The sequence below is a fragment of the Arachnia propionica genome (assembly GCF_037055325.1).
GTDB lineage: Bacteria > Actinomycetota > Actinomycetes > Propionibacteriales > Propionibacteriaceae > Arachnia.
The window spans coordinates 689,201-803,841 of sequence record NZ_CP146373.1; the positions used below are offsets into that span (position 1 = coordinate 689,201).

The window sequence follows — 114,641 nt, forward strand, 5'->3', positions numbered from 1 at the left end:
GATTTCGGATACCAGCCGGTGAGGAGTTGCCGGAGAAGGCGCTCAATGGCGGCGCTGTCGCGGTCAGCAACCGCTTCCCGACCAATCCCTAGCCTGCGCCCTGCTGCGCTGCGCCGTGCCGCCAAGGTGGTGTCGGTGGTCGGTGGGTCGAGATTGAAGACTTCCAGCAGCAGCGTGGCGTCTTCGTCGTGGAGGGAGCAGATGGCAGAGATCAGGCGTTCCTTCAGAACTGACTGGGGCTCGTGGGCGCTGTTTGTGCCGCCGCCGAGGATGCTCATCAAGGCTGGGCGGGAGGCTAGGCGTTGTGGTGTGTAGCCGTTGCCCTTGCGTAGGTACAGCAGATCTGCTCGGACGTCTTCTGGTTGGAAGCGTGGCATGGCCGGTGTTGGTCACTTCCTTCCTAGCTTGAACGGACGCCTGTTTGCGTCTGAGGGATCTACTCCAACGTCACGCTGAGGCGTCATTCAAGGCCTCTTTATGCCCTGTGACTCCAATTCTGCCCCGGTTTGACTCCAACTCTGCTCGCGGGTCTCGTATCCGGAGCTGGCGGCTTCTAGCGTCGAAGACATCCCCCGAGGGTTGCTTCCAAAGTGAGTTTTCTACAGACGGAAAGCGGGCGACCCGGGGCGAATGGAAGGAGTTCTCATGTCCAATCTCATCCCTGCTTCTGGGTTTGGTGCTGGATCGGCTCGGGTGGCTGGGTCTGGGTTGGTGTCGTCGGTGGCCGGGTCGGGTGGACGACCGCGGGGGCTGGCTCGGGCGGTGCAACGTGAGGTGGAGTGGACGGCTGGTCGAGGTGATGTGGTCAGGGCGGTTGATTCGGCTCGAGCGGAGCTGACGAATCAGGCGATGGGCAATGTTGGCAATCTGGTGATGACTGGTCAGGCGTTGGTACAGGTTGCGCCGGAGAGTGCGCCGTATTTGGAGGCGTTGTTGGGTGCGTATGCCACTGGTGCGGCGCAGGCTATTGCGAGGTTCCGGTGACCGGCCTGGCGGTCCTCGGGCTGGTTGGTGTGGCGGTTCTTGGGCTGGTGGGGTTGGGAGTGGTTGTGTGGGGGTGGGTGGAGGTTTGGCGGGATGAGCGGCGGCTGGCCGAGGAGCGGGTGCGGGCGGAGCGGCGGCGTATTGAGCGGGAGGCTCAGGCGGTGGCTGGGCGGCTCAGGCGGCAGGCGTTCCGGGTTCAGGGGGAGATGCTCCGCCATGTCGTGCAGCATATGGACCAGCCACAGCGCCCACACCAGCGCCCGGGAGGGCGCCATGGCTGAGACTCCTTTCTCGCTGGCCGACAAGCTTCTTGGGTGGTGCTTCACCGTCCTGTTGGCTGCCCTTGCTTTGAAGATTGCGGTCGACGTCATCGCCGGTATCTGGCCCTGGCTCGTTGTTGGACTGGTGGTGACCGGATTCATTGCCGTGGTTGGGTGGGTGGTAGCACGGTGGTGGCGTTGGCGTTGAGCCGCCACCTGTCGATGCAAAATCCAGTACAAAATCAGGCTCGAGACGCCCGTGGCACGCCTGTTCCATCCGGTGTTGTGAAATACACCAAACCCATTGACCGTTCAATTTTTTGAACGCATACTCAGGGCAGTTCGCCGCCCGTGGCTGGTCCGCAACAAGGAAGACGGCATCGTGCCGTGCCGGACCGTCCCATCCGCGAGTGGAGCTGTCATATCACATCAATTCAAGCCCTTGAAAGGAGGCTGTGTTCGTCATGCCCAGAAACAACACATCACCCCGTAAACCTCAGGCCACCAAGCCACGCTCCTCGCGGAGGTCAGGTCGTCCTGATGCATCCCCGGGACGTTCCCGCCGCGCTCACCGGTTGCGGGTCCGTTCCACGCTGCGCCGTGAACCAGATGTTCGTCGTATCGCTCGGGCGGTCATCCAGCTGGCCCTGGTCGAGGCGGAGCGCGAAGCCGGTCTACCTCATGACGTGGCCGTCCCACCGAGTAACACCTCTGGTTCTCCTGACGTGGTGGAGGTGTCGTCATGACTCTGGTGCCTGTCAAGACGGCGTCGCCAGCGGTGCGGTCGGTCAGTGGCCTGACGTGGCGTCAGCTGGTGCTGCCGGTGCCGATGGATGAGGCGCGGATGCGTTCTGTAGTGGCGGCCCTGGCAGGGTTGCCGGGAAGTCCTCATCTGGCGTTCGAGGTCCTTGGCCGAGGTGGTCGGGTGTGGTGGCGTCTGGGTACTGAGCCTTGGGCGCTGCGCTCGGTCCAAGCACTGCTGTTGGCTCACCTTCCTGGTGTGCGGCTGGTCGACCCCGGTGTCCACGTGGTGCGTTCGGGTCAGAAGCTGGCGGTGCCCCGGGAGGCCTTCCTGGCCACCGATGCCCCCGCAACCGCGCCCGCTTCGACAGTGGCGACCGTACGGTTCACCAATACCGTCTTGTACCCGTTGCGTACCGACAGCACCGAGACCGTTACTCGGAGTCTGCTGGCCGTTCTGGCTGGCACTACCACGAAAGAGACGGTGCGGCTGCAGGTGGTGTGTGGCCGTCGGCTGCCACCACGTCGCTATCCCACCGCTGAAGGTACTGCGGCTCCGTCGCGGCAGGTCACAGCACGTCTGGAAGATCCCGGGTTTCAGGTAGCGGTACGCATCGGGGCGTCAGCGGTCAGTCCCTCCCGGGCTCACTGGCTGGTGTCCCAAACGGCTGCCAGTCTGCGGGGGTTGGAGCTGCCGCAGGTCAAGCTGCGGTTGTGGCGCTCCACCACTGGCGCACTGGCATCAGCTCGCTCACCGTGGCTGCTGCCGCTGCACCTGCGGGCCTCCGAACTGCCCGGCCTGTTGGCCTGGCCCGTCGCTGAGGGGCTTCCCGGTGTCGCTAGCCCCCACCCGGTGGCGCTGGCACCATCAGAGGCCATCCAGACCAACCCCGAGCTGGGTAACCGGATCATCGGTGAAGCAGTGAGTGACCCCGGCACCTTGGTGGGTCTCTCGGGTGAGGATTCACTGCGACATCTCCACCTCATCGGACCGACAGGTGTGGGGAAGTCCACCCTCATGACCCACCTGGCGTTGGCGGACATCCACGCCGGACATGCCGTGGTGGTCATCGACCCCAAGGGAGATCTGGTGGCTGACATCGCTGCCCGTATCCCCGATGCGGTGCTGGAGGAAACGGTCATCCTGTCCAGTAAAGACAGCCAACCGGTGGGGATCAATCCATTGGCGAGGAACCGTGACCCGGACCTGGCAGCCGATGTGCTGCTCGGGGTACTGCACTCCCTCTACAGCGACTCGTGGGGTCCGCGTACCCACGACATCCTCCACGCCAGTTTGCTCACGCTGGCGCGTCGGGGGGATGCCAGTTTGGTCATGGTGCCATTGCTGCTCACCAACCCCGGTTTCCGACGCTCCATCACCGGTCGTGAGGCCAAACGCGACCCGCTGGGGCTGGGGGCCTTCTGGGCCTGGTACGAAGCCTTGTCCGATGGCGAACGGCAACAGGCTATCTCGCCGCTACTGAACAAGCTGCGCCCCATCCTGCTGCGTCCGCAGTTGCGCGCTATCTTCGGGCAGCGCTGCCCCCGTTTCCACTTCTCCGACCTGTTCGCTCCCGGTCCCGGACGCGACGGCGGGAAGCGCCCACGGGTGGTGCTGGTTAATCTGGCCAAGGGCGCGCTCGGCTCCGAAGCCGCCCAGCTCATGGGCTCGGTAGTGGTGTCCCTAGTCTGGCAAGCCGCTCTCGGTCGGGCCGCCCTGCAAGCATTTGGTCGCCGCCCTGTCATGCTGCACATCGACGAAGTGCAGGACTACCTCCGTCTACCCGGTGATCTCGGCGATGCCCTGGCCCAAGCCCGCGGTCTCGGTATGGGCCTGACCTTGGCACACCAGCACCTCGGCCAGCTCCCCAAAGCCTTGCTGCGTGGCGTCATGGCCAATGCCCGCTCCCGAGTCGCTTTCACCCTCACCGGCGACGACGCCACCATCGTGGCCAAACGCTCCGGCGGTCTGCTCGTCCCAGCCGACTACCACCAACTACCTGCCTTCCACGCCTACGCCCACCTCCTGGCCGGCGGCGACCTCCAACCACCCACCCTGATCCGCACTACACCACCCACCCCAGCACAGCGCCACCCCAACGAAGCCGCACTGGTATCCCGTCGCCGCTACGGACAATCTCTCACCGACATCGAAGCCGACCTGGCCGCCCTCATCCCCGGCCCTCACACCAAGAACAACGGAACCCATCCGGCAGAAACCATCGGGAGAGTCCGTCGCCCACGCACCTCGGTCGATCCCGACCAGAAAGGGGCCACCTCATGAGCCACCAGCCCATCCCGGGGCTACCGGTCGCTGTTCCACTCGGCTCACCCGTCATGAACCCAAACCACGTAGCCACAAGCCTTTCCAGCCCATCACGGGGGACGAATACTCCTCGTTCCTCGTCACCCCCGGCCCGGAAACCAACCGGGCGGGTCGGTGCCCGTCAACGACGCCGCCTCGCAGCCGCCCTGTCTGATCGTGACCACCACGTGCTCTCCCAGATCTGGCGACACCGCTACCTCACCACCGCTCATCTCCAAGCGTTCTGTTTCACCAGACACGCCAGCCCAGAATCCGCCGGACGCACCACCAGACGAGTCCTGAACCGGCTGGAACGAAACGGACTCATCCGCGCCCTCACGCGCCGCATTGGAGGAGTCAGAGCAGGCTCTGAAGCCAAGGTATGGCAGCTGGCCCCAGCAGGAGCCCGCATCCTGCTCCCCGACAAAGGCAGCTCCTGGCGCACCCACGAACCATCCGAACGGTTCCTGAACCACACCCTCGCCACAGCGGACTGCCACCTCACCCTCCGCGAAGCCCACAAACGGAACATCACCGTTGCCGTCCAAACCGAACCCACCAGCTGGCGACACTTCACCGGAATCGGTGGCGAGACCCGCCTCATCCGCCCCGACCTGGCCGCCCACCTCACCGGCACCGACCAGGACGGCCCCTGGGACGACTACTGGTTCATCGAAGTAGACATGGGCACCGAATCCCTCCCCAGCCTGCTAGCCAAGTGCCACGCCTACACCGACTACTACACCAGCGGCCTCGAACAAACCACCCACGGCAGCTTCCCCCGCGTCCTATGGCTCATGCACGGCCCCCGAGCTGAACAACGCACCACCGAACTCACCCGACGCATCCACCGCACCACCCGCCTCGAACCACGCCTATTCGTCACCGCCACCCCAGAAAACATCGAGCAGGCGCTGTGGCCAGAGACTCCTGAAACCAACCACACCATCCACCCCGAAGCGAACAGAAAGGAACACCCATGACCACAACACTCACCGCCGCACCCCAGCCGCGCGGCACCATCATCGTCGGCGACGCCCTAAACCACCTACAAGAAGTCGAAACCGGCAGCATCGACTGCGCCATCACCAGCCCGCCCTACTTCCGACTGCGCAACTACCAGCACCACCAACAACTGGGCCTCGAAGACACCATCCACGGCTGGGTGAACAATCTGCTCACCATCACCGACGAAATAGCCCGCGTCCTGGTCCCCACCGGCACACTATGGCTCAACCTCGGCGACAGCTACAGCACCCACCAACACGAAGGCGCACCAAGGAAAAGCCTGCTGCTCGGCCCCGAACGCCTCGCCCTGGCGCTCACCCAACGCGGCTGGATACTACGCAACAAAATCATCTGGGCCAAAACCAACTCCATCCCCGCCTCCGTCACCGACCGCCTGTCCTGCACCCACGAGGTCATCTACCTGCTCACCCGCAGCCCCCGCTACTACTTCAACCTCGACGACATCCGCCAACCACCAAAAACCCGCTGCACCACACGAAACGGACGCCCCAACACACCACCACGCCAACCCCGCGCCCACACCCGACCACAACTACACCCACCGAAAAGAGGAATACCTGAACACTGGCGCGGCCCCAACACCGACGGCGACGAAGGCCTCGCCACCATGAAACGCCAAAAGACCATCTGCCACCCACTCGGCAAAAACCCCGGTGACGTCTGGCACCTGGCAACCTCCAACTACCGAGGCGCCCACTTCGCCACCTACCCAACACACCTCGTCGAACGCATGCTGCTCGCCGGCTGCCCCGAACGACGCTGCCGCACCTGCCGCGCACCCTTCACCCGCCCCATCCAACGCCTAGGAACCGAAGCCCTCCGCCTGGCCCTGACACCGACCTGTCACTGCACCCCCACACACAACACATCCGACACCCACCCAAACAGCGAACCCGGCATCGTGCTGGACCCCTTCCTCGGATCCGGTACCACCGCCATCGTCGCCGAGGAACACCAACGCGACTGGCTCGGCATCGAACTCAACCCCACCTTCGCCAACCTCGCCCGACAACGCATCCAAGACGCCCGCAACAAACGCAAAACGCACCCCACAAACACCACCCACAACCACGACAACAGAAAGGAACACCCATGACCCACCACCCACACCCCCACGACGCCAACCCCCGAGCACCCACCCAACCCGATGATCAGCAAGCCATAGCCGAAGGCATCCAACGCCACGGCCCCGCCTTCGCCGCCTGGGCCGACCTCGTCGACGAAACCACCCCACCCGGCACCCTCGACCACCAACTACTCACCCAATTCGAGGACCACTACCTCGGCAGCTACATGACAACTCAACAGTGGGCCCGGCAAGAAGCCGAAGCCCTCGGCCTCGAAGACACCCTCAACCAGGCCCTACCAACTGCCCTCAGGCAGTACATCACCGTCGACTACCAAACCCTCGCCCAAGACCTCGAACTAGAAGGAGACATCACAGTACTACCAAACCCCGAAGGCGGAGTGTGGGTATTCAGGAGCTTCTGACTCCCTCTCCCTCGTGGCCCTCCTCGGCATTGTGGGCAACCAGCCCTTTCGTCCGCATCCAGTTCCTGGCCTGTTGAGGGATGGTAGACTCATACATAGCTTAGTCATGGAGGACGGATGGACAGGGAGCTTGCGCGTATCAAACGCGAAATAGACCAGTTGATCTCTCAACATGATCGCGTCGAGTCAGAATTGACTTCTATTCATCAAAAAATGGACTCTCTCCAGCAGCAGCATGATTCTATTTGCTCATCCTGGAGAACGCCCAAGACCCAGTATGAGATTGACCTCCACGAGAGAATTGAGTCTGAAAAGAAGCTTCTTAGACCGAGAGATGAGGCGCTACATCGCGAAGACCAAGATATACACAAGCGCTTCGCATCTCTGTCCCGAGAATACGAAAACCGCAAGTCGCTTCTTCAACGCGCTGCTGGTCTTCCATATCAGCGACCGTCATCAACATACCCTGCGCCTACCCGCAAGGACGGCTACTACTCACGGATGCGAAAAAATCGTACGGTCGAGCGGTTTATCGGGCCTGATGGTGACATCACGGCTGAACGTCCACACATTCACGTCGTCCATAGTGAACGCGAGGGTAAGATTATCTTTGAGGTCACACAACGTGACGGCAGCCACACGCACCACGAGACACTACCTATCACGGCCCCTGGATCTGAGGTTAACGCAGTTATCAATCGGCTGAGAAAACACCTCCGCTAGAGGAGTCGCCTATAAGAATCGCAAATATCCTGCCAATCGTAATCTCCGCCTTCAGCATCTGTAATACTCCCGGCAGCTATCCAGATCGCTATCAACTCGCCGTCCTGCCGCTCGTTGACTCTGGGATGTCGAGAGATAGATAGTAAAGCGCGCGCACCAGCCTTCCGGGTTAGGCACCCCGCCTCCACCGCACAGATGATTCGACCGACAACATCAACAAGCCCGCCAGATTCATAAATTCCTACAACGGCAGACTTCTTCCATGCCCTACGCCAACAGGGATCTAAACCGGACAAAGATTCGTCAAATTGTAAGGCTGAAGTTGAATCGACCATTAAATCAATTATAACCTAAAAACCTGACCGGAATACCCTCCTCGGCCACCAGGAGCCGCTCCCGTGAACCCAGATCGGGTTCAGCGGTTCCTCCGCCCCGAGGAGGTGGCCTGCCCACTACGGCAGGACGAATCCGGAGAGGAAGTGTCATGAAGACGCTGGCCATCCGCCTCGATGACGACCTGCACGCCAGGCTGACCATCGTGGCCAAGCTCGCTGAAGTCTCGCTGACCGACGCCATCCGTCAGGCCATCGAGTCCCACGTCCAGACCATGTCGGCCAAGCCCGACATCCAGGCCAAGGCAGACGCCCTGCGCCAGGACATCGAACGGGAAGCCCGCGAACAACAAGGAGCCATCTCCCAACTGTTCGGCACCCCGCCCACCAAGCCCACCACCCGCAAGCAGCACACATAGCCGCACGCCGGAGAGTGGACCGGTCTGGACCGACACCCCCAACCCAACAGGCGAGATGAGGTCGAGCAGCACACGACTGCTCCCTCATCTCGCCTACAAACAACGAAGTCAGTTGGTGTTTCGCGAGGAGTGACCCCCGAGGTACGTGGTCCATGGCTGAGGTAAACACATCCTCCCCTGTACTGCCACTAAACAACCGCATACTGTTATTATCACACCCATGGGAGGGAGTGCTTTTCGTCGCCGCAAAATCCGCCTGATGAAGATTTGGCGTTTCCTGCTACCTCCGTCACCAGCCGCCGCCCGTGACATAGTTCAGGACCGCCGTGATTATGCGGCGCTAGCTAAAATCCTTTTGGGGTCAACATGGATTATTGCACTTGCGGCATCGGTATTGACCATCGCCAAACTCCTATGGTTCTTCAAGGGGGATCTAAATGCGGTGAGTCTGGTTCTTGAAGTGGGCTCGTTTCCCGCAATCGTTCGCTTGACGCTCATAACACTCACCGCAGCAATGTTACCGACCGCTTTTATGTTCCTTGCACACTCCCTTGGCACAAGACACCGAACTCAACTAACCACTTGGGCATTCCCCCTACTATGCATTTGGGCATATTTCACGGCATTCGTGACACCCTTTCTTATTTTCGCCTGCCTTGGTTTTTATTTGGAAGCGCGGGCATCGGACAGGAGGAAAGCCGATAAGAGCAAGACAATTCCGCCCTCCAGCAGGGACGAGTTTTGCCTCAAAAGCTGGGCCAGTCGAAACCGCCACCATGAAGACCACGTCATGCGCTCCCTCGCGCAGCAGGCGGTGAGAGCTAAGCAATCCGAGTTGCATGCGATCGAAAGCAGAATTAAGGAACGCTCAAAAAAGCTGGCGCCCACGTCATTACAGCTGAAGCTGAGAGAACTTGTTCGCACACTGAACATATGGCTGGTCGTTATTATCGTAATACCTGCACGATTCTCGGCAGACTATTCGGTTCAGATTAGCGAAGAGCCAGCAACCCATACGCAACTATTAATGGCAGACGGCCGAGTGCTGCTGGTCAACCCGAAGAAAGCCACTGTTCGCCTGGTGAAAGCCGAGGAGATTCGCAGCCTCGACGTATGCTCGACCAAACCAGACGATTCCGCCAGCTGGCTATATCGCCCAGCGTTTCCAACGCCCCACAAGGCGATCGACCTACGTTGCCCAGACGATTAGAACCCACACTCGCCATCCCGAGGCACGATTCACCGACCGGAACACCTACCTCGCCGCATTGCTACTCCTGCCGCTAAAATCACAATAAACAGCCGAGCCTCACCTACCCCTAGAATCATCTGCAAAACCGCATCCATATTGTTGTAAAATCAGCCAAACTCGTTCACATTTCTAAACGCGGAGCGTACAATAGAAATATGAACGAAACAGGCCGTATTTCCACACCCATTTCTCAGGGAAGCCTCCGTCATTCTGGGAGCGCGCGGGGGATTCCGGCTCGTGCCAGACCTCAGCCCAAGCTCGGGCGATTGTTGCGGGAAGCCCGCGAGGCTGCGGGTCTGAGTGTCCGTCAAGCAGCTGCTGAGTCTGGTATCTCGCTGGGTGCTATTTCGCTCCTTGAACAGGGCAAGACGCCCAGTACTCGTATTGATCGTTTGCTGGCTTTGACCGAGGTTTACGGTGTCGAGCCCTTGGAGATCATCGAGGCGGCTGGCTACAACCTCACCGCCACATTGCCGACTTTCACTCCGTATCTGCGTTCCAAGTACGGCCACCTGCCGCCCGAGGCCCACGAGGAGATCACAGCAGCGTTTCAACGTATCGCTGCTAAATACGGCATCGCTGAGGACAGCCGTGGCCCCGCTGCCGGCGAGGACGAAGTCCCCGTAGAGACAGGACGCACTACATAACCATATTTGCTTCAATCGAAAGGAGGCTCCATGACCACATCAAGCACACCAAGCATTCTGAGGAGCCTCCGCCAGCTCACACCCCACCGCGCCTGCAGTTTCACCGAAGCACTCAACCTGGCCGAGCGCCAAGCCGCCAAACTCAACCAACTCCTGGCTGCCAGCCATCCCAGCTTCCAACTGACCGGCATCACCGACAACCACATCACCGGCCTGCCCCGCATCCGTATCGTCCGCGAACAGCTGCCGGTTTCTGGCATGAGCCACTGGAACGGGCAGGAGTGGATCATCTGCCTTAACCGTGACGATCCCGAAGTGCGGCAACGCTTCACCTTGCTACACGAGTTCAAACACATCATCGATCACGGCCATACCCACTGGCTCTACACCACACAAAACCCTAAAGCCTTCACGCGTCGCTGGGGCTGCCCACTACAACTGACAGTCCACGAGCAGGCCGAGCGAGCCGCCGACTACTTCGCAGGCTGTGCCCTGGTACCACGCACCGCCTTGAAACAAGCATGGGCCGCTGGACTCCAAACCCCCACCGCATTGGCCGACCACTTCGCCGTCTCCGAAGCCGCCATTCGCGTGCGCATCGACCAGACCGGTATCGCCCGCACTCTCGACCCGGAACCCTCACCTGCCCGCTGTGCCCGCCCCATCCGCACCCCACGGTGGCAGCCACAGCGCTTCACCATCCAGCAACCACACTACGGAAGGAGATAGCCATGACCACAACGACAACGAAGCGTGCGGTGATCTACCTGCGCGTATCCACACGCGACCAGGCCAAACGAGGAGGAGAAACAGAAGGATTCTCCATCCCAGCTCAGCGAGAAGCCTGCCACCGCAAAGCCAAGAGCCTTGGCGCGGAAGTAATCGAAGAGTTCATCGACGCCGGCGAGAGCGCCAAATCCGCCCAGCGTCCCGAACTGCAGCGAATGCTCACCTACGTCAAGCACAACACCATCCAGCTGGTCATCGTCCACAAAGTCGACCGCCTCGCACGCAACCGCATGGACGACGTCCAGATCAACTTCGAGATCCAACAAGCCGGCGCCCAACTCGTCTCCTGCTCAGAAAACATCGACGAAACACCAAGCGGCATGCTGCTACACGGCATCATGAGCTCCATCGCCGAGTTCTACAGCCAAAACCTCGCCACCGAAGCCAAGAAAGGCATGACCCAGAAAGCCAAATCCGGCGGCACCCCCGGACGCGCCCCATTCGGCTACATCAACACCACACAGCGCACCACCGAAGGCCGCGAAGTCCGCACCGTCGTCACCGACCCGGATCGAGCCCACTGGGTGCCATGGATATACGAACGCTACGCCACCGGCGAATGGACCATCGGGATGCTCCGCGACGAACTCAAAACCCACGGCGTCACCACCCTCGCACGCCCCAAACAACCAGCAAAACCCCTCACCACCTCCATGGTGCACTCCATCCTCAGCAACCCCTACTACACAGGCCTAGTCATCTTCGGCGGCGCCACCTACCAAGGCAAACACCAACCCCTAATCTCCACCGAACTATGGTCAAAAGTCGAAGCCATCCGCCACGGCAGATCCCACGCCAAAGAGAAACCCGCCATCCGAACCCACTACCTCAAAGGCAGCCTATTCTGCGGACAATGCGGCTCACCCCTCAGCTACGAAATCTCCCGCAACCGCCTCGGCAACTACTACCAATACTTCTACTGCCTCGGACGCCAAGCACGAAAAAACGGCTGCACCTTCGTCGCAATCCAAGCCCACCACGCCGAACAACTCATCGAAGACCACTGGGCAACCATCACACTGCCAGACAAAACCCTCACCACAGTACGCGAACTAGTCATCTCCCACCTCGATACCATCCTCAAAGAACACAACCACCAAGCACACCAAGCAGAAACCACCCTCGCCGAGGCCACCGCCCACAGCGAACGCCTCATGCAGGCCTACTACGCCGGAGCCATCGACACAGAACTACTCCGCAAAGAACAAGAACGCATCAGAACCGACAAAACAACCGCCGAACGCCAACTCCGCCACCTACAAACCTCCCGAGACAAACTCCACACCGCCCTCGACCAATGCCTCTCGGTCCTCCACAACGGACAACAGCAATACCTCGCAGCCACCGACAACTCACGACGCGACCTCAACCAAGCCGTCTTCGACAAGATCTACCTCGACGACGACGAGATCACCAACAGCCAACACAAAGCCGTCTACCACTACCTCCTCGACAGCAACCTCCCAGCAGTCCTGGAGAACGAAGCCAAGAAGCAACAGGACACCACCACCCCTGACAACACGAAAAACCTCCGACCAATGGCCGGAGGTTCTAACATGACACTTTTGGTGGAGCTAAGGGGATTCGAACCCCTGACCTCTTCCATGCCATGGAAGCGCGCTACCAACTGCGCCATAGCCCCGAGAGCTGCTCCAGACTATCGGATGCTCTCCCCTGTTGGCAAAGCGGCCCTGGCCGCCTGTTTCAGGGCCGCTGCGATGGTCTCCATGGCCGCGTCGTCGTGGGCAACCGAGAGGAACCACGCCTCGAAGGCCGAAGGCGGCAATGCCACTCCCCCGTCCAGCATCGCGTGGAAGAACCGCCCGTAGGCCGCGGTGTCCTGGTCCTGGGCGTCTGCGTAGTCGATGACGGGCTTCTCCCGGAAGAACACGGAGAACAGGTTCCCGGCGTTCTGGATGACGTGGGGCACCCCGGCCCCGGTCAGCGCGTCACCGACCAGCCGCTGCAGCTCGGCGGAGCGGGCGTCGACCCTGTCGTAGACCTCCGGTTTCGCCAGGTCGAGGGTGGCTATCCCGGCCGCGGTGGCGAGGGGATTCCCGGAGAGCGTGCCCGCCTGGTAGACGGGGCCGAGCGGGGCCAGCAGATCCATGACCTCCCTGCGACCCCCGACCGCCGCGAGAGGCATACCACCGCCGACTACTTTCCCGAAGGTAATCAGGTCAGGCGCCCACGCCGGAGCCTCGACCCCCGCTTCGAGCCCCCACCAGCCGGAGGCTCCGACACGGAAACCGGTGAGCACTTCGTCGAGGATCATGAGCGCCCCGTGATCGGCGGTCAGTCGGCGGATCTCGGCGTTGAATCCTTCTGCCGGGGTGACGATCCCCATGTTCGCGGGTGCGGCCTCCGTGATGACCGCCGCGATCTGCCCGCCGATCCGTTCGAACAGCGAACGCAGCTCGTCGAAGTCGTTGTAGGCAAGCACGATGGTGTCGGCCGCGGCAGCCACCGTCACCCCGGCGCTTCCCGGTAGCCCCTGGGTAGCCACACCTGATCCGGCGGCGGCCAGCAGCGCATCCGAGTGGCCGTGATAGCAACCCGCGAACTTGACGATCTTGTCGCGACCCGTGGCTCCGCGGGCGATCCGCACCGCGGTCATGGTGGCCTCTGTACCGGTGGAGACCAGCCTCACGTGTTCCGCGACGGGAACCCGGGCGCGGATCCGTTCGGCGAGCTCCACCTCCGCGCCCGTCGGCGCCCCGAAACTGAGACCCATCGCAGCCGCATTCTGCACAGCCGCGATGACCTCGGGATGGGCGTGCCCGAGCAGCGCTGGTCCCCAGGAACACACGAGATCGACGTAGCTGGTGCCGTCGACATCGGTCACGCGGCACCCGGATGCCTGTTTGATGAAACGCGGCGTGCCACCCACCGACGCGAATGCCCGCACGGGCGAGTTGACCCCGCCCGGGATCGCCTCGCAGGCCCGTGTCATCCATTCCTGGTTCAATCCAGCCATTCGGCAACCTCCAACGCCCAGTAGGTGAGCACCACATCGGCACCCGAGCGAACGATACTCGTGATCGACTCCTCGATGGCGGCGCGCCGGTCGATCCAGCCGCGTTCCGCCGCTGCCTCGATCATGGCGTACTCCCCCGACACCTGATAGGCCGCCACCGGAACCTTCGAGATGGCGGCTACGTCGGCGAGCACGTCGAGGTAGTGGCTGGCGGGCTTGACCATCACCATGTCGGCGCCCTCCGCTAGGTCCAGCAGCGTCTCCCTGAGGCCCTCGCGGCGGTTCGCTGGATCCTGCTGGTAGGTGCGGCGATCCCCCTGAAGAGAGGAGCCGACAGCCTCCCGGAAAGGCCCATAGAACGCGGAGGCATACTTCGCCGAGTAGGCCAGGATCCCGACGTCCTCGAAACCTGCCGCGTCCAGTCCGGTGCGGATCACCTGGATCTGGCCATCCATCATCCCCGACGGCGCCACGACGTGCGCTCCAGCCCGGGCCTGCGCCACCGCCTGCTGCGCGTAGGCATCGCAGGTCTCGTCGTTGATCACACGACCGTCCTCAGCAAGGAAGCCGCAGTGCCCGTGGCTGGTGAACTCATCCAGGCACACATCCGACATGATCACCAGATCATCACCGACCGCTTCCCGGCAGGCGGCGATGGCCCGCTGTTCGATGCCGTCGGGCGCCCAGGCCTGCGTGCCCCGCGGGTCCTTGTCCGCATCATCGGGCACCCCGAACAGCATGATCCCGCCCAGTCCCGCCTCCGCCGCCGATCGTGCGATGTCACCGATCTGCTCGACGGTGTGCCGACGCACCCCCGGCATGGCGCCGATCTCGGCGGGGGTTTCGCCGACGAAGGCGGGCAGGACGAGCTGCGCCGGGCGCGGCCGGGTTTCACGGACCAGTCTTCTCATGGCGGCGGTGGTGCGTAGCCTGCGTGGGCGCTCGATCATGCGTTTCCCTTCCCAACCAGTTCGGCGGCGGCCCTTGCGACCACCTCCGCGTCGGGGGACGGCGAGACGCTGGCCGCCACCCCGAGTTCATTCAACACCTTCGCGGTGGGTTGTCCGATGGCCAGTACCCGGGTTCCCTCCGGCCAGCCCAGCCGTTGGTCGATCACCCGCGCCACCGAGCCCGCGGTCACGACCACTGCCACGAACTCCCCGGCCTTCCACTGGGCCGCCAGTTCGGCGGGTTCCTGGGTCGCCTCCATCGTGTAGACAGGGAAGACATCGACCTGCCAGCCCAGTTCCCGCAGACCCTCGGGAAGATCCGGTTTGGAAAGCGCCGATCCCGGGATCACCACCCGTCCCGTGCCGGCCGGGAACTCCTCGACGAGTCCCGCCGCGCTGGCCTTCCCGGGGATGAGGTCCACCACATACCCGGCCGCTTCCAGGGCCGCTGCGGTCGCCTTCCCGACGGCGGCGATCCGCCCGGGCAGCCGGGCACCCAGCCCCTGAAGGGCCTCGACGGTGCGGGCGGAGGTGACCACCGACCAGTCGGCCCGCCCGAGGTCGAGCCCGTCAATCAGCACCACCGGGACCTGCACCGGGAAGGTCGTGACCTCAAGTCCAACAGCGCTCAATGCCTTGGAGAGCTCTCCCACCTCGCGGGGAAGAAACACCGCACGCCCCCCGGCCCGAGGCCACAGGTCGGCGTCGTCGTGGAACTCGGCCAATCGAGATGCACGAGTAGCATCCAAACGGGTCACCTCGGCAGCGCCGGCGGCGAGCAGCCGGGTGGTTGCGGTTCTTCCCGCCCCCGGAATCAGCGGCACCTCAGTTCTGGCCTGGCGAGTGCCGTCGGCGGAGTACACCCCCGCGGCAAGCCTATCGCCGGTTCCGAGGGCCGCTATCGGGGCCGCACAACCGCCACCCAGGGCCGCCAGGACAGCCCGTTCCTCGGTGACCGCGACCCGCGTGTCCGCATCGTCCAGGGCTTTGAGGGCGGCGATCAGGGCGGCGTCATCGGCGCGGCACTCAATGCCGAGCGCCCCCTGCCCGGGTGCAGGCAGGATGGACAGTTCCTCGGTGATTCGTCCCGCAAGCCCCAGGCGGCGCAGCCCCGCTGCAGCCAGTACCACCGCATCCAGGTCGCCGGAGGTCACCCGGGACAGACGGGTGTCGATGTTGCCGCGGATATCGATGAAGACCAGGTCAGGACGCAGGGAGCGCAGCTGCGCCACCCGCCGCGGCGACCCGGTTCCCACCCGGGCCCCTCCGGGCAGTTCGGCCAGGCTCAGGCCGTCGCGAGAGAACAGCGCATCGCGGGGGGATTCCCGTTCCGGGATGGCCGCGACCACCAGTCCGGGAACAGGCTCAACCGGGAGGTCCTTCAGTGAGTGGACGGCCAGGTCCACATCTCCTCTGAGCAACGCGGAACGCAGCTCCGCGGCAAACACCCCGAGTCCGGAGAGCCGGGTCAGCGACTCGCGTTCGTGATCGCCGCGGGTGCGGATGGTGACAATCTCCACTTCATGCCCAAGAGCGCGGAGCCGGTCGGCCACCCAGGTGGATTGGGTCACCGCCAGGGTGGATGCGCGCGTTCCCAGTTTCATACTGCCGCTTCCAGTCCAGATGCGATTGCGGCTTCTATCCCATTGCCAGCCACCCAGGCTCCCGCCACCTTGACGTTGGCGGGGAGGGAATCCAGCAACCTTACACGTTCCGCAGCCGGGAGCGCCTTGGGCACAGCCGACCAGCGAACCAGGGCGTGATCACGGAGTACCAGGTTCTCGCAGCCAAGCAGCAGGCGGGCATCAGCCAAAGCCTGCTCTGTGGCGGGATTGGCGTCGGGTGCGTAGCTGAGACGGATCAGTTCCACATCCCCACCGCTCCAAGGCCATTTCGCCGAATAGTGAGTCAGCGCCCGGGCTGCAAGCCCTGGGATCGGCTGGCCGAGCATTACCCCGGAACCGACCGGCGCCCCTGCCAAAGGCTCTGACTCCAGCGCCAGGACCGTGTTAACCGAGGTTCCTGTCGCGGGTGCCGATGCGGTGATTCCCAGCCCACCGAGCAGGTCAACGGCAGAGTGGGCAGGACAGGCCAGGATCACGCGGTCAGCCTCTAGTCGATCTTCGCCGACGGTGACCGTCGCGTCGCGTCCGATCCCGGCGACGCGGGCACCGAGCCGGATCTCCCCGCCGTTACCCCGGATGTCAGAGGCCAGGGCCTCGACGAGACGGATCAGCCCTCCAACGGGTTGGGCGACGGCGGAGCGGCTACCGCGGGCCGCCGCGACCTTCGCGTACAGGGATCCAGGTCCCCTCAGGCTGGGCGCGAACTGCGCCAGCAGCATCCGATCGGGTTCCATCCGGTAGACGGTCCGGGTCACAGGGGCCACCAATCGGTCGGTGACAGCTCGACCGAGGCGTGCTGTCACCAGCTCCCCGACGGTGGTGGCGCCGGCCCCAATCTCGTCGCTGAGTCCAGGTTCAGCCAGTGCTGTTGCCAGGTCCGCACCGTCCAGGGCAGCAGTCAGGGCCGGATCATTCGGTCCGCTGGGAATACCCAGCACCCCGTCGGCACCGGGCCAGGACTGTGTGACGGACCAGCGGATGTGTGGTCCCCCCGTGGGAGCGGCGATCTCCAGGCCGAGAGTCGCGCACAGTTCGTCCGCGATTCCCAGGCGGCGGGCGTAGGCCTCGGCCCCGCCGTCGATCAGCTTCCCGGCTATCGTCAGCGGCGCCACCATCCCACCGATCCGTTCTGAGGCTTCCAGGACGATAACCTCAGTACCTGCGCGGGCCAACCGGTAGGCGGCTGCAAGCCCAGCCACACCGGCCCCGACGATCACGGCCCTCACAGCTCGTGCACCAGGGCGACGAGATCGGTCAACACCGCAGGATCGGTCTTGGGTGGCACGCCATGCCCAAGGTTGACCACATGAGCGGGTGCGGATCGGCCTCGCTCAACGACATCTTTGGTGTGAGTGGCGAGGTTCTCCCAGCCTGCTGCCAGTCGCGCGGGATCGATGTTGCCCTGGAGCACCTTTCCGGGCAGACGGCGCGCAGCCTCGTCCAAGGGGATGCGGTGATCGATGCCGATCGCCTCAGAGCCGCATCCTGCCATGGCCTCCAGCAGGTGTCCGGCTCCGGTGCCGAAGTGGATGCGAGGCACGGAAACGCTCTCCAGCGCCCGCCGCGAGTAAGGGGCGACCCGGGTGGTGTAGTCGTCCAGGCAGAGCGTCCCGACCCAGGAGTCGAACAGCTGAACCGCCCGCGCCCCGGCCTTCACCTGAATGCGCAGGAACTCACCCGACAGGTCGGCGCACCAGGTGAGAAGTCGGTCCCAGGCCGCAGGTTCAGCATGCATGAAGGCCCGCGCCCCCAGGTGGTCGCGGGACCCACGTCCCTCCACCAGATAGGCAGCCAGGGTGAAGGGAGCGCCAGCGAACCCGATCACCGGTGTGGCCTCGCCGAGTTCCGCGACGGCCAGCGTCACCGCCTTCTCCACAGTTGATGCGTCAGAGATCCGATGCTCCACCAGTCTGTTCACCTCTGCGACGCTGTTCACCGGTTGTTCGAAAACCGGCCCTACCCCGGAAACGATGGACACATCGACTCCTGCGAGCGCCAGAGGGATCATGATGTCGGAAAAGAACACGGCCGCATCCACACCGTGGCGGCGAACTGGCTGACAGGTTATTTCGGCGGCCAGTTCCGGTGTGAGGCACGCATCCAACATCGCGACGCCCTGTCTCGCATTGCGGTACTCTGGCAGCGATCGCCCGGCCTGACGCATGAACCACACCGGTAGACGCTCCGGCTGACGCCCCTCAAGGGCGACTAGAAGGGCAGGCTGATCGCTTCTTGTCATGGCCGAATTCTGCCCTATCGACGGAAATCTGGTTCACTGGAACCACTGTGAACCTTCGCATCCTGTCCGTAACGCATGACCTCCACGGTCTTACCGAGGTCCAACGCGTATCTCAACATGCGGACACCCTGTCCGCTTCCTTGCGGAACACCTCCGGCATTGAAGGCCTCGTGACCTTGGCGACCTGCAACCGGCTCGAATTCATCATCGATTCACCGAAAGTGCCGGAGGCACATCTGCGCCTGAGGCTGGCCCGCGAGCTCGATTCCCAGCCTGACTGGTCCGTCCATGAGGGCGAGGAGGCCCTCACCCATCTGTTCCGGGTCGCCTCCGGCCTGGAATCGATGGTGGTCGGGGAGCGGGAGATCACGGGGCAGCTGCGCCGCGCCCTGAAGACCGCCCAGGAATCTGGTGATGCTTCCGGCACCCTGACCAGCGTCATCAACGCCGCCCTGCACACCTCCCGGCGAGTGAGTGTCGAAACCAAACTGCAGGAATCAGGACGCTCGGTGGTCGGCGTCGGACTCGATATGACCGGGATCAAGGACTGGAAAAACCAGCGGGTGCTGCTCGTGGGAACAGGTTCCTACGCGGGCGCTGTCGTCTCGGCACTGCGACAGCGCGGGGCCGAAACCATCTTCGTCCATTCCTCGTCCGGAAGAGCAACGGGGTTCGCCGAGCGACACGCCATCACCCCCGCAAAGAACCTCGAATCGGCCCTAGGCAAGGCAACACTGGTGGTCACCTGCCGAGGTTCAGCCACCCCCGTGGTGACCACGACCCACCTCAAGGACGCCGCCCCCACCGTACTGCTCGACCTGTCATTGCAGCCGGATGTGGATCCGGCCGTAGCCGCCCTGCCGGGGATCACCCTCCTTGACCTGGCAGCGATCCAGGCCGCCATCTCCCCCACGTGGGCTGCCGATTCCGCCCGGGCCGAACGGATCGTTGCTGAAGGGGTACACGAGATCTCCGGGCGCCTGGCCTCCCGCGTCGCGGACCCAGCGGTTGCCTCGCTGCGAGCTGCGATGCTGCAGATCGTCGACGAGGAGGTGGCGCGGCTCCCGCAGGGCCGAGCACTGACCATTGAGGACTGCACCCTGGCGCTCCGACGCCTGACCACGAAGCTGCTCCACACCCCTTCGATACGCGCACGCGACGCAGCAGCCGAGGGTAGAATCGCCGACTACCTGGCTGCCATGGAGGAGCTCTACGGCATCGAAATCCAGCCTGACCTCGACGCCCGGAGCCATCATCGTTGCCCAGTGACAGGGCTCAGTTTTGCCGACCTGGCGATGACCGAGCCCACGGAGGTTGGATGAACGACGCCCTGAGTCCGTATTCGGCTGTGCTGCTGGCCTCCTACGGCGGCCCCCGCCGCCCCGAAGACGTGTTGCCCTTCATGCGCAACGCCACCGCCGGTCGCGGGGTGCCAGACGAGCGCCTGCTTGAGGTTTCCCAGCACTACCAGCTCTTCGGGGGACGCTCCCCCATTAACGAGCAGAACGAGGCGCTTCGCGACGCCCTCGCCGCGGAGTTGAGAAAACGAGGCTGCCCCCGTCCCGTCGTGATCGGGAACCGCAACTGGACCCCCTTCTTCGCCGAGACCGTCTCCGCCCTGCACCGTGACCGGCACGACAGGGTGGTGGCGTTGACCACCGCAGCTTATTCCTGCTATTCCGCATGCCGACAGTACAGGGAGGACCTGGCTGCTGTCATGGAGCGAGTGCCTGGTATCACCATAGAAAAGGCCGGCCCCTATGCAGAGCGAGACGGCTTCATTTCGGCCAATGTGGATGCCCTGGTCACGGCTGTGCGAGCACTACGAGCCCGGATCAGCAACGGGGTGATGAAGGTGTTGTTCGTCACACACTCCATTCCGATCGCCATGAACGCAGCCTCCGCGAACGGCACCCCCGCTGCCCGTTACGACGCCCAACACATCAGGGTTGCCTCCCGGGTGGCCGAGGACGCCGAGGCCCACCTGGGTGAGCGTCTCGACTGGGAGCTGGTCTACTGTTCCCGTTCTGGCAGCCCGCGCATTCCGTGGCTCGAACCCGACGTCAACGACCGCCTGGCCGAGTTGACAGGCGTCGACGGCGTGGTGGCCGCACCGATCGGTTTCATCAGCGACCACATGGAAGTGGCCTACGACCTAGACACCCAGGCCCGAGAATCGGCTGCCGAAGCCGGTTTCGACTACGAGCGCGCCGCCACCGCAAGCGTCCACCCAGACTTCATCGCTACTTTGGCCGATCTTCTCTTCGAGCAGGCCGCCATAGCGCGGGGCGAACTCGCCCCGCCCGACCATCCCTGCCTCACAGAGCCAGCACGTTGCTGCCTCCCACATCCGCAGAAGGAGCAAACCCATGTCCCATCCGCATCACATGCACGCTGATCCGCGCGACCATCTGATTCCGGCCGAGGAAGTCAATGCAACCCCGCACTACGTGATGTATTCGGTGTTCTGCGCCGTGGGCCCGCTGCACGACCCCGACGCCATAGCCGCGGAGAAGACAGTTCTCGACACCGGAGTGAGCATCCGCGGCTGGTACGACATCGGTGGTTTTCGCGCCGATGCTGACCTGATGCTGTGGACCTTGGCCGACAACCCGCACCAGCTGCAGGCGGCCTACCACGCGCTACGTCGCTCTGACCTGGGACGGGACTTGGATCCGGTATGGTCCTGCATCGGTGTGCACCGCCCCGCTGAGTTCAACCGCGGCCATACCCCGGCCTGTTTCTCCGGTGTTGCACCCCGCCCATGGGCGTGCGTCTACCCGTTCGTACGCAGCTACGACTGGTACCACATGGACGAGGAGCACCGCTCGAAGATGCTCGCCGCCCATGGCCGCATGGGTCGCGAGTACCCCGACGTGCCGGGTTCCACCACCTCGGCCTTCGCACTGAACGACTACGAATGGCTGCTCGCCTTCGAGGCCGACGAGCTGCACCGCCTCACCGACGCGATGCGTCACCAGCGTGGAGCCGAGGCCCGGCTGTACGTACGCGAAGAGATCCCGTTCTTCACCGGTCCCCGTGTCACCCTCGAGGAGTGGGTCTCCCGCCAGCCCCAGAGCTGAGAGGCGACATCCCCGAGACCAGCGGATCGACGAGCAACGTGGGGTGGGGCGTGTGCATGCCCCACCCCACTTTGCTTCGTTTCTTCCCTAGCCCTCGATGACCTCGCGGAGGAGCCTCAACACCTCGGCCGAGGAGTAGTCCTCGGTACTCCCGGCAATCTTGATCCCGGCCCGTTCCAGCACCTTGGTGGCAGAGTCGCCGATGGCGAACACCAGCACATCAGGATGCCACCCGAGAAGACGCCCAACAGCTATCGCGTTCGATCCCGATGTAACGATCACCGCATCGAATGCACCCTCCTCCCACATCTCACGGATATCGGCGGGCGCCTCCCGCAGCAGCTGCATGGTGTAGACGGGAATCAGCTGGGCCTTCCAGCCCTTCGAGTGAAGCCCGGAGATGAACCCCGGCGCGAGCAATGCAGATCCGGGCACCAGGACCGTTCCCGTCCCGTCACCCGTGGGCCAGATGTCCAGGAGCGCAGGAACACCAGCCGCCCCCTCGGGCACCAGATCGACGTGGTAGCCCATCTCACGCAGCGCATCTGCCGTTCCAACACCGACAGCAGCAATCTTCGCCTCTTCAGGGAGCCTCCAACCAAGGTCCCGGATGCTCTCGACGGCACGCACCGAGGTGAAAGCAACCCAGTCGGCACCGTCCAGAGTGGAACTGACCGCAAGCACCTCGCGGCGCTGCAGCATCACGGATGTGACGTCCAGGACGTGCCCACGCAACCCGCGGGCGATCCGTCCCTCCTCTCGGGGAATCAGGATCTTGGCCTTGGTGAGTTCGGTGATCCGACGACCGCTTTCCTCCCCAGCTTCAGCCTCGGTCTGCACCCGGTTGCGTCCGAGCTCCTCAGCCCCTTTGGAACGGAGGTAGGCCGCGGCTCGGCGGGCGGTGCGAATCGCGTGGTACTCGGATGTGGGCATGCCCATCTGCACCACCAACCCCTTGGAGCCGTCCTTCGGCAGGACCGCGACGATCAGCGACAGCACCCCTTCCCGCGTGGCCTTCGCGGCCACCGAGACAGCTTCACTGACATCGAGAGCGGCATAGGCAGCCCGTTCCGCCATGACACAGACGCGGGTGTCGGGGTGATCAAGTTCTTGGAGGATGCTGATGAGCTCCTTGTCCTCGCTGCGACATTCGAGACCGGTGGCCCCGAGCCCAGCATCCGGGAGAATGTCGTCCAGGTATTCGGTGACGAGATCGAGACGCCCCACGGCCTCAAAATCGGCGGCTCCAGCCACCAGACCATCGAGCTCTCCGGTACGCACCTTCTCCAGGAACTCGATGAGTTGTCCGGGGGTTCGTTTGACGAACGTGAGCCCAGGATTGATACTCAGCAACTGCGAGCGGCGCAGGCCGGATCGCGTGGCTATCACCGACCCCTCGGGAAGCTGTTCCAATGTCAGGCCGTCGCGGGCCACCAATGCGTCGCGCTGATCGCCACGTTTCAGGATGGCCGCGAAGGTCAGGCCCGGCATCTGCTGTTTCGGGATGCGGTGCATACGGTGCACCACCAGGTCGAAATCGCCACGCATCAGGCCGAGACGCAGCTGCCCCACCGTCTCGGAATCACCGGCAGCAGGGATGTGCACCACATCCACGTCGTGTCCCATTTCACGTAGGGTGGCGGCCACGGCTTGCGAGCGGGCGACATCCACCACGGAGTTTTTCGTGCCAAGACTGATCTTCAACTCGTCCATCCTCACTGAATAACGACTACGACTGGTCAATCGTCGAGCCCAGCCTATCGATCCGCACGCAAGATTTTGTCGTCAGGATGGAACCGCGCGATTCAACCAGTCCTCCAGCCTCGGTCCGGCCCCTTCAACGCCATTCTCTGGGAGTAGGGCTCCTCGCCGGAATGCGCGCCCGAAGCTGGTGGGCAGGAACACAGGAACCGGAAGGATTCCACCGGGTTTGGGGCTTCTCCTCACTAGCTCCCAAAGGGTCATCTCCTCGGGGCCCGAGATTTCGACAAGATCCCCGGCCCGCTTCCCCGACGCCGTCTCAGCAACCACCCGGGCCGCCGCCTCGAGAGCGATGGGTTTGATGCGCATCCCGGGCACGAGCCCCAGAGGACCCAGCCTGTTGCGTTGCAGAACCTGAGCACCGAACTCGAACCACTGGGTGGTGCGCACGATCGTCAGGGACGGGCTGAACCTCCTGGCCGTCTCCTCCTGGGCCTTTTTGCCCGCGAAGTATCCGTATCCCTGGATCTCCGGCCGGTCGGTGTTGACGATCGACAGGAGGATGTGGCGCGCACCCGCCTGAGCTGCGGCGTGCGCCACCGACCGTGCGGACCGTTCGAAGAATTCGATACAAGGTTTGCGCCCGGTGGCGACGATGTTCGTCGCCTCGATCACCACGTCGGCCTCGAGTTGCGGCAAGGAATCCGCCGTCACATCGAAACCGGTGGAGCGTGAGACCTGTCGCGCCTGGATCCCTTCGGCCTCGCAAGCGTGCTGGATCGCGACTCCCGAGGCTCCGCCCCCGACTATCACTGCGTGCATCACCACTCCCATCCCTCTACGAGCGTAGAGACTATATGATCGTAGAGGATACATGGGAGAGTGAATGGATCGACGACAACGGATCGCAAATGCGGGAATCGCCCTGATAGCACGCGGCGGCACCCACCGCCTGACCCACCGTGCGGTGGATGCCGAGGCCGGGCTCCCCAGCGGCTCGACCTCGTATTACGCACGTTCCCGTCGCGATCTGATCCGCCTGGTGATGGAGCAGCTCTCCGCGGAATCGCAGGCCGACCTGACCGACATCGAGGTACCTGAGAAACTGACGGTCCGGCAGGCCACCGATCTGGTGGGGAGACTGGCGAAACGTCTCATCCTGAACGGCGACGCGCAGGCGGCGCGGTTCGCCCTAATGTTCGAGGTCCGCGACGATGACGAACTACGCCGCGAGCTCACCGTCGATGCCCCGGTGCGCAGCAGCTTCGACGAGAAGGCCGTCAAGCTGCTGCGCGCCCTCGGCGCGACCGATCCGGAGGGGACCGCCCCGGAGTTCGTCGCTCTAGTCGATGCGGTCCTGATGTACCGGGCCGTGGAGGCCGCTCCCATCGATCCGGTCGGCGTGGTCGAGACCTATTTGACCGGTCTTCTGGTCAGGCAAAAACCGACGGCAACCCGATGACGTAGCTGTTGATCTCTCCCCCGCCGAAGTTGGTGGTGAAGATGATGCGGCTGAGGTCGCGGGAAGCGCTGGCCTGGGGTTCGAGGAAGTAGGGATCGCCGTCGACTTTGTCCCAGTCAGCCCGGATGTGCGCGACGTTGAGTGCCCGTCCGCCGGGGGTGAGTTCCAGCAGCCAGACCTTCCGGTACTCGGCTCGAAGGGTGGGGGCCGGCGTCTGGGAATTGTGGCCCGCACTGTCGCCGTAGGTGGAGATGACCGCCCATCCCGGGACGCCGAAAGACTGTCCGCTGATGTGCACCGCATAGGCCTCACCATCGAACGGGTAGAGGGTGTGCAGGTCATTGCGCTCGCCGGTCGCAACATCGATGGACACGATCTGACCCTTCCCGTAGTCGGCGACCACCAGGAGGTCCCTGCGATCCGGGCCAAGAGCGAGATCGGAGTGTTCCGAACCATCGAGAAGTTGGCGCGACTGCGTGAAGTCTGTGCTGTAGGCGACGGTTCCCCCCTCCCCGGCCAACCAGGACGGCACCACGTATGTGCCGCTCGGTGCCGTTGAGATGTGGTCCGGGAATGCTCCCGGCACAGGGAAGGCGGAGGCGTCCAGGGTGCCGATCACGGTTTTGTTCTCGAGGTCGAGGGCGAGGAGCCCGTGACAGGTGTTGCGCTGGGCAGTCGCGTCGTAGGAGGTGGCCATGAGACCCAGGACCTTGCCGTCGGCGCTGAAGGTGCCTTCCCCCTTGGTCCAGAAGGACGTGGCCCCGGGCCAGGGGGTCTGGCCCGTGAAGTCGAAGGCCTGCTCCTTGGTTCCGGTCTCCACATCGAGCAGCCACCAGACCATACCTCCGTTGCGTTCAGTGAAGTAGAGGCGGGCGGGTTCACTTGGATGCCAGAGGGGTTCGCAGTCACCGGCCAGGTCCGGGAGCTTGCGCAGATACCCGAAGGTGGTGGCGTCGTAGAGGTGCCAGAAACCCTTGCCGTCCTGCGCGAGGTAGCGGGTGTTGTCGGCATTGAAGGCCTGCCGCCTGGAGTACTCGTGCCGCATACGGTCGCCCTCCCCCTCGGCGACGGCGGTCGCGCGGTACAGGCGGGTTCCGTAGGCGGGATCGATCAGGACATCGGACAGCCCGGTGGAGCGTTCCGGCCGGGCGATGGCTTTGATCGGATCATCCGACAGTGGAGTGAGCCGGAAGCTTGGCTCGTACAGCGCATCGAAGGGATTGCTCGGACCCACACCGGGCGGAGATGCCACCGCCGAAGTTGATGGGGAGGAATGGGAGCCGGCGACGCAGCACGCCACCAGACCAAAGCCTCCGGCCCCGAGAAGGGCACGACGGGAAAACCGGATACAGTTCATCTGTTCCTCCTAGAACACGATTTCTCGGTCCTCCCCTTGTCGCCAACTCCTGGCGCCACGATCGTGATGCTACACGTTCCTGCAACATTCAAAAAGATCTTCCAGAAATCCAACCGGTTCTTCCCGCTGAAACCGGTTGACCCAGACCCCGCAGAAAGAGCGGTCCATCTCGAAGCCGCCCTTGATGCCCGATGGCCAGAACCCGACCACGAGCCAGCTCACCACATGCATCTAGGGTGGTGGGACGATGCCGCGAGAGGAAGGTGCGTGATGCAGACGATCACCCTCAACAATGGTGTGGAGATGCCCATGGTGGGCATGGGCGTGTTCCGGATGACCGGGGATGAGGTGCGCGCCGCACTGCCGGTGGCTCTTGACGCCGGGTATCGACTGATCGACACAGCCGCTCTGTACGGCAACGAAGAAGCGGTTGGTGAGGTGGTCGCAGCCTCCGGGCTGCCTCGCGATGAGCTGTTCGTCACCACCAAGGTCTGGTATCGCGACTTCGGTCGCGACGCCACGTTGCGGGCCTTCGAGAAGTCACTGAGCAGGTTGGAGATGGACTACGTGGACCTGTATCTGCTGCACCAACCCTTCAACGATTACTACGGGGCATGGCGGGCCCTCGAAGAGCTGTACGGGCAGGGGGTCGTCCGCGCGATCGGGGTGTCGAATTTCATGCCGGATCGCTATTTCGACCTCGCCGTCCACAGCGAGGTCACACCCGCGGTCAACCAGTGCGAGGTACATCCCCTCCATCAACGAGGGGACCTGCACGAGATCACCCGGCGACACGGCACCGTCCTCCAGGCGTGGGCGCCGCTGGCCCAGGGGAGATCGGAGACCCACGGTTCCCCGGCGCTGCGAAGGATCGCGGAGCGGCACGGGAAGTCGGTGGCGCAGGTGATGCTGCGGTGGCTGGTGCAGCGCGAAATCTCCTTGGTGGTCAAGAGCACCCACGAGACCCGGCTGCGGGAAAACCTGGACGTCTTCGACTTCGAACTGACCGAGACCGAGATGTCGGACATCGCCGCCCTGGACGAACACAAACCGAACGCTGGCATGACCCATCACGACCCGCGGCTGCTGGAGCACCTGCACGACAAATACCGCTGATCCCATCTACCCAGAGCTGGTCGAGTCGAAACCAAGCCGCACTCCCCCGAAGTTGGTTGAGCCGACCTGCGAGCGCCAGCGAGTAGGTCGTGTCGAAACCAAGCCGCAGAGCGGTCAGCCTTCGGGGGTTTCGCGATACATGGTCACGGGATAGTCGGTCTCGGTCATGTGCAGCCAGTCCTTGACCGTGAAGCCGAAGCGTTCGTAGAGTCGCTGGCTTCCCAGAGTAGTGGCCTCTAGGTATGCGGGCAGGCCGGCCTCGTCGACCACCTCGAGGCGGTGGTTCAGCAGCCGCGACCCGATACCGAGGCCGCGCGCCTCCTCACCGACGACGATGTCGACGAGGTACCAGTGGGCGTGATCGGGACGACTCTTGGCAAAGACATCGAGAGTCCTCAGGGTCTGCGGCAGGTGACGCAACCCCACCGCCGAGACCACCCGCGGCAGCTCGCGCACCTTCGCCCAGCTGGAGGTCTTGCGGTCGGGCGATTCCCATGCCGCGGCACCGACCAGGCGACCGTCGTCCTCTCTGCGGGCCAGATCAACGGCCCCTCCTGCCATCGCCCCGGTCCGCAACTCGGACAGGAACACCTTCGTCAGGCGCTGCAGTCGATTCCGCTCCCCCGGGATCATCACCGCAATCACCGGATCGTCGTGGAAAGCCGCAGCGAACAGACCAGCCACCTCAGGCAGGTCCGCCTCCTCCCCCTGGGCGATGGCAATGGTCATTCGGTATCCCTTCGGTGGTCGTGGTTCTGGTAGGCGATGGCGCTCCTCAAGAAGGAGCAAGTTCAACTCATCAGGCTACCAGCAGCGCAGACAGAGCATGTTTCACATTTTCCGCACGCACCAAAGATAAACCCTAGGAGCGAGACTCAAGCCATTCAGCCGCTTTCATCCTATGGAATTCAAAGACCGGAAACGCTTTATTCCACATCAAGGGAAAATAGGGACACCCTCTCGCTTCATTGTTTTTATACTGTAATGCTGCATGGATGAATTCCGGCACGGTTCCATCGCATTCAAAGCTCGTTTCAGGCACGCAAGAGTCGACGATTTCTACAACACACCCTTTTCGCACCCCTATCCAGTCTTCAATCAGTTTATTGATGTGTTCACCCCTGAAAGAATATCCGACAACAACCAGTCGCTCTGCCGCAAGGAGCCAATTCCAGAATCCCACAAGCATCGCCAAGAATGGCCCATCCGGCCGGAGCTTGCCTCGCAGACCAAATACGAGCCCCAGCGGCTGCAGACTTCTGTCATCCAATCCTCGGTTAACAGACCAATCCTCCCCTGACTGTATTCGGATCATCCTGGGCTCATCTTCAGGCAAGCATTCCTCCACACCACGCGGCCTCCCCCAATCGATAGAGCCATGAAGCTTTAGCAATCGCACATCAGCATTTTCACTCCACCTCCAAGACATGCCATCTTTCCACTTCTCGACGCCTGTATCCACCAGCAATCCAGCATTGGCAGAAGCGTTTTCTATACCAATATCGTAGTTCAGTGTGGCAATTCGAGTTGGTTTTGATCGGAACAGACCAGTCAAGTAATCGCATGCAGTTTCACTTTCCAGAACCAAGGCATTCCCGAGCTTCTCATGAACAACTTTGCACAATTTACGATAGGTCTCGCCTACAGAAGGAGCAGGAAGCCCAGAATTACCGAAAGCGTCTTGCCGACCCTCCCCATACTCCTGGAATATCTCAAGGCTTCCTCAACGAACCGCGACCATTCCGACATGTCACTCCTGGACGGAAAGGGCTCTCGCCATTGTTGAACGAAGGGAGCGATCTCCAACTCAGACGTGGTGGCGAGTATTTGAATGGTGGTGAAGAGCCTCTCGATGTCAACATCACCCGGAAACCTTGAGGCTTATTCATGGGGTGTAGGCGAAGATGAGTCCCGTGACGGCTTGTACTGTTGCTTCGAAAGTGTCGTAGGGACGGCGGCAATCAGTGTGTAGAACGGGCCAGGTCTTGAGGTTCGCGATGACGCGTTCGCTGAGGTAATGGTCGTGTTGTTTCTTTTATCGGTGTTGGCGAGTTCACCGTGAGTGGGTTTCTTCGTGGGGGGGTGATCATTCCCAATCCGATGTAGCCTTTGTCTCCACTATGACTTTGAGCATTGAGGGTTGTGAGAAATCCGGATTCCTTGACGGCCTTCGCGTCATGCACACTACCCGGCAGGGGGGAGATTTAGGCGAGCTGTCCGGCTAGGGCGCAGACCACTTGCAGGTTCACTCCTGTGGCATGGTGTTTGCCTGAGTACAGTTCGGGACGGTCGCGCCATGACCAGCAGGGTGCCAGGTGCCGTCGATGATGTTCTGGCGGATCTGGGTCGAGGATCTTCCAGCTCAGGTATCCATGCTTGAAGGACTTCGGCGATCAAGGGGGTGTAGACCGCCACCACTCTCGAGATGGTGGATTGGGAGACCGTGTGGATGTCGGCCAGCAATTCCTGGGTGAGATTGTGTCTGAGTATCAACACAGTGACTTGGATACAGCGGAACAACCCCAGGACACGGGACCCTGCTGCCGGATAGGTTCCCGGAGCAGGAGGTGTGGATCAGTTCACACAGGTTGAGAATCTGGTTGCGGTCAAGGCTTGTGGTAGTGTTCATGGCAGCGGCTTGTCTTTTATCTGAGGGTTTTCTTTCTACACCTTGAATTATCTCAGATCGGGCAAGCCACCTTCGCATCCCCCTCGAGGTAAAACCTTAGCTGAGGAAAACCAAAACCCCCCTATAAACTAAGCCTCAATGACTTTTATTGGCGATTATTCCTGATCGCAACCCAGATCATAAGCTTTCCCCGAAAAACCATTTTCCTGCGAAATGAAATTCATATATTCACCAATATCCATAGCCGCCACGGTTCCGAGTCCTTGAAGACGACTGAAAAGCTTAAAAAGGAAAAACAAGAGAGCGGTATTGGAATCACTATATTCCAGCTTGGATGATTCGCCATAAGGATTGTTGAACGACCGGGCACCTAGCGCACACCCGATATCGATCCGAAGATCGCCAGTAAGACGCTTGATGGATTCCATGGCCACTTTACCATCTAAATCGACCCAGCCACTCCTCGTGGTGAGCAGACCTCCGAGAATATGTATAGGTTTCTTAGGAGCGAATACACCTCCGGCATGGGGGATTGCAATGGACGTGCGATGAAGACAGCGAACACTTGCAATCTTTCTTCCGGCATAATCCATGAAACGCTTATTAACTTCTTGCTTAACCTCAAATACCGCATATACAGCCTCAACAGGAACGAGCAGGTCGCTATCACTGACGCGAACGAGTAAAGGAGTATACTGCGAATCATAGATAAGCAAGTCAATCTGATCGCTTATTTCTCCAGAAGAATCTATCGCAAATCCTTTTGTAACACCATATCGACTGGGGAGAAACTCTTTAAGGACAGCAGCCCATTTCGCTTCTGAGGCTTCTCCAATAGCACCCCCGTGCCGAATAGAAGCGGGCGCTATTCCCAACTCTTCAATTAGACTATTCTGTTTTTTCAAAAAAGCTGAACGTATTATGTTTTTGTCTACCATGAAGATTTTCCTAACCCTTATATAGAGAGGATTATTCGCAGACGATTTATCGGTCGGCAAATCCCCTAATCAGAGCGCCTTTGAAAATAGCAAAAATAAGCCTTACAGGATGTTATCAAGATGGGCCAACAAACACAACTTCAATCAACAGAAATTCCAACAAAAAGGATCACGAGCCAGCCACTGCACTTTGATCAGACCATTAATTTTCAAACCGCCCGTGGAGCTAAGGGGATTCGAACCCCTGGCCTCTTCCATGCCATGGAAGCGCGCTACCAACTGCGCCATAGCCCCGTATCTCACGACTCCTTGAATTTACCGGAGCCGCGGGCGGCGTGCAAGCCGCAGGTCAGGGAATCTGTCTCGCAGGGGTGTTGTAGGTGGCGAGTCTGGGTTTTTCTCCCCCTATCACCAGGGAATAGGTGATGTTTCCCGGGATGCTGAGGACGTCGTCGATGCTCATGAAGGCACTGACCACCTTGGACAGCAGCAGGCCGTGGGTGACGATCAGTACCTGCTGTCCCTCGTGCCTTTCTGCGATCTCCCGCACCGATTCCAGGGCCCGGCTGGTCATCTCCGCCAAGGTTTCGCCCGTCGCCGAGCGTTGGAAATCGATCCCTTGGAGGTAGAAATCCGTGAAACCGGGGAACACGCGGATCACTTCAGCGGTGGTCATGCCGCTCCAGCTGCCGATGTTGATCTCCTGCAGCCGGGCATCCGGCACCACGCCGAGTCCGTGGGGTTCCGCGACCATGTGGGCGGTGCGAAGGGCACGTTTCAGGTTGGATGTGTAGCAGGCCTCGAAGTCCCAGTCCGCGAAGAACCGGGCCGCTTCCTCGGCTTGCTTCTCCCCTACCTCGTCGAGTTCGACATCCGCCTGTCCCTGCAGTTTTCCGAGCTCGTTCCATTCCGTGCGACCGTGCCGCAGGAACACAAGTTTGGTGTGTGTCACTGCTCCTCGACGTCCTGTGGCACCGGCACATCGTGTACATCGAGCGGGATCTGTGGGCAGTCCTTCCACAACCGTTCCAGGTTGTAGAGGCTGCGTTCCTCGGTGTGCTGCACATGCACTACGAAATCGATGTAGTCCAGCAGAACCCAGCGGTTCTCCCGGTCGCCCTCGCGGCGCACCGGTTTCACCTGGACCTGTTTGATGAGTTGCTCCTCCACAGCATCGACAACCGCTCCGACCTGGCGTTCATTCTTGGCGCTGATGATCAGGAACACATCGGTGATCGCGAGCTGCTGACTGACGTCGAAGGCGACAATATTGGTGCCAAGTTTCTCGGCAGCAGCCTCCGCGGCAATGGTCACGTGTGTGATCACGGACTCAGGTGTTGTCAACTGGAACTCCTGTCTCAGGATGCGGGTAAAGACCGCGTTTCGCGATGTACTGCACGATGCCGTCCGGCACCAGATACCAGATCGGCTCGGAACGCTGCACACGCGTACGACAGTCGGTGGAGGAGATGGCCAGTGCCGGGACCTCCAGCAGCGTCACTTTATCCGATGGCAGATGTGCCAGGTCGTCCTCCGTCATCGGAATCCCCGGTCGAGTCACCCCGACGAAGTGAGCCAGATCGAACAGCTGTTCTGCGCCACGCCACGTGAGGATCTGCCGCACCGCATCCGCCCCGGTGATGAAAAACAGGTCCACATCGTCGCCGCGTTCTGCACGAAGATCCCTCAAGGTGTCAACGGTGTAGGTGTTACCAGGTCGGTCGATGTCCACGCGGCTCACGGAAAACCTGGGGTTCGACGCGGTGGCGATCACGGTCATCAGGTACCGGTCCTCAGCCTGGGTCACGTTCCGGTGGGTTTTCTGCCACGGCACACCCGTGGGCACGAAAACCACCTCATCGAGGGAGAACTTCGCAGCCACCTCACTAGCCGCCACGAGGTGCCCGTGATGGATCGGATCGAAGGTGCCGCCCATCACCCCGAGCCGGTAACGCCGTTCACGTCCCTGCCGGGCCACCGCCAATTCCGTGGTGCTCATCACTCCCCCGTTCCCTTTCCGCCACTGACCCCGAGCCACCATCCCAGCGCCCCGAGCGCCAGGATCACCCCCATGATCACGAGGGCCATCACAGAAGCGTCGGCCTCAGCGGGTGTTTCGAGCAAAACCATGCGGGAAATGTTATCCGCTCAACCAGCACGAGCGGTGTCCGCTCATCTTCCTAGGTCACCGAATCCTGCAGCCTCACTCCCTCGTCTGACCATCACCGTCCACTATGTATTTCGTCGAGGTCAGTTCCGCCAGGCCCATCGGGCCCCGCGCATGCAGTTTCTGGGTGGAGATTCCGATCTCGGCGCCGAACCCGAACTGGCCCCCGTCGACGAATCTGCTGGAGGCGTTCACGAGCACCGCCGCGGCGTCGATCTCGGTGACGAACCGGTCGGCCGCGGCCCGGGACTCGGTGATGATGGTCTCGGAATGACCGGTGGTGTGGCGGTGGATGTGGGTGATGGCCTCGTCGATGTCCGCGACGATCCTGACCGCTAGGTCCAGCGACAGGTATTCCGCATCGAACTCGTCCTCACCGGCAGGGACCACGTCATCGGCGAACGCCACCACCTCGGGGGTTCCGTGGACCGTCACGCCCGCGTCGCGAAGCGCATCGAGAGCGACGGGAAGGAATGCGCTGGCGATGTCACGGTGCACCAGCAGCGTCTCGACGGCATTGCACACGCTGGGTCGCTGGGTTTTCGCGTTCAGCAGCACTGCGACGGCCTTGCCGATGTCGGCGGAGGCGTCCACGTAGAGGTGACAGTTCCCGGTGCCGGTCTCGATCACCGGCACCTTCGCCCCCTCGACCACGGCGTTGATCAACCCGGCCCCGCCTCGCGGGATCAGCACATCCACCAGACCCCGGGCGGCCATCATCTCTCCCGTGACCTCGCGTCCCCCCTCCACCAGGGCGACGGCGTCGGCACTCACCCTGGCGTTCCTCAGCCCTTCACGCAGGGCCTCTACGCAGACCCGGTTCGACTCGATGGCCGAACTGGAGCCGCGCAGCAGGGCCGCGTTGCCTGACTTGAGGCACAACCCGGCCGCGTCCGCCGTGACGTTCGGGCGGTTCTCGTAGATGATCCCCACCACCCCGAAGGGCACCCGCACCTGCCGCACCTCGACGCCATTGCCGAGTCGCCAGCCCCGCGCCAGGTCACCCACGGGGTCGGGCAGCGCCGCCACGTCGCGCAGCCCGTCGACCATTCCCCGCACCCGGTCGCCATCCAGACGCAGCCGGTCGATCACAGCCTCGGGTGTCCCTGATCGCCGCGCCGCATCGACGTCGACTGCGTTGGCCGCCAGCAGCTCCTTCTCGACGGCCGCCACGGTGTCGGCCATCGCGTGCAGGGCACGGTCCTTCTCATCCCGGGTCAGGGTGGCCAGTTGCCGGCTCGCCTCACGGGCTGCCAGGGCTTGGGATCGGAACTCCATGACGGGAGTATAGGAGGCACACGCGGCGTCCGCGCCCTGTTCCACCCATCGGTTTGCTGGCCTTGTTTCCGTTTCGCTGGGCCTATTCATGTTTGCCTGCGCTGTGCGGCCAGCAAACATCAACAAGCCCAGCAAACCGATATTAAGGCCAGCAAACCAATCGACTGGTGAATCAGGAAATCAGTGGATTCCGATCATCAGATCGCGGTGTACGGCCAGACCTCCGACGCCCTTGCGCCGCTTCAGTTCCGTCGCGGAGCAGTCTGCCACTCCACGTGCCAGCAGTGTTCCGCCGGGTCCAGTGATGTCGACTGGATCGCCCGCCTCGAAATCACCCGTGACGTCGTCGACCCCCACCGCCAACAGCGAGGCGTTTCCCTTCCTAACGGCCCGGGCAGCACCGGCATCGATCCGCAGCTCTCCATTCACCTCGGCGGCGTGGGCCAGCCACAGCAGCCTGCGGGGTCGCCGTCGCCCGGCGGCCTCGAACAAGGTGCCCACATCCTCCCCTTCCAGGGCCGCCAGGAGCTGGTCGGCGTGGGCCAGTACCACGGAAACTCCGCCAGAGGTCGCGATCCGGGCGGCCTCCACCTTAGTGCGCATCCCGCCGGTCCCAACACGAGAACCCACCCGAGAGGTGTCGGCCACCAGCTCCGTGAAGTCACGGACCCGGGGTATCAACCGGGCCCCGGGCTTCGCCGGGTGCGCGGTGTAGAGCCCGTCCACGTCACTCAGGATCACCAGCGCATCGGCCCTCACCAAATGGGCGGTCAGCGCCGCCAAGCGGTCATTGTCGCCGAACCGGATCTCCCCGGTCGCGACGGTGTCGTTCTCATTGATCACAGGGATCACCCCCAACCTGAACAACCGCGAAATCGTGTTCAAGGCGTTCCGGTAACTGCGCCCGTCCTGCAGGTCGCCGGCGGTCAACAGCACCTGTGCCACCATCTGGTGGTGGGCCGCGAAAGCCTCCGCGTAGCTCCGGATCAGGATGCCCTGCCCGACCGCAGCCGCCGCCTGCTGGGTCTCAAGATCCCTGGGTCGCGCCGAGAGCCCCAATGGTCCCAGCGCCGCCGCAATGGCCCCAGAGGTCACCAGCACCAACCGCTTGTCACGTGCCTGCAGGGAAGCCAGTTCTGCGGCGAGCGTCTCGATGCGTGCCGGATCGAGGTGTCCCTCCCGATCGGTCAGCGACGATGACCCGATCTTCACCACCAAGCGTTTCGCCTCAGTGATCTCAGTCCTCATCAACGACCTCACCGGCCTTCCAGGCCTGGTATTTAGCATCGATCCGGCGCCGCCGGGTCACGGCGGGCCGTTCGCTCTCCAGCCGGGGATCTTCACCCCGCCGGGAAAGGATCTCGGCCCCAGTCTCGACCTGCGGGGCGAAATCGAACACCACCGCGTCGTCGCCTCCGATGGCCACCGCGTCGCCCTCTCGGGCCCCGAGCTCCAGGAGTTTCTCCTCCACCCCGAGCCGGATCAACCGATCCGCCAGGTAACCGACCGCCTCAGCGTTGTTGAAGTCGGTCTGGCGGATCCAGCGTTCCGGTTTGGCCCCGCGCACCCGCCAGAGAAAACCGCCCTCCCCGTCGCCTTGCTTCACGATCGTGAAAGAGTCGTCGGCGGCGATACGTCCCACCGGTTTGGGTCGCAGGACCTTTCTCGGTGGTTCCTCTGTCGCCTTGGCGGCGCGGTGGGTCTCGACGATCCGGGCCATGGCGAATTTCAACGCGTTCAGCCCCTCACCGGTCTTGGTGCTCGCCTCGAAGACCCGATAGCCACGTTTTTCCAGCTCGGGCCGGGCGAGTTCCGCCAACTCAGGGGCATCGGGCAGATCCAGTTTGTTCAGCACCACCAGGCGTTCGCGATCCTCCAGACCGCCGTGGGCCACCAGTTCGCCTTCTATGACGTCCAGGTCCGCGACGGGTTCGCGACCCGGTTCCCAGGTGCCCAGATCGATGACGTGCACGATGGCCTGGCAGCGTTCGATGTGTCGCAGGAAATCGAATCCCAGACCCTTCCCGAGGGAAGCCCCCTCGATGAGACCTGGAACGTCAGCGACGGTGTAGGTGAGATCTCCTGCCACTACAACCCCCAGGTTCGGCACCAAGGTGGTGAAGGGGTAGTCGGCAATTTTCGGTCGGGCCCTGGAGATCGCGGCAATCAGCGACGACTTCCCTGCCGACGGGAACCCGACCAATCCGATGTCGGCCAGCACCTTCAGCTCGAGCTGAATCAACCGGGTTTCGCCCTCCTCGCCGAGAAGCGCGAAACCAGGCGCCTTGCGAGCGGCGGTCGCAAGCGCTTCGTTGCCGAGCCCACCCTTGCCACCGAGGACAACGACGTATTCCTCACCGGCTTCGGTGAGATCAGCCAGGTGCTCGCCCGTGGTCGCATCGGAGACGACCGTCCCGGCAGGTACCGCCAGGACCACGTCTTCACCCTTGGCACCGTGCTGGTGGTCACCGCGACCGGGCTGCCCGTTCGTTGCACGGCGCACCGATTGGCGATGGTATTCCACCAGCGAATTGAGGTTGTCGGCCACTCGGAGAATCACGGATCCTCCGTCGCCTCCGTTGCCTCCGTCTGGGCCGCCGAGGGGCTTGAACTTCTCGCGGTGCACCGAGGCGCAGCCGTGACCACCGTTACCTGCCTGCACGGTCAGTTTCACGCGATCGACGAATGAGGGAATTGCCACGGCTAGAAGTATCTCAAAGTGCTTCGGAAACCGAAGAGCGACGGGCCCTCCTCAAGAAGAGGATGACCCGTCGCCCGAATGTCCGCTATTGACTCAGGCCTCGACCGGAGCCACGTTGACGACGCGGCGACCACGCTTGACGCCAAAGTTCACCTTACCGGCGGCCAGCGCGAAGAGGGTGTCGTCGCCACCACGACCGACGTTATCGCCGGGGTGGAAGTGGGTACCGTGCTGACGGACGATGATCTCACCCGCGCCTACGACCTGCCCGCCGAAACGCTTCACTCCAAGGCGCTGAGCGTTGGAATCACGACCGTTTCGCGTCGAAGACGCGCCCTTCTTGTGTGCCATCTCTGCTCCTACCTCAGTTTTTGATGCCGGTGATTTTGACCTGGGTGTACCGCTGGCGGTGCCCCTGGCGCTTCTTGTAGCCGGTCTTGTTCTTGTACTTCAGGATCCGGATCTTGGGACCCTTGGTCTCCGCCAGCACCTCGGCGGTCACGGAGACCTTGCCGAGGGCCTTGGCGTCGGAGGTCACAGTGCCGCCATCGACCAGCAGCAGCGGCTGCAGGTTGATGGTTTCGCCGACCCCTTCGGACACCAGGTCGATGTCGAGGATGTCGCCAACAGCCACCTTGTGCTGGCGTCCGCCACTGCGCACGATCGCGTACACGCCTGACCTACCTTCTTTTCTAATGCCTTGGGAATCTCCCGTGACGCCCGCGCGGGCCCAACAGGAGACGTCATCTGGCCACGCAGAAAGCCGCGGCCTGACAACCGAGGGACAACTTTACGGTCACCGTCCCGCCGGGTCAAACCCACCGACTGCGATTCTTCACCCGAAGTTTCCACAGACGACCGCAGGTGCCCGGAAAAGGACGAGATGACTTCACCACGGACTGCCCCTTCGTCGCGGCCCGCATCAACCAGCTTTGTGCAAACTGCTACCCATTCTTCCTACGGCGACGCCCGGACCTGCGCTCACCACCATCTGCCGGGGCCTGCGAATCGACGGGGCTGTCGAAATGCAGGTAACCAGAGCCATGACAGTGGCTGCACTCCTCCGTGAACGCCTCGGCGAGTCCGGTTCCGATGCGTTTGCGTGTCAGCTGCACCAGACCCAGACTGGTGACTTCCGCCACCTGGTGCCTGGTGCGGTCGCGGCCCAGGCACTCGACGAGACGTCGCAAGAGCAGTTCACGGTTACTGGGCAACACCATGTCGATGAAGTCAATGACGATGATGCCACCAAGGTCGCGCAGCCTCAGCTGCCGGACAATCTCCTCGGCCGCCTCCAGGTTGTTGCTGGTGACGGTGGCCTCAAGGTTGCCTCCGGAGCCCGTGAATCGACCCGTATTGACGTCGATGACGGTCATGGCCTCGGTACGGTCGATCACCAACGACCCTCCGGATGGCAGGAAGACCTTGCGCTCGAGGGCCTTGGCGATCTGCTCGTCGATGCGGTACTGCGCGAACAGGTCGCGACCGTCCTCACCAGGTTCGAACCGTTCGATGCGATCCGCCAGATGAGGGGCGACGTGCCCGACGTAGGCCGAGATTGCCTCATGGGCGTCATCGCCCTGGACGGTCAGCTTCGCGAAATCCTCAGTGAACAGATCGCGGACGATGCGCAACGTCAGATCAGGTTCGGAGTAGAGAGCTTCGGGGGCCTTACCTGCTTTCACCTTCTTCTCGATGACCTCCCACTGGGCCTTGAGACGGTTGACATCGCGCACCAGTTCCTCGGCAGCCACCCCCTCAGCAGCAGTGCGCACGATCACGGACTCGTTGTCACCGATCAGTTCGCCGAGGATCTGCCGCAATCGGGTGCGTTCCACGTCCGGAAGTTTGCGGGAGATCCCGGACAAGTGCCCGCCCGGGGAATACACGATGTAGCGGCCCGGCAGGGAGATGTGCCCGGTCAGACGGGCACCCTTCGCTCCAACGGGGTCCTTGGTGACCTGCACGAGCACCGGCTGCCCGGACTTGAACACCTTCTCCACCTTGCGGTCTTCGGCGGTGACACCGTAGGAGTCCCAGTCCACTTCACCCGCGTAGAGGACGGCGTTACGCCCCCGCCCGATGTCAACGAACGCCGCCTCCATGCTGGGAAGCACGTTCTGCACGCGCCCCAGATAGACATTGCCAATCAGGGATGTGGCGGACGCGCGATCCACGTAATGTTCGACGAGGATCCCATCCTCGACCACGGCGAGTTGGGTGTAGTCCTCTCGCTGACGGATCACGAGTTTCCGGTCCACGGATTCACGACGCGCCAGGAACTCAGCCTCAGAGAGGATCGGGGCGCGGCGACGACCCGCGGCACGGTTCTCCTTACGGCGCTGCCGTTTGGCTTCCATGCGGGTGGAACCCTCGATCCCGGTCACCTCGTCCCCAGCAGCACCCTTCGGTTCGGAGCCGCTGGAACGACGGCGACGGCGGCGACGGCGGCGGGTACCGGTCGTCTCCTCAGCGCCTCCCTCGGAACTCTCCTCCTGTCCGGAGGCTTCGTCTTCCTCGTTGGATTCCTCACTGGGCTCGTCGGAGGATGATTCGTCGCCGGTCTCCTCCTCAGCAGCCTCCTCTGTGGTGGAGCCACGGCGACGACGCCTGCCACCGCGACGGCGACGACGCCTGCCGGGACGTTCCTCCTCGGCCTCGGCACTCGCATCCCCCGATTCCTCCGCTGCATCCACAGCATCCGGCTCTTCTTCGGAGCTCGTCCCGGCCTCTGCACCATCTGCTGAGTCCTCAGCAATGGCGTTGGCCAGTTTCGCCAAGGACTCGGTACGCCCCTCAGCAGTGATGGCGAAGGGGTCTTTCATCGTCGCACGCCGGGCTTTCGCGGCTTCCTCCGCGATGCGAAGCGCTACCGCGATACCGTCTTCCGCCGTCGCTTCTGTTTCCTGACTGCCGCCATCTTCCACCTGTTCAACCGATTCGGATTTCTCGGTCGTGGCGGCTCCTGCGGACCTGGTCGCGCGTCGACGACGCTGTCTCGGCGCAGGCGTGGTTTCCGTTTCTTCCTGGATCTCCCACGCCGGTTCCGAGCCAGAATGGGTTTCAACCTCAGAAGTCACGATCGGCATCTCAACTGGCCCTCCCGCAGCTCGCGTGGCGCGGCGACGGCGCTGCCTCGGAGCCGGCTCCTGTTTCAGCTCGGACCCAGTGGTCTCGGAGGGTTCCGGGGCGGCGGCAGCGGTGGTGACAGACACGGCCACTGGAACGTTCACCTCAGCGGGCGGACCTGCGGGACGCGAAGCAGCACGACGACGCCGACTTCTCGAGGCAGCTGGCTCCGGCTGCGGTTCCACGACCATCTCGGGCTGTGTTTCGGGTCCCGCGGGAGAATCTGCTCCAGAGGAGTCCGCCCCGGAGGTTTCCTCCTCGGGCTGCGCTGTATGAGCCTCCAACACAGCAGCCACCATGTCAGGCAGTACCACCGAGGAAGCGCTGCGCAGTTCGTGTCCGCGCTGCGCGAGCTCGGCCAGCAGTTCTCTACTGGTGATACCGATGTGCTTGGCGAGCTGATGGACTCGGGGACGCGCAGGCAGCTCGGATGCAGCGGATTCCTGGTTGGTTTCGGTCATGTACGACTCCTTCGGGCGCATTGGCGCCAGCTCCGGCGTGGTTTACCACGCCTCCCAAGACTCAAGGTCAACCGGAAGCATCGGGACCTCCGCGGTCGAGTTCGTCGTCGCGGTGTTCAGCCCCGGGCTGCCTCTCGGCGGCACCGGCGGTGCGTGACCTGGTGATCATTGTTCCACAACTTATGCATGTCATGGGATCCCTCCCCTGCTCCACCTGGAACTAGGCGGCGATGAATATGATCCCGTTCGTCTTCTGAGGCCACTTCTGTTCGTCTGCTTTACCGGCGACGGCAGGGCATCCGATACCCTCACAGCCGTCGGCAACCATCCGATGCATCTGCTAGCACAGAGACACGCCACGGCCTGTCCGCAGGGCTTTTTGTGGTGGTTCCGGGGTCACGATGGCATAGTGGATTCCTGTCGCGACACCGTTTCCAAAGGAGCTGAAATGAACGCGAACCCCCCCACTGTCGTGTTCGCTGGAGACTCCATCACGGACACCGGAAAGGATTGGGCGAGCGGCTCCTTGGGCACTGGTTACGTGGCCAAACTGGCGAAGGGTCCCCTCACCTTCGCGCGTGTAGTCAATGCAGGCGTCAGCGGCGACCGATTGGCGGATTTGGAGGCACGTTTCGAAGGCGACGTGCTGGCCGAGAACCCCGACCTGGTAAGCATCTTCATCGGCATCAACGACACCTGGCATGCAGTCACGGGGAAAACCTCCTCACCGCTCAGAGATTTCGAAGCCTCCTACCGCCACCTGATCGAAAGCCTCGACGAAACATCCACCGTGCTGATGGTGCCGTTCGTGGCACCCGTCACCCCTGACCAGGAGGGTTGGCTCTCGGACCTGCGACCGCGGCAGGAACTGGTGCACCGTCTAGCTGCGGAATACGGCTGCGCAGTTGTCGATCTGGGGTTGATGATTCGCGAGTACTCATCGGAGTACGAGAACGAGGAAATGGCTGAAGACGGCATCCACCCCACCGATCTGGGGCACACGTTGATTGCCGAGGCCTGGGAACGCGAGGCCCGCACTCGCTTCGAGGCGCTGCGCCGCTAGCAGCAGCTTCCCTGTCCTACGAGGATCACGAATCGGTTTCCTGTTCCCCGACAAGTAGATCCCGGGCCTCGCCTGCGACGATCAGCGATCCCGCGACCAAAACTCCCGCTGCCGGCCCTGCGGCATCGGCCAGCAGCGTCGCCAGCTCCAGCGCATCCGCCACGCTCGGGGCCTTCTGCACCTTCCCGGCGGGCCAGATCTCCTCCGCTGTGCGCACCAGTTCATCGACAGGCATGGAACGTGAGGTGCCCCGGGCACGGGTCACCACCACCTGGTCCATGGCGGAGGCGAAGATCTCCAGCACCCCGGCGGTGTCCTTGTCGGCCATCATCCCGATCACACCGATCAGCGGCTGGAAGGCGAACACCTCCCGACACGCCTCGATGGTTACCCGGGCGGCCTGCGGATTGTGGGCGGTGTCGACGACGATCGCCGGTGAAGTACGCACCAGTTCAAGCCTGGCCGGAGCCACCACCGAGGCGAGTCCCTCTTCAATGATCCGGGGGTCGAGAGGCTGACCTCCCAGAAAAGCCTCGACGGACGCCAAGGCGAGCGCGGCGTTGCGGGCCATGTGGGCTCCGTGCAGGGGGAGGAAGAGGTCCCCCACCGGTCCGCCCTCAGACTGGATCCGGATGACCTGCCCGCCGACCGCGGGATGGCGTTCCAACAGCCCGAAATCCGGGCCCTCCGCCTTGACCACAGCACCGACTTCTACTGCACGGGCCAGCAGCACCCGGGCCGCTGCGGGTTCCTGCCCGGCCAGCACCGCCATCGCACCCGGTTTGATGATGCCCGCTTTCTCGGAGGCCACTTTTTCCAGCGAGTCTCCGAGGATGTGGGTGTGGTCGAGACCGATGGGGGCTACGACCGAGACCTGCGGAGCAGCAACGGACGTGGCATCCCAGCTACCGCCGAGCCCCACCTCAACCACGGCGACGTCCACGGGAGCATCAGCGAAAGCCGCGTAGGCCATGCCGGTGATGACCTCGAAAAAGGTCATGTCAATCCCGTCCAGTTTCCGGTCATCCACCATTCGGACGAAGGGTTCGATCTCGTCCCAGATCTCGGCGAACCTCGCTTCGGAGATCGGTTCCCCATCGATGGAGATCCGCTCTCGGGCGTCGCTGAGGTGAGGGCTGGAGAACCTCCCCGTACGCAACCCTGCGGCACGCAACAGCGCGTCGATCATGATGCACGTCGATCCCTTGCCGTTGGTTCCTGCCACCTGGATCACAGGGGTGGCTCGTTCGGGATTACCCAGCAACTCCATCAGGGCGGCAATGCGACTCAGGGCCGGGCCGACCCGGTGTTCGGGCCAGCGGGATGTGAGTTCGGCTACGAGGGCAGTGTGTTCCATGATGAGGACATCCTAGTGACGCGGTTACTATGTTCTGCGTGATGAGTAGATACCCTGAGCCCTCCGTGCGACACTGGCCGGATTGGGTGGGATTGGTGGCCCGTCTGATACCCGGTGCCATCTTCTTCTACGCGGGAATCGTGAAAATCGGGAACGTGGATGGCTTCGCCTTCGATATTCGCGCATATCAGCTGGTCGGTTGGGATCTGTCCCAGATGTTGGCGTACGTCCTTCCGGTGGTCGAGATCGCAGTCGGGATCCTGCTCATCGTGGGGCTGCTCACCCGCTGGGCGGCGCTGGTCACGGCGCTGTTGCTGATCGCTTTCATAGGCGGCATCGTCTGGATCTGGAGCCAGGGTATCAGCATCGACTGCGGCTGCTTCGGACATGGTGGCGAGGTGGCTCCGGAGAATACCCAGTACCCCAAGAAACTGGCCGAGAACTTGGCAATTACCGCACTGTGCGGCTGGCTTGTCGTACGGCCGCGTTCTCTTTTCAGCCTGGATCAGGCACTTTTCGGCTCACCCATTCGTTTCAGCGAGGAGAGCCGTGATGACATCGCCGAAATGACAAAAACCGAGGAGTGAATTCTAACCCCATGGCCAATAACTCGAACCTGAGCAGACGTGCAGCACTCAGGCAGCAACAGGAACTGGAAGCACGCCGCAAACGCAACGCCCGGATGCTCGGCGTCGGTCTGGGTGTGCTGACCCTCGTGGTGGCGGTCGTCATTACCATCGTCATCGCCAACGCGATAGGCGGCAACGCCTTTGCCAAACCCCCGAACGCCACCGAGGGATATGGCATCGCCATCAAGAGCAAAAACATCCAGCCTACGGGCAACGTGCCGAACGTGGTGGTCTACGAGGACTACCAATGCCCCGGCTGCAAGCAGCACGAGGCCCACTACAGCAGCGCTTTCCAGCAGCTCATCGACGAGGGCAAAATCACCCTCGAGATCCGGACCGCGTACTTCCTCAACGACGTCAACACGACCGCGAATGAGAAATCTTCTGAACGCGCTGCGCTAGCGGCGGCCGCCGCCGACGCGGTGGGCAAGTACCGCGAATACCACCAGGTAGTCTACGAAAACCAGCCCAGCCACGAGGGGGACGGCTACACCGACCAGCAGCTCCGGGTCGACTTCGCGGCCAAGGCAGGGATCACGGGAGATGACCTGGCGACCTTCCAGAATCTCTACGACACCAAGGCCTACGCCGAATTCGCGAAACGGTCCTACCGAGCCATGCGTGAAGCCAAGATCGGGAGCACACCCGCATATATCGTGAATGGCAAGGAGATCGATCTCAAGAACCTCCCCTCGAACGATCCGCAAACTGTACTGACCGCCATCCAGACCGCCACTTCAGGTTCCAACTGATCAACGACCTGATGTGTCTGGGCCACCGAGGTCTCCCAGTGGCCCAGACACGTCACGGGGAGTGACTTTTACCTCATCCGCCGCGCACAACTACGATTCCCTACCATGACGAACCCTGCCTACAACTCCGGCCTACCCACCAAACCCGCTCTCGAGGGTCTCGAGAGCAAATGGGGGCAGGTGTGGCACGAGGACGGCATCTACGCATTCCGGCGTCCCACTTCCCGCGAGCAGGTGTTCTCCATCGACACCCCACCACCGACGGTCTCCGGATCGCTACACGTGGGCCACGTCTTCAGTTACACCCACACCGACACCATCGCCCGCTACCAGAGGATGCGGGGCAAAGAGGTGTTCTATCCGATGGGCTGGGACGACAACGGCCTACCCACCGAACGCCGTGTCCAGAACTATTACGGTGTGCGCTGTGACCCGTCGCTTCCCTACGACGAGGACTTCACTCCCCCGGCCAAACCCGATCCGAAACGCCAGGTGCCCATTTCGCGCCGCAACTTCATCGAGCTGTGCGAGAAACTGACTGCCATCGACGAGAAGGTCTTCGAGGATCTGTGGCGGTATCTCGGTTTGTCTATCGACTGGGGCACCCTCTACACCACGATCTCCCCGGCCACGCAGGCCGTGGCCCAGCTGGCCTTCGTGCGCAATCTCGCCCGCGGTGAGGCCTACCTGAGTTTCGCCCCCACCATGTGGGACGTCACGTTCCAGACGGCAGTGGCGCAGGCAGAACTGGAGTCCCGGGAGCACCCGGGCGCCTATCACCGCGTCGCCTTCCACAGCGCCGACGGGCCGGTGTTCATCGAAACCACCCGCCCCGAGCTGCTGCCCAGCGTCTGCGCCCTGATCGCGCATCCCGATGATGAGCGCTACCAGCACCTGTTCGGAACCACCGTCACCTCCCCGGTCTTCGGGGTGGAGATCCCGGTCCTGGCGCACACCGCCGCCGAACCTGACAAGGGTGCCGGCATAGCGATGTGCTGCACCTTCGGTGACCTCACCGACGTGCAGTGGTGGCGGGAACTCGATCTACCAACCCGCACCATCATCGGTCGCGACGGTCGTCTCCAACGCGAGACCCCTGAGTGGCTCACCAACGCGGAGCCCTGGGCCGAGCTGGCTGGCAAAACCGTCTTCTCCGCCCGGGCCGCCATCGTGGAGCTGCTGCGCGCATCCGGGGATCTCGACGGGGAGCCGAAACCCATCTCCCGACCCGTCAACTTCTACGAGAAGGGTGACAAGCCGCTGGAGATCGTCGCCACCCGTCAGTGGTATCTGTCCAACGGTGGCCGTGACGAAAAGCTGAAGGCGGACCTGTTGAAGCGTGGCGCGGAGCTTGCCTGGACCCCGGAGCATATGCACCACCGCTACGACAACTGGGTGGGCGGCTTGAACGGCGATTGGTTGATCTCTCGGCAGCGTTTCTTCGGGGTTCCTTTCCCGGTGTGGTATCCGCTCGATGCCGACGGCGAACCGCTCTACGACCAGTTGATCGTCGCCGATGAGGCCAGCCTGCCGGTCGATCCAGTCACCTCGTGCCCCCCCGGCCACGAGGAGTCGCAGCGCGGGATTCCGGGAGGGTTCATCGCCGACCCTGATGTGATGGACACTTGGGCGACCTCCTCGCTGACCCCGCAGATCGCGTCCGGCTGGGAGCACGACGAGGAGCTTTTCAACCTCACCTTCCCGATGGACATCGCCCCCCAGGGTCACGACATCATCCGCACCTGGTTGTTCTCCCGGATCGTGCGTGCCAACTTCGAGAACCATTCGCTGCCGTGGCGGCGCACCACCATCTCGGGTTTCGTCACCGACCCGGACCGCAAGAAGATGTCCAAGTCCAAGGGAAACGTGGTGGTTCCCTCCGACATCCTGGAACGTTTCGGCTCCGACGCCGTCAGGTGGCGCGCCGCCATGGCCCGACCCGGCATGGATTCGCCCTTCGACCAGTCGCAGATGAAGGTGGGGCGCCGGCTGGCTATGAAGATCCTGAACGCAGGGAAATTCGTTCTCGGCCTAGCCCCCGAGGCCGGGAGTCCCGCCGCCGTCACCAACCCGGTCGACAGGGCGCTACTGGCCTCTCTGTCACACGTGGTCACCGCCTGCACCGAGGCATTTGACGCCTTCGACTACACCCAGGCACTTGAGACCGCGGAAACCTTCTTCTGGTCCTTCTGCGACGACTACCTGGAGCTGGTCAAGGAACGCGCCTACGGCTCCCAGGGTCCTGAGGCTCAGGCCTCCGCGCAGTCGGCACTGGCCATTGCCCTCGACGTGCAGCTGCGGCTGTTCGCCCCGTTCCTGCCGTTCGTGACGGAGGAAACCTGGTCCTGGACCCACGGCTCCTCCATCCACCGCTCCCCCTGGCCCACCACCGGGGAGCTGGCGATCGACGGCGACCGGCAGCTGCTGGCCGACGTCGCATCGGTGCTGATCGCGATTCGCGGTGCCAAATCGAACGCGAAAGTGTCCATGAAAACCCCGATCCGGAAGGCCGTTTTCCTGGGCGGTCACGCCGCCCTGGAACGCCTGAAGGCCATCGAAGAAGACCTTCGTGCTGTCGGTCACATCACGGGCGAGGTGGTGTGGAAGATCTCCGAGGGCCCCTTGACCGTCGAGGCAGAGCTGGAAGAACCCCCAGCCGCTTGAAACCAACCCGGAGGGGTCATCGCCGTTTCACCTGCGATGACCCCTTCCAGGTTTCCGACTCAGCCGAGGAAAGCTGCCGGAGGCAGTTCCGGGGGTACCATCGCGGATTTCTCCTCCAAACGCACCAAGGCCTCATCAACCGCGACGTCGAGTTGCAGATCTTCCCCGCTCTCCCAGTCAGACGGTCCCAAGGGAACTTCGATGTCAGGGTCGGTTCCGTGGTTCTCCACCCCGAAACCGTGCCTGTGAAAGGCAAAGGCGTAGCGAGGCTGGGTGACACCGGTACCGTCAACCAATTCGAACCGCCCGTCAGTTCCGACCACACCACCCCAGCTGCGCTCCCCCACCACGGGACCGAGCCCGAGGTTCTGGGCGGCAGCAGTGATGATGTCGCCATCAGATGCCGCATAGGGATTAGTGATGAACACCACCGGTCCGCGCATGCCCTGTACTGGATACGGTTCTGGTGTATCCATGTGCCGGGCGTAGCCCCAGCCGACGACGGTCCGCATCAACCGTTCCAGTACCAGAGACGATGTATGCCCACCGCTGTTGTACCGGACATCCACCACCATCGCCTCGCAGCGGGAGGCCTGCTCGATGAGACGGTGAAACTCGGCCCACCCCTCAGCCATCATGTTCGGGACGTGCACGTAACCTACCCGCCCCTGTGAACGTTCCCTGACCCGTTCAGCCCGGGAGGCCACCCATTCGTGATAGCGCAGCCCAGCTTCACTGGCCACGGGAACCACCACCACTCTTCGTCTCGAATCTCCCCGGGCCAGGGTCAGTTCGACGGCGGTGCCCGCAGCTCCCAGCAGCAGGGCGTTGATGTCGGGGACTTCCGCAGTGGGTTTTCCGTCGACGGCTACGATCGCATCCCCTGCCCGGGCTGCCACACCCGCCGCGCGCAGCGGGGAACGGGCTTTGGGGTCGGAGGATTCGCCATCAAGGATGCGGTTGATGACGACCTCGCCCTTCTCGTTGCGTCCCAGATCCGCACCCAACCAGGCCACTTTCGCCTCGCCGTAGCCACTGCAGGGGGTGACGTAGGCGTGGGATGTATTGAGTTCTGCATTCGTTTCCACAAGCACGTCGACCAGGTCGTCATGGGTGGCGATCTTTTCCAGCAGCGGCCGGTAGCCCGCGCACACCGCGTCCCAGTCGATGCCGTTCATGTCCTCACGCCAGTAGTGGTCACGCATCAGCCGGGCGTTCTCGTCGAACATCTGCCGCCACTCGTCACGCGGTAGCAGCTGGCGGCGCAACCGGTTCAGGTTCACGGCGATACGGTCCTCATCCTCGGCCCGCACATCTACCGGCTGCACCCACAGGTCGTCGCCGTTGCGAACCACCACTTGTCTGCCGTCCCCACTGACTGCTGCATCGTCACAGGCATCGACCACCACGGTCAGTTTGCGTTTGGTGACGTCGTAAACCTCGATGCTGTCTTTCGTCTCCTGTCCCGGCAGTTGCCCAGAGCCAAGCACACCGGTGTGTGGGGTAAGGCGCCGCCACAGAACCCCCTCAGCGGTGACGCAGAGCCCGTCGTAGCGACCGGCTGGAACGGGCAATGGAACCATGCGGTCCTCCACACCCTCGATATCCAGGGCAACATCCACATCCGGTTTCACGGCATCCTGGTCCGTTGCCTCGTCCTTCGTCTCCATTTCCGGTTTCTTGGCCTCGCTGATGGCCCAACCATCGACAGAAGGCCCGAACGGAACGGGATCCTCCGCACTCAGGGGAATCACATAGGGTCGCACGGTGTTGGTGAAGCCAAGATCAAAATTGATCTCGTCATAGGCAGGATCAATGGTCCGGCTCGACAGAAAATACAGGTACCGACCGTCGAGACTGAACGCGGGCGAGAAGTCATTGAATTGCCCGCGGGTCAGTTCAAAGGGTCGGTCCTCCGTGAGGTCATGACCGACCAGTCGTCCCAGCGCACCCTCATTCCCAACCGTCTCCCGCCACACCACGTAGCGCCCGCTGGGACTGAAGGCCAAGCCCGTGGCCTCCCCTTGCCGTGACCTTCCCACTTTCCTGACCGTGTTTCCAGCAACGTTTACCACGAGCACCGTGCCGTCGTGGGAGGCCACGGCCACCTCAGAACCTTCCGAGTTTGCCGCCAAAGCGAGAACCCGGCCCAACTGACCATGTCCGATCCTGCGAGGTTCCTCTTGACCGTCAAAAGGCACGATCTCCAAGCAGTCCTCGCCCTCCAGGTCGGTGGCCCAGATGCCCTTTCCCGTGCTCCCAAGTGGAATGGCCTCTCGGATTCGCACACCCGGCAGGGCGCTCAGGGCGCGGGCCGGCCCGGATCGGTGGGTCAGGAACCAGGCCTGTCCTCTCCACTCGACGAGGGAGCCGTCGCCACCGTTGTCCGGTATCACAGACTCCAACCGGTCCAGTGCCTCGACAGCGACAGGAAGCGGTTCGCCCAGCGCAAGGTCAACCGGGATCTCCCGCGGTTCAGCTTCGAGGGAGTCGAGGACATGAAGCTTCCCACGGGCGTGGAAGACCACCCTCCTGCCATCCGTTGTGGCGTCCCGGCAATACCCTTCGGTGAACGTGTGCGCGGTGTGGGCCCGCAGATCGCTGCCGTCTGACTCCACACTCCACACCTGGGCCTGTTCCCCCGGCTTCTCTGGGAGCTGCGCGCCAAGATCCGAGGTGAAGACGATGCGCTCCCCGACCCAGCAGGGACTGGCCAGACTCGCGGTCTCTCCGGGAAGCAGACGTATCCAGTTTTCCTGACGCACGTCGGACACCCACACCCTGTTCACCATGCCGCCCCGGTAGCGCTTCCACTGCTCCGGGCCACGGAAATTTGGGGAAGCCAGCACCGCCTGGCCGTCCGGGTTCCGATCTGCGGCCGAGGCGGGTCCCCACGGCAGTCGTTCCAGTTCACCTTCCAGGGAAACCGTATACAGCCAAGAAAGTGCTCGCAGGGCCTCGTTGTGCATGGAGGCCACGAGCACATGCTCCTCATCCACCCAGCCGCACACCTGCATGTGGAAAGCGCTCAGCCACGTGAGGCGGCGCCTGCCGCCCTCCATGTCGAGAACATGAAGGTCTTGGTTACCCGGGTAACCGGACACGAACCCCACTCTCTTACCCGAGGGGGAGAATCGGGGGCTGCGAACCGGAATGTGCTCGGAGGTCAGGCGATGTGCCCGACCTCCCAAGACTGTCGTCAACCACAGGTCGTCGTCGGCGACAAAGACCACCTGGTCCTCATTGACATGTGGGTAGCGCAGATAGCCAGAAAACATGGCGTCAAACCTACCCGAAGAAGCGCCGGGAGATGTCAGGCTGACAAGTCCCGGCGCCTAGCCACACGAGAGGAAGCCACCAACTCAGGTTGCGCTTTTCCGAGAACGGCTTCACGAGTCACAACGACCTGTGCCACATCCTCCGCAGAAGGCACCTCGAACATCACGTCGAGCAGCAACTCCTCAAGAATCGCACGCAGGCCACGGGCACCGGTCCCACGTTCCAGAGCGAGCTCCGCGATGGCGTCGATGGCCTCACCCGTGAAATCCAGTTGCACCCCATCGAGTTCGAAAAGGCGAGCGAACTGCTTGGTTAGCGCATTGCGGGGTTCGACGAGGATTCGATTCAAAGCGTCGCGGTCCAACGGTGAGACCGTTGAGATCATGGGCAGACGCCCGATGAACTCAGGAATCAGACCGAACTTGTGCAGATCCTCTGGGCGGACCTCAGAGAAGGGATCAGCCACTTCCTTTCGAGCCGAAGTGTCGACGCTGAATCCGAGAGGCCGCTTCCCAATACGGGAATTGATGATTTCATCAAGACCGGCAAAAGCCCCACCGACGATGAACAGCACCTTGGTGGTGTCAATCTGAAGGAAATCTTGGTGCGGATGCTTGCGCCCACCCTGAGGCGGAACCGATGCGACGGTTCCCTCGAGGATTTTCAGAAGCGCCTGCTGCACTCCCTCACCGGAAACATCGCGAGTTATCGATGGATTTTCGGATTTACGCGCGACCTTGTCAATCTCATCAATGTAGATGATCCCGGTCTCAGCCTTCTTGATGTCGAAGTCAGCTGCTTGAATGAGTTTCAGAAGAATGTTCTCGACATCCTCGCCCACGTAACCGGCCTCGGTAAGGGCAGTCGCATCGGCCATAGCGAAAGGAACGTTGAGCATTTTCGCCAAAGTCTGAGCCAAGTAGGTCTTCCCACAACCAGTAGGCCCGATCAGCAGAATGTTCGATTTCCCCACCTCGACGGCATCATCGTTCTGACGCGAGCGGCCAATTCTGGTCTGCTCTGAGGTAATGCGCTTGTAGTGGTTGTAGACAGCGACCGCAAGAGCTTTCTTAGCCGCGTCCTGCCCGATCACGTACTGATCGAGAAAATCGCGAATCTCCTTGGGTTTGGGAAGTTCTTCCTGAAGTCCAAAGGTTTCAACCCTGGGAAACTCTTCCTCGATGATCTCGTTGCACAACCCGATGCACTCGTCACAGATGTAGACGCCATCACCCGCAATGAGGCGCTTGACCTGTTTCTGCGACTTGGTGCAGAAGTTACACTTGAAGACCTCGCTGGTCTCACCGATCCGTGGCACCGAAAACTCCACTCTGTCCGTCAATTAACGACTGGCCACAACTCTACTCGCCAGGGTGGCATTCCGTGGCGCAACACCCTGGCGAGCCCCGAGTTTCAGGCCCCGGCGTCCTTGAGAGAGGTCAGGATGTCATCGACGATTCCATACTCAACGGCTTCCTGGGCGGTCAGATACTTGTCTCGTTCGATGTCGCGGCTGACCTTCGTGACGCTCTGCCCGGTGTCGGCCGCGAGCATGTTCTCCATCAGCTCACGAATACGCATGATCTCCTTGGCCTGGATCTCCAGGTCTGAGCTCTGCCCGTAGCCTCCCTCTGTCGCAGGTTGATGGATGAGGATGCGACTGTTGGGGAGCGCCAGACGCTTTCCCTTGGTCCCTGCTGCCAGGAGGAGGGCAGCAGCGGAGGCCGCCTGCCCGAGGCAGACGGTCTGAATATCCGGTTTGATGTAGCGCATGGTGTCGTAGATGGCGGTGAGAGCCGTGAATGAGCCACCTGGTGAGTTGATGTAGATGGAGATCTGCCTCTCCGCGTCCATCGACTGGAGGCACAGCAGCTGGGCCATCACCGCATTGGCGATGTCGTCACTGATCGGGGTGCCGAGGAATATGATTCGGTCCTCGAACAGTTTCGTGTAAGGGTCAACGCGACGAAGACCGTAGCTGGTGCGTTCCTCCCACTGGGGGATGTAGTAGTTGCTGGTCACTTGTTCGGAGCCTCCGAGTTGATCTGGGACGCACGCTCGTAGACGTGGTCGATAAAGCCGTATTCGAGTGCCTGCTCGGCCGTGAACCAACGGTCCCGATCTGAATCGGCCTCGATCTGCTCGACGCTCTGACCGGTGTGCTGCGCGATGAGCTGGGCCATGGTCTTCTTGATGTGCAGCGACTGCTCCGCCTGGATCCGAATGTCGGAGGCAGTACCACCCAGCCCCCCGGAGGGCTGGTGCATCATGATTCGGCTGTGTGGCAGTGCGTAGCGTTTACCGGGAGTACCTGCCGACAACAGGAACTGCCCCATGGAGGCCGCGAGTCCCATCGCAACCGTAGCGACGTCGTTGCTGATCCACTGCATGGTGTCGAATATGGCCATGCCAGAGTCGACGGACCCGCCGGGGCTGTTGATGTAGAGATAGATGTCGGAGCTCGGGTCCTCGGCGTTCAACAGCAGCATCTGGGCACAGATTGCGTTCGCGTTCTCGTCACGCACCTCGGACCCCAGAAAGATGATGCGGTTGGCCAGCAGGGACGAGTAGACGTTATCCGTCATTCCCAGACCCGGGGCCTGCTGGGCCGCCATTGAGATGTCGTTTCGCTTGTCGGTCACGTCATACAACGTACCGACTCCAAGCAATTTTCCAAGGATGGCCCGCCCAGATCAGTCAGTAGCGACGCCCATCCTGGAATCGTCGCAATCGTTGGACCCTCCGAAATCATCGGCGGCCACGGGTCTCTCGCAATCGCTGGTGTCGACGGAGTCCGGGTTCGAGGAGATCAATGCCCCCACCCAGCGGGCCCTCGGGTCGTTGTCGAGCAGCAGGGATTTCACCATGAGCGTCAACGGCAGGGCGAGGAGAGCCCCGAGCGCGCCAAAGACCGCAGTCCACAACAGCAGGGAGATGAAGGAGACAACCGGAGTGATGCCGACGGCATCACCAGTGAACTTCGGTTGGATCACGGACTGGATCACGAAGTTGAGGACGCAGTAGGCGATGACCACGATCAGCGCTGCGGTGGGCCCCTTCTCAAGAAAGGCCAGCAGCGCAGGCGGGACTAGCCCGATGAAGAAACCGACATTGGGGATGTAGTTGGTGATGAAGCTCAGCACCACCCACACGAGCGGAAGAGAGACCCCTACGAGCACGAGGGCGATGCCATCAAGAACGGCAACTATGAGACCGAACAGGCTGGTCACCAACCAGTACCTGCGGATGCCCACGGCGAAGTCCCCCAGCGATCCCGTGAAACTGGGATGCAGCCTGTTGGTGATGGCCAAACGCTTGGCCATCGTTGGCAGATCCGCCACCAGGAATGCCAGGCAGATGAGTATCACGGTCACAGTTCCCGTGGCACTCGACGCCTGGCTGACGACGTTTCCCACCAAGCTGATCACGTTCGACGGTGAAATCGACTTGAGCTGTTCGAGCAACGCGGCCTCGTCGAAACCCAACGTGCCCAGCCACGTAATCAACTGGGTATAGAGCTCAGTGAACTGGGAACCGTAGGAGGTGAGCGAGGCAACCATGGAGGTGCCAGCCCATACGATGCTCCCAGTGGCGACCACCAGAATCAGCAGCAACATCACCCCGGTGATCAGAGCGGCCAGCACACGAGGCACATGATGCCTTGTGAGCCATTGGTACACCGGGTATGCGGTGATCACCAGATTGATGGCGAGGAATGTGGGGGCCAGTACCGAACTAAACTCTCTGAACACCCCAAGGGTCAGCGAGATGGCGCCCAGAACCACGACGGCCATGACGAACAGGGGAAATCTGCCCGTCACGGGCTTTTCGGCGGCCCCCACCGGATCACTCCGTTTCTTCGGTCTCCGGGACTTCCTCAGCCTCGGGCTTCTCAGCTTCGGTCTCCTCGGCTTCAGAACCCTCCGCGTCCCCGGCTTCCGGAACCGACGGGGCCATCTCGACAAGTTCTCCCTCGGAATCAGTCACTTTCGCTGCCTCGCAGATAGCAGCGAGCGCCTTTCCACGCCGAATCTCCTGCTGCCACTCGAACATGTGGTTGTGCTCCATCATGTGATTGATCACTTCTTGTGGCGTGGTGCGCTGCTCAGTGGCCTTGCGAAGAATCAGTTCGGTGAATTCCTGCTGAGAGACGGGAATCTCGTTGTCGTCAACATACTTGTCGAGAAGCAGCTGAGCGCGCAATGCCTGGGTGGAGCGCTCATCCACCTGCTTCCAGAAGGCGTCAGCATCCTCTGCTTCCTCGTCGTCGGCCTGTTCCAGGTAGGTTTCGACGGTCAACCCGGCCCGCGCCAACTGATCGGAAATCTGATTGCGGCGGGCTTCGAGCTCACGAGCCAGCACAGCAACCGGAACCTCGAAGTCGACCTGCTCGAGAGCCGCTTCCAGGATCTTGTCCCGCGCCTCAGCGATCTGTTCGGCTTTGACTTGCGCCAAGACCGCCTTGGCCAGGTCCTCGCGCATCTCCTCGACGGTGTCGAACTCGGAAAGCGTCTGGGCGAACTCATCATCCAACGCAGGAAGTTCCTCCTCGGCCACCTGCGTGACGGTCACCGTGATGTCTGCCTCCTGACCGCGGAAGGGGCCACCGATCAGAGTAGATGTAAAGGTCTTCGATTCACCCTTCTTGAGGCCACGGACAGCCTTGTCGAGTCCTTCAAGCATCCCGGAGTCCTCACCCACGGTGAGAGTAACCCCGCTGGCGGAAGCCTCCGGCAGCTCCTCCCCGTTCTGGGATGCGGTCAGATCGATGGTGAGGACATCACCCTCCTTGGACTCACGGTCGAGTTCTGTCGTGGTGGCGAACCGTTTACGGAGCAACAAGATGCGCTCCTCCACCTCGTCGTCCAGCGGCGGCAGAGCATCCACAGTGGTTTCGATCGCAGCGAAGTCCGGAAGATCGAAGTCGGGTCGGATGTCGACCTCCGCGGTGAACTCGACGAGCTCGCCATCCTCCAGCTTGGTGATCTCGATCTCCGGCTGAGCAAGAGGCACCGCTTTGGCCTCTGCCAAAGCAGTCTCGTACGCGGGCTGGATGGCTCCGTTGATGGCCTCCTGAAGGACTACCCCCCGACCGAAACGCTGGTCGATGACAACGGCCGGCACTTTACCCTTGCGGAAGCCTGGGATGTTGACCTGCTCTGCGATCTCCTTGTACGCCTTGTCCAGATGGGGCTTGAGGTCAACGAAAGGGATCTCTACGGTTAGCTTGACCCTCGTGGGGCTCAGCTTCTCTACGGTGCTGGGCACGAATCGACTCCTGAACTTGAAATGGTCGCCGCAAGTTTAACCAAGGGCGTCCGAGCCAACCAACCGCAACCTGCACACCTACCGGATCACGAGGCGCTCCTCCGCAGGTGACACTTGCCGTCTCACCCTTGCACCGAGCCTCCTTCGCAGTTGTATCGAGCTCTTCTTCGCAGCCCAGGAACCAGAGTGTCCTTCGTCGTTCAACGCCGGGACGTGATCATCTCAACTGGGGATCCGCCCAGGAAGCTGCTAGACTCTCGGACGCTTCGCGGATGTAGCTCAATGGTAGAGCCCCAGTCTTCCAAACTGGCTACGCGGGTTCGATTCCCGTCATCCGCTCCAGGACCCCATGAGATTCTCCACCTCGCCGAGCCGAACGGCTCAGTGCTACCGTCTAATTCCATGGCACGTCTTTTCATCTTGGAACTGACCTACCATCGCGGACTCGCTCCCGTCGAGGCCAACCTTCAGGCACACAAGGAGTATCTCGCCAAGAACTACTCCACCGGTCGTTTCCTAGCAAGCGGGCGCAAGGAACCCCGGAACGGGGGCGTCATCCTTGCAACAGGCACTCGAAAAGAAATGGAGGAGACCATCAAAACGGACCCGTTCACCATCAACGATGCCGCTAAGTACTCGATCACCGAGTTCCTTCCTTCAATGACCGCCGATTGCCTGTCTCCGTACCGGGAGACGCCGTAGCTGCCACTCTCTCACGCATCCAGGGGCCCGATCATCACGGCTCAGCAGGTACCGTGGAGGCATGAGAACCCTTCTGAGACTCGTTGTGGGGGCAATCGCAACAGCAGCTGCTGTCTGGCTCATCCCAGGAATCCGCGTGGTCGCCGCAACCGATCAGCAGTACGTCCTGACCCTACTCGGGGTGGCTGCGATCATGGGGGTGGTGAACGCCGTCATCAAGCCGTTCACCCAGGTATTGTCCTTCTGTCTCGTGGTACTCACCTTCGGTCTCTTCCTACTGGTGATCAACGCCGCCATGCTGTCACTGACCGCTTGGGCAGCCCAACAACTCGGCATCGGCTTCTTCATCGACGGGTTCTGGCCAGCACTGTGGGGAAGCATCGTCATAAGTGTCGTGACCTCCCTGCTGGGCAGCATCCTCGGTTCTGAAAGAAATTGATGTCACCCGTTGGGCAACCGGTACGAACGTACAGTAAACTTCCCAAGTCCCCCGCGGGATACCTTCGGGACGTAGCGTAGTGGCTAGCGCGCCTGCTTTGGGAGCAGGAGATCGCAGGTTCGAGTCCTGTCGTCCCGACCACACTCATCTTGTTCGAACACACGCCCTCGGAGTTCCGCTCCGGGGGCGTTTTCGCCGATGCGATCGGGCCATGGAGAAAGTTCCCTGTTCCGGTGAACGTCTCGGTAGTCGCCGTGGGCACCGGCTTAGCTTGTCACCTTCCCTACCGCTTCCGCTGATCCATGCCAGTGTGTGTTCTCTTCGACCTGCTGATGATGGACCGGCGTATGTTTTCCAGGCCTGGGTAACTTGCCGCTGCGCATCAGTGCCTTTCATCGACCTCGGAGCAGTTCAAGAACAGCGGAGCCAGGAAAGCTCCCACTCCTACGACATCGCACAACCACGAGAGCATCAGCGGCACCGCCAAGAGCACTCCTTTGACATTCGTTGCCACAAAATTCATGAGGCCACGTCCTACGATGCGGACACGATGCACCCTCACCATGATGTACTTGCACTTGGCCGCGATGGAGCAGCAGCCTTGCGGTCGGGGTGGGGGCAACAGAAATTCGAGGGGAAACAACTTCAAGGAGCATCATGACTCACACATCCAAGTGGAAGGTGGCAGCGACAGCAGCGGTCACCGCCGCCCTGTCTCTCGGGCTCGCCTGCGGTACGGGTCAGGCGCGCGCCGATACCGGTTGGCAGACGCTGGCAACCACCGAAGCCCGCACGGACAACCCACTGAAGGGCTTCGCACCATTCAACGAAAATCTCGACAACAACGCACCCTCCTTCCCGCACACCATGGAGTGGTTCTACATGCCGCTCAATGCTGTGGTGAAGGGAGAACGCAACTACGACTGGACAGAGTTCGAGCAACAGCTCTCCTCCATCAAGAGCCGTGGTCATCAAGCCGCACTCCGCTTCTATCTCGACTACCCAACCAAACCCACCGGAGTTCCCGATTACCTCTTGGGGCCCAACGGCATAGACCAGTCACGAAAATACAATTTCTACGACAACAATGGAACCAGCTTCTCCCCCGACTACAACGATCCTAGAGTCCAATCCCTGATCAAAGACTTCGTAGCCGAATTCGGCAAGAACTATGACGGAGACCCTCGGATCGGCTACATCACCACCGGCCTCATCGGCTTCTGGGGCGAGCAGCATACGTACCCGATGGATGGGAACTCACACACAGACAATCCCAATAGCGCACAGTGGATGCCCACCCGCGAGGTGGAGCTCTCCTACTACCAGGCCTGGGACGCAGCTTTCAACACCACAAAACTCCTGAACAGAAGCCCCGGGCCAGGCCTAGAGAACATCAAGATCGGCTTCCACGACGATTCCTTCGCAGAATCAACGCTGCCCACTATCGACTGGCATTTCATGGCCCGGATGAAGACATACAATTTGACCGAACGTTGGCAGACCGAAGCAATCGGGGGCGAGGTTTATCCACAGATCCAACGCTGCGTGTTCAACGAGCCAACAGACTGCAACCATTCCGAAGACTTCAAGGAGGCCACCACACAGACTCACGCCACATGGCTCGTGAACCACAAAGCATTCTCAGAAGGCTACAGCGGAGCAGCACTCGAGAAAGCCACAAAAGCCCACGCCGCACTAGGCTACGACCTCGCAGTCACACAAACCCGCACCATCGTCACAGACGGAAAAACCCAAGTCAGCATCCGCCTCACCAACCGAGGCGTCGCCCCGTTCTACTACAACTGGCCACTAGAATTCTCCCTCATCAACCCCCAAGAATCCACCCCTGAATCCACGAAAACAGTGACCTCAACCCAAACCGACGCCAACCTTCCCTCACTCCTTCCCGGCCAAACCACGGAAGTAACAGCCACTCTCGAAGGAAACAACGGCATGGCAGCTCTCCGCATCCCAAACCCTATGGAAGGCGGCGCCCCCCTAAAGTTCGCAAATACAGAACAAGACACCACATTCCCTGGATACCTGACCCTGGGATCTGTATCAGAGTAGGCAAGGTGAACGGCTGCAGCCAAAGAATCCTGATCCGCGGGTTTCCGGGGACCGGTTCTGAAGCACAGCCTTTCGGGACTGTGCTCCGTGGGCAGCTCCACGGAGCACAGTCCTTTTCCATGCAGCTAGTCATCCCCTCCGGGGCAACCGCCATCCCTGACCGGTGCTCTCGAGCCATCCCATTTCAGTGAGCTCAGCAGCCGCAGCAATCACCTCGGGCGTTGTCATCCCAGTAGCGACCGTCAGCTCGGCAATCCCTGACGTCCCACCCACCGGGATTGCTTCCCTGACCGATCTGAGCGGGACAGGGAGAGAATCGATTGGCCGGTCCTCGCCCAGCAACGGAAGCTCCTCCTGAGCTCTCAGAGGTGACAACAGGGCCGTCACATCAGCCGCTGACGTGACGAGTGTGGCCACCGCATCCCGAATCAGATGATGCGGAGTAAAAGACAGCGAAGACGTAACTGGCCCGGGTACAGCCATGGTCACGCGGCCTAGTTCCGCCGCCCAAGAGATGGTGTTCCGGGCCCCGGAGCGGGCTCCCGCCTCCACCATCACGGTGCCACTCCCAAGCGCCGCGATCAAACGGTTGCGCGCCAGGAAACTGGCTCTCAAAGGGTGGGCGCCTGGAGCCATTTCCGTGATGACTGCACCATTGCTCTCGATCTGCTTCCGCAACCCGTGATGACTGGCAGGATAGGTTTTATCGATTCCTGTCGCCATCACTGCAAGGGTCGAACTACCTGCTTCGAGTGCGCCACGATGAGCTGCGCTGTCGATCCCGAAGGCAAGCCCAGAGATCACAAGCCACCCTGATGTGCCGAGATCGGATGCGAGTTCTCCCGCCACGTGTAGGCCGTAGCTGGTGGCCGATCGCGCCCCGACAACCGCGACTGCTCGCGGCATTGCCAGCACCGCGGGGTCTCCGGCAACCCATAACCCCAATGGTCGACCTCCCTGGTCTCCCAGCTGGCACATCCCAAGATCTGTGAGGCTGGCCGGCCAAAGTTCGTCCCCGGGAACCAGAAAACTAGCGCCGCACCGGATCGTCGCCGCCTCCAACTTCCCAGGATCGACACCCCGCGCGCGACGCCCCAAGGAAGTGGATTCTCCCTGTCGTTGAATGGTTTCCCACACGTCCAGGGCTCCGTAGCTCTCAACGAGTTGCGTGAGCCTCGGATCAGCTGCCACCTGCAGTGCGCACAAAGCCATGCGGGCCCTACGTTCCCGGACATCCATCATGCCGCCTCGTGGAACATGCCCTGCCTCAGCTGCATGGCGACTCGTAGGGAAGCCGCAGAGATCCGGTCCTCCCCAGCAAGATCCGCCACAGTCCATGCCAGCCGCAGCACCTTGTCTACGCCACGGGCGCTCAACAGGCCACGGTTCAACGCCTTCTCCAAGGGGGACAGATCCCCTGGCAGAGGCAGATGCGAGTGAAGCCACGGCCCTGCCACCTCACCATTGGTGCGCCACGGCGTACTTTGAAGCCGTCGAGCCTGCCTTTCCCGAGCCACGAGAACACGTGTTGCAATCTCGGCACTGGATTCAGGTTGTTCCAGTGAGTCACCCAAGAATGAACGCGACTGGGGCAACATGTGATGCCGAATATCAATGCGGTCCATGATCGGTCCCGACAATCGCTCCTGGTACCTCCGCACCGCCATGGGAGAGCAGCGGCATTCGCGGCCCGTGACCCCATGGAAACCGCAGGGACAGGGATTCGCCGCCAACACCAGCTGAAATCGTGCCGGATATCGCACTTGGATTGCTGCTCTGCCTATGCTGATCCAGCCAGATTCCAGCGGAGTGCGTAGCGCATCGAGGACACGCGTCCCGAACTCGGGCGCTTCATCAAGGAACAACACACCACGATGGGCCAAAGAAATCGATCCGGGCCGCACGAGCCGCACTCCCCCACCAATTATCGAAGCCGGGGAGGATGAATGATGAGGATCAGCATAGGGTGGATCAATCAGCAGCCCTCCACTGAGATCCATTCCAGCAAGCGAGTGCAGAGCTGAGACTTCAACCGCTTCCTCGCCGTCGAGAGGAGGCAGGATGCTGGTCAATCGGGACGCAAGCATGGTTTTCCCCACGCCTGGCGCACCGTGGAGAAACACATGATGTCGCCCTGCCGCTGCCACCTCCATGACCCACCGACCTTCGAGATGCCCGCGTACCTCCCGGAAATCCAAGGGAGGTCTCTGCCTGGAGGCCACATCTTCATCACCCGGAGGCTCCCACCCGCCCAGCGGCGGTTCTCCGTTAAGCACTGCGACGAGATCCTTCAAATGCCCGATGGCCCACACCGTGACCCCAGGCACCAAAGACGCCTCAGCTTCCTGACTTGCTGGAACGATCGCTTTATCAAAGCCGCTCCTGACCGCAGCAAGTAGCGCCGGTAGAATTCCGGGAACGCGACGCAACCTTCCATCCAGCCCCAGCTCCCCCAGGCAAACATGGTTCCGAGCAGCTTCCTTCGGCACCTTATCGATAGCAGCCAAAGCAGCTGTCGCTATGGCCAGGTCGTAGTGGGTCCCTGTTTTCGGCAGGTTCGCCGGAGAAAGATTGATGGTGACCAAACCATTGGGCCACGGCAGCTCAGCCCCTGTCACTGCTGCTCGAACCCGTTCCTTTGCCTGCGAGAGCGCCGCATCCGGCAAGCCGACGAGCACAGTGCGAGGGAGGCCACCTCCTTCAGCAACCTCGACCTCCACCATCGCTCCTTCAATCCCGTTGAGCGCCACGGACCAAGCTGACGCGGTACTCATTCCTCTATCCCCCGGACGTGATTGACCGCTGGTTTCTCTCCGGTGCGCAGCAGTACCCCGATGGCATCGATGCGCAGGCAATCCACCCGGATCCTGTGCTCGGCCAACCACAGCAGACAGAGTTGTCGAAGCTTTCTGCGTTTGCGCCATGTGACTGCTTCAAGTGGATCACCGAACCCGAGCCCCGAACGGCACTTCACCTCGATGAACACCAACGCCCCGGCATCCGGATCATGAGCGATGATGTCGAGCTCACCCTCGTTGCACCGCCAGTTGCGATCAAGCACCTGCCACCCGAGACCGATCACATGTTCGACGGCGTGTTCTTCTCCAATCCGTCCGATCGCCTGGAGCTTCCCACGAACAACCACAAGATCACCTCCTGCAACCACTCTGGGCAGAGGGCTAGGCCCGCAACTGTTTTCCACAGGAAAGCTTCTCCCGCGGACCTTCAGAAAATCGTGTTAGCTGACCTGTGACGCCTCAGCAGGACAGCCGTAACAGGACCTAGCCTTGGTTAGGAACCGGAAAGTCGGAGTGGGTGATCTCCTCGATCGAGACGTCCCGGAACGTTAGGACCTTTGCACTTTTCACGAACCGGGCAGGGCGGTACATGTCCCACACCCACGCATCTCCCATAGAGACCTCGTAGTAGACATCGCTGCCCTCGGTGCGCACCTTGAGGTCAACGGCGTTACATAGGTAGAACCGTCGTTCGGTCTCTACTGCATACGTGAAGATGCCGACTACGTCCTTGTATTCGTGGTAGAGGTCAAGCTCCAGCTTGCTCTCGTACTGTTCCAGATCTTCCGTGCTCATGGTGCCTCACACTTTAGCCGCATCAGGTACACAGGAGTAGCTGAGGCGGTGAACGGGACTCGGACCGAGTAGCTTCAAGGCCTTCTTATGCGCTGCGGTGCAGTACCCCTTGTGTACAGCAAGGCCGTAGCCAGGGTATTCCTGCTCGTAGCCGACCATGATCGCATCACGTTGAACCTTGGCAACGATGGAAGCGGCGCTGATACAGGCCGCAACTTTATCTCCCTTCCAGATGCCCAGCCCCGGCGTTCCCAGACCGCTCACCGGAAACCCGTCGGTCAGAACGAACCCCGGCCTGATCTGCAACCGCGCCACGGCCCTGCGTAGGCCTTGAAGATCGGCCTCATGCATCCCCAAAGCGTCACAATCGGCGGGTTCAACTCGTGCCCAGGCCACTGCAGTGGCACTTTCCAGTATCGATCGGCAGATTTCCGTCCTGCGTTTCGGGGTCAAGGCTTTGGAATCGTCGAGACCCTCGACTGGACGGGCAGGATTCAGGATCACCGCAGCAGCCACCAACGGCCCGGCGCACGCCCCACGTCCCGCCTCATCAACCCCGGCGACTGGGCCGAGCCCAGCGGTCGTCAGGACGCTCTCATAAAGATGAACGTCCTTCAACACCCGGCCGGGGCTTCGATGATGGTGGCTTCCGCTGGTGCTTCTTTCTCGGGTTTGGGAACTCTCGCGAAGGTCTCCGGCACCCGGAAGGTCGACAATCTGTCCAAAGGAGCCACGATGGCAACTGCTGCCCCCACCACCTTGTTCATGGGAACAAAAGCTGCCGCTCCTGCCTTTCCCCCGACTCGCGTGTCGCGCAAGTGGCACCGTGAATCCGCTGAGGCATTCCGGTGATCGCCCATAACGAAGATGTGATCAGCAGGAACGATGACATCGAAAGGCAGGTTCGACGGGGCGACTTGTACACCGTTCTCGGAGTACAGGTACTGAGATTCATCCAAGGCCACTCCATTGACTGTCACGGCCCCCTCCGCCGTGCAGCAGGCCACTCGATCCCCCGGCATACCGATCGCACGCTTTATGAGATACCCAGCGCCGGGATTCGGCAGGACCCCTATGAACTCCAAAACCTGTTCCATCTGCGTGTGTGCCGGCTGGGGGCCCGAGAGCCAGCGCGCAGGATCCTCGAAGACCACCACGTCGCCACGTTGGAACCCTCCGAACTTGGCGATCAGGACCCTGTCCCCAACTTTCAGAGTGTTCTCCATGCTGCCGCTCGGAATGCTGAACATCTGAGCGACGAATCCCCGCAACAGAGTGGAAATCAGGAGCGCGCCAACGAGAATGAGAGCAATCTCCCCCACCCCGCTGAAAAACCGCCGAGGGAAGGAGCGCTCCTTCTCCTGCGATACTCCGGTGCCGGAATCATCGGTGCTTTCCAACGCAATCGCCTTCCTGAGAAAACAAGCGGCCCGCACCGCCGGGTTTCACCCTACAGGCACGGGCCAAGCACATGCCCTCAGGCGCGCTTTTCCTTGATCTTGGCAGCCTTGCCGCGCAAACCACGCAAGTAGTACAGCTTGGCTCGACGCACATCACCCCGGCGCTCCACCTCGATCTTCTCGATGATGGGGCTGTGAAGTGGGAAGGTACGCTCAACGCCCACGCCGAAACTCACCTTCCGCACCGTGAACGCTTCCTGCACCCCGCCGGCATTGCGGGCGATCACGACGCCTGCGAACACCTGGACACGGGACCTGCTACCTTCGATGACTCGCACGTGCACACGCACAGAGTCGCCGGGACGGAATTTGGGGATGTCAGATCGTAGAGCTGCCTGGTCAATGGCCTTGATCAACGGATTGGTCATGATGTCCTCGTCAGTGCCACAGGCCACCGCGTTCGTGATTCTCCTGCCGCACCCCGGCTTATCCCCCTGTGGCAGGAGCCGGGTTCGGGCTGGCTGCCCGGTTGGGCAACGGCTGATAATTATGCCACACAAGCATGAAACGATGCGCATTCAGGAAAACCGACGCGGGGCGCCCGTTTCTGGGCGCCCCGCGCGGGTGGCTATGACGCGATAAAGCAGAGACGCTCAGTCCCCTACTTGCCGTCACCCTTGAACAGTGACTTGATGAGGTCACGGTTCAGCTGGGAGATGGATTCGAGTGGAATACCCTTCGGGCAGACCGCGGAGCACTCCCCAATGTTGGTGCAGTTCCCGAAGCCTTCCTCGTCGTGCTGGGCAACCATCGACTTCACGCGGCGGTAGCGTTCCGGCTGTCCCTGCGGGAGCATCGCCAAGTGGGTGATCTTCGCCGAGGTAAACAGCATCGCGGAGCTGTTCGGGCAGGCCGCGACGCAAGCACCACAGCCAATGCAGGTGGCGTTGTCAAATGCCCTGTCGGACTCCCGCTTCGGGGCGGCAGTTGCGTGGGCATCCGGGGCGGAGCCAGTGTTGGAGGAGATGTAACCACCCGACTGGACGATCCGGTCCAGCGCCGTGCGATCCACCGCGAGGTCCTTGATAACCGGGAAAGCCCCGGCCCGCCACGGCTCGATCTCGATCGTTGCACCATCGGCGAAGGACCGCATATGCAACTGGCAGGTGGTGGTGGCGGAACCGCCATGGGCGACGCCATTGATCACGAGACCGCACATGCCGCAGATGCCCTCACGACAGTCGTGGTCAAAGGCGACGGGCTCTTGGTTCGCGTCCGTGAGCTGCTCATTGAGCATGTCGAGCATCTCCAGGAAAGACATGTCCGGGGACACGCCATCGATGTCATACTCGGCCATCGCACCCCGTGCTTTGGGGCCGGCCTGGCGCCAGATGCGCAGCTTGAGTTTCACTTGTAACTCCGTTGCTTCAGTTCGATTGCCTTGTAGACGAGGGGTTCACGGTGGAGGATCGGCTTGTTGCCCTCGCCGGTCCACTCCCAGGCCGCGACGTAGAGGAATTCGTCGTCGTGACGAAGCGCTTCGCCCTCTTCGGTCTGGGATTCGGCCCGGAAGTGACCACCGCAGGATTCGCGTCGGTGCAGGGCGTCGATGCACATCAACTCGCCCAACTCGAAAAAGTCGGCGACCCGCCCGGCACGTTCGAGGGCTTGGTTGAAGTCCTCGTTCACACCAGTGACGCGCACATTACGCCAGTACTCCTCACGGAGTTCTCGGATGAGACCGATGGCCTTGATCAGTCCCTCCTCCGTGCGGTTCATACCGCAGTACTCCCACATGATCTGGCCCAGTTCTTTGTGGAAGGAATCCACGGAACGGGTGCCTTGGATGCTCAGCAGCTTGTAGAAACGTGCCGTGGCGGTTTGCACTGCTTCCACCACCGCCGGGTGATTGTCTGAGATCTTCTCGAAGGGGCCGTCGGCCAGGTAATCGTTGATCGTGTTGGGAAGAACGAAGTACCCGTCGGCGAGCCCTTGCATCAGGGCCGAGGCGCCGAGGCGGTTCGCGCCGTGATCGGAGAAGTTGGCCTCACCCGTGACGTAGAGACCCGAGATCGTGCTCTGCAGGTCGTAGTCCACCCAGACACCACCCATGGTGTAGTGCACCGCCGGGTAGATGCGCATGGGCACCTCGTAGGGGTTTTCACCGGTGATCTGCTGGTACATGTCAAAGAGGTTTCCGTACCTGTTGGAGACCCCGTCCTTGCCCAACCGATTGATGGCGTCAGAGAAATCGAGGTAGACGCCTCGCCGCACCTGCTTGGTGGTCCCGTCCGCCTGTTTCTCGGCCACTGCCGGGCCAACTCCGCGACCCTCATCGCACATGTTCTTGGCCTGACGCGACGCGATGTCACGGGGCACCAGGTTGCCGAACGCCGGGTAGATCCGCTCCAGGTAATAGTCGCGATCCTCCTCGGGGATCTCGCGGGGATCTTTGGCGCAGTCCGCAGCTTTCTTTGGTACCCAGATGCGGCCATCGTTTCGCAGCGACTCCGACATCAAGGTCAGCTTGGACTGGGTGTCGCCGTGAACCGGGATGCAGGTGGGGTGAATCTGCGTATAGCAGGGGTTCCCGAAGTAGGCGCCCTTGCGATGCGCACGCCAAGCGGCGGTGGCGTTGCAGCCCATGGCATTGGTCGAGAGGAAGAACACGTTGCCGTAACCGCCGGTCCCAAGGACAACAGCATCGGCGGTCCAGGCTTCGATCTTGCCGTTGACCATGTTGCGGGTGACGATGCCGCGAGCGCGCCCGTCAACGACGATCAGCTCGACCATCTCGTGACGCGAGTACATCTTGACGGTGCCCGCTTCGATCTGGCGTTCCAGCTGCTGGTAGCAACCGATCAGCAGCTGCTGCCCTGTCTGCCCGCGCGCGTAGAAGGTGCGCTGCACCTGCACGCCACCGAAGGAACGGGTGTCCAGAAGACCGCCGTACTCGCGGGCAAAAGGAACGCCCTGGGCGACACACTGGTCGATGATGTTGGCACTGACCTCCGCCAACCGGTAGACGTTGGTCTCACGGGCACGGTAGTCGCCACCCTTGACCGTGTCGTAGAACAACCGGTAGGTGGAGTCGTTGTCGTTGCGGTAGTTCTTCGCCGCGTTGATGCCACCCTGGGCCGCGATGGAGTGGGCCCGGCGGGGGCTGTCCTGGTAGCAGAAGTTCAGGACGTTGTAGCCGGCCTCACCGAGAGTCGCGGCGGCCGCGCCACCGGCCAGACCGGTGCCGACGATGATGACACTCAGCTTGCGCCGGTTTGCCGGGTTGACGAGGCGGGCCTGGAACTGGCGGGTCTGCCAGACCTTGTCGATCTCCACCGCGGGAGCCTTGGTGTCGACGATGTCCTCACCGTCTACCCAGTAATCAGCGGGGTTGAAATTCGTGGTCGTCATGGTGCTGCTCACTTCAGGATTCCGAACTGGACACACAGGGGCATGATCATGAATCCGGCGTAGAGGGCGACGGAGACGACCAGCGCGATGATGTTCAGCCACTTGCGGGAATTGGCGGACAGGTTCCCACCCAGCGTCGCGAAGGCGCTCCAGAAACCGTGCCGGATGTGCATACACACGAACAGGATGGAAACGGCATACAAGGCGGTGATCCACCACTGCTGGAATCCGGCCAGCACCATGGTGTGCGGTTCCGCAGCGTGACCGCCCAGGATGCCGGGAACGACGGTGAATTGGACCAGGTGGAAGATCACGAAGAGAAGAATGATCACGCCACCCCAGCGCATGGTGCGCGAGGAGTAGGTCTGAGCCTGGCGCTTGGTGACCTGGTACTTGTCGCCGCGGTTCTTGACGGTCTTCGCCGACAGCGTCGCCGCGGACCAGATATGGAGAGCGATGGCCAGAAGAAGCGCCGCCCTGAACACCCATATGAATTGCCCGGCCGGCATGATCGGATACATGATGCCACCAGCCTTGGTGACGCCATTCTCAACCTCGAGACCCTTCAGCCAGTGGGCGTAGTGATCGAAGGCCTCGTAGCCGACGAACATCTTCAGGTTGCCGTACATGTGCACGAGCAGGAAAACGATCAGGATCAGACCGGTTACCGCCATCAGGGCCTTCCGGGCGACCGTGGACCGCAACGCTCGTTGATGGATAGTTAGTGATGTTGCCACGAAGCTCACTCTAGCTGCCTTCCAGCGTTGTTTCGCACACCGGGGCCAGTTAAGAGTCGCCCCGTCGCAAAAACACACCAAACCCTTGCTTCAAAGGAGTTTTACGCTATCCAGAAGGGACGAAAATATGCCTATCAGCGACCCTCTTCCAACAGGTCTGGACGACGTTCCCGGGTGCGCTCCAAAGCTTTTTCCCGACGCCATGTCGCGATGGCCGCATGGTTGCCGGACAGCAGGATGGGAGGCACCTGACGACCCCGCCAAACCGGGGGTTTCGTGTAGTTGGGGTATTCCAGCAGTCGGTGTCCAGGAGCGTGTGATTCTTCCACCAGAGAGTCCGGGTTCCCGAGCACTCCCGGGATGAGCCGAACCACCGCCTCAGTGATGACCAGAACCGCCGCCTCGCCACCGTTCAGGACATAGTCGCCAAGGCTTACCTCAATAAGCTCATAGCTCTCCGAACAGTGATCCAGAACCCGCTGATCGATGCCCTCATAGCGCCCACACGCGAACACCAACCGTTCCCGGGTGCTCAATTCGTAGGCCAGGTCTTGATCCAGCACCCGTCCCGCCGGAGTCGGAACCACCACGGTCATGGATGCGGGGTTGAGGTGTTCCATGGCATCCAAGGCCTCACCCCAGGGTTCGGGCTTCATCACCATCCCGGCACCTCCGCCGTAAGGAGTGTCGTCGGCGGTGTGGTGCCGGTCATGGGTCCACCAGCGAAGATCGTGAACGGCCAGGTCGACGATGCCTGCATCGACTGCCTTCCCCACCAGCGACAACGACAAAGGCGCCAGATAGTCGGGGAAAATCGTGACAACGTCGATTCTCATTCGAAGTCCTCCAGCAGTCCGCTCACATCCGCGAACTGCACTTCCCCCGCCACAAGATCGACCCGGGGCACCAATGCTGACACAAAGGGAACCAAGCGTCGCCCGTGGATGGTCTCAACCGCCAGGCAGTCCTGCGCAGGCAGGTGCAGCACATCCACGATCTCACCGACCTGCCGGCCATCGGCGTCCAGGGCACGAAGCCCTAGCAACTGTCGGTCGAAGTACTCCTCCGGCTCGCTCGGGGTCTCGTCTGCGGGAACGTCGACAAACAGGCGTTCGCCACGAAGCGTCTCAACGGCGGTCCGGTCCGGATATCCCTGGAAAGAGGCCAGCAGCCTCCCACGATGCCAACGGATGCGTTCCAGAACTAGCTGCGCCCCAGATGTGAGACGCAGCACAGCCCCTAGTTGGAATCGGCGTCCAGGCTCATCGGTGCGCACATCGATAACCACATCCCCGCGGATGCCGTGGGCACGGCCCACGACTCCGACGAGCACCTCAACCAGATCGGCCAAGGCAGCCCCGTTCAGCGCCGCCGGGGCCGGTCGACATCAACGAAATCGACGCGAACCTGTTCGTTTCCCGCCAGCGCCCCGAGCACGGTGCGCAGCGCACTCGCGGTGCGCCCTTGTCGGCCAATCACCTTTCCGATGTCCTCGGGGTGAACACGCACCTCCAGAAGACGACCGCGGCGCAGGTTCTTGTCGCGTACGGTCACGTCATCAGGATTGGAGACGATCCCCGCCACCAAGTGCTCGAGAGCGTCGGCGAGCACGACTCAGGCCTCCTGCTCAGCAGCCTCGTCCCCGGCCGGGGCCTCGGAGGCTTCCTTGGCGGCTTCTTCCTCAGCCTTCTTCTTCGCCTTCGAGATGGCGGGAGCAACGGCGTTGCCGTCCTCAGCCAAGGCTTTCGCAAACTCGGCCTCGCGGTCACGCGGCTCGGGCTGCGGAAGAATCCCTGAGGGGATGTCCTCACCCGTGAACTTCTGCCAGTCCCCGGAACGCTTGAAGATGGCGACCACTGCCTCAGTCGGCTGGGCGCCCACGGACAGCCAGTACTGGGCGCGCTCGGAATTGACGCGGATCAAGGACGGATCGTTCTTGGGATGGTAAAGACCGATCTCCTCGATAGCCTGCCCGTCCCGTTTAGAGCGGGAGTCCATGACAACGATGCGGTAGTGGGGGGAGCGAATCTTACCGAGACGCTTCAGACGAATCTTGGTAGCCAAGTTCGGAATCTCCTGTTGCTTGTGAGTCTGTGACCAGACGAGTTGGATGGCCAACAAACGATGCGCGTGGGGTACGCCCGGCAGTGACCAGATGAACCATGCTCGCCGGAGTTAGAGGGCGCCAGCGACAGGTGCGGATGTATTCTGCCAGATTTCTCCGGGCAGTCCCAACAACTCCCCGTAGGATCGGCTCGTGGACATCGGTGAGGAAGACTTCTACGCACTGGTCGAGGAAGCATTGGAAAGTCTCCCGGAGGAATTGCTCTGCAATCTAGACAACGTGGCCATCGTGGCGGAGGACGAACCGGAGGACGGTTCCGAGACCCTAGGGATCTACGAGGGAACCGCCCTCACCGAGCGCGATTCCTCGTGGTTCGGGATGCTACCGGATCGGGTGGTGCTTTTCCGTGGCCCCCTGTCGCGGATGTGCGAGGATGAGGACGAACTGTTCGAGGAGATCGCCATCACCCTGGTTCACGAGATCGGGCACTATCACGGCATCGATGAGGAACGACTCCACGAGCTGGGCTGGGGCTGAACCAACGCTCAGGAGTTCCCACAGACCCCAGAAAGGTCTCCCGCGTAAGCGATCGGGGCCGTGTGACTGCACATGCTGGCAGAAGCTACGGCCTTCTCACCCAGCGCCGACAACGGTAGCGATGTCCCCCAGGCCCGTTTCGCCCCGAATAGCGAGGACATTCCTGTGGGCTCCGCGACCCGCTCCACCACGGTATTGTCCGGATCCAGACCGGCTACGGTGGCGGCGTGCCGGAAGAATTCATCACGCCCCATAACGGCATCAGCAAGTCCAACATTGACTGCCTGCCGGGCGCTAAAGGTCCCGGCTCCGAATTCGTCGCGGATGCGTTGCGGGTCGATCTTCCGGCCCGCCGCCACCTCAGCGACGAAACCTTCGTAGTCGTCGTCGACTATTGCCTGAAGTCGCTGGCGTTCCTGCTCGGTCAGGTCCCGGTACGGGTTGTTCAGATCTTTTCCGCTACCCGCGGTGATGTACTCCTGGCTGATGCCTCCCGTGGTGGTGATCCCCTGCTGCAACAGGGTGCTTCCCGTGGCGACAACGTCTTTGTAACGCGGGAGCGGCCCAAGGATCACTCCGATGGAGCCGATCATGGCGCCGTGTTCAGCGATGATCTCGTTCGCTGTCGCAGTGGAGTAGACACCGCCGGATGTGGAGGAGCCCTCGACGTGCACGAGCACTGGTTTCCCGGTGCGCTCGCGATAGCGGGTAATGGCGTCGGCGATGGCCTTGGAGCCGGTGACGGTGCCGCCCGGGGTGTTGACCAGCAGCACGACTCCATCGGACTTGTCCGTTTTCAGGGAGTCCAATTGATCCGCCACCTCGTAGCCGTAGGTTCCAGAAGAGAGCAGCGCCCCGTCAGCGGCGTCGGTCATGATGGTGCCGGAGATCCGGATGGCCCTCAGGTGCCCACTGGCTGTTTCTGTTCCCCAGACCCTCTCAAGGGATGTGCTCGCCCCATCCTTGGTGATAGAACCGAGCAGCATTCCCAACGAAATCATGGCGAACACCCCACCCACGATGCTGAGCACCACGAACCCGGTCATCAAACCCAGCCCAGCCCCCATACCGGTGCCGAACCCGCGTTTGAAGCCGCCCTTTTCTGCCTGGGGCACCACCGGTTGGATGGGAGGACCGGGCGGCGGAGCATAGGGATTGTTCTCAGGTTTACAGGAATCATTCTGTTGCTGCTCGGGCTTCGTCATGCACCAAGTCAATCAAATCAAAGTCAGGAGATCAGCCGTCCGCGCAGAAGAAGAGCCAGCGGATCCCGCAGCGCTCCGGTGTCGGCGCGTGGATCGGCGGTGGTTACGATCAGGTCCGCGCTGGCTCCTCCCACGAGGGCGTCAACGCCAAGCCACGATCTGGCTCCCCAGCTCGAGGCCTTAATGGCGAATTCCCCACCGCCAAGCGAGGCCAGCTCCGCAACCTCGGAAAGAATCTCCCCGTGAGGCACGACGGTGCCCGCGTCGGTGCCCGAGTACACATCGATCCCGGCTTCGATGGCCTTGCCGATGGTTTCTCTGCGACGGGAGTACAGGGCCATCATGTGGTTGGCGAACACCGGATATTTGTCACGTCCCGGCTCCGCATACTGGGGGAACCGATTCAGGTTGATCATAGTAGGCACTAGTGCAACACCGCCGTCAGCCATCTGCTGGATCACCTCGTCGCTCATGCCGGTGCCGTGTTCAATGCAGTCGATCCCGGCTGCCACCAGTTCGGCGACGGACTGCTCCCCGAAACAGTGGGCAGTGACCCGGGCCCCCTCCTCGTGGGCCACAGCGATGGCTTCTGCAGCCAGGGCTGCTGGGAAGGAGGGTTCGAGATCACCCGTGGAACGGTCAATCCAGTCACCCACGATCTTCACCCAGCCGTCGCCGTCACGAGCCTCATGACGTATCTGCTCGACAAGGGCCTCGGGCTCCACCTCAACAGCCAGGTGACGGATGTAGCGACGAGTGCGTGCGACATGTCTGCCCGCGCGAATCAACTTGGGCAGGGCCTCATCATGCTGCACCCAGCGAGTGTCGGAAGGGGAGCCCGCATCGCGGATCAGCATGGTTCCGGCGGCCAGATCGGCCTGCGCCTGCCGGCGTGCCTCCTCGACGCTGACCGCCCCCTCCACTCCCAGTCCAATGTGGCAGTGAGCATCAACCAGCCCAGGGATGACATAGGCGTCCCTGGCCAGTGTTCTCGCCCCAGCGATGGGTTCGGCGGTGAGCCGACCATCAACCACCCAGAAGTCCCGGGGTTCCTCGTAGGGCAGAAATGTGCCGTGTATGTGCATGGGCTCCGCAGTCATGAGCGACAGCATAGAGACTTCGAAGCCGAAGCGGGCTACTTCCTTTGCTGCTCGTCAAACATCTTCTGCAGCTCCGGAGGCAACTGGAAGTCGTCCAGCGTCTGGGGAGCGGCCTGCGCAGCCCCGGGTTTGGCGCCGAGAGCGCGTTCGACCCCCTGCTGTTTGCGTTTGGCGGGGTTGCCGGAGGTCTTCCGCCCGCGTTTCTTGGCTTTGCCCTGCTGTTTGCGTGCCGCACGTCCCCCGCCCATGCCAGGCATCCCAGGCATCTTCCCCCCGGCCAGTTGTTCCATCATCTTGCGGGCCTCGACGAATCGCTTGACGAGGTTGTTGACGTCCGAGACCTGCACTCCAGCGCCCTTGGCGATCCGTGCTCTGCGGGAACCGTTGAGGATGCCGACGTCATCGCGTTCTGCCGGGGTCATCGAGAAAATGATCGCCTCGATCCGGTCCACCTCTTTCTCGTCGATGGAGTTGATGGCGTCCTTGAACTGCCCGGCACCGGGCAGCATCCCGAAGATCTTGCTCAGCGGCCCCAGTTTCCGCAGCTGCTGCATCTGAGCCAGGAAATCCTGCAAGCCGAAGCTCCCCTTACCTGCGCTGAGTTTTTCGGCTGCCTTTCGAGAGGATTCCGCATCAAAATTTTTCTCGGCCTGCTCGATCAGGGTCAGAACATCACCCATCCCGAGGATTCGGGAGGCCATCCGATCCGGGTGGAAGACGTCGAAGTCTGCTAGGGCCTCACCGTTCGACGCGAACATGATGGGTTTTCCGATGACCCGCGCAATGGACAGTGCTGCGCCACCGCGGGCATCGCCATCGAGTTTGGTGAGAACCACGCCATCGAAGCCAATGCCCTCGTTGAATGCCTTGGCGGTATTGACGGCGTCCTGCCCGATCATGGCGTCGACGACGAACAGCACTTCGTCAGGGCGAGTGGCCGCTTTGATGTCCGCGGCCTGCTGCATCAGCATCTCGTCGATGCCCAGCCGACCGGCAGTGTCGATGACCACCACGTCATAAAGACTGCGTTCGGCATGTTCGAGCGCTGCCCGGGCTACCTGGACCGGGTCGCCGACGCCGTTTCCGGGTTCCGGGGCGAAGACGTGCACCCCGGCCCGTTCCCCCACGATCTGAAGTTGGTTCACCGCATTGGGGCGCTGCAGATCACAGGCAACCAGCAGGGGGCTGTGCCTCTCGGACTTCAACCAACGGGCGAGTTTTCCGGCAAGGGTGGTTTTACCCGCACCCTGCAAACCGGCGAGCATGATCACAGTCGGCGGTTTCTTGGCAAACCGGATGGGTCGAACCTGTCCGCCCAGGATGCTGATGAGCTCTTCGTTGACGATCTTGATGATCTGCTGCGATGGGTTGAGGGCACGGCTGATCTCAACACCGCGGCAGCGCTCCTTGACAGCGGCGACGAACTGTTTGACCACCCCGAGGTTGACATCTGCTTCCAGCAGGGCAATGCGGATCTCCCGCATTGTGGCGTCGATGTCCGCCTGTGTGAGTCGTCCCTTAGACCTGAGGCCCTTGAACGTTTCTGCCAAGCGTTCCTGAAGTGTGTCGAACAAGTCCGTGCTCCTTGGATTCCGAGGCGGTGCCTGCCAAGAATACAGGGGCGCCTCAGCGCGTGTGGCTGCTCGGTCCTCCGACGGACTCCGCTTCGCTCCCCCGGTTGGGAATTTCCACCGTCACCACCCACTGGTTCCCTTCTGGCCCCGCGGTGAAGCGCCCCCCGGAAAGATCGATGCGTTCCTGGATTCCTGAAAGCCCGTAGCCGAGCGACAGTTTAGATTCTCGTTTCTTTTTCGGCATTTCGTTGCAGATGCGAAGCAAGGTGGTGGTCTCCCCCACATCCAGCTCCACCAAGCATTTACCCCCGGGATCTGCGTAGCGAATAATGTTGGTGACCCCTTCCTGCATGGCACGGGTGAGAGTACGCCGTGTGATCGGGGGCAGATCGTCAGATGTCGGGTCTATTCTGAAGTCGGCCTGAATATAGGAGTTCTTCAGGGTGCCCTGCAGGCGACCGGCCACGGTGAGGGGCCGCACCAGGGCAGGCAACTTGCCTTCCTCCCCCTCGGACATGACGTCGGTGAGCAGGAAAAGCTCGCCATCCGCCGCTTCGAGCGATCCTGCGATCCGATCCAACGCGAATCGAACCTCTGCAGGGTCATCACTTTCCCCATACGCCATACACTGCAACAGGATCACGGAGAAGTGGTGGGCGAGCACATCGTGGAGTTCGCGGGCGAGAAGGTTGCGTTCCTCCGTGCGGGCGGCCTCAATGGCCTCCAAGAGAGCGGCTGCCCGTTCGCTCTGCTCCGCCCGAATCCTCTCGTACTGCCCGCTCAGGGCGGAATAGACCAAGCCGACGAATGGAATCGACGCGCCCGCCACGAGTTCCGTTCCGGCGTCCAGCCCAATGACGGTAAGCGCCCATACCCCCGTCAGGGCCGCAACCCCCGTGCCGAGGATCCAGTAGGGATTCTGGGTTCGACCAAATTTCCAGCACGCCATCAGGAGCACGACGGACAGCGCGACAGGGGTCTGCTCGGGGGTAATCAGCATGCCCGCCGCTGCCGCGGCGGCCACGGCTCCGCCGGTGAGCGGCCACCGGAGCATGACGGCACTGCTCACGTACCCGAGAAGCGGCCACGCCAAGGCCCATCCCAGCGGCTGCGTCAGGCAGGTCCGAAGAGCCATGATCCCCATGAAGAACAGGGGCATGGCGGTACCGAGGATTTTTCTTCCGAGTGATTTCTTCTTTCCCCTGACAGCGGCCGCATCATCCACTTCCCCGTACCGGGATTCCGGGAGGCGGATTTCGAACAGATGTCCTCGGCCGGTGAATCCCTTGGAGAACTGCCCTCCCAGCGATTGCACCCGCTCCCGGACTCGTTCGAACGCCGATTTGTCCTCCGAGCGGAGTTTGTTGGGGGTGACGAGCTCCACCATCATCCGGGTGGTGTAGCTGGAAGGGCACTCCACCTTGAAACGCAACGGATCGGGGCGCAGAGCGTCGGAGGATTTCAGCACCAGCTGCGCCACCCGGGTGGCGGTGAGCTGGGTGAGCACGCTTCTTCGATCGAGCTCTTCGTCGACCTTCAGATCCACGTGGAGACCTTGCAAGCGCAGAGCCTCCGCCGCGCTGGAGAGTATCTGGACCGACCCGATGATGGATTTCGACTCGTCGCTGCCATCAGCCACGGGATCCTCGCGCAGCATCCCGACCAGGGCCCGGACGCGAGTGACCGCGTCCAGGCAGACGGTCTGCACTCTCTCGATCGCGTCTCGAAGAGCCCAGGTGTCGGACGTGCGGCGCGGGGCCTTGTGACCTTTCCACGCCTCCTCGAGGCGCTCGCCCACGACCCGACGGAGCTCACCCGCCAACCGCAGGCGTTCGCCGCTGCGAATCTCGACGATGTCCCCCGCCAGGATGGCGAGGCGCACCTCCCGGCGCTCAAGGACAGCGAGAACGCCTTTGAAGGCCAACCCCAGGAAGACGCCGAAAACGGTCAGGAAAGTGTAGTCGAGCATCTGCCCGACCAACCCATCAAGACCCCTCATGGCGACGAGGTTGCGAATTCCCCCATAGCCTGTTCCCAACAGAACGACCGTAGAAATCGGCCGCACGCCGTAGCGAAAGGCGAAAGTCGCTGCTGCCAGCACGAAGAACACAGGGTCCGCGCCGGCATCCCCGGTGATCACCACGAACACCAAGGGCAGCAGCCCGATGCACAGCCCGATCCACGGCCTCCAGAGCAACACGAAGGAAGCCACCGCGATCGAGACGTGAGTCAGAACAACCAAGGGGCGTATCTCGACCCCTTCGAGGAAAAGCTCCAGAATATTGGAAAGAAACTGGAAACCTACAGCGAACAAGACGAGCCAGCGCCCGAGGTCGACCAGGGCGACCGTCGGGCTCTTCTCCTCAGCTTCCTGGTTCATGTCCCCCCGCTCAGGTCAGCTCACTTCCCGATTCGGAAACCATGCATTCGTTTCTTTCAAGCCATCATTACCTTTTGCACCAAGTAGTGGTCCTGAACCACAGCCAAAGAATACAGCCAATGCCACCGCGACTGGCCTCGTTGCCTTTCACCACAGAGATGGAGTTCTGATTGGCGACCGGCTCGGTGGTGTTGGCGCTTGCGGGGACCGCGCCAAGGGCCACACAGGATCCCAGCACGAGAGCAGCTACCGCAAGGCGCGTCTTCTTCATCGCTTCCTCCGTTTTTTCATGCGATCCACCGCCTTCTACTCCCAGCAACGCTTAGATCTTACACACCGCGTCGCCCCGGGTGCACTCCCCGGGGCGGGTCACCCACAGGCAATCTGGTGAGGCATCGCACCACCACCTAGACATTCCTGGACATTGCTGTCGCCCCACCTCTCGAGGAAGACACATCATTCCGCGTGGCGCGGCGGTTGATGGGGCAAAACCCGGTTATGTGGATTATGGTTTTCATCATGACCGAGCTCTGCCGTGTACTAGTCGCTGATGATGATCCCATGGTCCGTGAGGCCTACCGTATGTTTCTGACGCGACACGACGACCACGAGGTAGTTGGTGAGGCCCGCAACGGCCGGGAGGCCGTGGAAGCCTACGAGGAGCTGAAACCCGATGTGGTTCTCATGGATCTGCAGATGCCCGATATGTCGGGAGTGGATGCCATTCGTGAGATCAATCGGAAACATCGCGGCGCCTGCATCGTCGCTCTGACCACCTTCGGTACCCAGGAGTACATCATTTCCGCTTTGCGCGCTGGGGCCTCCGGATACCTGATGAAGGATTGTGGCGGCCCCGCTCTGCTGACTGGTATTCAGCAGGCCCGTGACGGCGACATGCCGCTGGCACCCGGGGTTCGACGCGAACTGGTCGCTGACCTTTTGACAGGACACCCCAAGATATTGACCGACGAGGCGGCAGCCGCAGGACTCGCCCCCCGCGAGAAGGAATTGCTGATCTGGCTCGGTCAGGGAATGACGAACGCACAGATCGCGGCCAAGATGTTCATCTCCGAGGGTTCCGTGAAACAGTACCTATCCCACATCGGTGACAAAATGGGCCTGAAGTCCCGCACCCAAATTCTGGTGCGGGCCATTCAGCTGGGTCTCGTCGATCCGACACTCATGACCCCCGGGTTGTCCTGAGGTATTCCCCTTCTCATTCCCCGAGGATTCCGGCAACGAATCCCTCGGGGTCGAAGGGCGCCAAATCATCCACACCTTCCCCGAGACCAACAAGCTTGACCGGAACCCCGAGTTCGCGCTGAACCTGGATGACGATTCCGCCCTTCGCGGAACCATCCAGCTTGGTGAGCACGATACCGGTAACGTCCACCACCTCGGAGAAGATCTTGGCCTGCGTCATGCCATTCTGGCCCGTGGTGGCGTCGAGGACTAGCAGAACCTCAGTGACAGGAACCTTCTTCTCGATGACGCGCTTGACCTTGCCGAGTTCATCCATCAACCCAACCTTGGTATGCAATCGCCCGGCAGTGTCGATGAGCACCACATCGGCCCCCTCTTCCTTACCTTTGGCGACCGCGTCGAAAGCGACCGAGGCAGGATCGCTGCCCTCGGCAGAACTCACCGTCGTAACTCCGACCCGCTCTCCCCATGTCGTGAGCTGCTCAGCAGCGGCGGCCCGGAAGGTGTCGGCCGCTCCCAACATTACGGAGCGTCCCTCGGCCACGAATACACGGGCCAATTTGCCTACGGTGGTGGTCTTTCCCGTCCCATTCACTCCGACCACCATCACGACGGCGGGATCATTCTCTGCCGCTGTCAGGTTCAGGCTCCGGTCGAGATCTGGCTCGACCAATTTCAGGAGTTCAGCACGCAGCACTTGACGAGCACGTTCGGGATCGGAGACCCCGTCGATGCTCAACTCCCGCCGCAATGCCTCAGTGAGTTCCGTGGTGGGCCCAACACCCAGATCGGATGCGATCAAGGTGGCCTCAAAATCGTCCCAGGTCTCGGAATCAATCCGATCGACGCTCAACAATTCACCGAGCGCCCGGGCCAACACATTGTTGCTCGAGGCTAGACGACGTCGCAGCCGAGCAAACCGTGAACGCGGCTCCTCGGGCTGGTCCAGCACGGGTTTCGCAGGCTCAGGTTCAGCGATTTCACCTGCTGGCTCCCCAATCTCCGCAGGTTCCTCACCTGCCGCCGGTTCCTCCTCCACAGCGGTTTCCGCATCGGAGGCCTTGATTGCCTCCTGCGTCTCGCCGGGAGGTAGTTCCTTCCTGCCGTACCTGATGACGAGCGTGGCCGCAATCAAACCGGCCCCGACGATCGCTACGACCAACCAGAAAATCAAATCTCCCACGGGGCAATCCTAGGACCTGTTGCAGAAGCTATGCCCAGTATTATCACTCCGGAGCGGACGAAACTGGGTGTGCCGTGCCACCAGGGTTACGGTTGCTGGAGTCGCTGGCTGACCACGGTGGAGATGCCGTCGCCGCGCATGGTCACGCCGTAGAGGCTGTCAGCTATCTCCATGGTGCGTTTCTGGTGAGTGATCACCAACAGCTGGGAATTCTGCCTCAGCTCCTCATAGATTCCGAGCAGACGACCCAGGTTGGCGTCGTCCAGGGCCGCCTCCACCTCGTCGAGGATGTAAAAGGGGCTCGGGCGAGCGATGAAAAGGCTGACCAGGAAGGCCACAGCCACCAGCGAGCGTTCCCCTCCCGAGAGCAGCGAGAGCCGTTTGACCTGTTTGCCCGCAGGCCGGGCCTCGACATCCACCCCGGTTTCCAGCCAGTTCCCGGGATCAGTGAGCAGTAGCTTGCCTTCTCCTCCGGGAAAGAGCCGCTGGAAAACCTCCCCGAAAGTGTGTTCAACATCGTGGTAGGCCGCCTCGAAGACCTCTTGCACCCTCTTGTCGACGTCATCGATCAGCGCGAGCAGGTCGGCACGGGTCTGTTTCAGGTCGGCGAGCTGTTCGGCCAGGAAAGCATGCCGGGTCTTCAGCGCTTCGAACTCCTCCAGCGCCAACGGATTGACCCGTCCCAGGGCGGCCAGCCCCCGTTCAGCGCGGCGTAGACGTTTCTCTTGCTCAGCGCGCACGTAGGCGACAGGATCGGGAACCTCATCCTCAGGACCAAGGGCGGTGCCGTCGGGCCGGGTGATAACCGGGACTGGCTGATTCGGACCGTACTCGGCGACGAGCTGGTCTCCTTCCAACCCCAGCTCAGCCAGGCTCTTTTCCTCCAGCTGCTCGATCCGCATCCGGCGTTCGATCCGGACCAACTCATCCCGGTGGGCGCCCCGCATGAGTTCTTCGAGGCGCTGGCCAGCTGCTCGGGAGGCCTGCCTGGTCTCCACCGTCGCGGCCTCAGCGAATCGCCTGCGGGTTTCCGCTTCGTCCCGGCTGGTTGTGGCTCGCTCCATGGCGTTCTCGATCATCCCGAACAGCCGTCGGGCGGCATCGTAGACAGCCCGACCCACCGCGGCCTCGCGACGAAACTGCTCCGCCCGGGCGCGTGCTCTGGCACGCGACTGACGTTCCGCAGCCGCTGCCCGCAACAGACCTTCGGCCCTGCCCGCGAGGGAACGTGCCTGCTCCTCAATCGTTCGCAGCTGCAACCTGGTTTCCATCTCCGTCTGCCGGGCCAGCCTGGCCGCGACGGCCAACTCATCACGATTGGTGGGGTCGGGTTCAAGAATCTCCTCCCCGCTGGCCGCGACGAGTCGGGCCTCCAGCTCGGCGAGCCGGGTCTCGTGGTCAACCCGGCCTTGGCGTGCAGCCTCGATGGCCGAGGTCAACCTGTCGGCCTCACGGGTCGCAGCCGCCTGCGTTTGCCGATAGGAACCGAGGGCATCCGAGATGGCCGCGAACTGTGCGTCGGACTCGTGCAGGGAAGCCAGGGCAGTTGCTTCCTCAGCACGTGCCCTCTGCAACACAGCCCGTGCCGCTTCCAGGGCGAAACGTTGCCGGTCAGAGTCAGCAGCCACCTGCGCCATCTGCTCTTCAGTTTCGGCCAGATCCGCTTTCAAGGCCAGTAGTGAGGGTTTTGCGGTCGACCCGCCCTCAACCAGCCAGCGGGAGACCCGCTCTCCCACCCGAGTAACGGCAATCAGCGACGGGTTCTCTTCGATCGCCTGCTTGGCCGCGGGAAGATCCTCCACCGCCACGATTCCGGCCAACAGCCGGGACAGTGCCCCCGTCAGTTCCTGGCAGGCGGCGATGAGTTCCAGCAGTGGTGTTGCCTCCCCCGCCTCCGCACCTGCGACAACCACGTGAGAGCGTCCGAGGTCTTCCGCTGCCAAGTGTGCAACGGCTGAGAGGGCATCATCGAGGCTGGCGGCGACAATCGCCTCGGCTGCTGCTCCGAGGCCCGTCGCAACGGCCTGCTCCCAGCCTGGGGCAACCTGGATGAGATCGCCCATGCGTCCCAGTACTCCGGTGCGCCCTAGTAGCTCCGTGGAACCATCGCGCTGCCGGGTGGCCAGCCGCAGCGCTTCCACCCGCGCGACGAGAGCGGCTTTGTCCTTTGCGAGACGGGTTCCCTCCTCCACGAGTCGCGCCACCTCGGCCTCGTGTTCAATCACGGAGCTGTTCGCAGCCTCCCACATGGCATCCAGGTTTGACTCGTCGGTTCCCAGCCCAGCGAGGGTGTTCTCGGTCTGTCGGTACTGCTCAGCAGCTTCTTGGGCTCGAGCGAGGGCTTCCTCCCGCCGCGCTACCAAGCGTTCCTGTTCTTCCTGCTCAGCCTCCAGACGGGAGCGAACAGCGGCAGCTTCTCCCTTGAGGCGGGCCAGACCTTCTCTACGATCGGCCACCGCACGCAGCGCAGCCGCGTAGGCCTGTTCGGCCTCGGCATGCTGGGTTTCGGCCTCGTTTCGCCGACCGGATGCGTCGTGGAGAGTGGACCGAGCCTGTTCGATGTCGTCTGCCAGTTCTGTCTCGCGTCGCCTGATCTCGCGCGCCTCAGCCTCCAGGGAGTCGGGATCCCGGCCGGAGGCGTCGATGGCCGGCTGGGCGTCGCCGTGTCTCATGCGCTCGGTCGCCACCGAGATCGTCGAGGAAACACGCTCCTTCAAAGCGGCCAGCGCGTACCAGCGTTCCTGGCAGCGGTCGAAATCCTGCGCGGCTTTCTTCAGTTCCGCTTCTGCAGCCTCCTCTGCAGCCAGAGCGGCGTTGGCCTCGGTCTCTGCACATTTCTTCGCCTCAGCAGCCGCGGCCTCATCGGCCAGGTCGGCAGCCAGAGCCTCCCGCGCAGCATGGAGGTCGTCTGCCAGCAGGCGGGCTTTCGCGTCGCGCTGCTCCGCCTGAATGACGGCTGCCCGGCGAGCCGCCTCTGCTTGGCGTCCGAGTGGTTTGAGCTGGCGCTGCAGCTCCCCGATGAGATCCTGGAGTCGTTCCAGATTCGCCCTGGTGCCTTCCAGCTTGCGGACTGCTTTTTCCTTGCGTTTACGGTGTTTGAGCACCCCGGCAGCCTCTTCGATGAATCCTCGGCGGGACTCGGGAGTGGCCTGAAGGATCGCGTCGAGCTGACCCTGACCGACGATCACATGCATCTCCCGCCCGATACCGGAGTCGCTGAGCAGCTCCGTGACGTCCAGCAGACGGGAGGGAACACCGTTGATGGCGTACTCGGAGCCACCACTTCGGAACATAGTGCGGGTGATCGTCACCTCCGAGTACTCGATGGGCAGTGCACCGTCGGAGTTGTCGATGGTCAGCTGTACCTCGGCGCGTCCCAGCGGAGCACGCCTCGAGGTGCCCGCGAAGATGACATCCTCCATTTTTCCGCCGCGTAAACTCTTGGCGCCCTGCTCCCCCATGACCCAGCTCAGGGCATCCACAACGTTAGATTTCCCGGAGCCGTTGGGACCGACGATGCAGGTAATGCCGGGTTCGAAGTTGAGGGTGGTGGCCGAGGCGAAGGACTTGAAGCCCCTGAGGATCAGCTGTTTGAGGTACATGCAGGCTGTTCCCCTTGTTTCCCGGAGGACTGACGGGCGGCCCGGAAGGTCCAGAACTTGTTCACCAAAAAGTTAACCGGGATGGTGCAGACGATGGAGATCAGATTGGCCCAGTACTGCCGACTCCGAAGGCCGGAGGAGCCGTCGAACACGGTGGCGGGCAGCGCAACCGGAGAGTGGGGGTGCATCAAGGCGGTGATGATCACTTGTCCCACGACCAGAGCGACCAAACCGACGATCAGGAAAGGCCAGTATTCCCGGAACCATCCGGCCAGTTTGTGGGACTTGAAAGTCCACCAGCGGTTCAGCTGGAAGTTGAACAGGTTCGCCAGCAGGAACGCGATGGTAGCCATGACGTGGTACCAACGGATGTTGTACTCAGTGCCCGGGATGGCGAGCCACACGCCCTCCCCCTCGGGAACCCCCGCGCTGGCCCAGAGCAGTGGGAACAGTTTCCGGCAGGTGATGAGTATCCCCATGTTCACCAAGACCCCAAGGCCACCGACGACCCCGAAGCGGACGAACTGCAACAGGGAATCTCTGTTGCTCCGAAGCAATTGACCGATCGCGTTCATGCACCATCCTCACGACTTGGGCAGCCGCTGGCATCTCGGACACAGGAAGCTGCTTCGATTGGCGAATCGCCGGCGCACCACGGGTGTTGCACAGCGTCGGCACGGTTGGTCCTCGCGTCCATAGGCGTCGAGTCCACGTTCAAAATACCCCGATTCGCCATTGACATTGACATACAGTGAATCGAAGGATGTGCCGCCAGCGGTCAACGCCTCAGACATGACATCGCGGGCATGCCCCAGCAGTTCAACAGCACGGCTCTGGGTGAGGCCTTGTGTGGGGTGGTCGAAGTGCAGCTTCGCGCGCCACAGACTTTCATCAGCGTAGATGTTGCCGATGCCGGAAACGAGCTTCTGATCGAGGATGGCGCGCTTAACCGTAGTTCGTCTTCCTCGTATCCGCTTGGCCACTACGACAGGATCAAACCGCGGATCGAAAGGGTCAAGAGCGATGTGTGGGACCGGACAGTGACCGCCTCGTGGCACGAACTCAAGTCCACCGAACATGCGCTGGTCGACGAAACGCAGCTGGGTACCATCATCAAGATCGAATAGGACACGCGTATTGCGTAACTGCGGATCGTGGGGTCGACTCACCCTGAACTGTCCGCTCATCCCCAAGTGAGCAATCATGGCGTCATCACCCAGAACCAGCCAGAGATACTTACCACGGCGGGCAACAGCATCAATGCCACGCTTCATGAGGTCGGAGGCAAAACCCTCTGGACCACCAAGGTGAGAACGTACGGGGCGGCGGTGCAGGACCGTAATCTTCTCGATGGTGCGCCCGACCACGTGTTTCTCCAACCCGCGGCGAACCACCTCGACCTCAGGAAGTTCAGGCATCTAGAGACAGGTTTCGGTAGGCCTCGTGAGCGGCAAGTTGTTCAGCCCGCTTCTTGCTGGATGCCACCCCTGAGCCGATGGCTTTCCCATCAACCATGGCGGTTGCGGTAAAAACACGTTGATGGTCGGGCCCCTCACCGATGAGCGCATACCGGGGAGGCTCCAAACCGTTGTGGGCGCAGTACTCCTGCAGAGCAGTCTTGTAGTCGGTGTAGTGCCCCTGCAACTCGCTGGAGGCGATTCGTTCATCGAGGAGTGCATGCACGAAACGAGAAGAAGCAACCGCCCCACAGGAGATATGAATAGCGCCGATCACGGCCTCCATCGTGTCAGCAAGGATGGAGGTCTTATCGGCTCCTGCGGTGTTGATTTCCCCCTGCCCCAGCCTGATCAACTCCCCCAAATGCAGCTCGCGCGCCACCTCGGCCAAGGCGTGGGAGCTGACCACTGAGGCACGCAACTTCGCCAGCTGGCCTTCTGCAAGGTTCGGGAAGGACGTGAAAATATGCTCGGTCACCACGATCTGCAGCACGGCGTCACCCAGGAATTCCAGCCTTTCGTTACTGGGGATACGTCCGTGCTCGAAAGCAAAACTGCGATGCGTAAAGGCAAGCTCAAACAGCTGGGCGTCCACCTGGACACCCAGCTCATCAAGGAGGGCAGTTAGCTTGTTCAGGCCTCGACGACCTGACGACGTTCGCCCTTGGGGCCGTACTGACCACAGGAAGGGCATGCGGTGTGGGACAGATGCGGTTCACGGCAGGCCGGATTCACGCAGGTGACTGTGGGGACGACGGAAGTCTTCCACTGCGCACGACGCGAACGGGTGTTGCTGCGCGACATCTTGCGCTTCGGAACGGCCACGATCTTCTCCTCGGACTTGTTACCCACCGGCTGACCCAGTCCCACACGGGGCTGCGCCGACCAGCGGCTCCCTTTTCTGGTCTCAGTTCTCGCCACCAAGATCAAACCCCGCCAGCTTTTCCCATCGCGGATCAACCTTCGCTTCATGCCCGTGGTCCGGGTCGTCGTTCAGGCTGCAACCGCATTCCTGGCACAGGCCGAGGCAGTTGGGATCACACAAGGGTGTGAACGGCAGCTCCAGTACCACAGCGTCACGCAGAGCCTCCTCAAGGTCGATGGCGTCATCAACGACGACGCTTTCGTCCTCATCCACCTCATTCCCGGGGTAGAAGTAGAGTTCCTGCAACTCAAAGGACTTCTCATCCTCTATCGGACTCAGGCATCGGGCGCACTCTCCGCGCACCTGCGCGTGAGCCGTTCCCGTGACCAGCACTCCTTCGATGACCGCCTCGAGTTTGAGGTCGAGACCAACTTCGGAGCCCTGTGGCACTGAAATCACGTCGTAGCCGAGATCGACCGGAGCCGGGACATCAACCTGAATTTCCTTCATCGCCCCTGGCCGCCGCCCCAGCTCCAAAACGTCGAAAACGTAAGGTGAGCGACGGTCCACATGGTGATGCACGGAGTTCATGGCAGGCATTCCCTTCGTCCGATCGACCATGACCACGTCATGACCAAGGAGCAATCTTACAGAGCCGGAGAAGATTCACCAAACATCCCGACGGGAGTCGGGTGTTGCCTTCGAGAAAGCACGCGCAGCACTCACGCGAGATCCACACAACCAACGCCAGAACGCCTGCTAGTCTTAATGGAAGTTCGACACCCGAAGTAACTGGCGGAAGAAATCATGGATCTGCAAGGCATGCTGTTTGACTACGTGGACCGCTTCCGCTCTCTTCTGCCCCCGGGGGCCTGGCAAGGCCTCGCCCGAGACCTGGCCAAGAACGACGTCTTGACCCTGCTCTACCTTCATCGCACTCAGTCCTCGCGAATGAGCGATCTGGCCGCCTACCTGGACGCCCCCCTCAACACGGCGACAGGGGCGGTCACCCGGCTGCAGCAGCGCGGCCTGGTGGAGCGTCAGCACAGCCCGGACGACAAGCGGATCGTGTTGATCTCCCTGACCGCAGAGGGACGCAGGCTCATCACACAGGGCATCAAAGCCAGCGTCTCTCTGATCGGGCGTCTCTTCGAGGAGCTGACTCCCGAGGAGACCGAGGTGGTGCTACGGCTCATTGATCGAATCCCGGCTCTGCTGGCCGAATGCTCGGCGAATCGCAGACCCCGAACCGTCCGGCGCATCCCCATCGACTGAACCCCGTCATTGACCGCACAAAGCCACAACAAATAGTTCGATTTCCGAATAGTTCGCATAGAGAAGGAGTTACCATGGAGCGAATGATCCTGCTGACCGGGAAAGGAGGTGTCGGCAAAACATCACTAGCAGCCGCCCACGCCGTCGCCTCAGCTGGGAGCGGAAAACGCACGCTTCTGGCGAGCATGGATGCCGCCCACAACCTCTCTGACCTGTTCGATTGCCCCCCGGCACCCGAACCAACCGAGGTGGCCCCAAACCTGGAGATCACCGAGGTGGATGCGGGGCGCGTCGCCGAGGAGGAGTTCACCGACATCACCGCCGCTCTATCCACCCTCATCTCCCGGGGCGACGATGACCAAGTGCTGGACCTTCCCGGTTTCGATCCACTGTTCTTCCTACTGCGGGTCCACCAGCTGGCCCACACCGGCGACTACGACCGCATCATCTTGGATCTGGCCCCCACCGGTGAGACCCTGTCGCTGCTCCAGTTCCCGGAGCTGCTCACCTGGTGGATGGAACGGATCTTCCCGGTGCAGAAGCTCGCGGTCAGGGTGCTGCGCCCCGTGGCCAAGGGAGTATGGCGAATCGAACTTCCCAACGCCGCCGCCATGAATGACATCGAACGGCTCTTCCAGCGCCTCCAGGAGATCCAGGCGTTGTTAAAGGATTCCTCCATCACGTCGGTGCGTCTGGTCACCCTTCCAGAACGGATGGTGATCGAGGAGACCCGTCGCAGCTACCTCTATCTCAACCTGTTCGGTTACAGCGTCGACCACGTCTTCGTCAGCGGGCTGTACCCCACCGGGGAGGTGGGTGCGTTCTTCAGCACCTGGGTGGAGCATCAGCGGCAGCATCTGGCCGAGATCCGCTCGTCATTCGCTCATCTCCCCATCACTGAAGTGCCACGATTCCGTAAGGATCTCGTCGGCCAGGGCGACGTGGCCCGCCTGGCCGAGGTAGCCATCGACGCCCACGCCTTCGACGTCGTATCGGACCTGGCCCACGAGCGCTACGTCAATGCCGACGACGGCTACGACCTCCAACTCCCGGCGCCGGGAACCACCACCGAGGAGATCGACCTCAAACTGACCGCCACCGACCTCGCGGTTCGCATCGGCAACTTCCAGCGCAACATCCCCTTGCCCAGCACCCTGCTGGGCCACGACGTCGCCGGAGCGAAACTCCGCGACGACATCCTGACCATCCGCTTCCGCCCCACCCCACAGGAGGTCCCGTCATGAACCGTGAATTCATTCGTCATCTGCTGCACGCCCGTCGCCATCTCCGCGAGGCAGCCCTGAGCCTGGTCCCACCAGCCCCCAGGAAACGGCTCCGCACCATCGACCGCGAATGGCGAGCGCTGATAGTCGAGTGCCTGTCTGAGAACCCAACCAAGCCTGCCAAGGAACCGACCGGCCCGTCGGAACCCAGGCGGATAGACATCGAGGAGTGAGCATGCGGATCATCCTGTACACCGGCAAAGGCGGGGTCGGCAAGACCACCGTCGCCGCCGCCACGGCCTTGCACCTGGCGGCTCAGGGAAACCGGGTCCTGGTGATGAGCACCGACCCAGCACATTCGCTGGGGGACGCGCTGAGCCTGTCACTCACCAGCGAACCGATCCGCGTCGCCCCCGGCCTGGATGCCTTGGAAATCGACACTCTGGTGGAGAACGACCGGACGTGGGCGGGTCTGCGCAACTATCTGGCGCGTCTCATGACTCGGGAGGGCGAGGTGACGCTCGCCACCCAAGAGGCTCTGTTGTTGCCCGGATTGGGCGAGTTGTTCAGTCTGCTGCGAGTCCTCGATCATGCTTCCTCCGGGCGCTACGACGTCCTGGTGGTGGACTGCGCACCGACCGGCGAAACCCTGTCGCTGCTGAAATATCCGGAACGTCTCGACCAGCTGTTCCGCACCGCGCTTCCAACGAAGCGGGCGCTGGTTCGGATCCTCGGCAAACCGTTCGAGCGGTTGACCCGGATCCCGATGCCCGAGGATCGTCTCTTCGACGACGTGCTCGGGTTGCTGGACAGGCTCAAGCGGCTGGGCGACCTGCTCCACGACGGGGAGATCACCACCCTCAGGCTGGTCGCCACCCCGGAGCACGTGGTCATCGCCGAGACTCGGCGCGCCCACACCTGGTTGACGATGTACGGCTTCGTCGTCGACGCCGTGGTGCTCAACCGCATCTATCCTGCCTCGGCTCTTGGGGGCTACTTCGAGCCGTGGGCCACGGCGCAGGCCACAGGCATCCAGCGGATCGAGGAGAGCTTCGCGCACCTGCCGATCCACCGTCTCCCGCTCCAGGAGCAGGAAATCATCGGGCTGGAGGCTCTCGGTGAGCTGGCCCGGACGATGTATGGCGGCGACGACCCGGCGGCGGTCAACTACCGGGGTGATTACCTGCGCGTCACTCGCAGCGATGGCTGCCTGCGGCTCCACATCAGCCTGCCTCACGCGGATCGGTCCGAACTCAACCTCTGCCAGGACGGCGATGATCTGCTGCTCACGCACCGGAACGAACATCGTCGGATCGCGATGCCGGCCTCGTTACACGGTCGCCAGGTCACCGGCGCCAGATTCCTCCACGACGAACTGGTCCTCACGATGACCTGACCCCTCCCCGGTCGCTAGACCGAAGTTGAGTGAGATCAATTCTCGTTTCTGGCTTGGTACTCTTTTTGGTAAAGAGTTTATGATCTTTGTTGAAGAATCTGCCCAGGAGACCTTACCTCCCCTCGCTCCGGGGCCACCGGCCCTGCCGGGTGCAGCGCATCAACCAGAACCCCGAGGTCAGCGTCAATCCCCGCTGGCGGATGGGCCCGCATCCTGACTGAGTGCTGGCCCGTCGACGAGGACACCAAACGTCAGCTGGGAATCGAAGATGCCTGGTTGGGTCGTTTCCCGAGTGAACTCAGCGGGGGCGAGCTGTAGCGTTTCTGCATAGCACGGGTGCTGTACCCCGAGCTCCGCTACCTGATCGCCGACGAGATAACGACGGTGCTGGATCCCCTGACCCAGGCGCAGATCTGGACCGAGTTGACGGGGCTGACCCGGGACCGGGGCATCGGGCTGCTCATGGTCACTCACAATCCGGCACTGGTGTCCCGGTTGTGCGATGACGCCATCCACCTGGACCGCCTGAACCCTTGAGAACGAGGGGCCGGGCGGGGCTACCGCGCATCCCACAGCCGGGCGGCGGCCTCGGCCACGCACGGCGGCACGTGGGGTGAGACGTCGCCGCCGAGTTTGATCACCTCCCGGGTGATGGTGCTGGAGAGGGTGACGTGCTGGGCCGCCGCTGGCAACAGGACCGTCTCCAGGCCCGTCAGCGAATGGTTCATGTTGGCCAGCTGAAGCTCGAAGTCGAAATCGGCGCCGAATCTCAGACCCTTGACCACGGTGGTTATGCCGTGTTTCCTCGCAAAATCGACCAGCAACCCGTCCATCTCCTCGACAGTGACACCATCGAGATGGGCGGTGGCCTCCCGAACCAGGCCGACGCGCTGCTCCCCAAACAGGTAACCGGCCTTCAGGCTGTTGCATCCCACGGCCACCAGCACATCCCCGAACAGGTCACGGGCTCGGGTAATGATGTTCAGGTGGCCGTTGGTGATGGGGTCGAAGGAGCCGGGGCACAGCACCTTGGTCATGATTCTCCTGCTGGTTTCGTGGCTGCGAAGTAGAGACTCGTCTCACCGTAGTCCCGGCGCCAGTCGTCGTCGAGACCACCCGGCCACACTGGAGGAAGACACCGTTTCGAGCGCTCGACCACCACAAGGGCCTGTGGGTTCAGCGTCCCGGGGGAAAATAGCGGAGCCAAGGTCCTGTCGAGGAGCATCGAGTCCATCTCGTAGGGCGGATCCACAAAGACGAGATCCCAGGGGCCGGTGGGAATCCGCCCTTCAACTCGTCCACCCCGCGCCTCAATGCGCAGCCCGGCCCTGCGGGCATTGCCCGCGATCAGGTTCGAGGTGTGGGAGTCGACGGCCACCACCCGGGCGGCTCCCCGGCTGGCGGCTTCCAGCGCGACCGCTCCGGTTCCTGCATAGAGGTCCAGCACCGCGGCCCCCACCAGGTGTTTCTCCGCCGGTTCCCCGACGGTACCGAACCACGTGACGAGGGTGGAGAATAGCGCCTCCCGGACCCTGTCGCTGGTGGGCCGGGTTCCGCAGCGGGGCACCGTCAGCTGCGTTCCCTTCGCGCGTCCCGCGATGATGCGCGTCATCCTTTCTCCAGCCATTCCCCGGCAGCAACCTGTTCTGCCTGGTCAATCATGTCGGCGAGCAGCGGATCTTCGGCAGCCCGAGGATCGGAAAGCACCTCGCCAGCCAGTTCTTTTGCCTGCTCGATGACCTTTCGGTCCCCCAGCACTCGAAGCAATTTCAGCGACGAGGCCCCGGACTGTGCCGCGCCCAGGACGTCTCCCTCGCGCCGCAGCTCCAGGTCCCGCTCCGCCAGTTCGAAACCATCGCTGGAGGCCACCAGCGCTTGGAGCCTGTCGACAGCGGTGAGCGCGTCCGGAGCGGGAGCCGCGAGCAGCAGACACAAACCGGGGTGCCTGCCTCGCCCGATCCTTCCACGGAGCTGGTGGAGCTGGGCAATTCCAAACCGGTCGGCATCGAGAACAACCATCACGGAGGCGTTCGGAATGTCCACTCCCACCTCGATGACCGTGGTGGACACCAGCACATCCAGTTCCCCAGCGGTGAATTCCAGCATGGTCTGGTCTCGCTCGGCGGTGGCCTGCCTGCCGTGAACCATTCCTACGCGCAGCCCCTTCAGCGGGCCTTCGGTGAGCATGGGGGTGATTTCTGTCACCGCGCTCAAGCCGGTTCCAGCCTCCAGCTCCCCTTCTGTTTTATTGCCGGAGATGGCTGGGCAGACCACGAAGGCCTGGCGTCCCTGCTCCACCTCCTCACGGATGCGTTCCCAGGCCCGTTTCACCCAGTGAGGATTGCGGGCGGTGTCCACGAAGACGGTCTTCACCTCCGCGCGGCCCGCAGGGCGGTCTCGCAGCTCGATAGTCTCCAGATCGCCAAAGACCGTCATGGCCACCGATCGGGGTATGGGGGTGGCGGTCATCACCAGCGTGTGGGGTTGGTGTTCAGACTTCGCTGCCAGCGCGGCCCGCTGCTCCACTCCGAAGCGGTGTTGCTCATCGACCACCACGAGCCCGAGGTCTGCGAACCTGACGTCTTCCGACAACAGCGCATGGGTGCCGATGACGATTCCCGCGTCTCCGGACGCGACGGCCTCCCGTACCCGGCGACGGTTGGCGGCGGTGAGGCCTCCCGTCAGCAGCGCCACCTGCGTGGCCTGCGGGTGGGCCTCCAGGGTTCCGGCTGCCCCGAGCTCGCCGAGAAGCGATGTGATGGAGGCGTGATGCTGCTTGGCCAGCACCTCGGTGGGAGCCAGCAGCGCAGCCTGGCCGCCCGCATCGACGACCGCGAGCATGGCACGCAGTGCGACGAGGGTCTTCCCCGAACCGACCTCCCCCTGCAACAGGCGATGCATCGGGTACTCAGCGGCCAGTTCATCGAAAAGGACCTCCCCCACTTCTTCCTGGCCTGCGGTCAGCCGGTACGGCAGGGATGCATCAAAGGCGGCAAGGATCCCATCATCACGGCGGGTTCTGGGTGTGGTGGTGCGTCCGGCCAAGGCGGCCCTGCGCACGGCCATAGCCAGTTGCATTCCGAATGCCTCATCGAACTTCAACCGAGCGATTCCGCGTTCCGCATCGAACACGTTGACGGGTTCGTGAACCTCCCGCAGGGCGTCTGGGAGGCCGATCACCCGGGCCCGTTCCGCCACCCAGGTGGGCAGCGTATCTCCCAGTGGAAGCACATGGGGCAGAGCGAGCGCTATCGCGTCTGCGATTTTCCAGGTGACCATCTTCGCCGTAGCTGGGTAAAGACCGACCAGCCGAGCTCGCTGAATCACCTTGACCATCGTGGCCTTCGCGTTGGCCTTGCGGCCCGTGATCGCGCCGAACTCGTCGATGATGACGTAGTCGGGATGAGTGAGTTGAAGCTGCCCCCTGAATTCCCCCACCTTGCCGACGAAGATGCCACGGGCGCCCGGGGTGAGCTGATTGGCCCAGTACTTCGCGTAGTTCGGGCGTTTCTCAGGTACGAAGAAAGCCGCCTGCAGTTCCCCTTTTCCGTCGGTCAGCACGGTCGCCACCCGGGTGGTGCGACCATCCACGATTCTGGTGGCTAGCACCTTGGCGACAACCGCGACATCCTCACCGGGTCGCAGGGTCCGGAAGTCGCTCATCTCGGTGCCAGAGAGGTATCTGCGCGGCACGTGTCTCAGCAGATCACCCAGGGTAAACAGTCCGAGCCTGGCCAGTTCCGAGGCAGAATCCGCTCCGACGACGTCACGTAGTCCGCGGTTCAGCTCGCGATGGATCGGGGTCCGGAATCGGCTCATGGGGCGAGCCTACCGAGGGAGACCGACGAAAAACGGCTCGCGGCCCCAGCCGCGAGCCGTTGCCCGGACTCCTCGTTCAGTGGGTGACCTTGCCAGCCTTGAGGCAAGAGGTGCACACGTTGAGTCGTTTGGGAGCACCGTTGATGGTCGCACGGACACGCTGAATGTTCGGGTTCCAGCGACGGTTGGTCTTCTTTTTCGACCAAGGCACGTTGTGACCGAAGCCGGGTCCCTTGGCGCAGATATCACAGACGGCAGCCACTGGAATCTCCTTGTTGCTTGGGCCAGACGCGCCACAGCAACGCCTGGTTCGATCATTGGGTCCGCCCGCCGAAGCGGGCAACCGGTAGATGATAACCCGATACGCCACCAATCCTCAAACCGCGTTCCCGGAGCGCCTCCTCCCCTCAGGTGGCAACCACCACAGGCACGATCATGGGGCGACGCCGCAACCTCCGGGACACCCAAGCACCAATGGTGCGGCGGATCACCTGCTGTAGACGGTAAACGTCATCCACGCCGTCGTCCAAGGCCTGCTGCAGACCGGTGAGAATCTGTTCCCGGACCGCATCGAAGACCGATGGGTCCTCGGCGAAACCCCTCGCATTGATGTCCAGGGCCCCGATGACGGATCTGGTATGGAGGTTGACCACGGCAACCACAGAGATGAACCCCTCCTCACCGAGGATGAGCCGGTCGCTGATCGATTCAGTGATGTCACCCACGATCGAGCCGTCCACAAAGATGTAGGAGGCATCGACGCGCCCGACCTTGCGCGCGCTCCCGTCCACCAGGTCAACCACATCACCGTCCTCACACACCACGGCATTCTCCGCCGGGACACCGGTGGAGATCGCGAGCTTGGCGTTGGCGATCAGATGCCGGATCTCACCGTGCACCGGCATGACATTGCGCGGTTTCAGGATGTTGTAGCAGTACAGCAGTTCACCGGCCGAAGCATGACCGGAGACGTGGACAAAGGCATTGCCCTTGTGCACCACCTGCGCCCCCAGTTTCGTCAACCCGTTAATGACCCGGTAGACGGAATTCTCATTGCCTGGAATCAAAGAGCTCGCCAACAAGACAATGTCACCGGGACCCAGCTCAATGACGGGATGTTCCCGGTTCGCGATCCGACTCAGCGCGGCGAGCGGCTCGCCTTGGGAACCAGTGGAGATGATCACCACCTCGTCATCGCGGTATCTCTCGATGTCCTTCATCTCAATCAGGACGTTCGCTGGGACGTGCAGGTATCCGAGATCCCGAGCGGTCGCCATGTTGCGCACCATGGAACGCCCCACATAGGCCACCTTGCGACCATGCTTGACGGCCAGGTTAAGCACCTGCTGCACCCTGTGCACGTGGGAAGCAAAACACGCGACGATCAGTTTCCTGTCCGCCTGATCGAACACACGGGCAATGGAGGGTTCGATATCCTTCTCCAAGGGTGTGAATCCTGGGGTCTCAGCGTTGGTGGAGTCAGGCATGAACAGATCCACCCCCTCATCCGCGAGACGCGCGAAACCACGCAAATCAGTGATACGCCCATCGAGGGGAAGTTGATCCATCTTAAAATCCCCAGTGTGCAGGACTGTGCCCGCTGCGGTGCGCAAGGCAACCGCCAAACCGTCGGGAATGGAGTGATTGACCGCGAAGAACTCAAGCTCAAAGTTCCCTACTCGGCACCGTTCGCCTTCCTTCACCTCGATCAACCGGTAGCCACGGATGCGATGTTCTTTCAGCTTGCTCGCCACCAGCGCGAGGGTCAGCTTCGAACCGTAAACAGGAATGTCGGCCCGCTGCTTGAGCAGATAGGGCACGGCACCAATGTGGTCCTCGTGGCCGTGGGTGAGCACCAAGGCACGGATGTCGTTGAGACGATCCGACAGCAGGTCCAAGGCGGGAAGGATGAGGTCGACGCCAGGGTGGCGGTCCTCAGGAAAGAGCACGCCACAGTCAACCAGGACCATGTCACCATCGATCTCGAAGGAAGCGCTGTTCCGACCCACATCGCCGAGTCCTCCCAAGGGTGTGACACGAAGGGTTCCGGGCTTCAAGGGCGGAGGCGTACGCAGTTCACTCACCCGCAAAAGGCTAGTGCAAACAGTCGTCATCACTACACTGACAGGCATGCCCGTTCCCGACTCTGTGCGCCTCGCCATGCCCGTGGAGGCCGTCGACATCGCCAGGCTCCAGCGGAAAGCCTGGTCCCGGCAACCCGGCACCGCGGCGGCACTCGCGGCAATCCCCGCAGATCAGGCGGTGCGCACCTGGCACGAGGCCATCGTCAAGCCTCCACTCGCCCATTGCCGGGTGCTGGTGGCCCTGTCCCAAGGGCAGGTGGCAGGTTTCGTGGTGACCGGACCGAGCAACGATCCGGATGCCGAGGCCACCGACGGCATGGTCGCCGAGTTCATCACCGAGTCGGACGCGCTCGACGACCACGCCTCACGCTTGGTGAACGCCGCGGTGGACACGCTGCGCGCCGACGGCTACGAGACCGCCACCTGGTGGGTCCGCAGCGACGACGACGCCCTGCGTGGTTTCCTGATCGAGTGCGGCTGGGCTGCGGACGGCGCCCACCGAAGCCTTGGGACCGAGGACGGGACGGAGGCCGTCAAACAGGTCAGGTTGATGACCCGGATCGCAGATCGGGGCCCCGCCCCAAACGCCGGCTGATCCGCGGGCGCCGTTCAGAGACCGATGATTGTTTCAATGCCCTCGGTCAGACCTGGGTGATCGACCACCCACCGCACTCCTGCCAACACCCCCGGCATGAAACTGGCGCGGTCGAAACTGTCATGCCGGATGGTGAGTGTTTCGCCGTGGGCTCCGAGCAGCACTTCCTGGTGGGCGACGAGCCCCTGCAGCCGCACCCCGTGGATGTGTATGCCCTCAACCACTGCACCACGGGCCCCAGCGTCATGCACCGTCGCGTCCGGGACCGGCCCCATGCCAGAAGCCGCGCGTGCGGCAGCGATCTTCCCGGCAGTGGTAGCGGAGGTTCCCGACGGGGCATCCGCCTTGTTCGGGTGGTGTAGTTCGACGATCTCAACACTCGGATAGAACGGAGCCGCCTTGGCGGCGAACTGCATCATGAGAACAGCCCCAATGGAGAAGTTCGAGGCAATCAACACCCCTACTCCCGGATTGGCAGCGCACAATTCTCGGACCCGCGCAAGCCTTTCCTCGTTGAACCCGGTGGTGCCGATCACCATGTTGATTCCCCGCGGAACCGACCATTCAATGTTATCCATCACCGCGTCGGGATGGGTGAAATCCACTGCCACGAGCGCACCCTCGATCCGCTCTCGTGGCTCACCGAGATCCACTCCCCCGGTGACCTCCATGTCGTCGGCAGCCGTCACCGCGCGGCTCACCTCACTGCCCATCTTCCCGCCGATACCGAAGATACCAACCCCGAGAGTGCTCATTCTCAACTCCTTTTCGTCTTTGTTCATCAGTTCTACCCAACCGGTGAAACCCGAAAGGGGTCGACCCACAGAACGGATCGACCCCTTACCTGCTTCATGACTCAGGCTTCGTCGGTTTCGGCCTCTTCCTCGAGCACGGGAATCAGGCTCAGCTTGCCGCGGTCGTCGATCTCGGAGATCTCCACCTGGAGCTTCTGCCCCACGGAAACCACGTCTTCGACGTCCTCGACGCGTTTGCCGCCGGCCAGCGCCCGCAGCTTGCTGATGTGCAGCAGCCCGTCCTTACCGGGCAGCAGGGAGACGAAGGCACCGAAGGTGGTGATCTTTACCACGGTGCCGATGAACCGTTCGCCCTTCTCCGGCATGTGTGGATTGGCGATGGCGTTGATGGCGGAAACCGCTGCCTCCGAGGCCTCCCCGGTCTCGGCTCCCACGTAAATGGTGCCGTCGTCCTCGATGGTGATGTTGGCCCCGGTGTCGTCCTGAATCTGGTTGATGACCTTCCCCTTGGGACCGATGACCTCACCGATCTTGTCGACGGGGATGCGCAGCGTGACGATCCGAGGAGCATACGGACTCATCTCATCTGGCACGTCGATAGCCTCTCCCATCACCTCGAGCAGGGTGTGCCGAGCTTCACGGGCTTGCAGCAGCGCCTTCTGCAGCTCCACGGCGGGGATACCGTTCAACTTGGTGTCGAGCTGGAGGGCCGTGACGAAATCACGGGTGCCGGCCACTTTGAAGTCCATGTCACCGAGTGCGTCCTCGGCTCCCAGGATATCGGTGAGTGCCACATAGCGGGTCTCACCGTCAATCTCCTCGCTCATCAACCCCATCGCAATGCCGGCGACAGGGGCTTTCAGCGGCACACCCGCGTTCAACAGGGCCAGGGTGGATGCGCACACCGACCCCATCGAGGTGGAACCATTCGAACCGATGGCCTCGGAGACCTGACGGATCGCGTAGGGGAACTCCTCCCGGGTGGGCAGCACAGGGACGATGGCGCGTTCCGCAAGCGCACCGTGGCCAATCTCGCGGCGTTTCGGGGAACCGACGCGCCCAGTCTCACCGGTGGAGAACGGCGGGAAATTGTAGTTATGCATGTACCGCTTGGTCGACTCCGGGGAGAGGGTGTCGATCTTCTGTTCCATGTCCAGCATATTCAGAGTGGAGACGCCCAAGATCTGGGTCTCGCCCCGCTGAAACAGCGCCGAACCGTGGACACGCGGGATCACTGCGACTTCGGCGGACAGGGTGCGGATGTCGCGCGTACCTCGACCGTCGATGCGCACGCCTTCAGTCAGGGTGCGATGACGGACAATCTTCTTGGTCAGCGACTTCAAGGCGGCCGCGATCTCGTTTGCGCGTCCCTCGAAACGCTCAGAGAGGGCTTCAGTGACGTCCTGGCGAATGGTGTGAGTGGCGTCGTCGCGGTCCTGTTTGCCCGGAATCCGCATCGCTTCGGAGATCCGACCGGAAGCCAGTTCCTCGACGGCAACGTAGACGTCGTCCTCGTAGTCGCGGAAGACAGGGAAGTCAAAGGTTTCCTTGGGCAGTTTCGCCTTCAGCTCGGACTGGGCGTCGCACAGGGTCTTGATGAAGGGTTTCGCAGCCTCCAGCCCTTGCCCAACGACTTCCTCGGTGGGAGCGGTCTTGCCGGAACGCACGTTCTCCCACGTGGACTCGGTGCCGCCGGCCTCGACCATCATGATCGCGACATCGCCATCAGGCAGGACACGCCCAGCGACGACCATCTGGAAAGAGGACTTGGCGACCTGTTCGACGGTCGGGAAACACACCCAGGTCTCGTCGATCAGGGCGACACGAACACCGCCGATGGGACCGGAGAAGGGCAACCCGGCCAAGGTCGTGGCCATGGATGCGGCATTGATCGCGACCACGTCGTAGTAGTGGGTCGGGTTGAGGGAGAGAACGTCGACGATCACCTGCACCTCGTTGCGCAGCCCCTTCACGAAGGCCGGACGCAGCGGGCGATCGATCAGCCTGGCGGCAAGGATGGCGCCCTCCCCGGGGCGTCCCTCACGGCGGAAGAAAGACCCGGGGATGCGTCCCGCAGCGTACATCCGCTCCTCGATGTCAACGGTGAGCGGGAAGAAATCGATGGCGTCCCGCGGAGTCTTCGCCGCGGTGGTGGCAGCCAACAGCATGGTGTCGCCGTCAAGATAGACCGCGGCCGAGCCGTCCGCCTGTTGAGCGAGGATGCCGGATTCGAAACGGATGGTGTGTCGACCGTACTTGCCGTTGTCGATGACGGCTTCGGAGAATTCGAGACCAGGTCCTTCCATGGACAAAGCTGGCTCCTTTCACTGGGTTGGCTGCCCGCAGGGCGCGGCACGCCGCCAGTACCACCGGTCTTCGATCGAGACCCGCGGGGCTGCAACTACCCGAAGGTCACTACCGAGGACCAGGTGAGACCCCCTGGCAGGCAGAAAATACGTTGTGGTGATTGAGTTTTGCGCCAATCCTACCGGCTGGGGTCCGGACAGGCGCGGAGGACAGCCCCGCGTGTGCGGGGCTGTCCTCCTATCAGATCGTGTGAATGACGACGCCGGTCAGCGACGCAGGCCGAGCCTCGCAATGAGTTCGCGGTAGTGCTCGATGTCCTGACGGGCAACGTAGTTGAGCAGACGGCGGCGCTGTCCGACCATCAGCATCAGGCCGCGACGGCTATGGTGATCCCCCTTGTGAACCTTGAGGTGCTCGGTCAGGTGAGCGATCCGCTTGGTCAGCAGAGCGATCTGCACATCCGGCGAACCGGTGTCGCCCGGCTTCGTGGCGTACTCTTCGATGATCTTTGTCTTCTCGGCAGCATCCATGTCTGGACTCCTTCCGGTTCGCTGCACGGCGCCCCGGTGGCGGGTGCGGTTGGGGCTCTTGTTGATCCGTGGCCGATCGACGGCAACTGTCGGACCTTACCATCGGTTCGACCGGGAAACCAAACCCACCGGTTCTGGAATCAGCTCCGCCGGGTGAGGATGCGGCGGCAGTTCTCGATGTCCTGGTCCATCTGAGCGATCAGGCCCTCGACACCCTCGAAACGCACCTGCCCGCGCAGCCTCTCCACGAAATCAACGTCGATATGAACCCCGTACAACTCCAGGTCGTTGCGGTCCAACACATGGGTCTCAACCCGCCGGTCCACACCTTCGAAAGTCGGGTTGGAACCCACGGAGATGGCTGCAGGCATCGCTTCCTCCCCGATCGGTGTCAGCCACCCGGCATACACCCCGTCCGCGGGGACAGCCAGTTCCGTGGGAACAACCAGGTTCGCGGTTGGGAACCCGAGTTCACGTCCCCGCTGGTCCCCCACAACCACGACACCACTGAACCTGAAGTCGCGCCCCAGGTGCTGTGAAGCCAATCGCACGTCACCACAGTCCAACGCCTCACGAATGAGGGTGGAACATGTGGTCCGGGCGTCGACTCCCGACAGTTCAAGCGTCCGCACGTCGAAACGCCCCGCGGCCAGCTCCCTGAGGGTTCCGACGTCACCCGATGCGCGATGCCCGAAACGGAAGTTCTCCCCCACCACGACTGTCCGCGGAGCGAGTGGCACAACAAAACGTTCGATGAACTCGGCGGGGCTCATGGCCGCCACCTTCCTGTCGAAACGCACCACCCTCACCTCGTGAGCCCCTGCTTGTTTGAGCAGGTCGATCCGGGTGGGCAGGTCACTCAACAGGCGTGGGGCATGTTCCGGTGCCAGCACCGACAACGGATGGGGCCAGAAGGTGATGACCGCGAGTTCGCCATCGCCCCGCTCAGCCTGCAGCACGCGTTGATGCCCGAGATGCACTCCGTCGAAGTTGCCGATGGCCACTACCCTGGTTCCGCTGTTCACGACGGACAAGGTTAGCGAGGGGCAGCGCAGCACGCATCCGTGGATGAGAAACCGCCCGGTACCGACCCATGGCGGGTTCGATACCGGGCGGTCGTGTTCCTGGTCGTCAGTTCTCTTCGAGGATCACGAACAGCTTCCGGGGGCCGTGCACTCCCTCCACTCGGGACAGCTCGATGTCGCTGGTTGCTGAGCCACCGCTGATCCAGGTGATGGGCCGTCCGGCCTGCACCGAGTCCTTGAGCCGGTGCACCGCCTCTGGCACGTCGGAGACGACACTATCGGCGGTGACCACGCACACGTGACGGTCCGGCACCAAGGTCAGGGCGCGCCGTCCCTGGTCCTCTGCATGGTCCAGGCAGATGGTTCCCGTCTCGGCCATGGACACCCGCGATCCTGTGAGGACCGCGTCGATGGAGTTCAACTGCTGGTGGCTGAGGTTCTCGTCACGAATCACCTCGAGGCCGCCGGCGGTCACGGCGTTCACCCAGGCGGTAGGAACCCCGTCGGGCACAACCACGGTCTGCGCGCCGAGTTCCTTCAGGGCGGCGACGATCGCTTCACCGGTCCCGGTCGCCGGGGAACGCACGATCTTGGCCTTGTAGTCGAGGATGTTCTCCACGAAGGTTTCGAGCACGTCATCCAGCGGGGTTGGCTGGTTGTATGCCCACGTGATGGGCACGTCCTTGACCGGATCCTTCTCCTGGATGTCCTCGGTAGCGGCCCGGACACGGGCCAGAATGTCATCGCGAGCGCTGCTCACTTGGAGGCCTCCTCTTTCTCTCGCTTGGCCCACCACTTCCGGAATGATTCCTTCGGCGGCACCGGCAGGTCACGGGACCGACTCCAAGCGGATGCCGGGAACGGCATGGGACCGAAATGGCTGCGTTTCTTGAAGATCCGGCCCGCCAGGCGGGAGAAGAACTGCACGAACGCGAGGTTGCGGCCGCGGGCCATGACCCAACCCACCACCTTGAAGATGACGGACTCGATGGTAGGACGGTGCGCGGTCTTCTTCTGCACCACCTTGTTGCGCATGTGCACCAGAATGTCCGAGATCGGAATCTTGACAGGACACACGTCGTTGCAGGCCCCGCAGAGGCTGGAAGCGTAGGGCAGCGACTTGTCGACCTTCGATGCGACGCCCCGCAGCTGGGGGGTCAGGATGGCACCGATCGGCCCGGGGTAGACGGAGCCGTAGGTGTGGCCGCCGACCCGCTCATAGACGGGGCACACGTTCATGCAGGCGGAGCAGCGGATGCAGCGCAGCGCTTCGCGACCGACCGGGTCGGACAACACCTTGGAGCGCCCGTTGTCCAACAGGACGACGTGCAGGTCCTGAGGCCCGTCACCGGGGGTGACACCAGTCCAGATGGAGGTGTAGGGGTTCATCCGCTCCCCCGTGGAGCTGCGGGGCAGCAACCGCAGGAAGACCTCGAGATCCTCCCAGGTGGGCACCAGTTTCTCGATGCCGACCACGGAGATGAGAGTCTCGGGCAGGGTCAGGCACATGCGTCCATTGCCCTCGGACTCGACGATCACGAGAGAACCGGTTTCCGCGACAATGAAGTTACCTCCAGAGACCGCCACCTTGGAGCGCAAGAACTTCTCACGCAGGTGGACACGAGCAGCGCCAGCGAGTTCCGGCGGGTTGTCGCTGATGCCATCAGGTGCGGGGGCTCCCCACAGTCCCATCTCCTCCTTGAAGATCTCCCGGACCTCCGAACGGTTCCGGTGGATGGCGGGGACGAGGATGTGTGAGGGCCGGTCGTGACCAAGCTGGACGATGAGCTCAGCGAGGTCGGTCTCCCACGCCGCGATCCCGGCGTCCTCGAGGGCCTCGTTGAGGTCGATCTCCTGGGTGGCCATCGACTTGATCTTCACGACCTCCTTGGTGCCCTTGGAACGGGCGATGTCGATGACGATCTTGTTGGCTTCCTCAGCATTCCGGGCCCAGTGGACGGTGATCCCGGCCGCGGTCATGGCCTGCTCGGCCTGGATGAGGTACTGGTCCAAGTGCCGCCCAAGGCGGTTCTTGATCTGCTCGCCGGCGACCCGCAGTTCCTCCCAGTTCTTCACCTCGGAGGCCCGGATGGCCCGCTTACCGCGGATCACAGTGGTGGCGTGACGCAGGTTGCGACGCAACTGCTGGTTCTGCAGGGCTCCCTTGGCCGCCTTGGGGAAGGCGGGCATCCCGAGGTAGGTACCAGTGGGGGGAGCCGGGGTCAGGCGTTCGCGGGTGGCGGTCATGCTGTGGCCTCCTCGGTGTGGGCCAGGATCTCGGCCAGATGGATGGTTTTCACGCCCATGTTCATTCGGTGCATGATTCCGCCGATATGCATCAAACAGGCGTTGTCACCGGTGACGAGGTACTCGGCCCCGGTTGACATCACGTTGCGCGCCTTGTCGGCGCCCATCGCCACGGACACATCGGAGTTCTTCACGCAGAAAGTTCCGCCGAACCCACAGCACTGATCGGCGTCGGGAAGCGGAACCAGGTCGATACCCCGGACGGCCTGCAACAGCTTGTAGGGTCGGTCACCCACGTGCGCAACACGCACGGAGTGGCAGGTGGGGTGATAGGTGACGCGATGCGGGAAGTAGGCCCCGACATCCGTCAGCCCCAGCACGTCAACGAGGAACTCGGTGAAGTCGTAGGTTCGCTTCACCAACTCCTCGGAGGCTGCCTTGAGGCTTTTGTCGCCGACATGCTCGGCCAGCATCGGGTGCTGGTGCCGGACCGCCCCGATGCAGGAACCGGAGGGACCGACGATGTAGTCGTAGTCCTCGAAGGCCCGCACGTAGCTCTTGACGGTCGGCACGGCCTCCTTGAAGTATCCGGTGTTGGTCAGCATCTGGCCGCAGCAGGTCTGTTCCTTGGGGAACACCACCTTGCAACCCAGCCGCTCCAGCACCTTGACCACCGCAATGGGTGTGCCGGGGAACATGGTGTCATTTATGCAGGTGGCGAACAACGCCACCGTCTTACCCGTTCCGGGTGCCATATCTCTCTCCTTCAAACAGATGAGGCAGTCCTTGTGGTTGGCCGACCCTGCCACCGGGTCGGCCAACCGTGAGATTCAATTATCGGTTCTCAGCCCAGCATCGGCGGAATCAGCCAGCTCAGCACCGGGGTGGACATCAGGCCTGCGAGCAGGCAGAGCAGGAACAGCAGGACGAAGCTCCAGGCGATGATCCGCCGCAGAATGGCCGATTCGCTTCCCGCCAGACCGATGGCGCTCGAGGCAATGGCCAAGGACTGGGGCGAGATCATCTTGCCCACGACGCCACCTGCGGCATTAGATCCGACCAGCAGCTGCCGCATGCCGTCCACACCGAGAGCGGAGGCACTTCCGATTTCCTGGCCGACGTTCGACTGGAGCCCGGAGAAGAGAATGTTGGCGGAGGTGTCCGAACCGGTCACGTAGGTGCCGATCCACCCGAGCACCGGGGCCAAGAATGGATAGATGGCGCCAGCTCCAGCGATGAACGTGCCGAGCGCGAGGGTCTGACCGGAGTCGCCCATGACGTAGGCCAGAGCGACCACGGCCCCAATGGTGAGCATGGCGAACTTCATCTTCTTGACATTGACCCACAGCTCCTTGAAAGCGTCCTTCATGGACACCTTGTAGACGAGGGCGGTCAGGATGGCGACCAGCGCCAGCAGGATGCCAGGGGTGGATGCCCAGGGGAAGGCGAAAGTCCGGTGGGAGGCGGGAGCACCAGATGCGCTCAGCATCTCGGACAGCCCGGGCCACTGGAACCTGGCCCAACCGGTCTTGCCACTGCCGTCGAGGGAGACAAAGAAATCCTTTACTGCTGGTATGGCGGCGATCCCAAAGACCACGATGACCATCAGATAAGGCACAAGAGCCATGAAGATTTTGTTACCGGTGAGGTTGGATGTGTCGGCGGCCTCCGTCTTGGCCGTCTCGGTCTCGAGCGCGGGGTCAACAGGGCGACCGATACGAGACACGACCTCCGAGTCACCTCCCGGCTTCCAGACCCGGGTGAAGGCGATCGCCACGGCGACACTGACCAGGGCGGCGACGAGCTCGGTCAGGGTGTATAGCGGGGTGGCGGAGACGATCCACTTGACGACACCAAAGGTCACGCCCACCACGAGGCCGAAGGGCCAACACTCCTTGATCCCCTTCTTGCCATCCATGACCGCGAGGAGCAGGAAGGGCACCACGAGGCACAGCATGGCAGTCAGCCTCCCCGTGGTCGGAGAGATGGAGAGCACGTTCTCAAATCCGCCCACTGCTGCCGCCTGGATAACGGGCAGACCGACCGCGCCGAAGGCCACAGGAACCGTGTTGGCGAGCAGGGCGATGAGTGCAGCGCGGATCGGCGAGAAGCCGACGGCTACCAGCATGGCGGCAGCAATGGCGACCGGGGCACCGAAGCCAGCGAGGGCCTCAAGAAGGCCACCGAAGCAAAAGGCGATCAGCAGGCCGAGCACGCGCGGGTCGTCGCTGATCAGGAAGAAGGTGTTGCGCAGGTCCTCGAATCGGCCCGAGATCACGGTCACCTGGTACATCCAGATGGCCATCAACAGAATCCACACGATCGGGAACAGACCGTAGATGAATCCTTGGAAGCTTGATGAAACGGCCATCATGACGGGCATCTTGAACGCCAGAATGGCCACGACGAAGGCCAAGGCCCAGGACACGGCCCCGGCGATATGTGCCTTCCAGCGCAGCGCTCCGAGGGTGACGAGCATGCACACGATGGGGATGACGGCCACGAGGGCCGAGAGCCACTGCGACCCGAGTGGATCAGCAGAAGGCTGAAATACCTCTAGGAGGGATGACATGTCGAGAACTCCATCGTCCAGTTTTCTGGGCCCGGTCGGGCCCGTGGTTGGTCCGACCATAGCACATTGTCGCGACGGGGTGTCCAGTTATTTTCGTCCCGCGTTCAGGGGGTAAATGCCCTCCGCGAAGCAGCGATCCGGGCGGCCGTCAGGGCAGCCGCGCAAACACCACCACGTCGTCGAACCAGCGGAAGATGTGGGTGGTTTCGACGAACCCCGCGGCCCGGAGCGCACTCAGATGGAACTCCAGGCTGACCTTCACGATAGGAGATTTGTCGGACCAGCGTTCCTCCCACTGCCTCGCCTCGGCCTCCCAACCCGGCATGGAGCGCGCTGCCTCCCACCAGGCATCCCACGTCATGGCCCCAGCTTCGAGAGCAGCCAGGCGAAACCTCTCCCGTTGAGTCTCCGCAACCCCTTTCAGGAAAGGCTCGGTGGCCCCGTCAAAGTAGAGATGATCGGCGTTCAGGAATACCGCTCCCGGGTTCAGCACCTGCGGAAGAGCCACATAGAGACCCGCAAGTTTGTCGGGGCTCAGCCAGTGCAGGGCTGTCGCGCTGACCACCGCGTCGAAACGTTCCTGTCCCACCTTGCTGATCCAGCCTGGATCAGCAAGATCGATGTCAAGAAGTCTCATCCGCTCGCCGTGTCTGTTGGTTTCTCGTCCCAGACGCAGCAGGATCGGATCACGGTCGACGCCAACCACCTCGGCCTCTGGAAAACGATCGGCAACGGCGTCGCAGAGAGAACCGGGGCCGCATCCCAGATCCAGGACCCGCAGGGACCGGTCCCCGGGGTGGACGGCAGCCAGCATCTCCAACATTGCTCTGACACGCTGGTCACGGAATTCTATGAAAGCGGTCTGCTGAACATGCCAGGCGGCGAGCAGTTCCTCCGGGTTCATTCGTTCTCCTTCGACTCGGTTTCGGGGCTGAAAATCAGGTGGGTAAGGTTCTCGTGCGCGATGCGGCGCACTCGCAGGTGATAGATGGGTTCGAGGATGTCGGGAGTCAACACTTCATCCGGGGTACCACTGGCCACGACCTCCCCGCCGTTGATCACAAGCAGCTGGGTGCAGAATCGTGCCGCCAGGTTCAGGTCGTGCAGTACCATCACAACCGCGCAGCCGAGTTCCGTGACCAGTCTCAGCAGAGAGAACTGGTGGTGTAAGTCGAGATGGTTGGTCGGCTCATCCAGGAGCAAGTGACTGGCCCGCTGGGCGATGGCCCTAGCCACCAGCACCCTTTGGCGTTCGCCACCGGAGAGCTGAGTGATGAGCCGGTCCGCCAGGTGGCTGGCCTCCACCCGTTCGAGGGCGTCGTTGATGATCACCCTGTCGGAGGCGTCTCCGTACGCCACGAGGGTGCGTCGTGCTAGCCGACCGAGACCGACAGCGTCACGGACCTTCAGCGGCAGGGCCGTCTCGGTGTCCTGGGCAACCACGGCTATTCGGCGCGCGATTTCCCTACGTGGGAGCCGGGAGAGGTCGTCCCCGTCGATAACGACGGTGCCCCCGCTGGCGCGGAGGGCCCGGTTCAGGGCAAGAAGGAGAGTAGTCTTCCCAGAACCGTTCGGGCCCACCACCCCGACGACCTCGCCCGGCTCAGCGGTGAGGTGGGCCCCCGCGAGCACCACCCGACCGCCACGGGCCACGCTGAGCTGATCGGCTTGAATCACTTGTTCGCCGTCTTCTCCGCCAGCGTGGCAGCGCCCTCGACAGAGAGCACATTCGGTGGATCCGTCAGCACGAACGGGATCACGACGAGATGGTCATTGACCACCGCCCTGAGTTGCTCCGCTCCACTGAAGGATTTGAAAGTCTGGATCGTCTCCTCATCGCTGGCACCCGACGAGAGCAGCACAATCCAGTCGGGGTTGCGGGCCAGGAGATCTTCCATGGAGCCATCGAAGACCCTGGTGGTGTTGTCACCGTAGACATTGGTGATGCCGTTCGCATCGAGGATGGGCTGGCTCATCGACGAGCTTCCATAGGCACTGAACCGGGTGGATCCCGCGGTGATGTAGAGCGCCGCTCCCGTTCCCCGACCCGAGGGCGCATCGGCCTTCAGCTTGGCGGTCTTCGCATGGATTTCCGCGATGACGGCGTTCGCCTTGTCCTCGACCCCGAAAATCTTGGCCAAGTTGTTGATCTCGCTGTCGATCAGCTCCCAGGACGCCTTCTCGACGGAGTACTTGGGGCAGTACGCCTCGGGAGAGTAGAGCTGAACCCCGGCCTTGGCCACCTGCTCTCGTTCGACTCCCTTGTCATAGCCGATCACCAGGTCCACGTGCGAGTTCAAGATCGTCTCGGTCGCGATTTTCACCCCACCGGTATCGGTTTTGCCCGCTTCCACCGATTCGATGGCGTCGTGCTTGGCCTGGAGTTCCGGAGCAGCTGATCCGAAATGAGCGTCTCCAGCCCGCAGATTGATCTTGTCCATCAGCCCCAGGGCATCCATGTTCGACACACTGGTATCCCCGAGCACCAGCACCCTGGACGGCGGCGCATCGAAGTGGAGTGTCTGCCCGCAGCTGACGATGTCGACGGGATATGCGCCGCCTCCAGACGCGGTAGCACTGCTGCTGGCGCTCTGGGCGGCGCGTTCGGCTGCCGAGGTTCCACAGGCGGTCAACAGGAGGGCTGCGGCACTCGCAAGAGCGATGATTCGTCTCATGACTTCCCTTTCAATGCTGTGCATTCGGTTGTGTGCCCCCATGTTGTGGCCGGATGCCCCGCCCATCCGGCCACAACGATTTACCGCCGACCCCGGATCAGCTCCCCGCGATCTCCTGGGACAGCTGGCTGGCTCCCTCAACGGACAGGGTTGTTGGCGGATCGGTCAGCGAGAAGGGCAGCACCACCACCTGGTTGTTGGTCACCGCCTTGAGCCGGTCGGCGCCGTTGAAGCCCTTGAACGCCTCCAAGGTCTGTTCTTTCGTCGCCTCGAGGGAGAGCAGCACGACCCAGTCGGGATTTCGTTTCAGGATGTCCTCCATGGACCCGTCGAAGACGCGGGTCGTGGTGTCTTCGTACGAGTTCTTCAACCCGTTGGCCTCGAAGATCGGCTGGACCATCGAGGAGGTTCCGTAGGCGTAGAAATTGCTCTGCCCAGGGGTGATGTAGAGCGCAATCCCGGTGGCGCCGGCGGCCTTGCCCTTCGCGTCGAGGGCATCAACATTCGCCTTGCGTTTCTCGATCACGGATGCGGCCTTGTCCTGGACGCCGAAAATCGAAGCGAGGTTGTTGACCTCGGTGTCGATGAGATCCCAGGTGGCGTGTTTGACCGAGTAGTTGGGGCAGAAGGCCGCCGGGGAGTACAGCTGCACTCCGGCCTTCTTCAATGCCTCCCGGTCAACGCCCTCCTCGTAGCCGATCACCAGGTCGACCTTGTTCTCCAGGACCACCTCGGTGGAGACCCTGACACCACCGGTTTCGATCTCGCTGGAGGCGACCGCCTGAATTGCGTTGTACTTGGCCTGCAGTTCTTCCTGACCGGTGCCGAAGTTCTTGTCCCCGGCCCGCAGGGACAGTTTGTTCACCACCTCGAGGGCATCGAGATCCGGCAGGCCGGTGCCGTTGAGGATCAAGACTTTCTTCGGCGCGGCGTCGAAATGAAGTTTCTCCCCACAGCTGTCAACCTCGGCAGGGAAACCACTCTGCTGGTCGATACCCGGTGACGCCGTAGCGGAGGCGCTGGCGCTCTGGGAGGCCCGCTCGGCTGCGGAGGTGCCGCAGGCGGTCAGGGCGAGAGCCATCGCGGCAATTGGGCCAAGAAGCTTTCTCATGAATTTCCTGTTCTTTCCGGATTCACAGGCTGTGGCCCTGACGGCGGACCAACAGCACGAGCCCCGGGGCCCCGATGAGCCCGGTAACCACACCAATCGGCACCTCTGCCGGAGCGAACGCAAGACGCGCGAACGCATCTGCCCAGACGAGGAATAGACCTGCAGCCAGCGCAGAACCGAGCACTAGGAAGCGATGGGCGGGACCTATAAAGGATCTGATGAGGTGGGGAACCACGAGGCCGACGAAACCGATTCCGCCCGCAGTGGCGACGGCCAGTGCGACGGCTGCAGATACCGGGATCAGCAGCAGGATGCGGGCTCGGGCCGGCTCAACGCCCACCGCCTGGGCGGTGCGGTCACCGCTGGCCAAGGCATCGAGGATAGGACCGCACAGCATCATCAGCACCGTGAGCAGCAACGCCGCGAGCATGACGACGGGTACCGAATCCCAGCTAGCCCGGGCCAACGACCCCAGGGTCCAGAACATGACCGAGCGGGCGGTCTCTGGCGAGTCAGAGGAGAAGATGATGAGATTGGTCAGGGCTTGAAAGCCAAACCCGACGCCCAATCCTCCGAGGATCAACTGCAGCGGCGACTGGGTGCGTCCCGCGATGGCCAAGACCAACAGAGTAGCCAGCAATGCCCCCGCGAAAGCCATCATCCCAACGGCCATGGCACCAGAAGCGCCGACGATGATGATGGCGAAAGCGGCACCGGAGGATGCACCCGCGCTGACCCCCAGCACGTAGGGCTCGGCCAGGGCGTTACGGACCACAGCCTGCAACACCACACCTGCTACCCCGAGGATCGCGGCAACCGCCACTCCGGCGATGATCCGGGGCAGACGCGCGTCCCAGACGATCGCGTCGGTAGAGCGGTCCCAGGTGATCTGAACGTCGATTCCCGGTATGTGGCTCACCAGGACACCAACAACCTCGTCCAGGGGCACAGCCGCCGCTCCGATGACAACTGTGAAGACTGGTGTGAGCAACAACGCCAGCGCCAGCACAACGAGACGCAGCTCAATCCCGATACGGGACCGGAAGCGGACGGTGCGAGGCATTGATTGGCTTTCCGTTAAGGGCCGTTGCGCGCGGCCGGGTCGCTCGCCTCAGTCAGCATTCGGACTCGGGATTTTCCCCTCACCGTTGCGCGTCAGTCCCGGATTCCCACCGGCGTTCCCTGACTGAGACGGCTTGATCGTAACAGAAACTGTGAATGACCAACGCACCGGGGGCCTCGATCAGGCCTGTTGTCCGGCTCGATCGCCACTCCGGTGAGACAATGACTCTATGTTGCAGGGAGACGACCGCAAGGCGCATCGGATAGCGCTGGATCACATCGAGGCGTCGCTGCTCAGCGGAAAGTACGAGGTGGGGGCGAAGCTGCCTCCGGAACGCGATCTTGCCAAGGAACTGGGAGTGAGCCGAGGCGCGGTCAGGGAGGCCATCAGGGTGCTTCAAGCCCAGGGAATCCTGGAATCCCACCCAGGACCGGGACGAGGCACCCGTATCATCGCCGGGCACACGGAGGCACTGGGTCGCCTTTTCCGATTGCACTTGGCCTTGTCCTCCACATCTGCCACCGACCTCACTGACGCCCGGGTGGCCCTGGAGCGCTCAACAGTCACTCTGGCGGCTCGTCACTGGGATGACGAGGCTCTCAACCGCATGGGCGAGCTAGTGGATCGGATGGATCAGGACACAGCCCTCGACTCCTTCAATGCGCTCGACACCGAGTTCCACGTCGAGATCGCCATCACTGCACGGAACCCATTCATCGGCGACCTAACCTCTGCCATCCGGGAGGCCCTGCGTGCCCCTATCCGGAACGCATCCATGGCCATCGACGACTGGCAGGCATTACGCGACAACCTGTGCACCCAGCATCGCGGCATCTTCGATGCGATCGAAAAGCGCAACGGAGACCTGGCCGCCACCTTGATGGAAGAGCACATCCGAACGGCCTACCGGGCCCTCAAACTGGGAATCTGAGGAAACTCACACCAACACGGCAACGGGTCTTGCCCCAGAACCGTCAGGGCGATAGAGGGCGAGCAACTCGCCTGTTGGGGAAAGAATCCCCGTCACGTCAGCGGGTACCGCTATGTCAAGGCGGCGTCCATAACCGACGTCTGTGGCCATCCTCGAATCCACCGTGACGCAGGGGAAGCTGCGTTTGGCAGCATCGGCCATGGACATCATCGCTGGGGGAAACTCCCCCAGCTCGACGGCCACGGACAGGTCGTAATCACCGATCCGGGTACGTCGGAGGGCAGTCAGATGCCCTCCGACCCCGAGGATTTTCCCCATATCCCGGGCAATGGCACGCACGTAGGTCCCGGACGAGCACTCGACATCGATCTCCACATCGAGAACCCCCTCCCCCGGGCGAAAGGCCAGAGCGTCCAGGCGGGTCACCTCCACTTCTCGCGCCTTCAGTTCCACCTCCACCCCGCGCCTTGCCAGGTCGTAGGCACGTTTGCCATTCACCTTGATCGCAGAAATCGCCGACGGCACTTGCTGGATCCTGCCGCGCAGCGCGGCGAACGCTGGTTCCAGATCACTCGGAGTGATTCCAGATGCGTCAGCCACCGCAGCCACCTCACCGTCGGCGTCATCGGTGGTGGTTGCCTGCCCAAGACGGACGGTGGCTAGGTAGCATTTGTCGTGCAGAGCAAGATGTCCCAGCAGCCTCGTGGCCCGATTCACTCCAAGAATCAGCACTCCTGTAGCCATGGGGTCGAGGGTCCCGGCGTGCCCGATCCTCCGGGTGCCAAGCAGCCGGCGGAGGCGCCCCACCACGTGGTGGGAGGTCACCCCCGCCGGTTTGTCGACCACGACGACACCGGATTCGGCGCTCACTCGTCCTCGTCGTCCGTGCGTGGTTTCCTGTAAGGATCAGCATCGCCGGCGAAGGACTTCCCCACCGCCTCGGCTGCAGCCTCGGCATCCCGGGCCTGTGCTTTGGCAAGCAAATCCTCGATGCTGCGGGCCGCCTCCGGAGTGGCGTCCAGCACGAAGGTGAGTGTCGGAGTATGCCGCATCTGGAGCTGCGACCCCACGGCCGTGCGCAACATGCCCGTGGCCGAAGTCAGAGCGGCAGCTGTCCCGGCCCTGGCTGATTCGTCACCCATCACCGTGTAGAACACGGTGGCTTCACGGTTGTCGCCGGTGAGGCGCACGTCCGTGATGGTCACGAACCCCAGTCTGGGGTCCTTGACCCGTCTCTCCAAGGTGGACGCGAGAATCACCTTGATCTGATCCGCCAGCTTGGCGTTCCTGGGATGTGGCATCTGTCAACTCCTGTTAGGACCGCTCACGCTCGACCATCTCAAAGGTCTCGATGATGTCGCCGATGCGGATGTCGTTGTAATTGCTCAGCGTCATACCGCACTCGAAGCCCTCACGGACCTCCGTCACGTCGTCCTTCTCGCGACGCAGCGACGCGATGGACGTCTCCGCCACCACGACTCCGTCACGCAGCAACCGGGCCTTCTGATTCCGTTTGATAGAGCCACTGGCGATCATGCAGCCCGCGATGTTGCCGAACTTGGAAGAACGGAAGATTTCGCGGATCTCGGCCTGCCCACGGATCTCCTCGGCGAAGATCGGCTTGAGCATGCCCTTGAGAGCGGATTCGATCTCATCGATGGCGGAGTAGATGACCGAGTGGTAACGGATGTCCACGTTTTCACGGTCGGCAAGCTGCGCGGCGTGAGCCGTGGCGCGAACGTTGAAGCCGATGATGACGGCCTTTGACGCCGCTGCCAGCGACACGTTGGTCTCGGTGATGGCGCCAACACCTCGGTCGATGACCCGCAGGCTGACCTCGTCACCAACGTCGATCTGCGAGAGTGCATCCTCCAAGGCCTCGACGGATCCTGCCCCATCACCCTTGAGGATGAGAAGCAACTCCTGGGTCTCGCCCTTCTGCAGCTCATCGAACAGCTGGTCGAGAGTTTTGCGCCGACTCGTCTTCGCCTGCTGTGCGGCACGCATACGCGCCTCACGCTTGTCGGCGATCTGCCGAGCCATCCGGTCATCCTCGACGACCAGGAAATTGTCACCGGCACCGGGCACCGAGGTCAGTCCCAACACCTGTACGGGCATCGATGGCCGCGCCTCAGTGACGTTTCCACCCTGGTCGTTGATGAGGGCACGCACGCGACCGTGTGCTGAACCGGCGACGATAGAATCCCCGATCCGGAGTGTCCCGCGATGCACCAGCACGGTGGCGACCGGCCCCCGGCCCTTGTCGAGGTGAGCCTCGATGGCCACGCCCTGAGCGGGCATGTCTGGGTTGGCACGCAGATCGAGGGCCGCATCAGCGGTCAGGACAATGGCCTCGAGCAGACTGTCCAAGCCTTCATGGGTGACAGCAGAGACATCGACGAACTGTGTCTCACCGCCGTACTCCTCAGGGATCAGGCCGAACTCGGAGAGCTGGCCGCGAACCCGAACCGGATCAGCCGCGGGCTTGTCGATCTTGTTGACCGCGACCACTATGGGCACGTCGGCTGCCTTGGCGTGATTGAGGGCCTCGATGGTCTGCGGCATCACACCGTCGTCGGCCGCGATGACCAGCACCGCGATATCCGTTGACTTGGCTCCACGGGCACGCATGGCGGTGAACGCTTCGTGACCGGGGGTGTCGATGAAGGTAATGGCACGTTCCTCGCCGTCGACCTCGGTCTCGACCTGGTAGGCGCCGATGGCCTGCGTAATTCCCCCGGCCTCCCCCGCGACCACGTTGGTGTGACGCAGCGCGTCGAGGAGCTTCGTCTTGCCGTGGTCGACGTGACCCATGACCGTGACGACCGGCGGGCGGGACCTCAAGTCCGCCTCATCCCCGATGTTCTCCCCGAACTCCAGGTCAAAGGACTCGAGCAGCTCACGATCCTCATCCTCAGGCGAGACCACCTCGATGTTGTAGTCCAGCTCGGCGCCCAGCACCTCGAGGGTGTCGTCGGCCACCGATTGGGTGGCAGTGACCATCTCACCCAGGTGGAACAGCACCTGTACCAGAGCAGCAGGCTCGACCCCGATTTTCTCCGCGAGATCGGTCAGAGATGCGCCGCGTCGCAGCCGCACAGTCTGGCCATCACCCTTTCGGAGCCGCACGCCACCGATGGTGGGGGCCTCCATCTGGTCGAATTCTTGCCTGCGCTGTTTCTTGGACTTGCGTCCGCGCCTACCACCAGCACCGCCACGACCGAAGGCTCCCTGTGTGCCGCCGCCACGACCACGACCGCCGCCACGACCTGCGCCACCGGCCGGACCGCCCATTGGCGGGCCACCGAACCCACCGCTGCCCGGACGTCCCTGAGAACCAGGGCGGCCACGCCCTGATCCACCGGAGCGACCCGAGCCACGGACAGCCGCCTGGCCGAGAGTGGAGTTCTGGGTCTTGGGCATCATCGCGGGGTTGGGGCGGGGCAGGCCGCCAGTGCCACCGGGACGCGGCATTCGCTGGTCACCACCCTGCCGGGGGCCCTGGTCACGTCGCTGCGTTCCGGAACGCCCAACGCCCATCCCTTGGGAAACCGCGAACGGATTGTTGCCGGGACGCGGGGTGCCGGGACGGCGCGCATGTGAACCGGGGGTGGGTGCGGAGCCACCGGGACGGGGCCCTGGACGGGCACCAGGACGGGGTCCGGGACCGTCTTTGGGTGCGGGCTTGTTGCCTCCTGGACGAGGGGTCGCTC

Annotated in this window: 111 protein-coding genes, 4 tRNA genes, 2 pseudogenes and 1 riboswitch (2 of these 118 running past the window's edge); of the genes and pseudogenes, 35 read left to right on the forward strand and 82 right to left on the reverse strand. The window is 62.4% G+C overall.

The window, feature by feature from the left end:
* Together V7R84_RS03175 and V7R84_RS03180 are read right to left on the reverse strand one after the other, a co-directional pair.
* Positions 1-377, reverse strand: partial view of a hypothetical protein gene (locus V7R84_RS03175; protein ID WP_338571947.1) — the 5' portion only. Its footprint begins 565 nt before the window's first position; 377 of the gene's 942 nt are visible here — the first part of the coding sequence; the start codon lies at positions 375-377; its stop codon lies beyond the left edge, outside the window.
* Between the two features lie 504 nt (positions 378-881).
* Positions 882-1,259: a hypothetical protein gene (locus V7R84_RS03180; protein ID WP_338571949.1), complete on the reverse strand. Its 378-nt coding sequence runs from the start codon at positions 1,257-1,259 to the stop codon at positions 882-884.
* On the opposite strand from V7R84_RS03180, the gene V7R84_RS03185 reads away from it, so the two are divergent.
* From V7R84_RS03185 to V7R84_RS15405, 11 genes and pseudogenes are all read left to right on the forward strand, one after another.
* The gene (locus V7R84_RS03185) at positions 1,258-1,452 is read left to right on the forward strand and encodes a hypothetical protein (RefSeq protein WP_338571951.1); all 195 of its coding nucleotides are present in this window, start codon (positions 1,258-1,260) and stop codon (positions 1,450-1,452) included. The two genes, V7R84_RS03180 and V7R84_RS03185, sit on opposite strands and share 2 nt — an antisense overlap.
* A 256-nt stretch (positions 1,453-1,708) precedes the next feature.
* A complete protein-coding gene (locus V7R84_RS03190) occupies positions 1,709-1,990 on the forward strand; it encodes a hypothetical protein (RefSeq protein WP_338571953.1) in 282 nt (93 codons plus the stop codon).
* Positions 1,987-4,269 carry a hypothetical protein gene (locus V7R84_RS03195; protein WP_338571955.1) on the forward strand — a complete coding sequence of 761 codons (2,283 nt, stop codon included), beginning with the start codon at positions 1,987-1,989 and terminating at the stop codon, positions 4,267-4,269. The genes V7R84_RS03190 and V7R84_RS03195 overlap by 4 nt, the downstream gene beginning before the upstream one ends.
* Positions 4,266-5,273 (forward strand): replication-relaxation family protein, encoded by a 1,008-nt coding sequence (locus V7R84_RS03200; RefSeq protein WP_338571957.1) that lies wholly within the window; start codon positions 4,266-4,268, stop codon positions 5,271-5,273. Before V7R84_RS03195 ends, V7R84_RS03200 begins: the two co-directional genes overlap by 4 nt.
* Positions 5,270-6,415, forward strand: a complete 1,146-nt coding sequence (locus V7R84_RS03205) for a site-specific DNA-methyltransferase (RefSeq protein ID WP_338571959.1) — start codon at positions 5,270-5,272, stop codon at positions 6,413-6,415. The genes V7R84_RS03200 and V7R84_RS03205 overlap by 4 nt, the downstream gene beginning before the upstream one ends.
* Positions 6,412-6,810 (forward strand): antirestriction protein ArdA, encoded by a 399-nt coding sequence (locus V7R84_RS03210; protein ID WP_338571961.1) that lies wholly within the window; start codon positions 6,412-6,414, stop codon positions 6,808-6,810. The genes V7R84_RS03205 and V7R84_RS03210 overlap by 4 nt, the downstream gene beginning before the upstream one ends.
* 1,207 nt (positions 6,811-8,017) lie before the next feature.
* Positions 8,018-8,284 (forward strand): hypothetical protein, encoded by a 267-nt coding sequence (locus V7R84_RS03215; protein ID WP_338571963.1) that lies wholly within the window; start codon positions 8,018-8,020, stop codon positions 8,282-8,284.
* Positions 8,285-8,543: 259 nt separating this feature from the next.
* On the forward strand, positions 8,544-9,494 hold the full coding sequence (locus V7R84_RS03220) for a hypothetical protein (RefSeq protein ID WP_338571967.1): 951 nt from the start codon (positions 8,544-8,546) through the stop codon (positions 9,492-9,494).
* Between the two features lie 197 nt (positions 9,495-9,691).
* The gene (locus V7R84_RS03225; RefSeq protein WP_338571970.1) at positions 9,692-10,183 is read left to right on the forward strand and encodes a helix-turn-helix transcriptional regulator; all 492 of its coding nucleotides are present in this window, start codon (positions 9,692-9,694) and stop codon (positions 10,181-10,183) included.
* 30 nt (positions 10,184-10,213) lie between these two features.
* On the forward strand, positions 10,214-10,912 hold the full coding sequence (locus tag V7R84_RS03230; RefSeq protein WP_338571973.1) for an ImmA/IrrE family metallo-endopeptidase: 699 nt from the start codon (positions 10,214-10,216) through the stop codon (positions 10,910-10,912).
* Positions 10,913-10,914: 2 nt separating this feature from the next.
* Positions 10,915-11,967: pseudogene (locus V7R84_RS15405) on the forward strand (recombinase family protein); the annotation flags it as partial.
* A gap of 357 nt (positions 11,968-12,324) precedes the next feature.
* On the opposite strand, the gene V7R84_RS03245 reads toward V7R84_RS15405, so the two are convergent.
* The 8 genes and pseudogenes from V7R84_RS03245 to hemE all read right to left on the reverse strand — a co-directional run bounded on the left by V7R84_RS03245 (position 12,325) and on the right by hemE (position 18,763).
* Complete coding sequence (locus V7R84_RS03245) at positions 12,325-12,468, reverse strand: hypothetical protein (protein ID WP_338571981.1); 144 nt, start codon at positions 12,466-12,468, stop codon at positions 12,325-12,327.
* Positions 12,469-12,538: 70 nt separating this feature from the next.
* A tRNA-Ala gene (locus tag V7R84_RS03250) sits at positions 12,539-12,614 on the reverse strand.
* A gap of 15 nt (positions 12,615-12,629) precedes the next feature.
* Positions 12,630-13,949, reverse strand: a complete 1,320-nt coding sequence (gene hemL / locus V7R84_RS03255) for a glutamate-1-semialdehyde 2,1-aminomutase (protein ID WP_338571984.1) — start codon at positions 13,947-13,949, stop codon at positions 12,630-12,632.
* Positions 13,937-14,860: a porphobilinogen synthase gene (gene hemB, locus V7R84_RS03260; RefSeq protein WP_338573805.1), complete on the reverse strand. Its 924-nt coding sequence runs from the start codon at positions 14,858-14,860 to the stop codon at positions 13,937-13,939. The genes hemL and hemB overlap by 13 nt, the downstream gene beginning before the upstream one ends.
* A 35-nt stretch (positions 14,861-14,895) precedes the next feature.
* Entirely contained in the window at positions 14,896-15,570 is a 675-nt protein-coding gene (locus tag V7R84_RS03265) for a uroporphyrinogen-III synthase (RefSeq protein ID WP_338573807.1), read from the reverse strand.
* A 54-nt stretch (positions 15,571-15,624) separates the two neighbouring features.
* Positions 15,625-16,503, reverse strand: a pseudogene (gene hemC, locus V7R84_RS03270) (hydroxymethylbilane synthase); the annotation flags it as partial.
* Positions 16,500-17,750, reverse strand: coding sequence for a protoporphyrinogen/coproporphyrinogen oxidase (locus V7R84_RS03275; protein WP_338571988.1), 1,251 nt, complete (start codon positions 17,748-17,750; stop codon positions 16,500-16,502). The gene V7R84_RS03275 and the pseudogene hemC, both read right to left, overlap by 4 nt.
* Positions 17,747-18,763: a uroporphyrinogen decarboxylase gene (gene hemE, locus V7R84_RS03280; RefSeq protein WP_338571990.1), complete on the reverse strand. Its 1,017-nt coding sequence runs from the start codon at positions 18,761-18,763 to the stop codon at positions 17,747-17,749. Before hemE ends, V7R84_RS03275 begins: the two co-directional genes overlap by 4 nt.
* Before the next feature lie 47 nt (positions 18,764-18,810).
* Between hemE and V7R84_RS03285 the strand changes: the two genes are divergently transcribed.
* The 3 genes from V7R84_RS03285 to hemQ are packed head-to-tail and all read left to right on the forward strand — an operon-like array spanning position 18,811 to position 21,846.
* Positions 18,811-20,085, forward strand: coding sequence for a glutamyl-tRNA reductase (locus V7R84_RS03285; protein ID WP_338571993.1), 1,275 nt, complete (start codon positions 18,811-18,813; stop codon positions 20,083-20,085).
* The gene (locus V7R84_RS03290) at positions 20,082-21,161 is read left to right on the forward strand and encodes a ferrochelatase (RefSeq protein ID WP_338571996.1); all 1,080 of its coding nucleotides are present in this window, start codon (positions 20,082-20,084) and stop codon (positions 21,159-21,161) included. Before V7R84_RS03285 ends, V7R84_RS03290 begins: the two co-directional genes overlap by 4 nt.
* Positions 21,133-21,846, forward strand: a complete 714-nt coding sequence (gene hemQ / locus V7R84_RS03295) for a hydrogen peroxide-dependent heme synthase (protein WP_338571998.1) — start codon at positions 21,133-21,135, stop codon at positions 21,844-21,846. Before V7R84_RS03290 ends, hemQ begins: the two co-directional genes overlap by 29 nt.
* An 87-nt stretch (positions 21,847-21,933) precedes the next feature.
* Here hemQ and V7R84_RS03300 read toward each other — a convergent pair whose 3' ends face one another.
* Together V7R84_RS03300 and V7R84_RS03305 are read right to left on the reverse strand one after the other, a co-directional pair.
* A complete protein-coding gene (locus V7R84_RS03300) occupies positions 21,934-23,559 on the reverse strand; it encodes a uroporphyrinogen-III synthase (RefSeq protein ID WP_338572001.1) in 1,626 nt (541 codons plus the stop codon).
* Positions 23,560-23,631: 72 nt separating this feature from the next.
* Positions 23,632-24,369 carry a hypothetical protein gene (locus V7R84_RS03305; protein WP_338572004.1) on the reverse strand — a complete coding sequence of 246 codons (738 nt, stop codon included), beginning with the start codon at positions 24,367-24,369 and terminating at the stop codon, positions 23,632-23,634.
* A 64-nt stretch (positions 24,370-24,433) separates the two neighbouring features.
* Here V7R84_RS03305 and V7R84_RS03310 point away from each other — a divergent pair, with 64 nt between their 5' ends.
* Entirely contained in the window at positions 24,434-25,009 is a 576-nt protein-coding gene (locus tag V7R84_RS03310) for a TetR family transcriptional regulator (protein WP_338572007.1), read from the forward strand.
* Here the strand turns inward: V7R84_RS03310 and V7R84_RS03315 are convergent.
* Positions 24,981-26,366, reverse strand: a complete 1,386-nt coding sequence (locus V7R84_RS03315; protein WP_338572009.1) for a hypothetical protein — start codon at positions 26,364-26,366, stop codon at positions 24,981-24,983. The two genes, V7R84_RS03310 and V7R84_RS03315, sit on opposite strands and share 29 nt — an antisense overlap.
* 270 nt (positions 26,367-26,636) lie before the next feature.
* On the opposite strand from V7R84_RS03315, the gene V7R84_RS03320 reads away from it, so the two are divergent.
* On the forward strand, positions 26,637-27,482 hold the full coding sequence (locus V7R84_RS03320) for an aldo/keto reductase (RefSeq protein WP_338573809.1): 846 nt from the start codon (positions 26,637-26,639) through the stop codon (positions 27,480-27,482).
* A 114-nt stretch (positions 27,483-27,596) separates the two neighbouring features.
* Here the strand turns inward: V7R84_RS03320 and V7R84_RS03325 are convergent, their stop codons facing one another.
* The 15 genes from V7R84_RS03325 to V7R84_RS03390 form a co-directional block, all read right to left on the reverse strand.
* The gene (locus V7R84_RS03325) at positions 27,597-28,211 is read right to left on the reverse strand and encodes a GNAT family N-acetyltransferase (RefSeq protein ID WP_338572011.1); all 615 of its coding nucleotides are present in this window, start codon (positions 28,209-28,211) and stop codon (positions 27,597-27,599) included.
* A gap of 133 nt (positions 28,212-28,344) precedes the next feature.
* Positions 28,345-29,037, reverse strand: a complete 693-nt coding sequence (locus V7R84_RS03330; protein ID WP_338572013.1) for a hypothetical protein — start codon at positions 29,035-29,037, stop codon at positions 28,345-28,347.
* Positions 29,038-29,666: 629 nt separating this feature from the next.
* Entirely contained in the window at positions 29,667-29,978 is a 312-nt protein-coding gene (locus V7R84_RS15410) for a transposase family protein (protein WP_412728082.1), read from the reverse strand.
* 288 nt (positions 29,979-30,266) lie between these two features.
* A complete protein-coding gene (locus tag V7R84_RS03335; protein ID WP_338572015.1) occupies positions 30,267-31,049 on the reverse strand; it encodes a DUF6602 domain-containing protein in 783 nt (260 codons plus the stop codon).
* A 221-nt stretch (positions 31,050-31,270) separates the two neighbouring features.
* Positions 31,271-31,343 (reverse strand) — tRNA-Ala (locus V7R84_RS03340).
* Between the two features lie 55 nt (positions 31,344-31,398).
* Positions 31,399-32,001: a histidine phosphatase family protein gene (locus tag V7R84_RS03345; protein WP_338572017.1), complete on the reverse strand. Its 603-nt coding sequence runs from the start codon at positions 31,999-32,001 to the stop codon at positions 31,399-31,401.
* Positions 31,998-32,393 (reverse strand): ribosome silencing factor, encoded by a 396-nt coding sequence (gene rsfS / locus V7R84_RS03350; RefSeq protein ID WP_338572019.1) that lies wholly within the window; start codon positions 32,391-32,393, stop codon positions 31,998-32,000. Before rsfS ends, V7R84_RS03345 begins: the two co-directional genes overlap by 4 nt.
* Complete coding sequence (gene nadD, locus V7R84_RS03355) at positions 32,380-33,048, reverse strand: nicotinate-nucleotide adenylyltransferase (RefSeq protein WP_338572022.1); 669 nt, start codon at positions 33,046-33,048, stop codon at positions 32,380-32,382. The genes rsfS and nadD overlap by 14 nt, the downstream gene beginning before the upstream one ends.
* Positions 33,048-33,179 (reverse strand): hypothetical protein, encoded by a 132-nt coding sequence (locus V7R84_RS03360; protein WP_338572025.1) that lies wholly within the window; start codon positions 33,177-33,179, stop codon positions 33,048-33,050. The genes nadD and V7R84_RS03360 overlap by 1 nt, the downstream gene beginning before the upstream one ends.
* Positions 33,180-33,252: 73 nt before the next feature.
* Complete coding sequence (locus V7R84_RS03365) at positions 33,253-34,494, reverse strand: glutamate-5-semialdehyde dehydrogenase (protein WP_338572027.1); 1,242 nt, start codon at positions 34,492-34,494, stop codon at positions 33,253-33,255.
* Positions 34,495-34,674: 180 nt separating this feature from the next.
* Positions 34,675-35,742 carry a glutamate 5-kinase gene (proB, locus tag V7R84_RS03370; protein ID WP_338572029.1) on the reverse strand — a complete coding sequence of 356 codons (1,068 nt, stop codon included), beginning with the start codon at positions 35,740-35,742 and terminating at the stop codon, positions 34,675-34,677.
* Positions 35,732-37,195, reverse strand: a complete 1,464-nt coding sequence (gene obgE, locus V7R84_RS03375; protein ID WP_338572031.1) for a GTPase ObgE — start codon at positions 37,193-37,195, stop codon at positions 35,732-35,734. The genes proB and obgE overlap by 11 nt, the downstream gene beginning before the upstream one ends.
* A 93-nt stretch (positions 37,196-37,288) precedes the next feature.
* Entirely contained in the window at positions 37,289-37,546 is a 258-nt protein-coding gene (gene rpmA / locus V7R84_RS03380) for a 50S ribosomal protein L27 (RefSeq protein ID WP_014846833.1), read from the reverse strand.
* Between the two features lie 13 nt (positions 37,547-37,559).
* Positions 37,560-37,868 (reverse strand): 50S ribosomal protein L21, encoded by a 309-nt coding sequence (rplU, locus tag V7R84_RS03385; RefSeq protein WP_338572039.1) that lies wholly within the window; start codon positions 37,866-37,868, stop codon positions 37,560-37,562.
* Positions 37,869-38,139: 271 nt separating this feature from the next.
* Positions 38,140-40,515: an Rne/Rng family ribonuclease gene (locus V7R84_RS03390; protein WP_338573810.1), complete on the reverse strand. Its 2,376-nt coding sequence runs from the start codon at positions 40,513-40,515 to the stop codon at positions 38,140-38,142.
* A gap of 268 nt (positions 40,516-40,783) precedes the next feature.
* On the opposite strand from V7R84_RS03390, the gene V7R84_RS03395 reads away from it, so the two are divergent.
* Together V7R84_RS03395 and V7R84_RS03400 are read left to right on the forward strand one after the other, a co-directional pair.
* On the forward strand, positions 40,784-40,942 hold the full coding sequence (locus tag V7R84_RS03395; RefSeq protein WP_338572042.1) for a hypothetical protein: 159 nt from the start codon (positions 40,784-40,786) through the stop codon (positions 40,940-40,942).
* A 291-nt stretch (positions 40,943-41,233) separates the two neighbouring features.
* The gene (locus V7R84_RS03400; RefSeq protein ID WP_338572045.1) at positions 41,234-41,848 is read left to right on the forward strand and encodes an SGNH/GDSL hydrolase family protein; all 615 of its coding nucleotides are present in this window, start codon (positions 41,234-41,236) and stop codon (positions 41,846-41,848) included.
* A 25-nt stretch (positions 41,849-41,873) separates the two neighbouring features.
* Here the strand turns inward: V7R84_RS03400 and V7R84_RS03405 are convergent, their stop codons facing one another.
* Positions 41,874-43,205 (reverse strand): folylpolyglutamate synthase/dihydrofolate synthase family protein, encoded by a 1,332-nt coding sequence (locus V7R84_RS03405; RefSeq protein ID WP_338572047.1) that lies wholly within the window; start codon positions 43,203-43,205, stop codon positions 41,874-41,876.
* 41 nt (positions 43,206-43,246) lie between these two features.
* On the opposite strand from V7R84_RS03405, the gene V7R84_RS03410 reads away from it, so the two are divergent.
* From V7R84_RS03410 to valS, 3 genes are all read left to right on the forward strand, one after another.
* Positions 43,247-43,792 (forward strand): DoxX family protein, encoded by a 546-nt coding sequence (locus tag V7R84_RS03410; RefSeq protein ID WP_338573813.1) that lies wholly within the window; start codon positions 43,247-43,249, stop codon positions 43,790-43,792.
* A gap of 11 nt (positions 43,793-43,803) precedes the next feature.
* On the forward strand, positions 43,804-44,586 hold the full coding sequence (locus V7R84_RS03415; RefSeq protein ID WP_338572050.1) for a DsbA family protein: 783 nt from the start codon (positions 43,804-43,806) through the stop codon (positions 44,584-44,586).
* Positions 44,587-44,691: 105 nt separating this feature from the next.
* Complete coding sequence (gene valS, locus V7R84_RS03420) at positions 44,692-47,250, forward strand: valine--tRNA ligase (protein ID WP_338572052.1); 2,559 nt, start codon at positions 44,692-44,694, stop codon at positions 47,248-47,250.
* A gap of 59 nt (positions 47,251-47,309) precedes the next feature.
* On the opposite strand, the gene V7R84_RS03425 is transcribed toward valS, so the two are convergent.
* From V7R84_RS03425 to tig, 6 genes are all read right to left on the reverse strand, one after another.
* Positions 47,310-50,528, reverse strand: coding sequence for a S41 family peptidase (locus tag V7R84_RS03425; RefSeq protein WP_338572055.1), 3,219 nt, complete (start codon positions 50,526-50,528; stop codon positions 47,310-47,312).
* 35 nt (positions 50,529-50,563) lie between these two features.
* Positions 50,564-51,847 carry an ATP-dependent Clp protease ATP-binding subunit ClpX gene (gene clpX / locus V7R84_RS03430; protein ID WP_338572057.1) on the reverse strand — a complete coding sequence of 428 codons (1,284 nt, stop codon included), beginning with the start codon at positions 51,845-51,847 and terminating at the stop codon, positions 50,564-50,566.
* 95 nt (positions 51,848-51,942) lie between these two features.
* Positions 51,943-52,551, reverse strand: a complete 609-nt coding sequence (locus tag V7R84_RS03435; RefSeq protein ID WP_338572060.1) for an ATP-dependent Clp protease proteolytic subunit — start codon at positions 52,549-52,551, stop codon at positions 51,943-51,945.
* Positions 52,548-53,171: a ClpP family protease gene (locus V7R84_RS03440; RefSeq protein ID WP_281275585.1), complete on the reverse strand. Its 624-nt coding sequence runs from the start codon at positions 53,169-53,171 to the stop codon at positions 52,548-52,550. Before V7R84_RS03440 ends, V7R84_RS03435 begins: the two co-directional genes overlap by 4 nt.
* 51 nt (positions 53,172-53,222) lie before the next feature.
* Entirely contained in the window at positions 53,223-54,371 is a 1,149-nt protein-coding gene (locus tag V7R84_RS03445; protein ID WP_338572063.1) for an AI-2E family transporter, read from the reverse strand.
* A gap of 4 nt (positions 54,372-54,375) precedes the next feature.
* Entirely contained in the window at positions 54,376-55,797 is a 1,422-nt protein-coding gene (gene tig / locus V7R84_RS03450; RefSeq protein WP_338572066.1) for a trigger factor, read from the reverse strand.
* A 268-nt stretch (positions 55,798-56,065) separates the two neighbouring features.
* Here tig and V7R84_RS03455 point away from each other — a divergent pair.
* From V7R84_RS03455 to V7R84_RS03470, 4 genes are all read left to right on the forward strand, one after another.
* Positions 56,066-56,139 (forward strand) — tRNA-Gly (locus V7R84_RS03455).
* Between the two features lie 60 nt (positions 56,140-56,199).
* Positions 56,200-56,499: a YciI family protein gene (locus V7R84_RS03460; RefSeq protein ID WP_338572069.1), complete on the forward strand. Its 300-nt coding sequence runs from the start codon at positions 56,200-56,202 to the stop codon at positions 56,497-56,499.
* Between the two features lie 61 nt (positions 56,500-56,560).
* On the forward strand, positions 56,561-56,938 hold the full coding sequence (locus tag V7R84_RS03465) for a phage holin family protein (RefSeq protein ID WP_338572072.1): 378 nt from the start codon (positions 56,561-56,563) through the stop codon (positions 56,936-56,938).
* A gap of 65 nt (positions 56,939-57,003) precedes the next feature.
* Positions 57,004-57,079: transfer RNA gene (locus tag V7R84_RS03470), tRNA-Pro, on the forward strand.
* Positions 57,080-57,320: 241 nt separating this feature from the next.
* Here V7R84_RS03470 and V7R84_RS03475 read toward each other — a convergent pair.
* On the reverse strand, positions 57,321-57,461 hold the full coding sequence (locus V7R84_RS03475) for a hypothetical protein (protein ID WP_338572074.1): 141 nt from the start codon (positions 57,459-57,461) through the stop codon (positions 57,321-57,323).
* A gap of 158 nt (positions 57,462-57,619) precedes the next feature.
* Between V7R84_RS03475 and V7R84_RS03480 the strand changes: the two genes are divergently transcribed.
* Positions 57,620-59,008, forward strand: coding sequence for a DUF4832 domain-containing protein (locus V7R84_RS03480; RefSeq protein WP_338572077.1), 1,389 nt, complete (start codon positions 57,620-57,622; stop codon positions 59,006-59,008).
* A gap of 129 nt (positions 59,009-59,137) precedes the next feature.
* Here the strand turns inward: V7R84_RS03480 and V7R84_RS03485 are convergent, their stop codons facing one another.
* The 14 genes from V7R84_RS03485 to rpsP all read right to left on the reverse strand — a co-directional run bounded on the left by V7R84_RS03485 (position 59,138) and on the right by rpsP (position 70,213).
* Positions 59,138-60,250, reverse strand: a complete 1,113-nt coding sequence (locus V7R84_RS03485) for a DNA-processing protein DprA (RefSeq protein WP_338572080.1) — start codon at positions 60,248-60,250, stop codon at positions 59,138-59,140.
* Positions 60,247-61,782: a YifB family Mg chelatase-like AAA ATPase gene (locus tag V7R84_RS03490; protein ID WP_338572082.1), complete on the reverse strand. Its 1,536-nt coding sequence runs from the start codon at positions 61,780-61,782 to the stop codon at positions 60,247-60,249. The genes V7R84_RS03485 and V7R84_RS03490 overlap by 4 nt, the downstream gene beginning before the upstream one ends.
* On the reverse strand, positions 61,779-62,153 hold the full coding sequence (locus V7R84_RS03495) for a YraN family protein (protein WP_338572084.1): 375 nt from the start codon (positions 62,151-62,153) through the stop codon (positions 61,779-61,781). Before V7R84_RS03495 ends, V7R84_RS03490 begins: the two co-directional genes overlap by 4 nt.
* Before the next feature lie 136 nt (positions 62,154-62,289).
* Entirely contained in the window at positions 62,290-62,601 is a 312-nt protein-coding gene (locus V7R84_RS03500; RefSeq protein WP_130874315.1) for a DUF2469 domain-containing protein, read from the reverse strand.
* A 6-nt stretch (positions 62,602-62,607) separates the two neighbouring features.
* A complete protein-coding gene (locus V7R84_RS03505; protein ID WP_338572087.1) occupies positions 62,608-63,222 on the reverse strand; it encodes a ribonuclease HII in 615 nt (204 codons plus the stop codon).
* The gene (gene lepB / locus V7R84_RS03510; RefSeq protein WP_338572089.1) at positions 63,216-64,001 is read right to left on the reverse strand and encodes a signal peptidase I; all 786 of its coding nucleotides are present in this window, start codon (positions 63,999-64,001) and stop codon (positions 63,216-63,218) included. Before lepB ends, V7R84_RS03505 begins: the two co-directional genes overlap by 7 nt.
* Positions 64,002-64,078: 77 nt before the next feature.
* A complete protein-coding gene (gene rplS / locus V7R84_RS03515; protein WP_338572092.1) occupies positions 64,079-64,429 on the reverse strand; it encodes a 50S ribosomal protein L19 in 351 nt (116 codons plus the stop codon).
* A 233-nt stretch (positions 64,430-64,662) separates the two neighbouring features.
* The gene (locus V7R84_RS03520; RefSeq protein WP_338572094.1) at positions 64,663-65,412 is read right to left on the reverse strand and encodes a succinate dehydrogenase/fumarate reductase iron-sulfur subunit; all 750 of its coding nucleotides are present in this window, start codon (positions 65,410-65,412) and stop codon (positions 64,663-64,665) included.
* Complete coding sequence (locus V7R84_RS03525) at positions 65,409-67,412, reverse strand: fumarate reductase/succinate dehydrogenase flavoprotein subunit (protein ID WP_338572096.1); 2,004 nt, start codon at positions 67,410-67,412, stop codon at positions 65,409-65,411. The genes V7R84_RS03520 and V7R84_RS03525 overlap by 4 nt, the downstream gene beginning before the upstream one ends.
* A gap of 8 nt (positions 67,413-67,420) precedes the next feature.
* Complete coding sequence (locus V7R84_RS03530; protein ID WP_338572097.1) at positions 67,421-68,149, reverse strand: succinate dehydrogenase cytochrome b subunit; 729 nt, start codon at positions 68,147-68,149, stop codon at positions 67,421-67,423.
* Positions 68,150-68,283: 134 nt separating this feature from the next.
* Positions 68,284-68,985 (reverse strand): tRNA (guanosine(37)-N1)-methyltransferase TrmD, encoded by a 702-nt coding sequence (gene trmD, locus V7R84_RS03535; RefSeq protein WP_338572098.1) that lies wholly within the window; start codon positions 68,983-68,985, stop codon positions 68,284-68,286.
* Complete coding sequence (rimM, locus tag V7R84_RS03540) at positions 68,982-69,500, reverse strand: ribosome maturation factor RimM (protein ID WP_338572100.1); 519 nt, start codon at positions 69,498-69,500, stop codon at positions 68,982-68,984. Before rimM ends, trmD begins: the two co-directional genes overlap by 4 nt.
* Positions 69,501-69,511: 11 nt before the next feature.
* Positions 69,512-69,760: an RNA-binding protein gene (locus V7R84_RS03545; RefSeq protein ID WP_338572101.1), complete on the reverse strand. Its 249-nt coding sequence runs from the start codon at positions 69,758-69,760 to the stop codon at positions 69,512-69,514.
* Positions 69,761-69,763: 3 nt separating this feature from the next.
* Positions 69,764-70,213, reverse strand: a complete 450-nt coding sequence (gene rpsP / locus V7R84_RS03550) for a 30S ribosomal protein S16 (RefSeq protein WP_338572103.1) — start codon at positions 70,211-70,213, stop codon at positions 69,764-69,766.
* A 193-nt stretch (positions 70,214-70,406) separates the two neighbouring features.
* On the opposite strand from rpsP, the gene V7R84_RS03555 reads away from it, so the two are divergent.
* The gene (locus V7R84_RS03555; RefSeq protein WP_338572106.1) at positions 70,407-70,751 is read left to right on the forward strand and encodes a metallopeptidase family protein; all 345 of its coding nucleotides are present in this window, start codon (positions 70,407-70,409) and stop codon (positions 70,749-70,751) included.
* Between the two features lie 8 nt (positions 70,752-70,759).
* Here the strand turns inward: V7R84_RS03555 and V7R84_RS03560 are convergent, their stop codons facing one another.
* From V7R84_RS03560 to V7R84_RS03575, 4 genes are read right to left on the reverse strand one after another with little or no spacing between them, the layout of a single operon-like run.
* On the reverse strand, positions 70,760-71,956 hold the full coding sequence (locus V7R84_RS03560) for a S49 family peptidase (RefSeq protein ID WP_338572107.1): 1,197 nt from the start codon (positions 71,954-71,956) through the stop codon (positions 70,760-70,762).
* Positions 71,957-71,979: 23 nt separating this feature from the next.
* Positions 71,980-73,056: an amidohydrolase family protein gene (locus V7R84_RS03565; protein ID WP_338572109.1), complete on the reverse strand. Its 1,077-nt coding sequence runs from the start codon at positions 73,054-73,056 to the stop codon at positions 71,980-71,982.
* A gap of 35 nt (positions 73,057-73,091) precedes the next feature.
* Complete coding sequence (gene ffh, locus V7R84_RS03570) at positions 73,092-74,630, reverse strand: signal recognition particle protein (protein ID WP_338572113.1); 1,539 nt, start codon at positions 74,628-74,630, stop codon at positions 73,092-73,094.
* 52 nt (positions 74,631-74,682) lie between these two features.
* On the reverse strand, positions 74,683-77,010 hold the full coding sequence (locus V7R84_RS03575; protein ID WP_338572115.1) for a histidine kinase: 2,328 nt from the start codon (positions 77,008-77,010) through the stop codon (positions 74,683-74,685).
* Between the two features lie 519 nt (positions 77,011-77,529).
* Here V7R84_RS03575 and V7R84_RS03580 point away from each other — a divergent pair.
* Positions 77,530-78,213 (forward strand): response regulator transcription factor, encoded by a 684-nt coding sequence (locus V7R84_RS03580; protein ID WP_338572116.1) that lies wholly within the window; start codon positions 77,530-77,532, stop codon positions 78,211-78,213.
* Positions 78,214-78,226: 13 nt separating this feature from the next.
* On the opposite strand, the gene ftsY is transcribed toward V7R84_RS03580, so the two are convergent.
* The 7 genes from ftsY to V7R84_RS03615 form a co-directional block, all read right to left on the reverse strand.
* A complete protein-coding gene (gene ftsY, locus V7R84_RS03585) occupies positions 78,227-79,396 on the reverse strand; it encodes a signal recognition particle-docking protein FtsY (protein ID WP_338572119.1) in 1,170 nt (389 codons plus the stop codon).
* An 86-nt stretch (positions 79,397-79,482) separates the two neighbouring features.
* On the reverse strand, positions 79,483-82,998 hold the full coding sequence (gene smc / locus V7R84_RS03590; protein ID WP_338572121.1) for a chromosome segregation protein SMC: 3,516 nt from the start codon (positions 82,996-82,998) through the stop codon (positions 79,483-79,485).
* Positions 82,980-83,573, reverse strand: a complete 594-nt coding sequence (locus V7R84_RS03595) for a GtrA family protein (RefSeq protein ID WP_338572123.1) — start codon at positions 83,571-83,573, stop codon at positions 82,980-82,982. The genes smc and V7R84_RS03595 overlap by 19 nt, the downstream gene beginning before the upstream one ends.
* Before the next feature lie 9 nt (positions 83,574-83,582).
* On the reverse strand, positions 83,583-84,416 hold the full coding sequence (gene mutM, locus V7R84_RS03600; RefSeq protein WP_338572125.1) for a bifunctional DNA-formamidopyrimidine glycosylase/DNA-(apurinic or apyrimidinic site) lyase: 834 nt from the start codon (positions 84,414-84,416) through the stop codon (positions 83,583-83,585).
* Positions 84,409-85,050, reverse strand: a complete 642-nt coding sequence (rnc, locus tag V7R84_RS03605; protein ID WP_338572127.1) for a ribonuclease III — start codon at positions 85,048-85,050, stop codon at positions 84,409-84,411. The genes mutM and rnc overlap by 8 nt, the downstream gene beginning before the upstream one ends.
* A 38-nt stretch (positions 85,051-85,088) precedes the next feature.
* A complete protein-coding gene (rpmF, locus tag V7R84_RS03610) occupies positions 85,089-85,280 on the reverse strand; it encodes a 50S ribosomal protein L32 (protein ID WP_338572129.1) in 192 nt (63 codons plus the stop codon).
* 82 nt (positions 85,281-85,362) lie between these two features.
* Positions 85,363-85,911: a YceD family protein gene (locus tag V7R84_RS03615; RefSeq protein WP_338572132.1), complete on the reverse strand. Its 549-nt coding sequence runs from the start codon at positions 85,909-85,911 to the stop codon at positions 85,363-85,365.
* Positions 85,912-86,142: 231 nt separating this feature from the next.
* Between V7R84_RS03615 and V7R84_RS03620 the strand changes: the two genes are divergently transcribed.
* From V7R84_RS03620 to V7R84_RS03640, 5 genes are all read left to right on the forward strand, one after another.
* On the forward strand, positions 86,143-86,595 hold the full coding sequence (locus V7R84_RS03620) for a MarR family winged helix-turn-helix transcriptional regulator (RefSeq protein WP_338572134.1): 453 nt from the start codon (positions 86,143-86,145) through the stop codon (positions 86,593-86,595).
* A gap of 74 nt (positions 86,596-86,669) precedes the next feature.
* Positions 86,670-87,839, forward strand: a complete 1,170-nt coding sequence (locus V7R84_RS03625) for an ArsA family ATPase (protein ID WP_338572137.1) — start codon at positions 86,670-86,672, stop codon at positions 87,837-87,839.
* The gene (locus V7R84_RS03630; protein WP_338572140.1) at positions 87,836-88,051 is read left to right on the forward strand and encodes a hypothetical protein; all 216 of its coding nucleotides are present in this window, start codon (positions 87,836-87,838) and stop codon (positions 88,049-88,051) included. Before V7R84_RS03625 ends, V7R84_RS03630 begins: the two co-directional genes overlap by 4 nt.
* A gap of 2 nt (positions 88,052-88,053) precedes the next feature.
* On the forward strand, positions 88,054-89,214 hold the full coding sequence (locus V7R84_RS03635) for an ArsA family ATPase (RefSeq protein ID WP_338572141.1): 1,161 nt from the start codon (positions 88,054-88,056) through the stop codon (positions 89,212-89,214).
* Between the two features lie 336 nt (positions 89,215-89,550).
* Positions 89,551-89,751 carry a hypothetical protein gene (locus tag V7R84_RS03640; RefSeq protein ID WP_338572143.1) on the forward strand — a complete coding sequence of 67 codons (201 nt, stop codon included), beginning with the start codon at positions 89,551-89,553 and terminating at the stop codon, positions 89,749-89,751.
* A gap of 20 nt (positions 89,752-89,771) precedes the next feature.
* On the opposite strand, the gene coaD is transcribed toward V7R84_RS03640, so the two are convergent.
* The 5 genes from coaD to V7R84_RS03665 form a co-directional block, all read right to left on the reverse strand.
* Positions 89,772-90,251, reverse strand: coding sequence for a pantetheine-phosphate adenylyltransferase (gene coaD / locus V7R84_RS03645; protein ID WP_338572146.1), 480 nt, complete (start codon positions 90,249-90,251; stop codon positions 89,772-89,774).
* Positions 90,248-90,826, reverse strand: coding sequence for an RsmD family RNA methyltransferase (locus V7R84_RS03650; protein ID WP_338572148.1), 579 nt, complete (start codon positions 90,824-90,826; stop codon positions 90,248-90,250). The genes coaD and V7R84_RS03650 overlap by 4 nt, the downstream gene beginning before the upstream one ends.
* Entirely contained in the window at positions 90,823-93,033 is a 2,211-nt protein-coding gene (locus tag V7R84_RS03655) for an ATP-dependent DNA helicase RecG (RefSeq protein ID WP_338572149.1), read from the reverse strand. Before V7R84_RS03655 ends, V7R84_RS03650 begins: the two co-directional genes overlap by 4 nt.
* A 76-nt stretch (positions 93,034-93,109) precedes the next feature.
* Entirely contained in the window at positions 93,110-93,295 is a 186-nt protein-coding gene (gene rpmB, locus V7R84_RS03660; RefSeq protein ID WP_338572151.1) for a 50S ribosomal protein L28, read from the reverse strand.
* Positions 93,296-93,440: 145 nt separating this feature from the next.
* Complete coding sequence (locus V7R84_RS03665; protein WP_338573814.1) at positions 93,441-95,147, reverse strand: ribonuclease J; 1,707 nt, start codon at positions 95,145-95,147, stop codon at positions 93,441-93,443.
* 16 nt (positions 95,148-95,163) lie between these two features.
* On the opposite strand from V7R84_RS03665, the gene V7R84_RS03670 reads away from it, so the two are divergent.
* On the forward strand, positions 95,164-95,712 hold the full coding sequence (locus V7R84_RS03670; protein ID WP_338572152.1) for a GNAT family N-acetyltransferase: 549 nt from the start codon (positions 95,164-95,166) through the stop codon (positions 95,710-95,712).
* Between the two features lie 14 nt (positions 95,713-95,726).
* Here the strand turns inward: V7R84_RS03670 and dapB are convergent, their stop codons facing one another.
* The 13 genes from dapB to V7R84_RS03735 all read right to left on the reverse strand — a co-directional run bounded on the left by dapB (position 95,727) and on the right by V7R84_RS03735 (position 109,997).
* Entirely contained in the window at positions 95,727-96,467 is a 741-nt protein-coding gene (gene dapB / locus V7R84_RS03675) for a 4-hydroxy-tetrahydrodipicolinate reductase (protein ID WP_338572153.1), read from the reverse strand.
* Between the two features lie 101 nt (positions 96,468-96,568).
* Complete coding sequence (locus V7R84_RS03680; protein ID WP_338572156.1) at positions 96,569-98,773, reverse strand: polyribonucleotide nucleotidyltransferase; 2,205 nt, start codon at positions 98,771-98,773, stop codon at positions 96,569-96,571.
* 267 nt (positions 98,774-99,040) lie between these two features.
* Entirely contained in the window at positions 99,041-99,304 is a 264-nt protein-coding gene (gene rpsO, locus V7R84_RS03685) for a 30S ribosomal protein S15 (protein WP_338572158.1), read from the reverse strand.
* Positions 99,305-99,444: 140 nt separating this feature from the next.
* Entirely contained in the window at positions 99,445-100,329 is an 885-nt protein-coding gene (locus V7R84_RS03690; RefSeq protein WP_338572160.1) for a bifunctional riboflavin kinase/FAD synthetase, read from the reverse strand.
* Between the two features lie 106 nt (positions 100,330-100,435).
* Positions 100,436-101,089: a lactate utilization protein C gene (locus tag V7R84_RS03695; RefSeq protein ID WP_338572162.1), complete on the reverse strand. Its 654-nt coding sequence runs from the start codon at positions 101,087-101,089 to the stop codon at positions 100,436-100,438.
* The gene (locus V7R84_RS03700; RefSeq protein WP_338572163.1) at positions 101,086-102,576 is read right to left on the reverse strand and encodes a LutB/LldF family L-lactate oxidation iron-sulfur protein; all 1,491 of its coding nucleotides are present in this window, start codon (positions 102,574-102,576) and stop codon (positions 101,086-101,088) included. The genes V7R84_RS03695 and V7R84_RS03700 overlap by 4 nt, the downstream gene beginning before the upstream one ends.
* The gene (locus tag V7R84_RS03705; RefSeq protein ID WP_338572166.1) at positions 102,573-103,331 is read right to left on the reverse strand and encodes a (Fe-S)-binding protein; all 759 of its coding nucleotides are present in this window, start codon (positions 103,329-103,331) and stop codon (positions 102,573-102,575) included. Before V7R84_RS03705 ends, V7R84_RS03700 begins: the two co-directional genes overlap by 4 nt.
* A gap of 89 nt (positions 103,332-103,420) precedes the next feature.
* A complete protein-coding gene (locus V7R84_RS03710; RefSeq protein ID WP_338572168.1) occupies positions 103,421-105,148 on the reverse strand; it encodes an L-lactate permease in 1,728 nt (575 codons plus the stop codon).
* 148 nt (positions 105,149-105,296) lie between these two features.
* Entirely contained in the window at positions 105,297-106,052 is a 756-nt protein-coding gene (locus V7R84_RS03715) for a class I SAM-dependent methyltransferase (protein WP_338572170.1), read from the reverse strand.
* Positions 106,049-106,825: an ABC transporter ATP-binding protein gene (locus tag V7R84_RS03720; RefSeq protein WP_338572172.1), complete on the reverse strand. Its 777-nt coding sequence runs from the start codon at positions 106,823-106,825 to the stop codon at positions 106,049-106,051. Before V7R84_RS03720 ends, V7R84_RS03715 begins: the two co-directional genes overlap by 4 nt.
* Positions 106,822-107,823 (reverse strand): ABC transporter substrate-binding protein, encoded by a 1,002-nt coding sequence (locus tag V7R84_RS03725; RefSeq protein WP_338572176.1) that lies wholly within the window; start codon positions 107,821-107,823, stop codon positions 106,822-106,824. Before V7R84_RS03725 ends, V7R84_RS03720 begins: the two co-directional genes overlap by 4 nt.
* A 97-nt stretch (positions 107,824-107,920) precedes the next feature.
* Positions 107,921-108,934 (reverse strand): ABC transporter substrate-binding protein, encoded by a 1,014-nt coding sequence (locus V7R84_RS03730; protein WP_338572179.1) that lies wholly within the window; start codon positions 108,932-108,934, stop codon positions 107,921-107,923.
* 22 nt (positions 108,935-108,956) lie between these two features.
* On the reverse strand, positions 108,957-109,997 hold the full coding sequence (locus V7R84_RS03735; RefSeq protein ID WP_338572181.1) for a FecCD family ABC transporter permease: 1,041 nt from the start codon (positions 109,995-109,997) through the stop codon (positions 108,957-108,959).
* A gap of 32 nt (positions 109,998-110,029) precedes the next feature.
* Positions 110,030-110,160: riboswitch (cobalamin riboswitch) on the reverse strand.
* 66 nt (positions 110,161-110,226) lie between these two features.
* Between V7R84_RS03735 and V7R84_RS03740 the strand changes: the two genes are divergently transcribed.
* Positions 110,227-110,928, forward strand: a complete 702-nt coding sequence (locus V7R84_RS03740) for a FadR/GntR family transcriptional regulator (protein ID WP_338572183.1) — start codon at positions 110,227-110,229, stop codon at positions 110,926-110,928.
* 6 nt (positions 110,929-110,934) lie between these two features.
* Here V7R84_RS03740 and truB read toward each other — a convergent pair whose 3' ends face one another.
* The 3 genes in view from truB to infB are tightly spaced (at most 13 nt apart) and all read right to left on the reverse strand, a layout consistent with a single transcriptional unit that may run on beyond the window.
* Positions 110,935-111,798, reverse strand: coding sequence for a tRNA pseudouridine(55) synthase TruB (gene truB / locus V7R84_RS03745; protein WP_338572186.1), 864 nt, complete (start codon positions 111,796-111,798; stop codon positions 110,935-110,937).
* Positions 111,795-112,229 (reverse strand): 30S ribosome-binding factor RbfA, encoded by a 435-nt coding sequence (rbfA, locus tag V7R84_RS03750; RefSeq protein WP_338572188.1) that lies wholly within the window; start codon positions 112,227-112,229, stop codon positions 111,795-111,797. Before rbfA ends, truB begins: the two co-directional genes overlap by 4 nt.
* A gap of 13 nt (positions 112,230-112,242) precedes the next feature.
* On the reverse strand, positions 112,243-114,641 hold the 3' portion of the coding sequence (gene infB / locus V7R84_RS03755) for a translation initiation factor IF-2 (RefSeq protein WP_338572190.1). It continues 427 nt past the right edge of the window; only the last 2,399 of its 2,826 coding nucleotides appear in the window; its start codon lies off the right edge, out of view — the gene reads right to left on this strand; the stop codon is at positions 112,243-112,245.

Bases quoted from the DNA above. Each gene is read 5' to 3' on its own strand.
- V7R84_RS03465 (WP_338572072.1), top strand. From the start codon at position 56,561: ATGAGAACCCTTCTGAGACTCGTTGTGGGGGCAATCGCAACAGCAGCT.
- V7R84_RS03650 (WP_338572148.1), bottom strand. From the start codon at position 90,826: ATGACGCGCATCATCGCGGGACGCGCGAAGGGAACGCAGCTGACGGTG.
- rplS (WP_338572092.1), bottom strand. From the start codon at position 64,429: ATGACCAATCCGTTGATCAAGGCCATTGACCAGGCAGCTCTACGATCT.
- V7R84_RS03310 (WP_338572007.1), top strand. From the start codon at position 24,434: ATGGATCGACGACAACGGATCGCAAATGCGGGAATCGCCCTGATAGCA.
- dapB (WP_338572153.1), bottom strand. From the start codon at position 96,467: ATGAGCACTCTCGGGGTTGGTATCTTCGGTATCGGCGGGAAGATGGGC.
- V7R84_RS03740 (WP_338572183.1), top strand. From the start codon at position 110,227: ATGTTGCAGGGAGACGACCGCAAGGCGCATCGGATAGCGCTGGATCAC.
- V7R84_RS03415 (WP_338572050.1), top strand. From the start codon at position 43,804: ATGGCCAATAACTCGAACCTGAGCAGACGTGCAGCACTCAGGCAGCAA.
- V7R84_RS03325 (WP_338572011.1), bottom strand. From the start codon at position 28,211: ATGACCATTGCCATCGCCCAGGGGGAGGAGGCGGACCTGCCTGAGGTG.
- V7R84_RS03185 (WP_338571951.1), top strand. From the start codon at position 1,258: ATGGCTGAGACTCCTTTCTCGCTGGCCGACAAGCTTCTTGGGTGGTGC.
- V7R84_RS03230 (WP_338571973.1), top strand. From the start codon at position 10,214: ATGACCACATCAAGCACACCAAGCATTCTGAGGAGCCTCCGCCAGCTC.
- rpsO (WP_338572158.1), bottom strand. From the start codon at position 99,304: ATGGATGCTGCCGAGAAGACAAAGATCATCGAAGAGTACGCCACGAAG.
- V7R84_RS03215 (WP_338571963.1), top strand. From the start codon at position 8,018: ATGAAGACGCTGGCCATCCGCCTCGATGACGACCTGCACGCCAGGCTG.
- V7R84_RS03460 (WP_338572069.1), top strand. From the start codon at position 56,200: ATGGCACGTCTTTTCATCTTGGAACTGACCTACCATCGCGGACTCGCT.
- hemL (WP_338571984.1), bottom strand. From the start codon at position 13,949: ATGGCTGGATTGAACCAGGAATGGATGACACGGGCCTGCGAGGCGATC.
- V7R84_RS03490 (WP_338572082.1), bottom strand. From the start codon at position 61,782: ATGAGTACCGCGTCAGCTTGGTCCGTGGCGCTCAACGGGATTGAAGGA.
- V7R84_RS03565 (WP_338572109.1), bottom strand. From the start codon at position 73,056: ATGACTGCGGAGCCCATGCACATACACGGCACATTTCTGCCCTACGAG.
- V7R84_RS03190 (WP_338571953.1), top strand. From the start codon at position 1,709: ATGCCCAGAAACAACACATCACCCCGTAAACCTCAGGCCACCAAGCCA.
- V7R84_RS03670 (WP_338572152.1), top strand. From the start codon at position 95,164: ATGCCCGTTCCCGACTCTGTGCGCCTCGCCATGCCCGTGGAGGCCGTC.
- V7R84_RS03405 (WP_338572047.1), bottom strand. From the start codon at position 43,205: ATGGAACACACTGCCCTCGTAGCCGAACTCACATCCCGCTGGCCCGAA.
- V7R84_RS03360 (WP_338572025.1), bottom strand. From the start codon at position 33,179: ATGGTTTTGCTCGAAACACCCGCTGAGGCCGACGCTTCTGTGATGGCC.
- V7R84_RS03680 (WP_338572156.1), bottom strand. From the start codon at position 98,773: ATGGAAGGACCTGGTCTCGAATTCTCCGAAGCCGTCATCGACAACGGC.
- V7R84_RS03730 (WP_338572179.1), bottom strand. From the start codon at position 108,934: ATGAGAAAGCTTCTTGGCCCAATTGCCGCGATGGCTCTCGCCCTGACC.
- V7R84_RS03615 (WP_338572132.1), bottom strand. From the start codon at position 85,911: ATGAACTCCGTGCATCACCATGTGGACCGTCGCTCACCTTACGTTTTC.
- V7R84_RS03710 (WP_338572168.1), bottom strand. From the start codon at position 105,148: ATGTCATCCCTCCTAGAGGTATTTCAGCCTTCTGCTGATCCACTCGGG.
- V7R84_RS03200 (WP_338571957.1), top strand. From the start codon at position 4,266: ATGAGCCACCAGCCCATCCCGGGGCTACCGGTCGCTGTTCCACTCGGC.
- V7R84_RS03725 (WP_338572176.1), bottom strand. From the start codon at position 107,823: ATGAGACGAATCATCGCTCTTGCGAGTGCCGCAGCCCTCCTGTTGACC.
- V7R84_RS03580 (WP_338572116.1), top strand. From the start codon at position 77,530: ATGACCGAGCTCTGCCGTGTACTAGTCGCTGATGATGATCCCATGGTC.
- V7R84_RS03410 (WP_338573813.1), top strand. From the start codon at position 43,247: ATGAGTAGATACCCTGAGCCCTCCGTGCGACACTGGCCGGATTGGGTG.
- V7R84_RS03735 (WP_338572181.1), bottom strand. From the start codon at position 109,997: ATGCCTCGCACCGTCCGCTTCCGGTCCCGTATCGGGATTGAGCTGCGT.
- V7R84_RS03390 (WP_338573810.1), bottom strand. From the start codon at position 40,515: ATGGTCGTGGAACCGCAGCCGGAGCCAGCTGCCTCGAGAAGTCGGCGT.
- V7R84_RS03625 (WP_338572137.1), top strand. From the start codon at position 86,670: ATGGAGCGAATGATCCTGCTGACCGGGAAAGGAGGTGTCGGCAAAACA.
- V7R84_RS03485 (WP_338572080.1), bottom strand. From the start codon at position 60,250: ATGATGGATGTCCGGGAACGTAGGGCCCGCATGGCTTTGTGCGCACTG.
- V7R84_RS03225 (WP_338571970.1), top strand. From the start codon at position 9,692: ATGAACGAAACAGGCCGTATTTCCACACCCATTTCTCAGGGAAGCCTC.
- V7R84_RS03395 (WP_338572042.1), top strand. From the start codon at position 40,784: ATGTACGACTCCTTCGGGCGCATTGGCGCCAGCTCCGGCGTGGTTTAC.
- V7R84_RS03630 (WP_338572140.1), top strand. From the start codon at position 87,836: ATGAACCGTGAATTCATTCGTCATCTGCTGCACGCCCGTCGCCATCTC.
- V7R84_RS03315 (WP_338572009.1), bottom strand. From the start codon at position 26,366: ATGAACTGTATCCGGTTTTCCCGTCGTGCCCTTCTCGGGGCCGGAGGC.
- V7R84_RS03475 (WP_338572074.1), bottom strand. From the start codon at position 57,461: ATGAATTTTGTGGCAACGAATGTCAAAGGAGTGCTCTTGGCGGTGCCG.
- rbfA (WP_338572188.1), bottom strand. From the start codon at position 112,229: ATGCCACATCCCAGGAACGCCAAGCTGGCGGATCAGATCAAGGTGATT.
- V7R84_RS03620 (WP_338572134.1), top strand. From the start codon at position 86,143: ATGCTGTTTGACTACGTGGACCGCTTCCGCTCTCTTCTGCCCCCGGGG.
- V7R84_RS03425 (WP_338572055.1), bottom strand. From the start codon at position 50,528: ATGTTTTCTGGCTATCTGCGCTACCCACATGTCAATGAGGACCAGGTG.
- V7R84_RS03635 (WP_338572141.1), top strand. From the start codon at position 88,054: ATGCGGATCATCCTGTACACCGGCAAAGGCGGGGTCGGCAAGACCACC.
- V7R84_RS03290 (WP_338571996.1), top strand. From the start codon at position 20,082: ATGAACGACGCCCTGAGTCCGTATTCGGCTGTGCTGCTGGCCTCCTAC.
- V7R84_RS03525 (WP_338572096.1), bottom strand. From the start codon at position 67,412: ATGACGACCACGAATTTCAACCCCGCTGATTACTGGGTAGACGGTGAG.
- rpmA (WP_014846833.1), bottom strand. From the start codon at position 37,546: ATGGCACACAAGAAGGGCGCGTCTTCGACGCGAAACGGTCGTGATTCC.
- proB (WP_338572029.1), bottom strand. From the start codon at position 35,742: ATGAGGACTGAGATCACTGAGGCGAAACGCTTGGTGGTGAAGATCGGG.
- V7R84_RS03575 (WP_338572115.1), bottom strand. From the start codon at position 77,010: ATGAACCAGGAAGCTGAGGAGAAGAGCCCGACGGTCGCCCTGGTCGAC.
- V7R84_RS03320 (WP_338573809.1), top strand. From the start codon at position 26,637: ATGCAGACGATCACCCTCAACAATGGTGTGGAGATGCCCATGGTGGGC.
- valS (WP_338572052.1), top strand. From the start codon at position 44,692: ATGACGAACCCTGCCTACAACTCCGGCCTACCCACCAAACCCGCTCTC.
- V7R84_RS03595 (WP_338572123.1), bottom strand. From the start codon at position 83,573: ATGAACGCGATCGGTCAATTGCTTCGGAGCAACAGAGATTCCCTGTTG.
- V7R84_RS03700 (WP_338572163.1), bottom strand. From the start codon at position 102,576: ATGACCGCCACCCGCGAACGCCTGACCCCGGCTCCCCCCACTGGTACC.
- V7R84_RS03205 (WP_338571959.1), top strand. From the start codon at position 5,270: ATGACCACAACACTCACCGCCGCACCCCAGCCGCGCGGCACCATCATC.
- V7R84_RS03180 (WP_338571949.1), bottom strand. From the start codon at position 1,259: ATGGCGCCCTCCCGGGCGCTGGTGTGGGCGCTGTGGCTGGTCCATATG.
- V7R84_RS03305 (WP_338572004.1), bottom strand. From the start codon at position 24,369: ATGCACGCAGTGATAGTCGGGGGCGGAGCCTCGGGAGTCGCGATCCAG.
- hemB (WP_338573805.1), bottom strand. From the start codon at position 14,860: ATGAGAAGACTGGTCCGTGAAACCCGGCCGCGCCCGGCGCAGCTCGTC.
- V7R84_RS03335 (WP_338572015.1), bottom strand. From the start codon at position 31,049: ATGGTAGACAAAAACATAATACGTTCAGCTTTTTTGAAAAAACAGAAT.
- V7R84_RS03705 (WP_338572166.1), bottom strand. From the start codon at position 103,331: ATGGCACCCGGAACGGGTAAGACGGTGGCGTTGTTCGCCACCTGCATA.
- V7R84_RS03655 (WP_338572149.1), bottom strand. From the start codon at position 93,033: ATGAGCCGATTCCGGACCCCGATCCATCGCGAGCTGAACCGCGGACTA.
- V7R84_RS03400 (WP_338572045.1), top strand. From the start codon at position 41,234: ATGAACGCGAACCCCCCCACTGTCGTGTTCGCTGGAGACTCCATCACG.
- smc (WP_338572121.1), bottom strand. From the start codon at position 82,998: ATGTACCTCAAACAGCTGATCCTCAGGGGCTTCAAGTCCTTCGCCTCG.
- V7R84_RS03560 (WP_338572107.1), bottom strand. From the start codon at position 71,956: ATGACGAAGCCCGAGCAGCAACAGAATGATTCCTGTAAACCTGAGAAC.
- mutM (WP_338572125.1), bottom strand. From the start codon at position 84,416: ATGCCTGAACTTCCTGAGGTCGAGGTGGTTCGCCGCGGGTTGGAGAAA.
- V7R84_RS03665 (WP_338573814.1), bottom strand. From the start codon at position 95,147: ATGACGACTGTTTGCACTAGCCTTTTGCGGGTGAGTGAACTGCGTACG.
- V7R84_RS03500 (WP_130874315.1), bottom strand. From the start codon at position 62,601: ATGAGCACGGAAGATCTGGAACAGTACGAGAGCAAGCTGGAGCTTGAC.
- V7R84_RS03715 (WP_338572170.1), bottom strand. From the start codon at position 106,052: ATGAACCCGGAGGAACTGCTCGCCGCCTGGCATGTTCAGCAGACCGCT.
- V7R84_RS03210 (WP_338571961.1), top strand. From the start codon at position 6,412: ATGACCCACCACCCACACCCCCACGACGCCAACCCCCGAGCACCCACC.
- V7R84_RS03220 (WP_338571967.1), top strand. From the start codon at position 8,544: ATGAAGATTTGGCGTTTCCTGCTACCTCCGTCACCAGCCGCCGCCCGT.
- trmD (WP_338572098.1), bottom strand. From the start codon at position 68,985: ATGAGAATCGACGTTGTCACGATTTTCCCCGACTATCTGGCGCCTTTG.
- V7R84_RS03365 (WP_338572027.1), bottom strand. From the start codon at position 34,494: ATGGAGTTCCGATCCCAAGCCCTGGCAGCCCGTGAGGCGAGCCGGCAA.
- V7R84_RS03195 (WP_338571955.1), top strand. From the start codon at position 1,987: ATGACTCTGGTGCCTGTCAAGACGGCGTCGCCAGCGGTGCGGTCGGTC.
- nadD (WP_338572022.1), bottom strand. From the start codon at position 33,048: ATGAGCACCACGGAATTGGCGGTGGCCCGGCAGGGACGTGAACGGCGT.
- coaD (WP_338572146.1), bottom strand. From the start codon at position 90,251: ATGACCAAGGTGCTGTGCCCCGGCTCCTTCGACCCCATCACCAACGGC.
- hemE (WP_338571990.1), bottom strand. From the start codon at position 18,763: ATGACAAGAAGCGATCAGCCTGCCCTTCTAGTCGCCCTTGAGGGGCGT.
- hemQ (WP_338571998.1), top strand. From the start codon at position 21,133: ATGTCCCATCCGCATCACATGCACGCTGATCCGCGCGACCATCTGATT.
- V7R84_RS03300 (WP_338572001.1), bottom strand. From the start codon at position 23,559: ATGGACGAGTTGAAGATCAGTCTTGGCACGAAAAACTCCGTGGTGGAT.